The organism is Chelatococcus sp. GCM10030263, from assembly GCF_042666455.1.
In the GTDB taxonomy this organism is placed as follows: Bacteria; Pseudomonadota; Alphaproteobacteria; order Rhizobiales; family Beijerinckiaceae; genus Chelatococcus.
In genome coordinates, this window is sequence record NZ_JBHTDB010000016.1 from 624,175 (window position 1) to 735,507 (window position 111,333).

Annotated in this window: 106 protein-coding genes and 2 pseudogenes (2 of these 108 cut by a window edge); 43 read left to right on the plus strand and 65 right to left on the minus strand. The window is 65.6% G+C overall.

The window, feature by feature from the left end:
- The 3 genes from ACFQU1_RS25260 to ACFQU1_RS25270 form a co-directional block, all read left to right on the plus strand.
- Positions 1 to 162: the 3' portion of an ABC transporter permease gene (locus ACFQU1_RS25260; protein WP_378138001.1), read on the plus strand. 609 nt of this gene lie to the left of the window's left edge; the window shows 162 of its 771 coding nt (coding positions 610-771); its start codon lies beyond the left edge, outside the window; its stop codon occupies positions 160 to 162.
- Positions 131 to 874, plus strand: a complete 744-nt coding sequence (locus ACFQU1_RS25265; RefSeq protein WP_378138003.1) for an ABC transporter ATP-binding protein — start codon at positions 131 to 133, stop codon at positions 872 to 874. Before ACFQU1_RS25260 ends, ACFQU1_RS25265 begins: the two co-directional genes overlap by 32 nt.
- Before the next feature lie 212 nt (positions 875 to 1,086).
- Entirely contained in the window at positions 1,087 to 1,476 is a 390-nt protein-coding gene (locus ACFQU1_RS25270; protein WP_378138005.1) for a c-type cytochrome, read from the plus strand.
- 42 nt (positions 1,477 to 1,518) lie between these two features.
- Here the strand turns inward: ACFQU1_RS25270 and rpe are convergent, their stop codons facing one another.
- From rpe to ACFQU1_RS25310, 8 genes are all read right to left on the minus strand, one after another.
- The gene (gene rpe / locus ACFQU1_RS25275; RefSeq protein ID WP_378138007.1) at positions 1,519 to 2,193 is read right to left on the minus strand and encodes a ribulose-phosphate 3-epimerase; all 675 of its coding nucleotides are present in this window, start codon (positions 2,191 to 2,193) and stop codon (positions 1,519 to 1,521) included.
- On the minus strand, positions 2,190 to 3,116 hold the full coding sequence (cbbX, locus tag ACFQU1_RS25280; protein WP_378138374.1) for a CbbX protein: 927 nt from the start codon (positions 3,114 to 3,116) through the stop codon (positions 2,190 to 2,192). The genes rpe and cbbX overlap by 4 nt, the downstream gene beginning before the upstream one ends.
- A 103-nt stretch (positions 3,117 to 3,219) precedes the next feature.
- The gene (locus ACFQU1_RS25285) at positions 3,220 to 3,645 is read right to left on the minus strand and encodes a ribulose bisphosphate carboxylase small subunit (RefSeq protein WP_378138009.1); all 426 of its coding nucleotides are present in this window, start codon (positions 3,643 to 3,645) and stop codon (positions 3,220 to 3,222) included.
- Between the two features lie 36 nt (positions 3,646 to 3,681).
- Complete coding sequence (locus ACFQU1_RS25290) at positions 3,682 to 5,142, minus strand: form I ribulose bisphosphate carboxylase large subunit (protein ID WP_378138376.1); 1,461 nt, start codon at positions 5,140 to 5,142, stop codon at positions 3,682 to 3,684.
- A 206-nt stretch (positions 5,143 to 5,348) separates the two neighbouring features.
- Positions 5,349 to 6,428 (minus strand): class II fructose-bisphosphate aldolase, encoded by a 1,080-nt coding sequence (fba, locus tag ACFQU1_RS25295; RefSeq protein WP_378138011.1) that lies wholly within the window; start codon positions 6,426 to 6,428, stop codon positions 5,349 to 5,351.
- A 14-nt stretch (positions 6,429 to 6,442) separates the two neighbouring features.
- A complete protein-coding gene (gene tkt / locus ACFQU1_RS25300) occupies positions 6,443 to 8,407 on the minus strand; it encodes a transketolase (protein WP_378138378.1) in 1,965 nt (654 codons plus the stop codon).
- A 65-nt stretch (positions 8,408 to 8,472) separates the two neighbouring features.
- Positions 8,473 to 9,348: a phosphoribulokinase gene (locus tag ACFQU1_RS25305; protein ID WP_378138013.1), complete on the minus strand. Its 876-nt coding sequence runs from the start codon at positions 9,346 to 9,348 to the stop codon at positions 8,473 to 8,475.
- Between the two features lie 10 nt (positions 9,349 to 9,358).
- Entirely contained in the window at positions 9,359 to 10,621 is a 1,263-nt protein-coding gene (locus ACFQU1_RS25310; protein ID WP_378138015.1) for a class 1 fructose-1,6-bisphosphatase, read from the minus strand.
- Positions 10,622 to 10,757: 136 nt separating this feature from the next.
- On the opposite strand from ACFQU1_RS25310, the gene ACFQU1_RS25315 reads away from it, so the two are divergent.
- From ACFQU1_RS25315 to ACFQU1_RS25330, 4 genes are read left to right on the plus strand one after another with little or no spacing between them, the layout of a single operon-like run.
- On the plus strand, positions 10,758 to 11,684 hold the full coding sequence (locus tag ACFQU1_RS25315; protein WP_378138017.1) for a LysR family transcriptional regulator: 927 nt from the start codon (positions 10,758 to 10,760) through the stop codon (positions 11,682 to 11,684).
- Positions 11,685 to 11,733: 49 nt separating this feature from the next.
- Positions 11,734 to 13,134 carry an aminodeoxychorismate synthase component I gene (gene pabB, locus ACFQU1_RS25320; RefSeq protein WP_378138019.1) on the plus strand — a complete coding sequence of 467 codons (1,401 nt, stop codon included), beginning with the start codon at positions 11,734 to 11,736 and terminating at the stop codon, positions 13,132 to 13,134.
- Positions 13,131 to 13,709, plus strand: a complete 579-nt coding sequence (locus ACFQU1_RS25325) for an anthranilate synthase component II (protein ID WP_378138021.1) — start codon at positions 13,131 to 13,133, stop codon at positions 13,707 to 13,709. The genes pabB and ACFQU1_RS25325 overlap by 4 nt, the downstream gene beginning before the upstream one ends.
- Positions 13,709 to 14,563 (plus strand): aminotransferase class IV, encoded by an 855-nt coding sequence (locus ACFQU1_RS25330; protein ID WP_378138023.1) that lies wholly within the window; start codon positions 13,709 to 13,711, stop codon positions 14,561 to 14,563. Before ACFQU1_RS25325 ends, ACFQU1_RS25330 begins: the two co-directional genes overlap by 1 nt.
- Before the next feature lie 10 nt (positions 14,564 to 14,573).
- Here ACFQU1_RS25330 and ACFQU1_RS25335 read toward each other — a convergent pair whose 3' ends face one another.
- The 9 genes from ACFQU1_RS25335 to ACFQU1_RS25375 form a co-directional block, all read right to left on the minus strand.
- A complete protein-coding gene (locus tag ACFQU1_RS25335; protein ID WP_378138025.1) occupies positions 14,574 to 14,954 on the minus strand; it encodes a 4a-hydroxytetrahydrobiopterin dehydratase in 381 nt (126 codons plus the stop codon).
- 80 nt (positions 14,955 to 15,034) lie between these two features.
- Positions 15,035 to 16,306: a hypothetical protein gene (locus tag ACFQU1_RS25340; protein ID WP_378138027.1), complete on the minus strand. Its 1,272-nt coding sequence runs from the start codon at positions 16,304 to 16,306 to the stop codon at positions 15,035 to 15,037.
- A complete protein-coding gene (locus ACFQU1_RS25345) occupies positions 16,300 to 17,148 on the minus strand; it encodes a tetratricopeptide repeat protein (RefSeq protein ID WP_378138029.1) in 849 nt (282 codons plus the stop codon). The genes ACFQU1_RS25340 and ACFQU1_RS25345 overlap by 7 nt, the downstream gene beginning before the upstream one ends.
- Positions 17,145 to 18,071 carry a VWA domain-containing protein gene (locus tag ACFQU1_RS25350; protein WP_378138031.1) on the minus strand — a complete coding sequence of 309 codons (927 nt, stop codon included), beginning with the start codon at positions 18,069 to 18,071 and terminating at the stop codon, positions 17,145 to 17,147. The genes ACFQU1_RS25345 and ACFQU1_RS25350 overlap by 4 nt, the downstream gene beginning before the upstream one ends.
- Complete coding sequence (locus ACFQU1_RS25355) at positions 18,068 to 19,036, minus strand: VWA domain-containing protein (protein ID WP_378138033.1); 969 nt, start codon at positions 19,034 to 19,036, stop codon at positions 18,068 to 18,070. Before ACFQU1_RS25355 ends, ACFQU1_RS25350 begins: the two co-directional genes overlap by 4 nt.
- A gap of 3 nt (positions 19,037 to 19,039) precedes the next feature.
- Positions 19,040 to 19,501, minus strand: coding sequence for a DUF4381 domain-containing protein (locus tag ACFQU1_RS25360; RefSeq protein ID WP_378138035.1), 462 nt, complete (start codon positions 19,499 to 19,501; stop codon positions 19,040 to 19,042).
- Positions 19,485 to 20,396, minus strand: coding sequence for a DUF58 domain-containing protein (locus ACFQU1_RS25365; RefSeq protein ID WP_378138037.1), 912 nt, complete (start codon positions 20,394 to 20,396; stop codon positions 19,485 to 19,487). The genes ACFQU1_RS25360 and ACFQU1_RS25365 overlap by 17 nt, the downstream gene beginning before the upstream one ends.
- 9 nt (positions 20,397 to 20,405) lie before the next feature.
- Positions 20,406 to 21,389, minus strand: coding sequence for an AAA family ATPase (locus ACFQU1_RS25370; protein WP_378138039.1), 984 nt, complete (start codon positions 21,387 to 21,389; stop codon positions 20,406 to 20,408).
- 687 nt (positions 21,390 to 22,076) lie between these two features.
- On the minus strand, positions 22,077 to 23,063 hold the full coding sequence (locus ACFQU1_RS25375) for an aldo/keto reductase (RefSeq protein ID WP_378138041.1): 987 nt from the start codon (positions 23,061 to 23,063) through the stop codon (positions 22,077 to 22,079).
- Positions 23,064 to 23,203: 140 nt separating this feature from the next.
- Between ACFQU1_RS25375 and ACFQU1_RS25380 the strand changes: the two genes are divergently transcribed.
- The 5 genes from ACFQU1_RS25380 (at position 23,204) to ACFQU1_RS25400 (ending at position 27,905) form a co-directional block, all read left to right on the plus strand.
- The gene (locus ACFQU1_RS25380; RefSeq protein WP_378138043.1) at positions 23,204 to 24,433 is read left to right on the plus strand and encodes an ABC transporter substrate-binding protein; all 1,230 of its coding nucleotides are present in this window, start codon (positions 23,204 to 23,206) and stop codon (positions 24,431 to 24,433) included.
- 129 nt (positions 24,434 to 24,562) lie between these two features.
- Positions 24,563 to 25,432, plus strand: coding sequence for a branched-chain amino acid ABC transporter permease (locus tag ACFQU1_RS25385; RefSeq protein ID WP_378138045.1), 870 nt, complete (start codon positions 24,563 to 24,565; stop codon positions 25,430 to 25,432).
- Between the two features lie 21 nt (positions 25,433 to 25,453).
- Entirely contained in the window at positions 25,454 to 26,461 is a 1,008-nt protein-coding gene (locus ACFQU1_RS25390) for a branched-chain amino acid ABC transporter permease (protein ID WP_378138047.1), read from the plus strand.
- A 2-nt stretch (positions 26,462 to 26,463) separates the two neighbouring features.
- Positions 26,464 to 27,186 (plus strand): ABC transporter ATP-binding protein, encoded by a 723-nt coding sequence (locus tag ACFQU1_RS25395; protein WP_378138049.1) that lies wholly within the window; start codon positions 26,464 to 26,466, stop codon positions 27,184 to 27,186.
- Positions 27,183 to 27,905, plus strand: coding sequence for an ABC transporter ATP-binding protein (locus ACFQU1_RS25400; protein ID WP_378138051.1), 723 nt, complete (start codon positions 27,183 to 27,185; stop codon positions 27,903 to 27,905). The genes ACFQU1_RS25395 and ACFQU1_RS25400 overlap by 4 nt, the downstream gene beginning before the upstream one ends.
- 12 nt (positions 27,906 to 27,917) lie before the next feature.
- On the opposite strand, the gene ACFQU1_RS25405 is transcribed toward ACFQU1_RS25400, so the two are convergent.
- From ACFQU1_RS25405 to ACFQU1_RS25415, 3 genes are all read right to left on the minus strand, one after another.
- The gene (locus ACFQU1_RS25405) at positions 27,918 to 28,673 is read right to left on the minus strand and encodes a FadR/GntR family transcriptional regulator (RefSeq protein WP_378138053.1); all 756 of its coding nucleotides are present in this window, start codon (positions 28,671 to 28,673) and stop codon (positions 27,918 to 27,920) included.
- A 143-nt stretch (positions 28,674 to 28,816) separates the two neighbouring features.
- On the minus strand, positions 28,817 to 29,605 hold the full coding sequence (locus ACFQU1_RS25410; protein WP_378138055.1) for a FadR/GntR family transcriptional regulator: 789 nt from the start codon (positions 29,603 to 29,605) through the stop codon (positions 28,817 to 28,819).
- 20 nt (positions 29,606 to 29,625) lie between these two features.
- Entirely contained in the window at positions 29,626 to 31,056 is a 1,431-nt protein-coding gene (locus ACFQU1_RS25415) for an FAD-binding oxidoreductase (protein ID WP_378138057.1), read from the minus strand.
- Between the two features lie 170 nt (positions 31,057 to 31,226).
- Here ACFQU1_RS25415 and gloA point away from each other — a divergent pair, with 170 nt between their 5' ends.
- Entirely contained in the window at positions 31,227 to 31,640 is a 414-nt protein-coding gene (gloA, locus tag ACFQU1_RS25420; RefSeq protein WP_378138059.1) for a lactoylglutathione lyase, read from the plus strand.
- Positions 31,641 to 31,768: 128 nt separating this feature from the next.
- On the opposite strand, the gene ACFQU1_RS25425 is transcribed toward gloA, so the two are convergent.
- The 4 genes from ACFQU1_RS25425 to ACFQU1_RS25440 form a co-directional block, all read right to left on the minus strand.
- The gene (locus ACFQU1_RS25425; RefSeq protein WP_378138061.1) at positions 31,769 to 32,740 is read right to left on the minus strand and encodes an ABC transporter permease; all 972 of its coding nucleotides are present in this window, start codon (positions 32,738 to 32,740) and stop codon (positions 31,769 to 31,771) included.
- 20 nt (positions 32,741 to 32,760) lie between these two features.
- Complete coding sequence (locus ACFQU1_RS25430; protein WP_378138380.1) at positions 32,761 to 34,263, minus strand: sugar ABC transporter ATP-binding protein; 1,503 nt, start codon at positions 34,261 to 34,263, stop codon at positions 32,761 to 32,763.
- Between the two features lie 5 nt (positions 34,264 to 34,268).
- Complete coding sequence (locus ACFQU1_RS25435; RefSeq protein WP_378138063.1) at positions 34,269 to 35,312, minus strand: ABC transporter permease; 1,044 nt, start codon at positions 35,310 to 35,312, stop codon at positions 34,269 to 34,271.
- A 96-nt stretch (positions 35,313 to 35,408) separates the two neighbouring features.
- Positions 35,409 to 36,494 (minus strand): sugar ABC transporter substrate-binding protein, encoded by a 1,086-nt coding sequence (locus tag ACFQU1_RS25440; RefSeq protein ID WP_378138065.1) that lies wholly within the window; start codon positions 36,492 to 36,494, stop codon positions 35,409 to 35,411.
- 249 nt (positions 36,495 to 36,743) lie between these two features.
- Between ACFQU1_RS25440 and ACFQU1_RS25445 the strand changes: the two genes are divergently transcribed.
- Positions 36,744 to 38,348 (plus strand): GMC family oxidoreductase, encoded by a 1,605-nt coding sequence (locus tag ACFQU1_RS25445; protein ID WP_378138067.1) that lies wholly within the window; start codon positions 36,744 to 36,746, stop codon positions 38,346 to 38,348.
- 27 nt (positions 38,349 to 38,375) lie between these two features.
- On the opposite strand, the gene ACFQU1_RS25450 is transcribed toward ACFQU1_RS25445, so the two are convergent.
- The 6 genes from ACFQU1_RS25450 to ACFQU1_RS25475 form a co-directional block, all read right to left on the minus strand.
- Positions 38,376 to 39,317: an AEC family transporter gene (locus ACFQU1_RS25450; RefSeq protein ID WP_378138069.1), complete on the minus strand. Its 942-nt coding sequence runs from the start codon at positions 39,315 to 39,317 to the stop codon at positions 38,376 to 38,378.
- 191 nt (positions 39,318 to 39,508) lie between these two features.
- Positions 39,509 to 41,020, minus strand: coding sequence for an argininosuccinate lyase (gene argH / locus ACFQU1_RS25455; protein WP_378138071.1), 1,512 nt, complete (start codon positions 41,018 to 41,020; stop codon positions 39,509 to 39,511).
- A 38-nt stretch (positions 41,021 to 41,058) separates the two neighbouring features.
- The gene (locus tag ACFQU1_RS25460; RefSeq protein ID WP_378138073.1) at positions 41,059 to 42,201 is read right to left on the minus strand and encodes a mandelate racemase/muconate lactonizing enzyme family protein; all 1,143 of its coding nucleotides are present in this window, start codon (positions 42,199 to 42,201) and stop codon (positions 41,059 to 41,061) included.
- Between the two features lie 42 nt (positions 42,202 to 42,243).
- Entirely contained in the window at positions 42,244 to 43,749 is a 1,506-nt protein-coding gene (locus ACFQU1_RS25465; RefSeq protein ID WP_378138075.1) for a tripartite tricarboxylate transporter permease, read from the minus strand.
- Positions 43,750 to 43,764: 15 nt separating this feature from the next.
- Entirely contained in the window at positions 43,765 to 44,235 is a 471-nt protein-coding gene (locus ACFQU1_RS25470; RefSeq protein ID WP_378138077.1) for a tripartite tricarboxylate transporter TctB family protein, read from the minus strand.
- A 27-nt stretch (positions 44,236 to 44,262) separates the two neighbouring features.
- Entirely contained in the window at positions 44,263 to 45,222 is a 960-nt protein-coding gene (locus ACFQU1_RS25475; RefSeq protein WP_378138079.1) for a Bug family tripartite tricarboxylate transporter substrate binding protein, read from the minus strand.
- Positions 45,223 to 45,386: 164 nt separating this feature from the next.
- Here ACFQU1_RS25475 and ACFQU1_RS25480 point away from each other — a divergent pair, with 164 nt between their 5' ends.
- A complete protein-coding gene (locus ACFQU1_RS25480; protein ID WP_378138081.1) occupies positions 45,387 to 46,088 on the plus strand; it encodes a GntR family transcriptional regulator in 702 nt (233 codons plus the stop codon).
- A 15-nt stretch (positions 46,089 to 46,103) separates the two neighbouring features.
- On the opposite strand, the gene ACFQU1_RS25485 is transcribed toward ACFQU1_RS25480, so the two are convergent.
- From ACFQU1_RS25485 to ACFQU1_RS25505, 5 genes are read right to left on the minus strand one after another with little or no spacing between them, the layout of a single operon-like run.
- Complete coding sequence (locus ACFQU1_RS25485) at positions 46,104 to 47,264, minus strand: mandelate racemase/muconate lactonizing enzyme family protein (protein WP_378138083.1); 1,161 nt, start codon at positions 47,262 to 47,264, stop codon at positions 46,104 to 46,106.
- Positions 47,265 to 47,295: 31 nt separating this feature from the next.
- Positions 47,296 to 48,381 (minus strand): ABC transporter ATP-binding protein, encoded by a 1,086-nt coding sequence (locus ACFQU1_RS25490; RefSeq protein ID WP_378138085.1) that lies wholly within the window; start codon positions 48,379 to 48,381, stop codon positions 47,296 to 47,298.
- Positions 48,382 to 48,385: 4 nt separating this feature from the next.
- Complete coding sequence (locus tag ACFQU1_RS25495) at positions 48,386 to 50,050, minus strand: ABC transporter permease (protein ID WP_378138087.1); 1,665 nt, start codon at positions 50,048 to 50,050, stop codon at positions 48,386 to 48,388.
- A 56-nt stretch (positions 50,051 to 50,106) separates the two neighbouring features.
- The gene (locus ACFQU1_RS25500) at positions 50,107 to 51,216 is read right to left on the minus strand and encodes an ABC transporter substrate-binding protein (protein WP_378138089.1); all 1,110 of its coding nucleotides are present in this window, start codon (positions 51,214 to 51,216) and stop codon (positions 50,107 to 50,109) included.
- A 54-nt stretch (positions 51,217 to 51,270) separates the two neighbouring features.
- On the minus strand, positions 51,271 to 52,359 hold the full coding sequence (locus tag ACFQU1_RS25505; protein WP_378138091.1) for a mandelate racemase/muconate lactonizing enzyme family protein: 1,089 nt from the start codon (positions 52,357 to 52,359) through the stop codon (positions 51,271 to 51,273).
- A gap of 179 nt (positions 52,360 to 52,538) precedes the next feature.
- Between ACFQU1_RS25505 and ACFQU1_RS25510 the strand changes: the two genes are divergently transcribed.
- Both ACFQU1_RS25510 and ACFQU1_RS25515 read left to right on the plus strand, forming a co-directional pair.
- A complete protein-coding gene (locus tag ACFQU1_RS25510) occupies positions 52,539 to 53,372 on the plus strand; it encodes an alpha/beta hydrolase (RefSeq protein WP_378138093.1) in 834 nt (277 codons plus the stop codon).
- On the plus strand, positions 53,369 to 54,193 hold the full coding sequence (locus tag ACFQU1_RS25515; RefSeq protein WP_378138382.1) for an IclR family transcriptional regulator: 825 nt from the start codon (positions 53,369 to 53,371) through the stop codon (positions 54,191 to 54,193). Before ACFQU1_RS25510 ends, ACFQU1_RS25515 begins: the two co-directional genes overlap by 4 nt.
- A 47-nt stretch (positions 54,194 to 54,240) precedes the next feature.
- On the opposite strand, the gene ACFQU1_RS25520 is transcribed toward ACFQU1_RS25515, so the two are convergent.
- The 9 genes from ACFQU1_RS25520 to ACFQU1_RS25560 form a co-directional block, all read right to left on the minus strand.
- Entirely contained in the window at positions 54,241 to 55,152 is a 912-nt protein-coding gene (locus tag ACFQU1_RS25520; protein ID WP_378138095.1) for an NAD-dependent epimerase/dehydratase family protein, read from the minus strand.
- On the minus strand, positions 55,152 to 55,907 hold the full coding sequence (locus ACFQU1_RS25525; protein WP_378138097.1) for an SDR family NAD(P)-dependent oxidoreductase: 756 nt from the start codon (positions 55,905 to 55,907) through the stop codon (positions 55,152 to 55,154). The genes ACFQU1_RS25520 and ACFQU1_RS25525 overlap by 1 nt, the downstream gene beginning before the upstream one ends.
- Positions 55,904 to 57,325, minus strand: coding sequence for an amidase (locus ACFQU1_RS25530; protein WP_378138099.1), 1,422 nt, complete (start codon positions 57,323 to 57,325; stop codon positions 55,904 to 55,906). The genes ACFQU1_RS25525 and ACFQU1_RS25530 overlap by 4 nt, the downstream gene beginning before the upstream one ends.
- Positions 57,322 to 58,545 (minus strand): FAD-dependent oxidoreductase, encoded by a 1,224-nt coding sequence (locus ACFQU1_RS25535; protein WP_378138101.1) that lies wholly within the window; start codon positions 58,543 to 58,545, stop codon positions 57,322 to 57,324. The genes ACFQU1_RS25530 and ACFQU1_RS25535 overlap by 4 nt, the downstream gene beginning before the upstream one ends.
- 2 nt (positions 58,546 to 58,547) lie before the next feature.
- Entirely contained in the window at positions 58,548 to 59,639 is a 1,092-nt protein-coding gene (locus ACFQU1_RS25540) for a ring-opening amidohydrolase (RefSeq protein WP_378138103.1), read from the minus strand.
- A gap of 123 nt (positions 59,640 to 59,762) precedes the next feature.
- The gene (locus tag ACFQU1_RS25545) at positions 59,763 to 60,575 is read right to left on the minus strand and encodes an energy-coupling factor transporter transmembrane component T family protein (protein WP_378138105.1); all 813 of its coding nucleotides are present in this window, start codon (positions 60,573 to 60,575) and stop codon (positions 59,763 to 59,765) included.
- Positions 60,572 to 62,443: an ABC transporter ATP-binding protein gene (locus tag ACFQU1_RS25550; protein ID WP_378138107.1), complete on the minus strand. Its 1,872-nt coding sequence runs from the start codon at positions 62,441 to 62,443 to the stop codon at positions 60,572 to 60,574. Before ACFQU1_RS25550 ends, ACFQU1_RS25545 begins: the two co-directional genes overlap by 4 nt.
- Before the next feature lie 21 nt (positions 62,444 to 62,464).
- Positions 62,465 to 63,157 (minus strand): ECF transporter S component, encoded by a 693-nt coding sequence (locus ACFQU1_RS25555; RefSeq protein WP_378138109.1) that lies wholly within the window; start codon positions 63,155 to 63,157, stop codon positions 62,465 to 62,467.
- 271 nt (positions 63,158 to 63,428) lie between these two features.
- Positions 63,429 to 64,367, minus strand: coding sequence for an acetamidase/formamidase family protein (locus ACFQU1_RS25560; RefSeq protein ID WP_378138111.1), 939 nt, complete (start codon positions 64,365 to 64,367; stop codon positions 63,429 to 63,431).
- A gap of 271 nt (positions 64,368 to 64,638) precedes the next feature.
- On the opposite strand from ACFQU1_RS25560, the gene ACFQU1_RS25565 reads away from it, so the two are divergent.
- The 15 genes and pseudogenes from ACFQU1_RS25565 to ACFQU1_RS25635 form a co-directional block, all read left to right on the plus strand.
- Entirely contained in the window at positions 64,639 to 65,028 is a 390-nt protein-coding gene (locus ACFQU1_RS25565; protein ID WP_378138113.1) for a transposase, read from the plus strand.
- Positions 65,029 to 65,350: 322 nt separating this feature from the next.
- Positions 65,351 to 66,373 (plus strand): ABC transporter substrate-binding protein, encoded by a 1,023-nt coding sequence (locus ACFQU1_RS25570; RefSeq protein WP_378138115.1) that lies wholly within the window; start codon positions 65,351 to 65,353, stop codon positions 66,371 to 66,373.
- 8 nt (positions 66,374 to 66,381) lie between these two features.
- Positions 66,382 to 67,194 carry an ABC transporter ATP-binding protein gene (locus ACFQU1_RS25575; RefSeq protein ID WP_378138117.1) on the plus strand — a complete coding sequence of 271 codons (813 nt, stop codon included), beginning with the start codon at positions 66,382 to 66,384 and terminating at the stop codon, positions 67,192 to 67,194.
- Positions 67,191 to 68,036: an ABC transporter permease gene (locus tag ACFQU1_RS25580; RefSeq protein WP_378138119.1), complete on the plus strand. Its 846-nt coding sequence runs from the start codon at positions 67,191 to 67,193 to the stop codon at positions 68,034 to 68,036. The genes ACFQU1_RS25575 and ACFQU1_RS25580 overlap by 4 nt, the downstream gene beginning before the upstream one ends.
- 45 nt (positions 68,037 to 68,081) lie before the next feature.
- Complete coding sequence (locus ACFQU1_RS25585; RefSeq protein ID WP_378138121.1) at positions 68,082 to 69,002, plus strand: acetamidase/formamidase family protein; 921 nt, start codon at positions 68,082 to 68,084, stop codon at positions 69,000 to 69,002.
- Between the two features lie 335 nt (positions 69,003 to 69,337).
- Positions 69,338 to 71,101 carry a methanol/ethanol family PQQ-dependent dehydrogenase gene (locus tag ACFQU1_RS25590; protein ID WP_378138384.1) on the plus strand — a complete coding sequence of 588 codons (1,764 nt, stop codon included), beginning with the start codon at positions 69,338 to 69,340 and terminating at the stop codon, positions 71,099 to 71,101.
- On the plus strand, positions 71,082 to 71,888 hold the full coding sequence (locus tag ACFQU1_RS25595; protein WP_378138123.1) for a substrate-binding domain-containing protein: 807 nt from the start codon (positions 71,082 to 71,084) through the stop codon (positions 71,886 to 71,888). Before ACFQU1_RS25590 ends, ACFQU1_RS25595 begins: the two co-directional genes overlap by 20 nt.
- A 1-nt stretch (position 71,889) precedes the next feature.
- Positions 71,890 to 72,450, plus strand: a complete 561-nt coding sequence (locus ACFQU1_RS25600) for a c-type cytochrome (protein ID WP_378138125.1) — start codon at positions 71,890 to 71,892, stop codon at positions 72,448 to 72,450.
- A 9-nt stretch (positions 72,451 to 72,459) separates the two neighbouring features.
- Positions 72,460 to 73,533, plus strand: a complete 1,074-nt coding sequence (gene coxB, locus ACFQU1_RS25605) for a cytochrome c oxidase subunit II (protein WP_378138127.1) — start codon at positions 72,460 to 72,462, stop codon at positions 73,531 to 73,533.
- Positions 73,530 to 75,449, plus strand: coding sequence for a cytochrome c oxidase subunit I (gene ctaD / locus ACFQU1_RS25610; protein ID WP_378138128.1), 1,920 nt, complete (start codon positions 73,530 to 73,532; stop codon positions 75,447 to 75,449). Before coxB ends, ctaD begins: the two co-directional genes overlap by 4 nt.
- Positions 75,446 to 76,048 (plus strand): heme-copper oxidase subunit III, encoded by a 603-nt coding sequence (locus ACFQU1_RS25615; protein ID WP_378138130.1) that lies wholly within the window; start codon positions 75,446 to 75,448, stop codon positions 76,046 to 76,048. Before ctaD ends, ACFQU1_RS25615 begins: the two co-directional genes overlap by 4 nt.
- 7 nt (positions 76,049 to 76,055) lie before the next feature.
- Positions 76,056 to 76,406, plus strand: coding sequence for a hypothetical protein (locus tag ACFQU1_RS25620; RefSeq protein WP_378138132.1), 351 nt, complete (start codon positions 76,056 to 76,058; stop codon positions 76,404 to 76,406).
- Entirely contained in the window at positions 76,403 to 77,335 is a 933-nt protein-coding gene (locus ACFQU1_RS25625; protein ID WP_378138134.1) for a cytochrome c oxidase assembly protein, read from the plus strand. Before ACFQU1_RS25620 ends, ACFQU1_RS25625 begins: the two co-directional genes overlap by 4 nt.
- Positions 77,316 to 77,885, plus strand: coding sequence for a c-type cytochrome (locus ACFQU1_RS25630; RefSeq protein WP_378138136.1), 570 nt, complete (start codon positions 77,316 to 77,318; stop codon positions 77,883 to 77,885). The genes ACFQU1_RS25625 and ACFQU1_RS25630 overlap by 20 nt, the downstream gene beginning before the upstream one ends.
- A 103-nt stretch (positions 77,886 to 77,988) precedes the next feature.
- Positions 77,989 to 78,285, plus strand: a pseudogene (locus tag ACFQU1_RS25635) (TetR family transcriptional regulator C-terminal domain-containing protein); the annotation flags it as partial.
- Positions 78,286 to 78,659: 374 nt separating this feature from the next.
- On the opposite strand, the gene ACFQU1_RS25640 reads toward ACFQU1_RS25635, so the two are convergent.
- The 11 genes from ACFQU1_RS25640 to ACFQU1_RS25690 all read right to left on the minus strand — a co-directional run bounded on the left by ACFQU1_RS25640 (position 78,660) and on the right by ACFQU1_RS25690 (position 90,267).
- A complete protein-coding gene (locus tag ACFQU1_RS25640; RefSeq protein WP_378138138.1) occupies positions 78,660 to 80,096 on the minus strand; it encodes an alginate export family protein in 1,437 nt (478 codons plus the stop codon).
- A complete protein-coding gene (locus tag ACFQU1_RS25645) occupies positions 80,093 to 81,739 on the minus strand; it encodes an MFS transporter (protein WP_378138140.1) in 1,647 nt (548 codons plus the stop codon). Before ACFQU1_RS25645 ends, ACFQU1_RS25640 begins: the two co-directional genes overlap by 4 nt.
- On the minus strand, positions 81,736 to 82,185 hold the full coding sequence (locus ACFQU1_RS25650) for a DoxX family protein (protein ID WP_378138142.1): 450 nt from the start codon (positions 82,183 to 82,185) through the stop codon (positions 81,736 to 81,738). Before ACFQU1_RS25650 ends, ACFQU1_RS25645 begins: the two co-directional genes overlap by 4 nt.
- A gap of 29 nt (positions 82,186 to 82,214) precedes the next feature.
- Positions 82,215 to 84,182: an amidohydrolase gene (locus tag ACFQU1_RS25655; RefSeq protein WP_378138144.1), complete on the minus strand. Its 1,968-nt coding sequence runs from the start codon at positions 84,180 to 84,182 to the stop codon at positions 82,215 to 82,217.
- Positions 84,179 to 84,460 carry a XapX domain-containing protein gene (locus tag ACFQU1_RS25660; RefSeq protein ID WP_378138146.1) on the minus strand — a complete coding sequence of 94 codons (282 nt, stop codon included), beginning with the start codon at positions 84,458 to 84,460 and terminating at the stop codon, positions 84,179 to 84,181. Before ACFQU1_RS25660 ends, ACFQU1_RS25655 begins: the two co-directional genes overlap by 4 nt.
- Positions 84,461 to 84,509: 49 nt before the next feature.
- Positions 84,510 to 85,346: an alpha/beta fold hydrolase gene (locus tag ACFQU1_RS25665; RefSeq protein WP_378138148.1), complete on the minus strand. Its 837-nt coding sequence runs from the start codon at positions 85,344 to 85,346 to the stop codon at positions 84,510 to 84,512.
- A gap of 3 nt (positions 85,347 to 85,349) precedes the next feature.
- Positions 85,350 to 86,003 (minus strand): hydrolase, encoded by a 654-nt coding sequence (locus tag ACFQU1_RS25670; protein ID WP_378138150.1) that lies wholly within the window; start codon positions 86,001 to 86,003, stop codon positions 85,350 to 85,352.
- Positions 86,004 to 86,263: 260 nt separating this feature from the next.
- A complete protein-coding gene (locus tag ACFQU1_RS25675) occupies positions 86,264 to 86,632 on the minus strand; it encodes a response regulator transcription factor (RefSeq protein ID WP_378138152.1) in 369 nt (122 codons plus the stop codon).
- 94 nt (positions 86,633 to 86,726) lie between these two features.
- A complete protein-coding gene (locus ACFQU1_RS25680) occupies positions 86,727 to 87,374 on the minus strand; it encodes a response regulator transcription factor (RefSeq protein ID WP_378138154.1) in 648 nt (215 codons plus the stop codon).
- Positions 87,374 to 88,966, minus strand: coding sequence for an ATP-binding protein (locus ACFQU1_RS25685; RefSeq protein WP_378138156.1), 1,593 nt, complete (start codon positions 88,964 to 88,966; stop codon positions 87,374 to 87,376). Before ACFQU1_RS25685 ends, ACFQU1_RS25680 begins: the two co-directional genes overlap by 1 nt.
- A gap of 347 nt (positions 88,967 to 89,313) precedes the next feature.
- Positions 89,314 to 90,267: an NmrA/HSCARG family protein gene (locus ACFQU1_RS25690; RefSeq protein WP_378138158.1), complete on the minus strand. Its 954-nt coding sequence runs from the start codon at positions 90,265 to 90,267 to the stop codon at positions 89,314 to 89,316.
- 97 nt (positions 90,268 to 90,364) lie between these two features.
- Between ACFQU1_RS25690 and ACFQU1_RS25695 the strand changes: the two genes are divergently transcribed.
- Positions 90,365 to 91,279: a LysR family transcriptional regulator gene (locus tag ACFQU1_RS25695; RefSeq protein ID WP_378138160.1), complete on the plus strand. Its 915-nt coding sequence runs from the start codon at positions 90,365 to 90,367 to the stop codon at positions 91,277 to 91,279.
- Between the two features lie 201 nt (positions 91,280 to 91,480).
- Complete coding sequence (locus tag ACFQU1_RS25700) at positions 91,481 to 92,122, plus strand: alpha/beta family hydrolase (RefSeq protein ID WP_378138386.1); 642 nt, start codon at positions 91,481 to 91,483, stop codon at positions 92,120 to 92,122.
- A gap of 271 nt (positions 92,123 to 92,393) precedes the next feature.
- Here ACFQU1_RS25700 and ACFQU1_RS25705 read toward each other — a convergent pair whose 3' ends face one another.
- Complete coding sequence (locus ACFQU1_RS25705) at positions 92,394 to 93,194, minus strand: VOC family protein (protein ID WP_378138162.1); 801 nt, start codon at positions 93,192 to 93,194, stop codon at positions 92,394 to 92,396.
- A 149-nt stretch (positions 93,195 to 93,343) separates the two neighbouring features.
- On the opposite strand from ACFQU1_RS25705, the gene ACFQU1_RS25710 reads away from it, so the two are divergent.
- A complete protein-coding gene (locus ACFQU1_RS25710; protein ID WP_378138164.1) occupies positions 93,344 to 94,258 on the plus strand; it encodes a LysR substrate-binding domain-containing protein in 915 nt (304 codons plus the stop codon).
- A gap of 6 nt (positions 94,259 to 94,264) precedes the next feature.
- On the opposite strand, the gene ACFQU1_RS25715 is transcribed toward ACFQU1_RS25710, so the two are convergent.
- Positions 94,265 to 95,899, minus strand: a complete 1,635-nt coding sequence (locus ACFQU1_RS25715; RefSeq protein ID WP_378138166.1) for an FAD-dependent monooxygenase — start codon at positions 95,897 to 95,899, stop codon at positions 94,265 to 94,267.
- Positions 95,900 to 96,176: 277 nt separating this feature from the next.
- Between ACFQU1_RS25715 and ACFQU1_RS25720 the strand changes: the two genes are divergently transcribed.
- The 8 genes and pseudogenes from ACFQU1_RS25720 to ACFQU1_RS25755 all read left to right on the plus strand — a co-directional run bounded on the left by ACFQU1_RS25720 (position 96,177) and on the right by ACFQU1_RS25755 (position 103,329).
- A complete protein-coding gene (locus ACFQU1_RS25720; protein WP_378138168.1) occupies positions 96,177 to 97,208 on the plus strand; it encodes a TRAP transporter substrate-binding protein in 1,032 nt (343 codons plus the stop codon).
- Between the two features lies 1 nt (position 97,209).
- Complete coding sequence (locus ACFQU1_RS25725; RefSeq protein ID WP_378138170.1) at positions 97,210 to 97,698, plus strand: TRAP transporter small permease; 489 nt, start codon at positions 97,210 to 97,212, stop codon at positions 97,696 to 97,698.
- Positions 97,695 to 98,993 carry a TRAP transporter large permease gene (locus tag ACFQU1_RS25730; RefSeq protein ID WP_378138172.1) on the plus strand — a complete coding sequence of 433 codons (1,299 nt, stop codon included), beginning with the start codon at positions 97,695 to 97,697 and terminating at the stop codon, positions 98,991 to 98,993. The genes ACFQU1_RS25725 and ACFQU1_RS25730 overlap by 4 nt, the downstream gene beginning before the upstream one ends.
- A 61-nt stretch (positions 98,994 to 99,054) precedes the next feature.
- Positions 99,055 to 99,441, plus strand: a complete 387-nt coding sequence (locus tag ACFQU1_RS25735) for a nuclear transport factor 2 family protein (RefSeq protein ID WP_378138174.1) — start codon at positions 99,055 to 99,057, stop codon at positions 99,439 to 99,441.
- A gap of 16 nt (positions 99,442 to 99,457) precedes the next feature.
- On the plus strand, positions 99,458 to 100,327 hold the full coding sequence (locus tag ACFQU1_RS25740; RefSeq protein WP_378138176.1) for a fumarylacetoacetate hydrolase family protein: 870 nt from the start codon (positions 99,458 to 99,460) through the stop codon (positions 100,325 to 100,327).
- A gap of 9 nt (positions 100,328 to 100,336) precedes the next feature.
- A pseudogene (locus ACFQU1_RS25745) lies at positions 100,337 to 100,639 on the plus strand (3-keto-5-aminohexanoate cleavage protein); the annotation flags it as partial.
- A 570-nt stretch (positions 100,640 to 101,209) separates the two neighbouring features.
- Positions 101,210 to 101,935: a response regulator gene (locus ACFQU1_RS25750; protein WP_378138178.1), complete on the plus strand. Its 726-nt coding sequence runs from the start codon at positions 101,210 to 101,212 to the stop codon at positions 101,933 to 101,935.
- Positions 101,935 to 103,329, plus strand: a complete 1,395-nt coding sequence (locus ACFQU1_RS25755; protein WP_378138180.1) for an ATP-binding protein — start codon at positions 101,935 to 101,937, stop codon at positions 103,327 to 103,329. Before ACFQU1_RS25750 ends, ACFQU1_RS25755 begins: the two co-directional genes overlap by 1 nt.
- A gap of 110 nt (positions 103,330 to 103,439) precedes the next feature.
- Here the strand turns inward: ACFQU1_RS25755 and ACFQU1_RS25760 are convergent, their stop codons facing one another.
- From ACFQU1_RS25760 to ACFQU1_RS25795, 8 genes are all read right to left on the minus strand, one after another.
- Complete coding sequence (locus ACFQU1_RS25760; protein ID WP_378138388.1) at positions 103,440 to 103,736, minus strand: enolase C-terminal domain-like protein; 297 nt, start codon at positions 103,734 to 103,736, stop codon at positions 103,440 to 103,442.
- A gap of 33 nt (positions 103,737 to 103,769) precedes the next feature.
- Positions 103,770 to 104,435, minus strand: a complete 666-nt coding sequence (locus ACFQU1_RS25765; protein ID WP_378138182.1) for a GntR family transcriptional regulator — start codon at positions 104,433 to 104,435, stop codon at positions 103,770 to 103,772.
- 121 nt (positions 104,436 to 104,556) lie between these two features.
- A complete protein-coding gene (locus ACFQU1_RS25770; RefSeq protein WP_378138184.1) occupies positions 104,557 to 105,360 on the minus strand; it encodes an ABC transporter permease in 804 nt (267 codons plus the stop codon).
- Positions 105,357 to 106,250, minus strand: a complete 894-nt coding sequence (locus ACFQU1_RS25775; RefSeq protein WP_378138186.1) for an ABC transporter permease — start codon at positions 106,248 to 106,250, stop codon at positions 105,357 to 105,359. The genes ACFQU1_RS25770 and ACFQU1_RS25775 overlap by 4 nt, the downstream gene beginning before the upstream one ends.
- A gap of 32 nt (positions 106,251 to 106,282) precedes the next feature.
- Positions 106,283 to 107,350, minus strand: a complete 1,068-nt coding sequence (locus ACFQU1_RS25780) for an ABC transporter substrate-binding protein (RefSeq protein ID WP_378138188.1) — start codon at positions 107,348 to 107,350, stop codon at positions 106,283 to 106,285.
- 68 nt (positions 107,351 to 107,418) lie between these two features.
- Positions 107,419 to 108,495 carry an ABC transporter ATP-binding protein gene (locus ACFQU1_RS25785; RefSeq protein ID WP_378138190.1) on the minus strand — a complete coding sequence of 359 codons (1,077 nt, stop codon included), beginning with the start codon at positions 108,493 to 108,495 and terminating at the stop codon, positions 107,419 to 107,421.
- Between the two features lie 88 nt (positions 108,496 to 108,583).
- Complete coding sequence (locus tag ACFQU1_RS25790) at positions 108,584 to 109,843, minus strand: acyl-CoA dehydrogenase family protein (RefSeq protein ID WP_378138192.1); 1,260 nt, start codon at positions 109,841 to 109,843, stop codon at positions 108,584 to 108,586.
- Between the two features lie 241 nt (positions 109,844 to 110,084).
- Positions 110,085 to 111,333, minus strand: the 3' portion of a protein-coding gene (locus tag ACFQU1_RS25795) for a dipeptidase (RefSeq protein WP_378138194.1). Its footprint extends 146 nt past the window's final position; the window shows 1,249 of its 1,395 coding nt (coding positions 147-1,395); its start codon lies off the right edge, out of view; it ends in the stop codon at positions 110,085 to 110,087.

Consider the following 111,333-nt stretch of genomic DNA (forward strand, 5'->3'; position numbering starts at 1 on the left):
AACGGTGTCGGCTACGCCATATCGCTCTATTTCCAGCTGTTCGATGTCCGGGCGGTCATCGGCTATGCGGTGGCCTTTGCCGCGGTGATGCTCGCCATCGAATTCTTCGTCCTGCAACCCATCGAGAACCATGTCCGGCGCTGGCGTCTCGCAACCGCTTGAAATTGCGATCACCCGCAAGCGCTATCGCCGGCCCGACGGGGCGGAGGTGGAGGCGGTGCGCGATCTCGCTTTCACGCTGGAGCCGGGCTCCTTCACCTGCATGATCGGGCCGTCGGGCTGCGGCAAGACGACGACCTTACGCATCCTGCTCGGGCTCGATCGCGATTTCGAGGGTCATATTCGCCCCTCACCGGATGCGCTCACCATCGGCATCGCCTTTCAGGAACCTCGGCTGCTGCCCTGGCGCTCGGTCGAGCAAAACGTGCGCCTGGCACTCCCCGCCGGCAGTCGCGAGAAATCGCTCGACTCGCTGTTCGAGGCGCTCGGTCTCTCGGAATGGCGCGGCCAATACCCCGGCGAACTCTCGCTCGGGCTCGCCCGCCGCGCCTCGCTCGCCCGGGCGCTGGCGGTGGAACCTGAGCTACTGGTGCTCGACGAGCCCTTCGTCTCCCTCGACGACCATGCCGCGGCGGAGCTGCGGTCCGTGCTGGTCGCGTCCATCGCGCCGTCCGGCGTGACCGTGCTCATGGTCACGCACAATCTCCGCGAGGCGCTCGAGCTCGCCGACCGGCTCATCTTCCTGACGCCCCGCCCGGCGCGCGTGCTCGGGGAGACGCGCCTCGGGGAGACGCGCGAGCAGCGCTCCGGCGCGTGGATCGAAAGCTGGCGCGGCAAGCTGGCTGCGCAGTTTCCAAGCGTGGTGGCGCAATGACGGCATGGGGTGATGCAAAGGGTCCTCATCGTCCGCCCGTGGATGCGCGGCCATCGGACGCGTTTTTCTTCCGCGCCACAATGATAGGTGGTTATCGGGACGAGCGGGCAATCAGCCCAAAGAAACCGGGGAGGAGAACCCGAATTCCCGCAGGTCGTGCGACTCACGGCGCGGTGCTGCGGACAGATCTATGTTCCAAGGAGAAGAATGACATGAAGCATATGGTTTTCGCGACCCTGGCCCTGTTTGCGCTCGCGGCTCCAGCCCAAGCGCAAGACGCTGCGGCGGGCGAAAAGCTCTTCTTGCGATGCAAGGCCTGCCACCAGATCGGCGAGAACGCGAAAAACGTCCTCGGGCCGGAGCTCAACGGCGTCGTCGGCCGCAAGGCCGCGTCCGTCGAGGGCTATTCCTATTCAAAAGGCCTGTCCGGGGCAGACTTCAACTGGGATGAGGCCAAGCTCACGGAATGGCTGCACAATCCCAAGAAGATGATTCCCGGCACGAAGATGATCTTCCCCGGCTTTCCCAAGGACCAGGACGTCAAGAACGTCATCGCTTACCTTGAGCAGTTCGGTCCAGACGGCAAGAAGAAGACGCCGTAAGCCATGCATCGGCAGGCGGATCGGCTTCGGCCGGTCCGCCGCTCACGCGACGGCGCCGTCCGCCGTGGATCCGCGCAACGCCGCGATATTGGCCGTATAGGCCGTGGCCGCGCCTTTGAACACGGCTGATCCCGCCACGAGCACGTCGGCTCCAGCCGCCACGCAGACCCGCGCCGTTTCGGCCGTGACGCCGCCGTCTACTTGCAGGTGGATGGGCCTTCCGCCGATCATGGCGCGCAGGCGCCGGATCTTTTCGAGCTGAGCGGGAATGAAGGCCTGCCCGCCGAAACCGGGATTGACCGTCATGACGAGCACGAGATCGAGCTTGTCGATGACATGCTCGATCACGCTCTCGGGTGTCGCCGGGCAGAGCGCGACGCCCGCCTTGATTCCGAGCGCACGGATTGCCTGCAGCGAGCGGTCGAGATGGGGACCGGCCTCCGCATGGACGGTGATGAGCTCTGCGCCCGCCTTGGCGAAGGCCTCCAGATAGGAGTCCGCGGGCGCGATCATCAGATGGACGTCGAAGAGCTTTGTCGTATGCGGCCTGAGCGCCCGCACGACATCCGGCCCGAAGGTGATGTTGGGCACAAAATGCCCATCCATCACGTCGAGATGGATCCAGTCGGCGCCGGCTCTATCGATCGCCCTCACCTCCTCCGCCAGGCGCGAGAAGTCGGCCGCCAGGATCGACGGGGCAACAAGCGGCAGGGTCATGCCCGAAGCTCCTGCAGCTGGCTCTCCTTCACCTCGCGGAAGACGCGGCTGGCCAGAATGTCCTCCGGCTCGATCGTCGTGAGTTCCTCGGCCGTCACCACCCGGCCCTTGAGGTCGCCGACGAGGCGATTGGCTTGTCTCAGCCGCGCGCGGTCGAGGGCGTTGCGGATGGAGCGGGCATTGGCAAAATGCGGCTGCTCCCGGCGGGCGCCGATATAGCGCGTCAAGGCCTCTCGCGCCGCGGCGCTGAGGCGGTAGTTCTGGTTGGCCAGGATCTTCTCGCCGATGTGAAGAAGCTCGCCATTGTCGTAATCGGGAAAATCGACGTGGTGGGCGATGCGCGAACGAAAGCCCGGATTGGACGTGAAGAACCGCTCCATGCGGTCGGCATAGCCGGCGAGGATGACGACGAGATCGTCGCGCTGGCTCTCCATGACCTGCAGCAGGATTTCGATCGCCTCCTGGCCATAGTCGCGCTCGTTCTCGGGCCGGTAGAGATAGTAGGCCTCATCGATGAAGAGCACGCCGCCCATGGCCTTTTTCAGGATCTCCTTCGTCTTGGGCGCGGTGTGGCCGATATATTGGCCGACGAGGTCGTCGCGTGTCACCGAAACGAGATGGCCACGGCGGACGAAGCCGAGCCGGTGCAGGATGTCGGCCATTCTCAGCGCGACGGTCGTCTTGCCGGTGCCGGGATTGCCGGTGAAGGACATGTGCAAGGTGGGCGGCTCGCTGGCGAGGCCGAGCTTGCGCCGCGCGCGCTCCACGAGCAGGAGCGCGGCAATCTCGCGAATGCGCGTTTTCACGGGCTTCAGGCCGACGAGCTCCTCGTCGAGACGGCCGAGCACCTCCTCGATGCCGAGTTCGGCGAGTTCCTCGCGCAAATCGATGCTGGCCAGCTGAACTGGCGCCTGATCGGTCATGGCTGTCATGGTCGAATCCCTGCCTCCGGGGAAAAAATCCGGCGCCCTCCGGCGCCGGATCAAGTGGCCGGCCGTCTCACATGCGGCCGGCAGGGAGGAACGCTCACGCCGGCGTGTAACGCTGCCCTTCCGGACGCTCGGCGGCATAGGAATGGGTGGTGTAGCGGATCTTTCGGCCGTCCACCTCCTGACGGGAGAGGCTGAAGCCCGGCTCCTCCTGCGGGCGGTTGACGAGGAAGGAGATCCGGAGCGATTCCCAGCCATGGCTCGCGTCGAATCCGGAGAGCCTGATGTAGCGGTCTCCGTAGACGCGCCGGCACTCGGCAAGCTCCATCATGACCGCTGCCGCGTCGCGAATCTCGAACATCGGCAGGCCCCACATCTCCCAAAATGTATTGCGGGGGTGGGGATCATCCGTGAACTCGATGTTCACGGCCCAGCCATTGTCGATGCAGTATTGAACTTGCGAACGGATCTGATCGTCGGTGAGATCCGGCAAAAATGAGAAACAACCTTGAGTGATGCGCATAGTGGTGATCCTTAGTAGTGTCCCGGTCGTGACCTCTCAGACCGCCACGCTGGCGGTCGGCACGAAGTCGGGCGAATCCGTCGAGGCGTAGTCGAAGGTCACGTCCTTCCAGATATCGAGCGCCTGACGCAGCGGCAGGCAGTGCTTGGCCGCGACCTGGAGGATGTCCGGGCCTTCCTTGGCGATGTTCCGCCCCTCGTTGCGGGCCAGAATCATAGCTTCGAGCGCCACGCGGTTGGCCGTCGCGCCGGCCTGGATGCCGAGCGGATGGCCGATCGTGCCGCCGCCGAACTGCAGCACCACATCCTCGCCGAGCAGGTCGAGAAGCTGATGCATCTGCCCGGCATGGATGCCGCCCGAGGCGACCGGCATCACCTTGCGCAAGGACGCCCACTGCTGGTCGAAGAAGATGCCGTTCTCCAGCCGCTGCGGATTGAAGTCCTCGCGACAGATGTCGTAGTAGCCCCGCGTCGTGTTGGGGTCGCCTTCGAGCTTGCCGACGACGGTCCCCGCATGGATATGGTCGACACCGGCGAGCCGCATCCATTTCGCGATCACGCGGAACGACACACCATGCGTCTTCTGGCGGGTATAGGTGCCGTGGCCGGCGCGATGGAGGTGCAGGATCATGTCGTTCCTGCGCGCCCATTTGCCCATGGATTGGATGGCCGTGTAGCCGATCACGAGGTCGATCATGATGATGGCAGAGCCGAGCTCCTTGGCGAATTCGGCGCGCTCGTACATGTCCTCCATGGTGCCGGCGGTGACATTGAGATAGGTGCCCTTCACCTCGCCGGTCGCTGCCTGCGCGCGGTTCACCGCCTCCATGCAGTAGAGGAAGCGGTCGCGCCAATGCATGAAGGGCTGCGAGTTGATGTTCTCGTCGTCCTTGGTGAAGTCGAGCCCGCCCTTCAGCGCCTCGTAGACGACCCGGCCGTAGTTGCGGCCGGAGAGCCCGAGCTTCGGCTTCACCGTCGCGCCGAGGAGCGGCCGGCCGAACTTGTCGAGGCGCTCGCGCTCCACGACGATGCCTGTCGGCGGGCCGTCATAGGTCTTCACATAGGCCACGGGGAAACGCATGTCCTCGAGCCGCAGCGCCTTCAGCGGCTTGAAGCCGAAGACATTGCCGATGATCGAGGCCGAGAGATTGGCGATCGAGCCCGGTTCGAACAGGTCGAGGTCATAGGCGATATAGGCGAAGTAGGAGCCGGGCGCGTTCGGCACGGGATCGACCCGGTAGCACTTCGCGCGATACTTCTCGCAGGCGGTCAGCCGGTCCGTCCACACCACCGTCCAGGTGGCGGTCGAGCTCTCACCGGCGACGGCGGCGGCGGCCTCGATCGGGTCGACCCCGTCCTGCGGCGTCACCCGGAAGAGGGCGATGACGTCCGTGTCCTTCGGGTCGTAGTCGGGCTCCCAGTAGCCCATCTTGCGATATTCGAGCACGCCGGCCTTGTAGCGGTCCTTGCCGCGCACCGTCGCCGCCTTGGTGTCCATGGTCTGTACATTCGCATTCATGGTGCTCTCCTCGGGAGCTGGTCGTATCTGAAACAGGCAACCGGGATCCTCCCCGCAGGCGAGGGTTCTCCGCGTGAGCGGAAAGCTGGGTCCGGGCGCGTATTGCGTGCCCCACCGTCTCGGCCTCTGGGCCGATCCACCCTCACCTGCGGGAGGGATCGAGGCGGAGCGTCGCTAGTTCATCATCAAGCGGCGCGGCTCACCGCGATGGCGGGGTCGAGCGCGCCGCTTCGGTATCGCTTGGCCATGTCGGCGAGCGACACGACCTTGATCGTCGCCGCCTGCCCGGCGGTGCCGAACTGCTCGTAACGCTCCCGGCAGAGCTTCTTCAGCTCGTCCATGGACGGCTGCAGGAACTTCCGCGGGTCGAATTCGCCAGGCTTCTCGCTGGCGATGCGGCGGATCTCGGCGGCCATCGCGAGCCGGCAGTCGGTGTCGATATTGACCTTGCGCACGCCGTGGCGGATGCCGAGCTGGATTTCCTCGACCGGCACGCCCCAGGTCTTCGGCATCTCGCCGCCGAAGCGATTGAAGCGCTCCTGCAGCGCCTCCGGCACGGACGAAGAGCCGTGCATCACGAGGTGGACGCCGGGCAGGCGCTCGTTGATGGCCTTCACCACATGCATGGCGAGGATCTCTCCGTCGGGCTTGCGCGAGAATTTGTAGGCGCCGTGCGACGTGCCCATGGCGATGGTGAGCGCATCGACCTTGGTGGCGCGGACGAACTCCACCGCCTGGTCCGGGTCGGTCAGAAGCTCGTCATGGGAGAGAACCCCCTCCGCGCCGTGGTCGTCTTCGGCCTCGCCCTGGCCCGTTTCGAGCGAACCGAGCACGCCGAGCTCGCCTTCCACGGAGACGCCGAGCTGATGCGCCATCGCCGTGACGCGGCGGGTGATATCGACATTGTAGTCGTAGCTCGCCGGGGTCTTGGCGTCGGCCATCAAGGAGCCGTCCATCATCACGCTGGTAAAGCCGTGCTGGATGGCGGAGAAGCAGGTCGCCTCGTCGTTGCCGTGGTCCTGGTGCAGGCAGATCGGGATGGTCGGATGCATGGCCTCTGCCGCCTCCACCATCTTCTCCAGCATGACGTCGCCGGCGTAGGAGCGCGCGCCGCGTGAGGCCTGCAGGATCACCGGGGCATCCACCTCCTCGGCCGCTGCCATGATGGCGAGAACCTGCTCCATATTGTTGATGTTGAAGGCCGGCACGCCGTAGCCGTGCTCGGCGGCGTGGTCGAGAAGTTGCCGCAGCGTGATGCGGGCCATCGCGTCTCTCCTTCTCAATCCTTGCTGCGTCCGACGAGGCGTCGCGCTGCCTCGGCGACCGCCTCGCGGGTGATCCCGAATTTCTCAAAGAGCACGTCGGCCGGCGCGGAGGCGCCGAAGCCGGTCATGCCGATGAAGATGCCGTCGGCGCCGAGGAGCTTCGCCCAGTCGCCCTCGACCGCCGCCTCTACGCCGATGCGCGGGGCCGTTCCGAGCACCATGCGGCGATAGTCCTGCGGCTGAGCCCGGAAGAGCGCCAAACAGGGCGCCGAGACTACGGCCGCGCGGATGTTCTCTGCGGCGAGGAGATCGGCTGCCTCTAGGGCGAGCGAGACCTCCGAGCCGGTGGCGATCAGCGTCACGTCCCGCCCGCCTTCGGGCTCACGCAGCACATAGGCGCCCTCCCCCACACCCCCGCTCACGCCTGCACGGGACAGGGTCGGCAAGCCCTGGCGGGTCAGACACAGCACCGAGGGGCGGTTTTCGGCCGCGAGCGCGGCGGCCCAGGCCTCGGCGGTCTCGACCGCATCCGCCGGCCGAAAGACCAGGAGATTCGGAATGGCCCTGAGGCTCGCCAGATGCTCGACCGGCTGATGCGTGGGGCCGTCCTCGCCAAGGCCGATCGAATCGTGGGTCATCACGTGGATGACGCGCAGACCCATGAGGGCCGCGAGCCGGATCGCCGGCCGCGAGTAGTCGGAAAAGACGAGGAAGGTGCCGCCGTAAGGCACGAAGCCGCCGTGAAGCGCAATCCCGTTCATGGCCGCGGCCATGCCGTGCTCGCGGATGCCGTAGTGGACATAAGCACCGGCGAAATCGCCGCGCCCGACCGGCGTCTGGCTCTTCGCCTGGGTCAGGTTCGAATGTGTCAGATCTGCAGAGCCGCCGAGGAGGTTCGGCATCGCCGGGGCGAGCGCATCGATCACCTTCTGCGAGGCCTGCCGGGTGGCGATCTTCGGCGCCTCCGCCAGGAAGCGCTCGCGAATCTGGTCCAGGGCCGTCCAGGCACTCTCCGGCACATGGCCGCGCACCGTATCGACGAAGGACTCGCGGATGGCGCCATCGCTCTCCTCGAGGCGCGCCTGCCACAGCCGGCGCGCCGCGCTGCCGCGCATGCCGGCCCGACGCCAGGCCGCGAGCACGTCATCCGGCACGACGAAAGGCGGATGCGGCCAGCCGAGCTGCTCACGGGCTGCGGCGACTTCGTCGGCGCCGAGCGGCGCCCCGTGCACCTTTTCCGTGCCCTGGCGATTGGGCGCGCCATAGCCGATGACCGTGCGGCAGGCGATGAACGACGGCCTGTCGGAGCGCCGCGCGGCCTCGATCGCCGCCGCCACGGCATTGGGATCATGGCCGTCGACCCGCGTGACCGCCCAGCCGGAGGCGGCAAAGCGCATGAGCTGGTCGTCGGAACAGGAGAGCCTGGTCGATCCGTCGATCGAGATGCCGTTGTCGTCGAAGAGGACGATCAGCTTGTTGAGCTTGAGATGGCCCGCGAGCGATATCGCCTCGTGGCTGATGCCCTCCATGAGGCAGCCGTCGCCGGTGAGGACATAGGTGTGGTGGTTGACGAGCCGTTCGCCGAAGCGGGCCGCCATGAGGCGCTCCGCCAGCGCCATGCCGATGGCGGCGGCGAGCCCCTGGCCCAGGGGGCCGGTGGTCGTCTCGACGCCGGGTGTGTGGCCATATTCCGGGTGGCCGGGGGTCGCTGCCCCCCATTGCCGGAAATTCTTCAGCTCCTCCAGCGACATGCCGGGATAGCCGGTGAGATAGAGCAAGGCATAGAGCAGCATGGAGCCGTGCCCGGCCGAGAGCACGAAGCGATCGCGGTCGGGCCAGGCGGGATCCGCCGGGTCGAAATTGAGAAAGCGCGTGAAGAGCACGGTTGCCACATCGGCCATGCCCATGGGCATGCCGGGATGGCCGGATTTGGCCTTCTCGACCGCATCCATGGCAAGGGCGCGGACGGCATTGGCCATGTCGCGCTCGGTCACCGCCTGCGCGGCCGGCGCGGGCCGCAATGCAGCGTTGGAGAGAGAGGCGGTCATGAAGCCCTCCTCTTGCGCTCGATGAGCTGGAGAATGATCGGGGTGAGAATGAGCTGCATCGCGAGGTCGAGCTTGCCGCCCGGGATCACGATGGAATTGGCCCGCGACATGAAGCTGCCGTGGATCATCGACAGCAGATAGGGGAAGTCGATGCCGCGCGGATTGCGGAAGCGGATGACGACCATCGACTCGTCGGGGGTGGGAATCCACCGGGCGATGAAGGGGTTGGACGTATCGACCGTCGGCACCCGCTGGAAATTGATGTCGGTCTGCGTGAACTGCGGGCAGATGTAGTGCACATAGTCCGGCATCCGCCGCAGGATGGTGTCCATCACGGCTTCCGTGGAATAGCCGCGGGTCGAGCGGTCGCGGTGAATCTTCTGGATCCACTCCAGATTGATCACCGGAACGACGCCGATCTTCACGTCCGGGTAGCGGGCCGTATCGACGCCGTCGGCTTTCATGGCTCCGTGCAGACCTTCGTAGAAGAGAAGGTCGGTGTGGTCCGGAAAGGGCTCCCAGGGCGTGAATGTGCCGGGCGGGAAGCCGAAACGCTCCGCCTCCACAGTGTCATGGACGTAGTGGCGCGTGCGCCCGGTGCCGCGGTCGGCATATTCGGCGAAGGTGGCCTCGAGCTCGGAAAGAAGATTCCCTTCCAGCCCGAAGTGGCTGAAATGGCGGTTTCCGGCCTCGGTTTCCTCGGCCATCTTCTGCTTCATCTCCGCCCGGTCGTAACGGTGGAAGGCATCGCCCTCGATGAAAGCGGCGGTGATCTTCTCCCGCCGGAAGATGACCTCGAAGGTGTCGCGCACCGAGGTGGTACCCGCGCCCGACGAACCGGTGACGGAAATGATGGGGTGCTTCACGGACATCGGCCGGCCCTCACGCGCGGAACAGGCTGCGGCTGCCGAATAGCGGCGAGCGCGCGGCAAGCGACATCGGATCGGTGTGGTAGCGGGCGACGCGCGCGACCTCTTCGCGCGAGCCGAAGACGAGGGGCACCCGCTGGTGCAGCGAGGTCGGCTGCAGGTCGAGGATGCGTTCCGCGCCGTTGGTGGCGGCCCCGCCGGCCTGTTCCAGCAGGAAGGCGATGGGATTGGCTTCATAGATCAGCCTAAGACGGCCCTGCCCGTAGCCTTGGCGCGCATCTCCCGGGTAGAGATAGATGCCGCCGCGCATGAGGATGCGGAAGGCCTCCGCCACCATCGACGCGATCCAGCGCGTGTTGAAATCGACGCCACGCGGCCCGGCGCTGCCAAGGCGGCAGTCCTCGACGTAAAGACGAACCGCCTCGTCCCAGTGGCGTTCGTTGGAGCCATTGATGGCATATTCGCGCGTCGTCGGCGGCACGCGCAGGCGGTGGGCGGTGAGAAGGAAGGCGCCGCGCTTGCGATCGAGCGTGAAGATCTGTGTCCCCTCGCCGACGCTGAGCACGAGCGCCACCTGCGGCCCGTAGATGAGGAAGCCGGCCGCCAGCTGCGCACCGCCGCCCTGAAAGAACGGTGCGAGCAGGTGCCCTGTGGCGCTATCACCATTCGCCGCGTGCTGCGGGAGCTCCACCCTCCCCTTGAGGGGGAGGGTCGGCGAGCCGCCAGCGAGCCGGGGTGGGGTGGCGTTTGGCTGGCAGCCCTGCTCACCCCCTCCCGGTCGGCTGCGCCGACCGACCTCCCCCCTCGAGGGGGAGGTGGTATGGGCTTTATCGACGGCTCGCTCGGAGCTGAATGGTGATTGATTCCTGTCCCTTTCGGGCATCGGCAGGATGGAGAAAATGGTTCCGACGGGCGCATTGGTGTCGATATTGGACGAGCCGTCGAGCGGATCGATGGCGACCGCCAGCGGCGCACCCGGCCGCAACGGAAGCGGGTCGTCCATTTCTTCGGAGGCCATGACCGCCACAGGCGCGGTCCGAAGGGCCTCGCGCACGATGGCATCGGTCCGGAGATCGAGCTCCTTCTGGGTATCGCCATGAGCGCTGTCGGCACGGTGGGCCGCGAGATCCCCGGCGAGCGGCCCGTCCGCGATCAGTTCGGCGATGTCCCGGCCTGCCTCGGCGAGGGCTGCAATCGTCCTGGCAACGGCCTCGCCGGTCTTGCCACCGCGCAGCGACACGCCTTCCAGCAGATCTTCCAGGCGAACGGCCGCCATGACGCTCCTCCGTGATTCTGACGGGATCTGATCCCCGCCGGCTCGGACTCGAGCCCTGTTGAGCCATCTTCGGCGAAGCAGTGATCCTAAGTAAATTTGAATTTCGTTATGTCGGGATTCAGCTATTCTGAATCGCATGATTGCGCGCAACGTCACCCTGAAGCAGCTTCGCGTCTTCGCCGCCGTGGTGCGCACCGGCTCCATGGCCGGCGCCGCGCAGGTGCTCAATGTGTCGCCGCCGGCCGTGACGCTGCAAATGCAGCTCCTGCAGGAACAGGCGGGTCTGCCGCTCCTGGAGCGCTCGCCGGCCGGCACCCGCCCGACCACCGCAGGCGAGGAGTTGCTTGCGACCATAGAGCGCATCGAGGCGTCGCTCGCCGAATGCAGCGCGGTGCTCGCGGGGCTTGCCGGCGCCGAACACGGCACGGTCTCGGTCGGCATCGTCAGCACCGCGAAATATTTTGCGCCGCGGGCGGTTGCGGCCTTCGCGCGCAAGAAGCCGCGAATCGAGCTGCGGCTCACGGTCGGCAATCGCGCCGACATCATCGCCGGGCTCAAGCACTACGACCTTGACGTCGCCATCATGGGACGGCCTCCCGAGGAACTCGAGGTCGAGGCGACCGTCATCGGCGACCACCCCCATGTCGTCATCGCGCCGGTCGATCATCCGCTTGCCGGGCGCGGCCAGATCCCACCCAAGGTCTTGGCGGAGGAGACATTTCTGGTCCGCGAGCCTGGCAGCGGCACCCGCAGCCTGATGGAGCGCTTCTTCGCGCAGGCCGGCGTGAGACCGCAGATCGGCATGCAGATCGGATCGAACGAGACGATCAAACAGGCCGTCATCGCCGGGCTCGGGCTATCCTTCATCTCAGGCCATACCGTGGAGGCGGAGGTCGCCAACGGCCGGCTCGCGGCGCTAAAGGTTGTCGGTCTACCCGTCGTGCGGCAGTGGTATGTGGTGCATCTAAAGCAGCGCCGCCTCATGCCGGCCATGGACGCCGTGCGGCATTTTCTCGCCGAGGAGGGCGTGAATTTCCTGCCGCAGATCGCTCCGCGGCGGTAACGGCGAGCGCCCCGTTTGACAGCGGCATCATCGCCACGACATTAGCGTCATGAACATCCGCGAAATTGCCGGCATGGATGCCGTCACGGCGGCAGAACGCCTCCGCCGGCTGCCGGGCCTCACCTTTCTCGACAGCGCCATGCGCCACCCGGCGCTCGGCGGTTATTCCTATGTCGCGGCGGACCCCTTCGGCAGCTTCGTCGTCACGGACGGTGGCGCGCGCTGGAACGGTGGGGAGATCGCGGGCGAGCCGCTCGCCCTGCTCGGCGGGCTGATCGCGCGATATGGCCAAGAGCATCGCCCCGATCTCCCGCCCTTCCAAGGCGGGGCAGCCGGATTCGTCGCCTATGACTTCAACCGGCTGATCGAGAAGCTCCCGCCTGTCGCGGAACCCTGGGCAAGGCCCCTGCCCCAGGCGTGCCTCAACTTCTACGACGTGGTCCTTGCCTTCGATCACGTGGAAGACCGCGCCGTTCTGATTTCCACGGGCTGGCCGGAGGAGAACGCCGCAGCCCGCGCCCAGCGCGCCGCAGCGCGCGCCGAGGCCTTCCTCGACCATCTCGCCCAGCCAGACCGCATCGAGGACAGGGGCGGCCTGCCCTCGATTCTGCCCGAGCGATGGCAGTCGAATTTCACACGGCCGGCCTATGAAGCGGCCGTGCAGCAGGTGATCGACTACATCCTCGCCGGCGACATCTTCCAGGCCAATATCGCCCAGCGCTTTGCGGCGGAGCTGCCGGCCGGCTTCGACGCTTGGCGCTTCTACAAGCATCTGCGACGCGTGAATGCGGCGACCTTCGCCGCCTTTCTCGACGGCGGTGATTTCACCATCGCGTCGAGCTCGCCGGAGCGCTTTCTCAAGGTGGCGGGTGACAGGGTCGAAACACGCCCGATCAAGGGCACTGTCCGCCGCTCTCCTGATCCGGCCGAGGACGAAACGCGCAAGGCCGAGCTTCTCGCCTCTGAGAAGGACCGGGCGGAAAACCTGATGATCGTCGACCTGCTGCGCAACGATCTCTCGCGTACATGCCGGCCGCATACGGTGGAGACGCCCGTTCTCTGCGGGATCGAATCCTACGCCTCCGTCCACCATCTCGTCTCCGTGGTGACGGGGCAGCTCGAAGCGGGCCGGACGGCGGTGGACCTTCTGCGCGGTGCTTTCCCCGGCGGCTCCATCACCGGCGCGCCGAAGGTCAGGGCCATGGAGATCATCAGCGCCATCGAGCGCGAGGCGCGCGGCGTCTATTGCGGCAGCATCGGCTTTCTCGGCTTCAACGGCCAGGCGGACGTGAACATCGCCATCCGCACCGTGCTGATGAAGGAGGGCCGCGCCGTGTTCCAGGCCGGCGGCGGCATCACGGCCCTCTCGGATCCTGAAGCGGAATATGAGGAAACGCTTGCAAAGGCCTCGCGGATCTTCGAGGCCTTCGCGGGCGCTGGTGCGTCATGATCGCCATTATCGACAATTACGATTCCTTCGTCTTCAACGTCGCCCGCTATCTCCGCGAGCTCGGCGAGGAGACGATCGTGCTGCGCAACGATGCGGTCGATGTGGCCGGCCTTCTGGCGCTCGGCCCCCGGGCGGTCGTTCTCTCGCCCGGCCCCTGCGCGCCGGCGCAGGCGGGCGTTTCGCTCGACGTCATCCGCGCGCTCACCGGCCGCCTGCCGATCCTCGGCATCTGCCTCGGCCACCAATGTATCGGCGAGGCCTTCGGCGGCCGGGTCGTGCGGGCGCAGCACCCCATGCACGGCCGCGCCTCGGAGATCCGGCACGACGCGGCTGGCCTCTTCGCGGGATTGCCGAATCCGCTGCGCGCCGGACGCTATCATTCGCTGATCGTCGAGATCGACAATCCGGATGGGCCGCTCGCGGTCACCGCCCGTTCCGAGGACGGCGAGATCATGGCCCTCGCCCATCGTGAGGCGCCGACCTATGGCGTGCAGTTCCACCCGGAATCGGTGCTGACCGCCCAGGGCCACGACCTTCTCGCCAATTTCCTGCGCCTGACGAAGGAGCGCGGCTAATGCTCTGGCTTAATGGAGAGATCCACGACGGACCGGTCGCGCCTTTCGATCTTCGCGACCGCGGGCTCCTTCTCGCCGACGGGCTCTTCGAGACGATCCTTGCCGTCAATGGCGTGGCGCTCTGTCTGGCCGACCATCTCGACCGGATGGAGGCGGGCGCCGCGCGCCTCGCGCTTCCTCTAGACCGTGCCGTGCTGGAAACTGCCGTCGCGGCAGTCGCCGCCGGCGCCGAGAACCGCACCGGCGTGGTCCGCCTCACCGTGACGCGCGGGCCCGGCCAACGCGGCCTGCGGGTGCCGGCGGATGCGAGACCGACGGTCCTCGCCACCATCGCTCCGTGGCGGCCGGAGATCGCCTTCAGTCCGCTGCGGCTTGCGCTGGTTACGCTGCGCCGCAACCCGTTCTCACCGGTCTCGACGATGAAGACGCTCGCCTATCTCGATAATGTGCTGGCGCTCGAAGAAGCCGCCGCAAAGGGCGGCGAGGATGCGCTCATCCTGAACACCGCCGGCCACGTCGCCTCGACGAGCATGGCCAATCTCTTCGCGCTCCTCGACGGCAGGCTCGTTACGCCGCCCGTAGACGACGGCGTGCTGCCGGGTGTCACGCGCAAGCTCATTCTCGCGCTCGCGCCGGGGCTCGGCCTTGCGGTTGCCGAGCGCTCACTCGCGCCGAAAGAGCTCGGCGAGGCCGAGGCGGTCTTCGCCACGAACAGCGTCCGCCTCCTGGCGCCGGTCAGCGCCATCGACGGCACGGCGATCCGGCACCATACTGTGATCGATGCGCTCTCGCAGGCGCTGCGCGAGGCGCTTGCCCGCGCCTGCGGTTTCGACCCATTCGCGAAGGGCTCGTGAGCCCGGCCGCTCAGGTGTCGTATTTGACATAGGCGAAGCGCTGGTCACCCGTGGGCGTGCCTTCGAGGGCGCCGCCTTCCTTGGCGGGCTGCCACTGGATCACCTCCTCGATCTTCTTCGCCAGCGCGAAGTCCTTCTCGGTGATGCCCTTGGCGGTATGGGTCATGAGGCGCACCTCGACCCAGGCATAGGAGGCGGTGAGGTCCGGATGGTGCCAGGCGGCCTCGGCCAGATGGCCGACCGCATTGATGACCATCAACGTGCCCTTCCAGCTGTTCGTCTTGTAGGTGCGGCGGATCCAGCCGCCATCCAGCCGCCAGCGCGGCAGTTCGCGGGCGAGCCGCTCCGTCACTTCCGTTTCGGAAAAGGCGGTCTCTTTGACGTCGCTCATGATGCGGTGTCCTTCAATTCTCGTGCTACCAGCCTAGGGCTGTTGCGTGACAACCGGAAAGCCCCCCGCGGGTCGATGCATCAGCCGTCGAGCGGTGCGAGCCCGGCAGGTTCGGGCATCTCCGCCTTCCGCGATCGCCGCCAGGCCTGTTCGATGGCGCGGGCGAGCGCCCTGAGGTCCGGCTCCGCCTCGGTGGCAACCCCGGCAAAGAGCCGCGCATCGAGGCGCGCGAGGCCCCCGGCCACCTCGGGTTCCTGCATCCAGTGGCGCGCAGCATCGCGATCGTCGCGCGCCAGCGCACTCACCGCGCGGCGGAAGGCGGGCTGATCGCCGCGGCGCGCCGCCGCCCGCATCGCCTTGAGCTGCGGCGGCGCCCGGCGTGGCAGCCGTGCCCGGAATTCTGAGGGCGTGGTACCCGCGAACATGACCACGAGGCCGGCGATGAAGGCCGCGATACCGGCCCCCACCAGCAGCCGGCTATGGCTCGCGGCGGATGCCTCGACAGCTAGATTCTCCTCGCTTCCCGCACCCCATGCCAGGCGACGCGCCGGCAGGATGGCGGTGCGCATCGTGCGTTGGACGGTGTCGAACCAGGGGATCTCCACCTCATCCAGGATCAGATGCGGCAGGATCGGCCGCACCTCCCACCGATAGACCGCACGCCCGACAGGTCCATCCGAGCCGATGCGCGTCTCGCGCTCCCCCTGTCCGGGAAAGATGACGGCCTTGGGCGCGCTCAGCCTCGGCTGCGGGGGCAGTTGTTCGGCATTCACGCCGACCGCTTCGATGGTGACGGTGCGCTGGGCGATGCCGCCGGGCTGAAGCGTCTCCGGGGCTGGGTCCCACTGGTCGGTCACCGTGACGGAGCGCGCCGGCAGCCACCAGTCGCCCGCTTGCGCCGGCAGCGGCGCGACGTCGAGCGTGGTGGCATTCGATGTCACCGTGATCTCGTCGCGCTCCGAACCGGGGAGCATCAGATGATGGATGAAGGGACTGATGTCGAGGCGTCCGCTCCGCTGCGGAAAGAGGGCGATGCGACGCTCGAAGCCCCGCGCCTGGAAGCCGTCGAGATCCGAAGGGAACCAACGATCGCGGCCGAGCTGGAACCAGGTGAAATCACGCAGCTCCGGCTGTTCCACATGCTCATAGCCCATCTGCGTGCGGTAGGCGCCACGGATCCTCAGCAGCACCATTTCTCGGGGGTAGACGCTGTCTTTCGGCGTCTCCACCGATATCTGCAGGCGGGCATTGGCGGGATCGGCCTCGGCGACGACCGCGAGAGCCGGGACAGGCAGACACGCCAGGAGCACCGCAATGACGGCGCTGCAGAGGATCGGCCGAGCCTTCACCATGGATCATCTCCCGGCGGGACGGCCGTGCCGGCCGCCTCCCGCTTCGTCTGCTCGTGCGCCATCCTGAGCTTGAGGAAGGCGCCGGGATCATCCCTCAAGGTGGCGAGCCATTGTTCGGTGGCGTCGATCTTCTGCGTTCCGAAGCTCTTCGGCAAGGGCTGGAAAGGTGCCGTCGCCCCGAGGCGCGCGACGCTCGCATTGCCCTCGCCGGTGCGCCCTGCCCCGGCGGCATCGCTCGCCGAGCCGCGTGCGCTGCCATCGCCGCTCTCGCTGCTCTGGCGCTGCGCCTGACCGGTGCGCGCCACCCGCCCGGTGCCGGGCGTCTCGGCCGCCGAACCGGCCTCCCGATCGCCCGCCGCGCCGTCGCCCTGCGCCGTCGTATCGCTTTTCTGGTCGGACGGCTTATCGCCCCGGCTGCGCCGCTCAAGCGACGCGCCGCCTTCGGCCAACCCGTCGCTCGTGCCGAACTCTTCTGTCTTGGCGAGGAGGGCAGCAACGAGGGCGCGGTTGGCGCGGGCATCGTCGTCGTCGGGATCGGCAGCGAGCGCCGCGTCATAGGCCGCCAGCGCCTCGCTGAGCCGCCCTGCCCGCGCCAGCGCATTGCCGAGGTTGTAATCGTGTCCAGGCCCTTCAGCCTCCGCGAAAGCGGCGGCCGCCTCCTGCCCGCGACCGGCCTGGTAGAGCGCCGCCCCACGCCAGGTCGGCGCCTCCATGAGCTCGGCCGAGAGGCCGGGAAATCCCGCCGAGAGAAGAAGCCGGCCCACCTGGCCCGTTCCGTCCGCCAGCAGACCGCCGGCTATGGCGAGCAGGCTGACGAGCACGATCAGACCGGCGCGCTTCATGCCGCCCCCCGTCGGTAGAGAAGGAGCGCCGGAAGGAGGCTCACGACGAGGAGATAGCGGCCAAGATCCGCCCACGCCAGCACGACATAGTCCGTGGCCGCGAGCCGGGTTGCCGCGCCGCTGGAAAGCTGGGCGACGACCGGCATCGGATCGGCGACATCAGCACTCACCCCGCCCGTTTCGGCGGCAGCCGCGTCGAGCGTCGCTCGCGACGGGCGCGGAGCTCCAGGCGGCAGATCCCCAGTCGGCACATAGATCGTGTCGAGCCGGTGGCCGTCCTCCCGCAGGCGCTCGACCTCGCGCAGGGCCGCTGTATCGAAGCCTCCGCCGTCGGAGATCAGCACGACATCGCCGGCCACGATCCCCGCCTGCTCCAAAAGCTCCCGGGCGAGCGCCAAGGCGCGGGCCGGGCGGCTGCCGGGCACCGGCACCGTCTCGCCGTCGAGCACCGCAATGGTGGTGGCGAGCGCGTCGCGGTCCGACGATAGGTTGCTCGCGAGGAAGGCATCGCCCGCATAGACCACGAGGGCGACCTGGCGCGTGCCGGCGGCGGCCACCGCCTGCGCCGCAAAACGCGCCGCGGTAAGATTGCCGCCCCCGGACAGCGAGCGCGAGAGATCGACGACGATGACGGTGGCGTCGAGATTGCGGAATCGGTCGGTATCGTCCCGCTGCAAAGCTGGACCCGTCAAGGCGAGCGCGACCAGACCGGCGCAGAGCGCCGCGGCCCAGCCCTTGCGGCCATGGGCTTTGACCATGGCGCCGAGCTGCGTCATCGCGGCCAGGAGATGCGGGTCAACCGCCCTTTCCCAATCGCCGAGCGCCGTCGCGCGGCGGCGCAGGAAAAGCCCGAGAACGAGAGCGCCGATGACGCCTGCAAGCCACCATGGGCGCAGCAGCGTGAAGCCCACCTCCTGCATCATGTGCCTCGGCCGCGGTTGGACAGCATGAGCGCGAGCGCCGCCAGAAAGGCGAGCGAGGCCGGATAGACCCAGAGCTCTCGCCGCACCTCGGCCGGTGGCGCCAATCCCTCCCGTTTTTCGAGAGCGTTGATCGCCTGGCCGACGGCCACGAGATCCTCGCTGGTGCGCACGCGGAAGGCCGTGCCACCGCTCGCCTGCGCGATGGTCTGCAAGGTGGCGGCGTCGACGGGATCTGGATCGTCGCCCGGATCCGACGTGTCGCGCACGCCGAGCGCGATGGTGTGAACGCGAATGCCGAGCTTGCCGGCGAGCTGCGCAACCTCGACCGGCACGGAGCGGCCGGCATTGTTGGAGCCGTCGGACATCAGAATGATCACGCCGCCCTTCGCCTGAAGGTCGCGCAGCCGCTTCAAGGCGAGCCCCAGCCCGTCGCCGATGCCGGTCGAGCGTCCCACGAGCCCGATCTCGATCTCGCCGAGCGCCCGGGCTACCGCCTCGACGTCGAACGTCGGAGCGGCCGCGACATAGGCCTGTTCGGCGAAGACCACGAGCCCGACCCGATCCCCTGCCCGGCTGCGAATGAAGTCCCCGCCGATCCGGCGGACGGCCTCGAGCCGCTGCACGGTCTTGCCGTCGAGGACGAAATCCTCGCGCAGCATGCTGCCGGAGAGATCGAAGGCGAGAATGATGTCGCGGCCGGATGCGGGCAAGGCGCGCGCGGGCAAAACGACGCGCGGCCCGGCGAGCGCCACGACGAGCGCCACCCAGATCACCCACGGCAGAAGCTGCCGCCCGGCCGCTCCCGCCGCGGCGAGCCCCGGCCCGCCCTCATGCGCCAGGCGAGTCGCGATGGCGTCCGGCACGCGCAAGGCGCCGCTCGCCCGCGGACGCGCCGGCAGGAAGCGCTTTGCCAAAAAGGGCAGCGGCAGCAGCAGGAAGGCGAGCGGCAGCGCGAAATCCCACATGCCTCAAGCCTTGATGCGGCGGATGAGCGTGGTGAGCTCGCGCTCGATCGCCTCCGGGTCCGGCTCGGCGCCTGGACGGTAAAGGTCTCCGGCGAAATAGCGCCCCGCGCCAGCCGTGAAAAAGGTGGTGGCGAAGATGCGGTCGAGATGCTCAGCCCAGGCCTTACCCTTAGCGCGCGCCACGGCCGTGCCGCCGAGCGTTCGCGCCAGCCGGCGCAACAGCTTCGCCTGGACGAGCAGCCGCTCGGGCGCATCGAGGCGCCGCGCGGCCTCCAGCATGCGCAGCGCGCTCAATCGCACCGAGATACGCCGACGCGCGAGGAAGCCAACCGCCGCAGCAATGGCGAGCGCCGCCAGAAGGCCGACCGCGATCACAAGGCCGATCTGCCCGGACAACGACAGCGGGCCCTCCGCCGGCAGATGCAGGCCACGCAATCCGGCGAGGCCCTCAACGGTCGAAGTCATCGAGCTGCTCCACCAGAGGGACCATTGCTTCCGGCTCCGCCTCACTGTCGAGGAGGATGCCGCGGGCGCCGAGATCCGTCAGACGCTTCAGGCGCTCGGCCCCGGTGTCTGCCGGCTGCGTGGGCAAAATGCGGCCCCAGCGCAGGCCGCCGGCGCGCGCCGCGAAGGGATAGACACCGGCGGGCGGCCGCTGCTCGAAGGCGTCGAGCACCAAGATGGCGCGCAGGCCGACCCGGCCGCGAAGGGCGAGGACCGCTTCATCGAAACCCGCCCCGACCGCGTCGAGCGCGCTCGCCAGCACGATCTGGCCACCCTGCGGCATGGCCCTTGCCGCCGCTTCGAGTGTCTCGGCAAGCGGCGGATCTGAACGGCGCGCCACTCCCAAGGCCGCCGCATGGGCGCGAGCCAGACCGCCGATCACCGCCGCCATGGCCTTCTCCCCGGCGCGGGGGCGGACATAGACTGCCTCCCCTTCCCCGGCGGACAAGAGGCCGATGCGGCCGCCATTGGCGATCACGCGCCATCCGAGAATCGTCAGAGCCTCGGCGGCAGCGACCGAACGCAGCGCCCGGCGGGTTCCGAAGAGCATGGGCGGCCGGAAATCCGGCACCAGCAGCACGCGCCGCTCGCGCTCGTCGCGGAAGGTGCGCACGTGCAGCACGCCCGTGCGTGCCGTCGTGTTGCGGTCGATATGGCGGACGTCGTCACCGTCGGCCCAGAGGCGCACGTCGTCGACCTCGACGCCACGACCGCGCCGGCGCGTCACCAGCCCGCCGGGCAGCGTCGACAGTTGCCGGGTGATGGAGGTGCGTCCGCGCCAGGCGAGATGGCGCAACTGCAGAAGCGCTTGCGGATCGAGCGCGACGCCGGGAGTGGTGAGCGCGTCGGCCAACATGGGCCCGCCTCAGACCGGAGGAACGCGCTCGAGCAGCGGCGGAATGAGATCACGCGCCGTCTGCCCGTCGGCGGCAGCCCGCCAGGTCAGGATCAAGCGGTGTGCGAGCGCATCCTCCGCGAGATCGGCGACATCCTCGGGCAGGACATGGTCCCGGCCATGGAGATAGGCGCGTGCCTTGGCGGCGGCGGCAAGCGCCAGCGTGCCGCGCGGCGAGACGGAATGCTCGATGGAACGGCGGATGTCCGGCACTTTCTCGGGGCTGCGCGTCGCGACGATGAGCCGAACGATATAGTCCTTCACGGCGGGCGCGAGATGCACATTGGCGACGGCGCGGCGTGCACGCTGGATCTCCTCGACGCTGAGCCGCGCCGGCATGGCCGCCACCTCCTCGACCATTTCCCGTTCCACCAGATCGAGAATCTGCCGCTCGGCCGCCTCGTCGGGCAGCCCGACGACCACATGCAGCAGGAAGCGGTCGAGCTGCGCCTCGGGAAGCGGGAAGGTGCCTTCGTGCTCGATGGGATTCTGCGTTGCAACGACCATGAAGGGATCAGGCAGGCGGTAGGTGGCATTGCCCGCCGTCACCTGGCTCTCGGCCATGGCTTCGAGGAGAGCGGACTGCACCTTCGGCGGGGCGCGGTTGATTTCGTCGACGAGGACGAGCGAGTGAAAGAGCGGCCCCTGCAAGAACTCGAACTGACCCTGGTCCGGCCGCCAGACGGTCGTGCCCGTGAGGTCGGCGGGCATGAGGTCCGGCGTGCATTGAATGCGCGCGAAAGAGGCATCGAGACCGGCCGAAAGCCTCTTGACGGCCCGGGTCTTGGCGAGGCCGGGCGCCCCTTCGATCAGGAGATGGCCGCCGGTGAGCAAGCCGATCAGCAGACGCTCGACCAGATGCTCGCAACCGATCAAGCCCTTCTGCAGCGCATCGCGCAAGGTGACGATGCGCGCGTGAAGGTCGTCGCCCACGGGTCTTTCGGCGTAATTCATGCGTTCGGCCCTCCCAAATGGCCCTCTCGCGGCAGGTTTCAGCGAGAGCCGAAACCGATCGCGGACTTGGGCCGGGAATGAGCGAGACGGCAGAACTGGTCAGCGGCAAGCATTCTCAATCCTCCGTCAGGGGCGCCGATCGTGTTCTGCACCGGGCTTCCTCTCCCAATCATCTTGTTTTCTGGCTCAAATCGCCGGTCTGTTCCGGCCGAGCGCGGGCGTCGCTGACATCAGCCGAACGGACAAGGACGATGCCGCCCCCGACCCAACCGGACCGGACTGGACGAGTCGCCTCAGTCCGCGCTGCAGCGCGAGCGCGACGCCCGATCATTTAAGCATCGGGTTAAGTCGGATTGAATGTTTATTTTTCCCTTAGAGCATTACTGCGGACAAGCAGCTGCGGCGACTGCGGGACAGCTTCGCCAGAGTAATCCGCAAGAAGTGATCACGCGCGAAGGCAAGGCGCAGATCATTGCGCAGGCGTAATCGGCCAGAAAAGCATCCGCTCGAATGACACGCTCTGACCGCCGACGCGATGAGACATGCGATAAGCTCAGCTGTTGAGCCTGTCCGGCCGCTTGTTCCTCTGCGGCCGCATCACAGGGCGCGCCGATCCGGCACCATCGCGGGATGGCCGGACCGGATGTCGGCTCGAGCGAACCGTCGAGGCCCGCCCGGCCCGTCGCCTCACCAGCGCTGGTGCACGTGGGGCTTGATGTCCGCGTCGTAGATCCGCTTCAGCTCGTCCATCACAGCCTGCGGAATGGCCGGCAGAGCCGCGGCCTGGGCATTGGATTGGGCCTGGGCCGCGTTCTTGGCGCCGGGAATGGCCACCGTGACCGCATCGAACATCAGGATCCAGCGCAGGGCAAACTGCGCCATCGTGGCGTCGCCACCGATGAGGGGGCGGATGCGCTCCACAGCCGCGAGGCCGACCTCATAGGGCACGCCCGAAAAAGTCTCGCCCACGTCGAAGGCTTCGCCGTTGCGGTTGAACTTGCGATGATCGGTGTCCTCGAAGGCCGTGTCCTTGCGGAACTTGCCCGAGAGCAGGCCGCTCGCCAGCGGCACGCGCGCGATGATCGCCACGTTCTTGCGCTTGGCGGCCTCGAAAAAGGTTTCGATCGGCCGCTGGCGGAAGATGTTGAAGATGATCTGCACGCTGACGACGCCCGGATATTCGATCGCCTTGAGCGCCTCCTCGACCCGCTCGACGCTGACGCCGTAGTTGCGGATCTTGCCTTCTGCGACGAGCCGATCCAACGCGCCGAAGACCTCGGGGTGATAGTAGAGATCAGTCGGCGGGCAATGGAGCTGCACGAGGTCGAGCGTCTCGACGCCGAGATTCTGCAGGCTGCGCTCGATCCAGCCCCGCAAATTATCGTAGCTGTAGCCCTCCACGGATTGCTGCGGCAGCCGCCGGCCGGCCTTGCTCGCGATGAAGGGGGGCGTGCCGCCGCGTTCCTTGACGACGCGGGCGATCAACCGCTCCGAGCGGCCGTCGCCATAGACGTCGGCCGTGTCGATGAAGGTCATGCCGCTGTCGAGCGCCGCATGAAGGGCCGCAATCGCGTCGCTCTCGTCGACCTCGCCCCAGCTCGCACCGATCGCCCAGGCGCCGAAGCCGATTTCGCTGACCTCGCGGCCCGTCCGTCCAAAGATTCTCGCTCGCATTGGGTCCTCCTCTGCGCGTTCTAGCCGACATCGTGGGCGGCTCCAACGCGGCTTGACAGTCCTGATGATCGCACATATCAGAGAATAGGGTTGTAGGACAACCGGCTAAGAATGCAAATAGATCCGGGGAGGATCGAGCGATGGTCGTCGTCTCGAAAAAAGCGGCCGTGCTGGCCGTGGGCTTGGGCGTCATGGGCTTGGGCGCCTTAACGCTGCCCGCCCTCGCACAAGACGCGGGCAATACGGTCAAGATCGGCGTCGTGGCCGCGGAATCAGGCTCCTTCGTCTCGGCCGGGCATACGCTACCGGCCGGCGTCAGCCTCGCGGTGAAAGAGATCAACGACGCCGGCGGCGTCAAGGTTGGCGACAAGACCTACAAGATCGAGCTCGTGAAGCGCGACGACCGCACCGACATCGGCACGGCCGTGGCGGCGACGCAAGAGCTCGTGCGCGACGTCGGGGTGAAGGCGATCTTCGGTTCGGAATCGCATGACTTCACCCTGGCGATGGCCAAGATCACCCAGCCGGCCAAGGTGCTGCATTTCGCCGGCAATTCGACGCTCGACACCGTTCTCACCGACCAGAGCGTCGCCAAGGGCGGCGAGAATCACTATCTCTTCCAGACGGAGCCGCGCGAATTCCAGCGCAGCGGATCGACAGCGCGCGGCGTGCTGACGCTGCTCAAGCCGCTCGTCGACCATCCCATCAAGAAGTCGGTGATTATCGCCGGCAATGACGCCACCGGGCAGTTCCTCTCCTCCTACTATCTCAAGGCGCTGAAGGCCGAGGGGCAGGAGGTGCCGGACATCATCTTCTACCCGCCTGACACCACCGACTTCTCGCCCTTCCTGACGCGCGCCAAGGGCCTGAAGCCGGACGTCATCCACTTCTGGTATAATGGCGACTCCACGCTGGCAGCGCTTCCGCAGGCTTTCGAGCTCGCCGCCGCGCCGAGTTACTTCCTCTTCGGCGTCGATCCCGGCATCTGGAAGGAACGCTCTCTCTCGGCTGATGTGCCGGTGACCATGAGCTGCGTGCCGGTCTGCTGGGGCGAGTCCTCCAATCCGAAGGCCAAGGCCTATTTCCAGGCTTATTTCGCCGCCGGCGCGCCGAAGGGCGTCACCTCGTCCGTGTCGCTGCTCTACTACGACTATGTCCATATGCTCGCCGAAGCCTGGACGAAAGCCGGCAGCTTCGATCCGGACAAGGTGGTGGATGCTCTCACGACCATTCACCACAAGGGCGTCGTCTCCGACGATCTCGCCTTCAACGCCCATCATCAGGTGACGCACGCGACGGAAGTCTGCGTCGCCAAGCCCGAAGGCGACATCGCCTGCTCGATGCAAGATCCTCCCAGCGAGGCGCCCTGAGCGCTCGGCGCCTCGCCTCTCGCCTGCCGGGGGCCGCGTGCCTCCGGCAGGTCTTTTCAGCGAAACTGCGGCCTTGAACGGCCGAACCCTTCCGTCCCCGCCAGAGGCATCCAGAATCGGACGGCCGTCGTGGATATTCTGATCCAGCAAATCCTCAACGGACTGTCGATTGCCAGCGTCATCACGCTGATCGCCGTCGGCGTCACCTTGATCTTCGGCCTGACCGGCATCATCAATTTCGCCCATGGCGAATTCCTGATGGTCGGCAGCATCGTCACCTGGCTCGCGGTGAGCGCCGGCTGGGGCTTTCCGCTGGCACTCATTGCGGCCATCGCCGTGGTCGCGCTCATGGGCTTCGTGCTGGAGCGCGGCCTCTTCCGCTTCACGCTCGACCGGCCGACGAATGGTTTCATCGTTTCGCTCGGCCTCATCGTCGTGCTCCAGCACATCGTCATCCTGTTCTGGAATGCCAATCAGAAGAGCATTCCGCGCCCGCTCAGCGGCATCTGGGATGTGGGCGGCGTGCGCATCGCCTCGGTTCGCGTGATGGTCATCCTGATCACGCTCGCCGTGGTGGCGCTGACCTTCGTCGCGATCACCCGCAGCCGCTATGGCCGGGCGCTCAGAGCAAGCGTCGAGGACCGCGACACGGCAGCGCTGATGGGCATTCCCGTGCGCCGCTACATCACCGGCGTCTTCGTCTTCGGCAGTGCGCTCGCCGGCCTCGGCGGGGCGCTTCTCATCGCGCTCTTCCCCATCACCCCCTTCACCGGCGGCACGATCGTCATGAAGGGTTTCGCCGTCGCCCTGATCGGCGGGCTCGGCAATCTCACCGGCGCCGTGGTCGCGGGCCTGATCCTCGGGATCGTCGAAGGTCTCAGCGCCGGCTACGGCTTTTCCGAATGGACCGACGCCTATTCCTTCGGGCTGATGATCCTCGTCCTCCTCTTCAGGCCGCATGGGCTTTTCGGGGGAACGAGCGGTCCGCGCGTCACCTGACCGCAAGCGCCGAGTTCATCCATGAACACATCCTCCCCCGTTCGTTCTCTCGCCGGAGCCCTGGTGCTCTTTGCGCTGCTCGCGCTCGTTCCCTGGCTCGGGCCGAGCAACCGGCTGCTCTCGCTCGCCATCACGGCGGGCATCAATGTGGTCGCGCTCTACGGGCTCGCGGTGCTCTTCGGCCAGACCGGCATCCTCTCCATGGGCCATGCGGCGCTCGTCGGCGTCGGCGCCTATGCGGCGGCTATCCTGGCGCGCGATGCGGGCATGGGCTTCTGGGCCGTGCTTCCGCTCGCCGCCATCGCGGCGGCGCTCGTCGCGACGGTGGTGGGCTTTCCGTCCCTCCGGGTGAGCGGCCATCATTTCGTGATCCTGACCTTCGCCTTCGGCCAGTTGCTCACCATCATCCTGACGAATGGCGGGGAGTTCACCGGCCGCGCCACCGGGCTCGACATGCAGCTGCCGGTGACGCTCTTCGGATTTGATCTCGATCCCCTGCCCCGCCTCTATCTGGTGGTCCTTGGCTTCGTCACCCTCAGCGCCGTCGCGAGCTGGGCCATCATCCATTCCTCCTATGGGCGGACGCTGCGCGCCATTCGCGAAAACGAAAAGCTCGCCGCTTCCCTCGGCATCAATGTGGGGCGGCACAAGATAGGTGCCTTCGTGGTCAGCGGCGTCTTCGCGGGCCTCTCGGGCGTGCTTCTCGCCTATTTCCTGCGCCACATTTCGCCCAGCCAATTCGCGGCCTTTCCCTCCATCTATCTCGCACTCATGGTGATGATCGGCGGGGCGCGGCTGTTGCTGGGGCCGCTCGCCGGCGGCGTGCTCGTCGCCTTCCTGCCGGAAATGCTGGCGCTCGACCCGGTCGAATCGCGCATCCTCTACGGTGTCTGCCTGATTGCGGTGATCCTCCTCCTGCCGAACGGCCTCATTGCCGGCGCGATCGACGGCTGGCGCTGGCTGGTCGGGCGGCGCGGCGTGAGCCCCTCCGGTGGGCAGTCCGCCCGTTCCGCGACCATCCGGGGGTGAGCATGGGCATTCTCGAGATAAGCGGGCTGCGCAAGGAATTCGGCGGCGTCGTGGCGCTCGCCGGGGTCGATCTGGCGATCGACGAAGGCGAGATCCTCGGGGTCGTCGGTCCCAATGGATCCGGCAAGACCACGCTCTTCAACGTTGTCACCGGCGTGCACAAACCGACCCGCGGCAGCGTGCGCTGGCGCGGCCGCGACATCACCAGCTGGCCGGCGCATGCCATCTCGCGCAGCGGCATCGGTTACACTTTCCAGCAGGCGATGGCCTTTCCGGGCCTCAGCGTGATCGAGAACCTGCGGATCGCTGGAGAGCACCGCGGCGGTGGTGGCGACCGCCCTTTTCCCTGGCCGACGCCGGAGGCGCTGCTCGCCTTCGTCGGGCTGGAGGCGCTCGCCGACGAGGCTGCCGGCGTCATGCCCTTCGGCAATCTGAGACTCCTCGGCCTTGCTCTCGCCTTGGCGACACGTCCGGCTCTCCTCCTGCTCGACGAGCCGGCGGCCGGCCTCAACGACAAGGAGACCACGGCGCTCGTTCGCCTCGTCGAGCAGCTTCCCGCTCATGGCATCAGCGTCTGCGTCATCGATCACGACATGAACCTCATCCAGATGCTCTGCCGCCGTCTCGTCGTCCTCGATTTCGGCAGCAAGATCGCCGATGGGCCGACCTCCGCCGTGCTGAACGACCCCAAGGTGCTCGACGTCTATCTGGGAGGTGAGTTGTGAGCCTTCTCACGATCACCGGCGTCACCACCGGCTACGGGCCCACCATCGTCAATCGCGGGGTGTCGCTCACGCTCGACAAGGGCGAGATCGTCACGATCCTCGGGCCGAACGGGGCGGGCAAGACGACCCTGCTGCGCACCATCGCCGGGCTCGTGAAGCCGCGGTCCGGAAGTATCCACTTCGATGGCGAGACCGTCACCGGGCAACCGCCGGACGTCATGGCCAAGCGCGGCGTGGTGCTCGTGCCCGAAGGCCGCCGCGTCTTCGCCGACATGACCGTGGAGGAGAACCTGCGGCTCGGCGCCTATGCGCGTCGTGATGCCGCCGCGGTGGACGCCGACGTGACGATCATGGAAGGCTTCTTCCCGATCCTCGCCACGAAGCGGCGGGATAAGGGGGGCTCCCTCAGCGGTGGACAGCAGCAGATGCTCGCCATCGCCCGCGGCCTGATGGCCCGCCCGCGCGTCCTCCTGCTGGACGAGCCCTCACTCGGTCTGTCGCCGCTCATGGTCAAGGAGATCAAGGCGATCATCGAAGCGATCGGCGAGCGCTTCGGCGCCTCCGTGCTGCTCGTGGAGCAGAATGCCGGCCTCGCGTTGTCCGTTTCAAGCCGCGGCTATCTCATGCAGAACGGCCAGATCGTCACCTCCGGTCCGATCGCCGAACTGCGCGACATGTCGCTGATGCGCGAGCTCTATCTCGGCACTGCTGCGCGCTGAACGCGCCTGGCCTCACCGGCTCCCGTCGGCACCCGCCGGCTGGCTCAAGCCCTGGTAGCGGGCGTAGCTCTTCGTGAGATGATGGCGCGTGGCGCGGCGCGCGCCCGAAGAATCGCCGGCCCGGATCGCTGCGAGCATGGCGTGATGCTCGCGCTGAATGCGCCGCAGGTAGCGCTCCCGTTCCTGCGCCGATAGGGCGCCCAGCCGCACGCGCTGGCGCGGAATGGCGAGGCTGCCGAACAGGTCGAAGAAGCGCGCGAAATGTGGGTTCTGCGTCGAGACGAGAATGGCGCGATGGAAGGCGAAATCCTCCTCCGCGCCGGACCTGTCGGCGCTGATCGCATCCTCGAGCGCCGCGAGATGGCCTTCCATCCGCGCGATGTCGGCCTCCGTCCGGCGGAGCGCCGAGAGGCCTGCCGCCTCAACTTCCATGCCGATGCGCAATTCGAGCAGATTGAGGGTGTCGCCGAGCGTTTCGAGCTCATCCGGGGCAATGGAAAAGGCCATCGGCGCCGGATGTTCGGCAACGAAGGTGCCAAGCCCCTGGCGCGTGGTGATGAGGCCGCGGGCCCGCAGCGAGGCAAGCGCCTCACGCACCACCGTGCGGCTCACGCCCGTCGCCGCCACGATCGCCTGCTCGGTCGGCAGCCGCTGGCCGGGCGCGAGTTCGCCCGATTCGATCTGCGCGACAAGCGTGTCGACGAGGCCCGTGGTGAGGTTGGGGGTCTGCTGGATGGTGTCGAAAAGGCTGGACGTTCGGCCGGGCATCGGATCCTGAGTTTCTACTGGTGTCCGCTGGAAAATTGCAGCGCCGCCCTACTTACACAAGCCCATCGCGCGCAAGTCCACCGCGCGCAAGCCCGTCGCCCCTGCTCACGCGAGGGTCGCCTCAATGCCGGTTGCCGGCGCCATCACTCCGTCGTTTCGGCCCCGAGCAGCGGCTCGGTTGCCGCCACGTCCTTCCTGCGGCCGGCCCGGCGCTTCACACCCTTGCCGGCCGGAATCCCCACGCGTTTCGCGGCCCCGATCAGATGGGCGTGCATCGCCTCCTGCGCCGCCCCGGCGTCTCGTCCTTCGATGGCGGCGAGAATGCGCTCGTGTTCGGCGAGCGTCACTTGCGCCATGTCGTCGGAGCGGCTCTGGCCGCCGGCCGCCAAAATGCTCTCGCGCACATGTTCCGCAATGAAGCCGAGGAACTGCGCCATATAGCTATTGCGGGTCGCCTTGGCGATGGAGAGGTGGAATTCGAGATCCGCCTTGAGCCACTGCACGCTGCCGTAAGGCGCCTCCCGCATGGCGGCGAGCGCACGGCGCATGTCGCGGATGTCGCTCGCCCCGTGCCGCTCGGCCGCAAGCGCCGCAGCACGCCCCTCGATCACCTCGCGAAGCTCGAACAGGCTGCGGAAGGCATCGCCGTTCTGCAGCGCATCATGGTCGATGGTCAGGATGGTCGGATTGGTGGTTTCCGAGACGAAAGCGCCGCGCCCCTGATGAGACCAGATCCGCCCTTCCGATCTCAACCGCGCGATCGCCTCCCGCACGACATTGCGGCTGACGCCGAAAGTCGTGGCGAGCGCCTGTTCGGTCGGCAGCCGATCGCCCGGCTTCAGCCGCCCCTGCGCGATTTCCCGCGAGATGGAGCTCGCGACCAGGGCCGGCAGATGCGGCCCCCGGCTGACCTTATCGAGCTTCAATGCCATTCCCTGCCCCCTTCCCCGGCCTAACCGTCGCCCGCTGTCCCGGCGGGCAGAATGCGCCCCATGCTGAGGATATGCCGGGGGTCGAATGCGTTCTTCAGGCAGTGCGCCAGATCAAGCTCCACGCTGCCGATCCGTTCCAGATAAGCCTCCTGCTTCACCCGGCCGATGCCGTGTTCCGCGCTGATGCTGCCGCCGATCGTATCAAGGACGGTAAAGATCACGTCTTCCGCGCCGTGAAACAGCCTCTCCATGGCGTCCGACGCGAGGCCGGGCGGTGGAATCACGTTGAGATGTACGTTGCCGTCGCCCACATGGCCATAGGCGAGCGGCTGCGCCTCGGGATAGGCGGCGCGGACTGCCGCGATGGCTTGGGCGATAAAGCGGGGGATTTGCGAGATCGGCACGGACACGTCGGTGCGCAGGTAGCGACCACCGCCGCCCTGCATCTCCACCATGACCTCGCGATAGCTCCACAGCCGATCGGCTTGGCGGCGGCTCGTGGCGATCACACCGTCGGCGACGAGGTCGTCGGCTTCCGCCAGACAGGTCTCCAGCACCGTCCTGAGATCGACGGCGCCGCTCGCCGCGAGCTCGACGAGCGCGTAGCACGGATAGACCTCGCGGAGCGGATCAGGAAGATCGGCACGCGCGCGCAGCGACACCTCGATGCAGTCGCGCAGGATGAGCTCGAAGGCGCTCAGAAGATCGCTGCAGGCGCGCCGTGCCCGGGCGTAGAGCGCCATCGCATCCTCGATGGACCGGAGGCCGACGAGCGCCGTCTCGACCTGCGTCGGCTTTGGAAACAGCTTGAAGGCGGCGGCGGTGATGATGCCGAGCGTGCCCTCGCTGCCGATGAAGAGCTGCTTCAGGTCATAGCCGCGGTTGTCCTTGCGCAGCACCTTGAGGCCGTTCCACACGCGCCCGTCCGCCAGCACCACCTCGAGCCCGAGGACGAGGTCGCGCGTCATGCCGTAGCGCAGCACGTTGAAGCCGCCGGCATTGGTGGCGACATTGCCGCCGATTCGGCAGCTGCCTTGGGCGCCAAAGGTGATCGGCAAGAGACAATCCTCAGCCTCGGCGGCGCGCTTGGCCTCCTCCAGGATGCAGCCGGCCTCGACCACCATGGCGTAGTCGATGGCATTGACCGAGCGGACCGCGTTCATGCGCTCCAGGCTGACGACGACCTCATGACCGCTCGGATCGGCAACCGCCGCCCCGACGAGCCCGGTGAGCCCGCCCTGCGGCACGACGCGGATGCCGGCTTCCCAGCAATGCCGCATCAATGCGGCGACATCGGCCGTCGCGCGCGGCCGCGCCACGGCGAGCGGGCGGCCGTAATGGTCGCCCGACCAATCGCGGCTGTAGCGGGCCATGTCCTCGGCACCGGTGACGAGTTCGTCCGGCGACAGCACGCCGGCAAGAGCATCGAGGGCCGATGAAGCAACGATCATTGAAGAACCTCTCGAGAGGGCGCCGAGACCTGGACAAACCCTCTCATTGCCGTGTTATCATACAACCCTGAAACCGGACAGCAAGGTCTCCCTCGCTTTGCGCCGCAGGAGGGGCGCAAGGTGGATGGAACGCGAGCCGGTGGAAACAACGCCCTCAGGAGGACGCGACGATGAGCAGTGAGCCCAGCCAATTCCGCATGATGCATACGATGATCCGGGTCAAGGACCTGGACAAATCGATAAAGTTCTATACCGAGCTTCTCGGCATGCAGCTCCTGCGCAGGGAAGACTTCCCCGAGGGCAAATTCACCCTCGCCTTCGTGGGCTACGGACCGGAAGAGACGAATACAGTCGTCGAGCTCACCTATAACTGGGGCCATGAAGGTTACGAGCTCGGCACGGGCTTCGGCCACCTCGCGCTCGGGGTGAAGGACATCTACAAGGTCTGCAGCGCGCTCGAAGCGCAAGGCGCCAAAATCCCGCGCCCGCCCGGCCCGATGAAGCACGGCACCACGCATATCGCTTTCGTCGAGGATCCGGACGGCTACCGCATCGAGCTGATCGGCCTCGACACCATGCGCTGACCCGTGTTGGCCGGACATCCCGCCCCCGGCGGGGTGTCCGTTCTCGGACCTCGAACGCCTGCGGGTGCTCTGCCCTCCTGCGGTTCTCGGCCTCGTCCGGGTCGAGGGACCTCGCCGCGCATCCCCGTTCATTTGATGATCGCGATCTTGCTGCGGTCGATCGTGATGGCAACCGCCAGAATGAGCACGGTGCCGAAGATGATCTGCTCGGCGAAGATATTGATGCCGATGAAGGTCATGCCGATGCGGACGATTGAGATGATCAAGGCGCCCACCGCCGTGCGGCCGACATTGCCGAGCCCGCCGGTGATCGCCGTTCCACCGACGATCACAGCGGCGATCGCCGGCAGCAGCAGCTGGTTGGCCAGCGTCGGCGAGCCGCTCGACAAGCGCGCCGCCAGGATCACGCCGGCGAGCGCGGCGAGAAGTCCGGACAGGGCGAAGGCGATGACCTTGGTGCGATCGACATTGATGCCGGCTGCCAGGGCTGCCGGCTCGCCGGCTCCGACGGCGACGCTGTAGCGGCCGAACCGGGTGTAGCGCTGCACCAGGAAGGCCGCGACGCCGACCACGGCCGCGATGATGACGACGTTCGGCACCCCGAACAGTCGTGCATTGATCCAGGCGGTGTGCGCGCGCCCGGCCTCCTCGATGGTGATGGCCCGCCCGTCCGCGGCAAGCAGCGCGAGCCCTGCAACGACCCCGCCGGTGGCGAGCGTCGCGACGAAGGACGGCACGCGCAGACGCACATGCACGAGCCCGCTCGCAATGCCGAAGACAAGGCCGGCCGCGAGCGCCACGAGATAGGCGGACAGCCCCATCGAGGGCAGCAGGCGGGCCAGCAGCACGCTGGCGAGCGAGGCGAGCGCCTGGATCGACAGGTCGATGCCGCCGAGCATGATGACGAAGGTAACCCCCGTCGCCAGGATGAAGAGCACGGCCGTGTCGGAGAGCAGCACGGTGAGTGTGCTCACGCTGAGGAAGCCCGGCGCGGCCATGCCGACCCCGAGGACCAGCGCGATGAGAAGAGCGATCGGTGCGACGCCTCTGAACCGCGCGAAGACCTCGTTGCGGCTCATCAGGGACGGCAGGCTGAACATGGGGGCACCTCGTCTTGCTCTCACACCATCTCGCGCAGGATATCGACCTGGTCGGGCTTGCCGCCCGGCGGAGCCTCGAAAGCGGCGGTCACCTCGCCGTCGCGCATGACCATGACCCTGTGTGCGAGCCCGATCGTCTCCTCGAGCGTGTCGGAGATGAGCAGGATGGCGACGCCTTGGGCCGAGAGGTCGCGCACGAGCTCGTAGACCTCTTCCTTGGCGCCGACATCGAGGCCACGGGTCGGATGATCGAGGATCAGGATCTTCGACCCGGCCGTCATCCAGCGGGCGAGCACCACCTTTTGCTGATTGCCGCCGCTGAGCTTCTGGCAGGCGATGTCGATGTTCGGCGCCTTGATCCTGAGGCGCTTCAACCAATCCTCTGCGAGCGCCCGCTCACGGCCGTGGTCGATGACGCCGCCGCGCATGACCGCGCCGAGATTGGCGAGGGTGATGTTGGTGGCGATCGACAGGAACATCACGAGGCCCTCGACCCGCCGCTCGCGCGGGATATAGCCGATGCCGCGCTTCACCGCCTGTTCGGGCGTGGTGAAGCGAACCGGCTCGCCATTCACCCGGATCTCACCCCCGGTCTGCGGGAGGAAACCGCCGATCGTGCGTGTCACCTCCTCACGGCCCGAGCCGACGACGCCGGCGATGCCGACGACCTCGCCCGCGCGAAGCGTGAGATCGACATCGCGGAAAGCGCCTTTGACGGTGAGCCCCCTGGCTTCGAGCAGGAGCGCCTCGTCGGGAGCTGCTTGGCGACCCTCCTTGTAGTATTCGCCGTGCAGACCGCGGCCGACCATGATCTCATGGAGCTGCGGGCCGGTTACGGCAGCCGCGCGATGCTCGGCGACCACGCAACCGTCCTTCATCACATAGATGCGGTCGCTGACCTCGAGCACCTCATCGAGCCGATGGGAGACGAAAACGAAGCTGGCGCGGGATTTCAGCGCACGCACGCGAGCGAACAACACCTCGACGTCGGCGCGGCCGAGCACGGAGGTCGGCTCATCGAGCAGGATGACGAGCGGCCGCTTCGTGCTTTCCTCGAGCGTCAAGGCCTTGGCGAGCTCGACCATCTGGCGGGCGGCGAAGGTCAGTTCCGAGGTGCGGGTCGTGACGTCGAGATCGATGCCGATCTTGGCGAGTTGCCGGCGGGCTGCGGCGCGCATGGCGCGCCAATCGACAATGCCGAAACGCGTGAACTCACCCTCCTGACCGAGATAGATATTCTCGGCCACGGAGATATTGAGGAGGAGCGACTGTTCCTGGAAGACCATGCCGATGCCGTGGGCCCCGGCATCTCGGGCACTGCGCAGCCGGAGCGGCTCGCCATCGAGGCTCAGCGTGCCGTCGTCGGGCTGCTGGGTACCCGAAAGAATACGCATCAGCGTCGATTTTCCGGCGCCGTTCTCGCCGACGAGCCCGACCACCTCGTTCGGTCTAATTTCCATGTCGACGTCCTTCAGCGCATGGACGCCGGCGAAGGACTTGTTCAGGCGTGAAGCGACGAGCATGGCGGTCACTTGACGATCTTGAGGCGGACGCGATCGAGCGAGATCGCCACAGCCGCGATGATCATCAGCCCCTGCGCGGTCTGCTGCACATAAGGCGAGATGCCGAGAAGGATCATGCCGTTGCCGAGCACCGCGACGATCAGCACGCCGACGAGCGTATTGATCACGCCGCCCTCGCCGCCGGTCAGCGCGGTGCCGCCAACGACCACCGCGGTCACCGCCGCAAACAGGCGACCATCGCCGATGACGGGATTCGACTGGCCGAGCTGGGCGGCCGCCAGCACGCCGGCTATCCCATAGAAGAAGCCCGCGAGCGTGAAGGCGGCAATGCGCACCCGCCTCAGATTGACACCGGAGAGCTCCGCCACGTCCTCGCCGCCGCCGATGGCGACGATGTGTCGACCGAGGCGGGTGAAATACTGGATGACGACGGCGAGCAGGAAGGCCGCGAAGGCGATCCAGACGGCGAGCGGCAAGTCGAGCACGCGCGTCAGGGCCAGCCCGCGCAAATTCATGTCCATGAGACGCACGGCCGAACCGCCGAGCATGACGGTCGCGATCCCGAGGCCCACGAACCACATGCCGAGCGTCGCCATGAAGGACGGGATCCTGAGCCCCGTCTGCACGACGCCGCTGACGAGCCCCATGAGGCTGCTCGCTGCAATGGCGGCGATCACCGCCAGCCAGCCGAAATCGTTGCCATTGGCATCGTTGGCCGCGAGCAGCACGAGCACCATGGCGGCGATGGCAAGCCCACCCTCCACCGACAGATCGATGCTGCCGAGCAGGATGATGAAGGTCGCACCCATGGCGAGCGTTAAGGGCACCGCCGCCGAATTGGCGATGCGGATGAGATTGCGGGTCTCGATGAAATTCGGATTGGCGATGGTGATCAGCAGGCAGAGGGCTGCGAGCACCAGCACCGGGGCCGCAGCCCGCAACAAGCGGCCACTCGGCAAGATCCAGGCCGGCCGGACGGACGGCGCCAGCGCTTCACCGGCCCGGGACGAAGTCGAGACATGTTCGGGTTGCAAGGTCACGGCAGCCATCCCGAAAACAGGCGATGAACAGCGGGCGGACCGGCTTTGGCCGGCTCCGCCAACGAAGGACGGAAGCGGCGCGAGGCCGCTCCCCTCGCTTTGCGGTCAGCTCGGGCGGATCTGGCCGGTGCAGCGGCCCCAGATGTCGTTCCAGTCGATCACCGGCTGGGCGTCGATATGGGTCTTGTAATATTCGGCGACGTTGTCCTTCGTGATCAGCGTCACCCTGCCGTAGAACTCGCGATGATCCTTCGGCTCCTTGGCGGGATCGAAGGTGCCCATCGCGGCATGGTAGCCCAGCGAAAGGCCCATGCCGCCCTGCCAGAACGGATCAGAGGTGATGGTGGCGGCGTATTCACCGCTTTTGACGGCATCGACCGCCGCCTTGATGCCGTCGATGCCGACGATCGGCACCTGGCCCTGGAGCCCCTCCCCGCGCAACGCTTCGAGCGCGCCGGTGCCCATGTCGTCATTGGCCGCCCAGATGCCCTTGATCTGGTCACCGAAGCGCGTCAGCAGGCTGGAGGTGATAGTATAGGCCTCGGTCGCCTTCCAGTTGGCGACCTGGAAATCGAGCAGCTTGATATTGGGATTGGCGGCGAGCGCGGCATCGAGGCCCTTCTTGCGCTCGATGGCCGCGGTGGTCGAGATCATGCCGCCGAGCGCCACGATGCCGCCGGAGCCGCCCATAGCCTTGAACAGGATCTCGGCGATCTGCTTGCCGCTCGCGATGCCGTCGAACTCGATATGCGAGATGTAATAGGGATTGAAATCCCAGGGGTGGAGATCGGACGGCTTGTTCCACTGGGTGACCACATAGGCCTTGGCCTTGGTCGCCGCCTCGACGATCGGCCGCGCATCCGGCGTGTCGTTGGGATCGGAATTGAGCACCATATGGCCGCCCGTCTTGGCAAGCATGGCGCGGATATCGGCGATGCCCTTCTCGCTGTTGCCCTCCGAGACGAGCGTCACATGCTCGGCGCCGACCGACTTGGCGAAGGCCTCCGCCCCCTGCTTCCACACCGCGTGATAGGGATTGGACAGGGAACGAATGGAAGTAACGAGCACCGGCGGGGTCGCCGCGCTGAGCCTCCGCGGCAGGGACGCAGCGGCAATGCCGGCCGCGCCGGCGGCGAGAAAGCCACGCCGGCTGAAACGCCCGCCGGAATGGGTCGCGTCGAAAGAAGCCATCATGAACCTCCCTAGAAGGTCTCGTGCCCGGCGCATGCGGCAGCCACGCGGGCGTGATTATTATCGCCGAGGTTATCCAGTCGTCAGACAACCCTTCAACAGGATGAGCATATTCTTCCTGTTGACGCGGCACAAGGGTCCTGAGAAGCTGCCGGGCGTTTTGAGCACGCTGCGGCGATCGAACGGCCTCTTTCCGTCCGGGCGAGGCGTTCCGAACGGTCGGCGACCGCGGCGGCCGAGGGAGGAGCCATGCCCGATTATATCATCGTCGGCGGCGGCTCGGCCGGTTGCGTCATGGCCGCCCGCCTCAGCGAAGATCCCGACGTCTCCGTCCTGCTCCTCGAGGCGGGACCGCGCGACACGGATGCCTATATCCACATGCCCGTCGGCTTCTTCAAAATGACCGGCGGCCCGCTCACTTGGGGATTCGAGACGGCGCCGGGCAAGACGATCGGTGGCCGCACGATGATCTACCCTCAAGGGCGCGTGCTCGGCGGCGGCAGCTCCATCAACGCCCAGGTCTTCACCCGCGGCTGCCCGGAAGACTACGACGCCTGGGCCAAAGAAGAAGGCTGTACCGGCTGGTCGTTCGAGGACGTGCTGCCCTATTTCCGCCGGTCGGAAGACAACGACACCTTGTCAGGCCCCTATCACGGCAATGGCGGGCCGCTCGGCGTCACCTCCTCTTCGCCGCATCTCCTGTCGCGGATCTTCGTCCAGGCTGCGCAACAGGCGGGGCTGCCGTATAACCCGGACTTCAACGGTCCGAGCCAAGCCGGTGTCGGGGTCTACCAGACGACGACCCGCGGCGGCCGACGCTGCAGCACCGCGACGGGTTATCTGAAACCGGCGCTCGGCCGCCCCAATCTCACCCTGCGCACCGGAGTGCTGATCACGCGCATCGTGGTGGAGAAGGACCGCGCCGTCGGCGTCGAACTCGTGGAGAACGGCCGCCCGAAGACCCTGCGCGCCGAGCGTGAGGTGATCGTCAGCGCCGGCGCCATCGGCTCGCCGAAGCTCTTGATGCTGTCGGGCATCGGCCAGGCGGCGCATCTTTCCGCGCTCGGCATCCCGGTGATCGCCGACCTCCCCGGCGTCGGCCAAAACCTTCAGGACCACACCAATGTCGACCTCGTTTACGAGCTCACCGGCCCTTATAGTTACGACAAGTATAAGAAGCTCGGCTGGAAGCTCATGGCGGGGCTTGAATACAAGATCTTCAACAAGGGGCCGGTGACCTCGAATATCGTCGAGGCCGGCGCCTTCTGGTGGGGCGACCGCAGCGAGGCGACGCCCGACCTCCAGTTCCACTTCCTGCCCGGCGCGGGCGTGGAAGAAGGGATCGGCGGCGTGCCGGGCGGCAACGGCTGCACCTTGAATTCCTATCATACGCGGCCGCGCTCGCGCGGCACCGTGACTCTGCGCTCGGCCGACCCGGCGGCAGCGCCGATCATCGATCCCAACTGCTTCGACGATCCCTATGATCTCGAACGCACGGTCGACGGCATCATCACGAGCCGGGAGATCATGTCCCAAGCCGCCTTCAAGCCCTATATCGCGCGCGAGCATATTCCGGGCAGCGGCGTCGGCTCGCGCGCCGAACTCGCGGCCTTCGCCCGGCAAGCTGCGCGCACGGCCTATCATCCGGTCGGCACCTGCCGCATGGGCACGGGGCCCGATGCTGTCGTCGACACGCAACTGCGCGTTCACAGCATCGATGGCCTCCGGGTCTGCGACAGTTCGATCATGCCGCGGCTGATCTCGTCCAACACCAATGCTGCGGCCGTGATGATCGGGGAGAAGGCGTCGGACCTCGTCCGCGGCAACCGGGTGGCCCTCGCCGCGACCGCATAGCCACTCAGAGAGAACCATCGGCCGAGCCTAAAGCCGCTCCGCGACGGCGAGGTAAGCCGATAAGGTGATCGTCGCAATGATGGTCGACACCAAGATGGCCCTGGAGGTTACCGCCGCCTCCCGCCGATAGAATTCGGCGAGCATGAAGGGGCCAGTTCCGGTCGGCAGAGCTGCCAGCAGCACGCTCGTATGGGTAAGGAGCGGCGGCAGCTTGAAGACGAAGACCGCGAGCAGCCAGGCGAGCAGCGGCTGCACAATGAGCTTGATGCCGACGAGCACTGCCGTCGATGCGATATCGCGTTCCTCCGCCGCCTTCGTCTGCGCGAGAAAGAGGCCGAGGGCGACGAGCGCGCAGGGCGAGGCCGCCCCCCCGAGCAGCTTGAGAAAAGCCTCGATCGGCGCAGCGAGGCTCGCTCCCGAGAGCGGCACGAGGGCACCCAGCACCGGGGCGACCAGCAGGGGATTGCGAATCAATGAGCGCATGACCTTGATGGCCAGATGCGCCGGCCGCTTCTCCGTCTGCAAACCGGTCTCGATCAGCACGATGGCGATAGCGAAAAGAATGCAGACGGTGAATATCGTCGCCACAGTGGTCGGCGCCAGGGCATCATGCCCGAAGGCCATGAGGGCGAGCGGAAAGCCGATGTAGCCGGTATTGGCATAGGACGCGTTCAAACCGTCGATGGCGGCATCGGCCAGAGGCCGTCGGCCGTGCAGGCGAAGCACCAGCGTCGCGACGAAAGCGAGCAGCGTGCTCGATCCGAAGACGGCGATGAAGCCGGGCTGCCACAGGTCCGCCCATTCGGCGTGCGCCACCACGTCGAACAGCAGCGCCGGCAAAGCGAGATAGACCACGAAACGGTTGATTTCGCCGGTCGCATGCGGACCGAGCACGCCGAGGCGCCGGGCGAGCCAGCCGGCGAGAATCAGTGCGAAGACAGGCAGAACGATGGAAAGCGTGGAGAGCATCGGCACGGGGCGATTGGAAGGACCGGGCGAGCCCTAGCACGCGATATTCATACCTTCTAATGTTCTTTTCCGCTGTCGTTGCGGCCTGTTGCGCATCGCGCGTTTCGCGCCGGCGAGTCGCTTCGAACGGGCGATGATGGATTGCTCCTCGGGATCGCTTCAGCACGTCGCGAAGGACCGCTCAAAGCTCCTCAATCGTTGAGAAGCGCATCCAGCTCGTGCTCGAGACGCGCATCCGCGTCGGCGAGACGGGCACTGACCGCCGCGACCGCCGCTTCATGGGCCGCGAGCCTCTCACGGCGTTCGGCGACCATGCGCGTGACTTCCTGCGGCGCGGGGCCGCCGCGGACGGTGCGGGCGGCGACATTGGCCCGCGGGTCGAGCGCCTTGGTGACCGCCTCCTCCGAGATGACGCAAGGCTCGCCGAACAGCGCCTCGCTTGCAGCGGATAAATCCTGCGCGGTGAGTTCCGGCGCGGTGCGCCGGCTCTCCAGCGCCTCGCGCACCACGCGCCCGACGATATTGTGTGCCTTGCGGAAGGACAGCCCGGTCTCGCGCACAATGACGTCGGCGAGCTCGGTCGCGGTGCCGAAGCCGATGGCGGCGGAACGCAGCATCACCTCGGGGCGCAGGGTGAGCGTTTCGAGCACGCCCTCCGCGACGGCAAGCGCCAGCATGGACCGCTCAGTCGCATCCATGGTCGCGGGATTCACGCCGGTGACACCGTCGTTCACGTCCGCGAAATGTGTGTTCTTGCTGCAGGCGAGCACCGTCGCGACGGCGCCGGTCACATAGGCGGCGGCCGTCTTGATGTATTCGAGGCCCTGCGGATTCTTCTTCTGCGGCATGATTGAGCTGACGCTGGAAAAAGCGTCACTGAGTTCGACGAAGCCGTATTCCAGCGTGTTCCATTCCTGCAGGTCAGTCGCGAGGCGCGATACCCCCGTCATCATGATCGCCAGCGCGGCGACCGCCTCATGCGCATCGTCACGCGACGAGACCGCGTCATAGGCGACCTCGAGCAGCCGCGGAAAGCCGAGCAGGCCGGCCGTATAGTCGCGGTCGATCGGGAAGGCGGTGGTTGTGAGGGCGCCGGCGCCCAGCGGACAGCGGTCGCAGCGGTTGAGCGCGCCGGCCACCCGCTCGGCATCGCGCTCCAGCATGTCGGCATAGGCGAGAAGATAATATCCGAGCGAGATCGGCTGGGCATGCTGGGTGTGGGTATAGCCGGGCATAACGGTGTCGGCATGCTCGGTGGCGAGGCGCAGGCAAACGCCGCGCAGGCGGTTCAATCCGGCCGCGACCTGCACCAGCCGCCGCCGCAGTGCCATCCGCCAGGACGTGATGTTGAGGTCGTTGCGACTGCGCGCCGTGTGCAGCCGCCCGCCGATGTCCGGTCCGAGGCGGCTGACGATATAGCGCTCCGAATAGGAGTAGAGATCCTCCTGGAGATAGTCGATATCGAGCGCTTCCGGCCCAGCGGCGCGCAATTCCCTCACGATATGAAGCGTCTGACGGATGTCGTCCCTGGAGACGATATCCTGGCGTGCCAGCATCAGCCCATGGGCGAGATGGATGCGCATCTCCTCGGAAAAGAGATACTTGGCCCCGTAAGAAATGGCGGGCCGGTAATAGGCATCCACCAGCGCCTGCGCCGGGGGCAGCTTCACGCGCTCGCGCAGCGAAACCTTCTCTTCGCTCATGGCCTTCTCCTGTTCGTTCCGCGGGCGTGCGGCCGGCCTCAGATAAAACCAGGCCCCTCGATCACCGGGTTGGCGGCGATGAAGGCCTCGTCGACCTCGAGCCCGATGCCGGGACGGTCGAGCGGGCGCACGCAGCCATCGGCGTCCAGCTCGTAGGGCGCCCGGTCGAACGGCGCTTCGCGCTGCGGGTTGTAGCCCTCGCTGGCCTCGAAGTAACCTCCGTTATCGATCGAGGCGAGCACGTGGATGCCCGCCGCCAGATCGAGCCCGGTGACGCCGCCATGCGGGTGGATCATCACCTTCCACGCGGAGGCCATTGCGGCGATGCGCATGATTTCGGTGAAGCCGCCGGTCTTGCCGACATCCGGCTGGAAGATGCGCACCGCCCCCGCTTCCACATGCTTCACGAATTCGAAGCGGGTGTAGCAGTTCTCGCCCAGCGCCAGCGGCGTCGAGCTGAACTTGGACGCCACCTCGTAGGACCGATAGTCGTTCGGAGAGAACGGTTCCTCCAGCCACGACACCTCGAGCTCGGCGAGCGCCGGCATGGCGCGGCGTGCATCGTCGAGCGTATAGGCGGTGTTGGCGTCGGTGAGGATGTCGATCTTCTCGAAGGCCTTGCGCACCGCCGCGACCCGGGCGATGTCCTTCTCTACGGTGTCGCCGATACGCAGCTTGACGGCCCTGTAACCCTTCTCGGCGAGCGCGGCCACTTCGTCCACCAGCGCCTCCGGGCCGCGTCCGATACCCAGCGCGCCGCCACCGCCGGCATAGGCCGGGATCGGCTTGTCGCCGCCGCCGAGCAGCTTGTAGACCGGCCAGCCGACAGCCTTGCCCTTGATGTCCCAGCACGCCATGTCGACGCCGCTGAGCGCGATCACTGAGCCGGCGCCCATACCGTGACTGGCGATCTGCGCCTTGTAGACCTTGCTCCAGATGGCAGCGGTGTCGGTCGGGTCCATGCCGACGACCAGCTGGTGCATCGTGTTGTTGACGATATTGGCGACGGCGCCCGGGTTGCGGCCGTGATGCGCCTCGCCCCAGCCGATGATCCCCTCGTCGGTGAATACCTTGACGAGGACGGCATCCCGCTTGGCCAGCCGCCCGATGCCCAGCCGATTTTGCTTGTCCGGCGGAATGGGCGAGGAGATCGGGAAGGCTTTGATATCGGTGATACGCATGGTGATCCTCGCTTGGGTCGGTTCAGATCGGCCGGAGAACTGTCAGGCGGCTTCGGCCATGCCCCGTCCACGGCGGAACAGCGGATAGAGCAAGGTCGCCGCCGAGAGCAGCAGCAGGGTGACGGAGATTGGATGGGAGACGAAGATGACGGGCGAGCCGGCCGAGATGACCAGCGACTGCCGGAAAGAATTCTCCGCAATCGGTCCCAAGACCAGGGCAATGATCACCGGGCTGGCGGGTATGTCGGCGAGCTTGAACAGATAGCCCAGCACGGCGAACACCAGCATGATCCATATGTCGGTCATGGAGTTGTTGATGCTGTAGACACCGATGAAGCACAGCGTCGCGACAACAACCGGCAGCACCTTCTGCGCAACGCGCAGCAGCCACACGAAGAAAGGCACCATGAGCGTGTTCTGGATCAGCAGCATTACGTTGCCGATATAAAGGCTGGCGATAAGGCCCCACACCACGTCGGGATGCTCGGTGAACAGGCGCGGGCCGGGCTGAATGCCGAGCAGCACGAGGGCGCCGAGCAGTACCGCAGTGGTGGAGGAGCCGGGAATGCCGAGAGCGAGCAGCGGCACGAAGGCCCCGGAACTGGCAGCGTTGTTCGCCGCTTCCGGACCCGAGACGCCACATAGCGCCCCCCTGCCGAACTGCTCCGGCTTTTTGGAAAGGCGCCGTTCGATGCCATAGGACAGGAAGCTCGCGATGGTCGCACCGGCGCCAGGCAATACCCCGACGAAGAAGCCGAGCAGGCCGCCGCGGAACATGCTGCCGATCGTCTCGCGCAGTTGGGCGCGCGTCGGAATGAGTGCCCGCAACCGGAAGCGGTTGGCTTTGTCCAGGAGGAAGGACGACGGGCTGGCGATGTCCTGCAGCACCTCGGCAAGACCGAACATGCCGACCACGGCGGGGAGGAAGTTGACGCCGTCGAGCAATTCCATGCTGCCGAAGGTCAGGCGCGGAAAGCCGGATACCACGTCCTGGCCCATGGTGCCGACCAGCAGGCCCAATGACAGCGCCAGCGTAGACTTCAACAGGCTGCTGCCGGTGAGCGATGCGACCAGGGCGAAGGCCAAGATCATCACCGAGAAATATTCCGGCGGCCCGAAGCTGAGCGCCACGCTCGCCAGCGGCACGGCAACGACCGTCAGGAAAACGAGGCCCAGCGTACCAGCGAGGAACGACCCGATCGCCGCCAGCCCGAGGGCGAGGGCTCCCTTGCCTTGGCGGGCCATCGGGTAGCCATCGAAGGTGGTGACGACCGAGGCGCTTTCGCCGGGCACGTTGAGCATGACCGAGGTGATCGTGCCGCCGTACATGGCGCCGACATAGACGCCCGCCATGGCAACCAGCGCGAACAGCGGCTCGGCGCCATAGGTGATGGGCAGCAGCACGGCGATGGCGGCGGAGGGGCCGAGGCCAGGAAGCACGCCAACCAGCGTACCAGCGAAGGTGCCCGCGAGGCAGGCCCCTAGCATCTGCCAGTCCATCATCCGCGCGAAGCCGCCCATCAGGGAGGCGAGCACATCATGTTCCATGCGAAATCCTTCGCCCTAGAGCCAGGCGCCGCGCGGGAAGGGAATGTTCAGAAGGTGAACGAAGACGAAGTAGAGGATCGCAATCCAGATGGAGGCGAGCGCGAACGCATAATGAATCTTCAGCCGCGCTACCCAGGCGAGGCCCGCGAAAGAAAAGACGAACAGTCCCACCGTAAAGCCGACATAGTCTGCGGAGAAGGCGAGAGCCGCCGCGAGCACCAGCAGCAGCGCAGCGCGCGGGAAATAGGGCCCCCACTCGATCGGCCCGGACGAGATCGGCCTCAGCGCGACCGCGGCGGCGCAGCCCGCGAGAACGGCGCCATACGCAATGGGTGCGGCGCCGGGACCGACCGTATATTCCTCCCAGAGCGACAATCCGCTGGCGGCATAGATCCCAATGGCGCCCACCCCGAAAAGGATGAGCGCGAGATAGCGTTCGAGATTGCGCATGGCGTCTACCGTGAAGGGAAAGCCTGGACGCGCCATTGGTCGGCGCGACCTGGCAAGGCGCGATCAGCGCTTCAGATTAGCCTTGAGCCACTCGATCTGTCCGGCAATGGTTTTCTCGACCTCCTCCGGTGCGGCGTAGACCGCTGCGAGGCCGAGTTCCTTCGCCTTCTCCGGATATCCCGGCGAAGTCGCGATCTTCTTGACCGCCGCGCGCAGCTTCTCCAGGACCTCCGGCGGTGCACCGGCAGCGATGGTCACGCCGCGGGCAGAGCCGTTGAACTGGATCTCGAAGCCCTGCTCCTTGAAAGTCGGTGTGTCGGGCATCTGCGGGTCGCGCTGGTCGCCGCCGACACCGATGACACGCAGGCTGCCGTCCTTCACATAAGGCATGGCTTCGCTGACAGTCAGGCCGACCGCATCGACATGCCCGCCGAGGGCAGCGGTGATCGCCTCCTTGCCGCTGTCGAAGTTCACGATTCGGAACTTGACGCCGGCCGCAACCTCGATCGACTTCGCGGTCAGCGCGTCGGAGCTGACGATGCCGGTCGCCGCATAGGAAAGGCCACCCGGATTCTTTTTCATGAACTCGACGGCATCGGCAATCGTCTTGAATTGACTTTTGCCGCTGACCGCCACGACGACCGGGTCGAAGGCGATCTGGCCGAGATATTGAAGCTTCTCGACCGGATCGAAGGGCAGCGCGCCGGTGGCGTAGTTCGCGCTCAGCGCCGGCAGGTTATAATTGCCGAGCGAATAGCCGTCCGGCTTGGCGCGGGCGATGAAGGTCCAGCCGGTGACGCCACCGGCACCGCCGCGGTTCACGATGACAACGGGCTGGCCGAGCTCCTTCTCCAGGAAGGGCGCAAAGGCACGGAAGTTGAGGTCGACGCCGCCGCCCGCACCATAGGTGATGTTTATCTCAATCGGCTTGGTGGGATAGGACTGGGCAAAGGCAGGAACGGAAAAAGGGCTGAGAACGATGGCGGCAAGCACCAACCCAGCACGCGTGGGGCCTTGAAGCATTTCGGGTCTCCTCCATTGGAACCGGGTTGTAGCGGGATCGCCTTCCCGTTCTCGTCTTTCGGCATAAGAGCGAAGTTTCTATTTTTTGAGATTTGCGCAAATAGCAAATCGAGTCAATCCTAGCGTGATGGACGGCCAGCCACGGCCCAACGGGAAATCGCTGCATGGACCCATTTGCCACCGGCAAACCGCCGCTCAACGAACCCACCTATTTGCGAGTGAAGCGCGCCATCATCGGCGACTTGATCGCCCACGGCTTTCAGCCGGGGGACCACCTGACGATCGAGATGCTGACCTCGCGCTACAACGTGAGCCACATGCCTATCCGCGAGGCCCTGCGCCAACTGGAGGGTGAAGGCATCCTCGTCTCGCTGGCGCACCGCGGATTTCGTATCGAGGCGCTGACGGAGCGCTATATCTGCAACATGTACGACATCCGCATCGGCATCGAGACGATGCTGGCGCGGCGCGCCGCCGAGCATGCCAAACCCGTCGACATCGAGCAGCTGCGGGCGATCCACGAGCGCTATGCAGCAGCCGTGAGAGCCGGCGACGTCCAACCGATACTCCGCATCAACATCGACTTTCACGACCGCATCCACGCGCTCGCCGACAACCCCGAAGCGGTGCACATGGTCGACGCACGCACCCGCATCGTGCGCACCGTCGCCCAGACCGTGGATGCCCATGTCCAGCTGGACCGGGCGCCGATCATCGCCGAGCACGCCCGGATCATCGAAGCCATGGCGCGGGGCGATGCCGATGCTTGCAGCCAGGCGGTCTTCGAGCATCTCGACAAGGCCCGCGACCGGTTGCTGGTCCGCATGAAGCAGGCCGGCCACCTGCTGGAGCCACACGGTGGCTGACTTGCCGATGGGGGCCTACTGATCCACCACCGAACCGTCGAGGTGCAGCCGCGTCTTCAGCTTGCGCGGCCGATAGGGGAATTTCGTCAGTGCGTCCGGATTGAGGGCGATGCCGAGCCCTGGCGCATCGCTGATCTCGAGGAAGCCGGCTCCGTCGTGACGCGGCGCGCCGGTAACGAGCTGGTCGAAGTCGGGGCGTTTGTCGGTCTTGTCGCTCCAGGTGTCGGCAGGGAACTCCTGCAGCACGAAAGTCGGCGAGACGGCGGCGATCTGCAGGCAGGCGACCGTGGACACCACACTGAGCGGATTGTGCGGTACTATGCCGATATGCGAGGCCTCGGCGAGCGCGGCGATCTTGCGCGCGCCGGAGATGCCGCCGACCATGCAGACGTCGGGCCGCACGAGCTGCACGGCCTGCCGCGCAATCAGCATCTGGAATTCCCAGAGCGAGGTCAGGCGCTCGCCGGTGGCGATCGGGATGCCGAGCTTACCCGCCACATAGGCCATCTCGTCGAGATTGTCCGGGGTCACCGGATCTTCCAGAAAGAGCGGATAGTAAGGTTCGATCGCACGGCCGAACTGCACCGCCTCGTAGGGCGTCATTCGGCGATGAATTTCGATGCATAGATCGACATCCGGGCCGGCGATCTCGCGATACTGCCGCACCGTTTCGACCGCATCGTGAATCTTGCGCGCATAGGATTGGTAGTAGGGCTCCTCGCGCGGCGTATCGAGGAACGGGGTGAGATGCCCTACCGCGGTGAAGCCGGCATCGCGCGCCGCCTTGACGCCGGCAAAGAGCTCCTCCTTGGTGGTGCCGAACACGTGGTAATAGGCGCGCGCCTTCTCGCGGACCTTGCCGCCCAGCAGGGCGTGGACGGGAGCGTTGAAATGCTTGCCGGCGATATCCCAAAGCGCGATATCGATGGCGCTGAGCGCCGCCATGATCGCCGAGCCGCGGAAATGCGCCGAGCGGTACATATACTGCCAGTGATGCTCGATGCGCAGCGGATCCTTGCCCAAAAGATAGTCGGCAAAGGTGTTGACCGCGCCGACGGTCGCCTCGTGGAAGGCCCAGGCACCGCCCTCGCCCAGCCCCGTCAAACCGTTATCGGTGGTGATCTCGACGAACAGGAAGCGGTCGAGCAGAATGGGCGTGATCTTGTCGATGCGCATCTGGCCTCTCCGGATTATGGCGCTTGGGACATCAGGACAGCAGGACCCGGCAATCGTCGGGATGGATGCCGACGAACACCGGCCCATTCATCGGAACCGTGGGGCTGATGGCGCGCATCTCGCCGAGTGGCGTCGTGCCGACGACCTCCCAGTCGTTGCCCTGGAACAATCGCGCGCCCACCGTGAGCGGCAAGACCAGCGAGCCGGTCCTGGCCGATGCCGGATGTCCCAGCACCTGGAGCCTGCGCGGACGGATAGCGATCTTCACTTCGTTGCCAGGATCGACCGGGGTCGAGGGCAGAACCAGCCTGTCGCCATTGCCCAGCGCGAGCGCCGCCTGCCCGGCCACCGGCTCGAAGGTCTCGACCGTAGCAGTGATGGTGTTCGCCCCGCCGACGAAGTCCGCCGCATAGGCCGTGCGCGGCGTGTCGTAGACTTCGGTTGCCGGACCGTCCTGCTCGACATTGCCATCACGCAGCAGGATCACCCGGTCGGCGAGCGAAAGTGCTTCGACGTGGTCGTGCGTCACCAGAACGGTGGTGAGCTTCAGCTCGGCCTGAAGCTTTGCGAGCCAGGTGCGCGCGCGCTCCCGCAGCTGCGCGTCGAGGCTCGACAGCGGCTCGTCGAGCAGCAGCACCTGCGGGCGGAACACCAGCGCCCGAGCAATGGCGACGCGCTGCTGTTGGCCGCCAGACAGCTCGAAAGGGTAGCGGTCTGCAAGCGCCGAGAGCTCGAGCCGGGCGAGCATCGCCCGCGCCGCCTCGTGGCGCTCACGACGCCCAACACCGCGCAAGCGCAGCGGATAGGCAATGTTGTCCAGGACGCGCATGTGAGGCCAGAGCGCATAGGACTGGAACACATAGCCGATGTTGCGCCGCTCGGCGGGCAGATCCGCACCCGCGCTCGCGGAATAAACGACGCTGCCGTTGATGCCGATCTCACCGCCGCTCGGGCTGTCCAGGCCGGCGATCAGGTTGAGCAGGGTGGTCTTGCCGCACCCACTCGCGCCCAGAAGGGCGGTGAAGGAGCCTTCCTCGATACTGAGGCTGATCGGATCTAGGACCTTCACCTGGCCGTAGCTCTTGGTGACGCCGTTCAGCGTGATCATCGCGGTCATGGGCCTATCCACGCGAATAGATGAAGACGGCCAGCGGCACGGTGATCGCCAGCTGGATCACGGCCAAGGCGGCCAGACTGCCGAGATGGCCGACGAGGTTGAGCTGAAGCATCGTCGTGCCGATGACTTCGGTGCCCGGACTGAACAGGAACGACGCGGCGGAATATTCTTTGAAGAACTGTACAAAATAGAGCATGAACGCTCCGACCAGCGCGTGCTTGGTCAGCGGGAAGGTCACGTCCCGCACCGCAGCCCAGCGACCTCCTCCCGAGACCCGCACTGCCCGGTCGAGATCGGCCCCGATCTGCAGGAACGCGGGCGTCAGCGCGCCGAATCCGGTCGGAAAATACCGGATGGTGAAAGCGATCACGAGGATGAGGAGCGTCTGCCGCAGCACGTCGCCACCAGGCATCAGCATTACAGCGTAGAAAAAGCCGAGGCCGACGACGAGGCCCGGCACGGCTCGCGGGATCACCGATATCTGGTCGATGATGCCGCGTGCGAAAGGAAGCGTGCGATAGGCGAATACAGCGGCGACGAAGGTCAGGACCAGCGCGGCGAGGCCGCCGAAAAAGGCGATGATCAGGGTGTTCCAGATGCTGCGCACATACTGCTCGCGCCCGAAGATCACCTCGTAATTAGCGAGGGTGACGACATCACTGATCGGCAGCAGCGGCGACAGCAAGCTGGTGAAGGAGCGCAGCACCAAAAAGGCGGTGGGGATGATGGAGGTGACGAGCACAAAGATGCCGATCACCGCCGTGACGACCCAGCCCACCAAGCCGATGCGCAGGCGCGTCGTCTTCGCTGCGCGGCCGCCCACCGTGACATAGCGGCGCGTGTCGCCGATCCAGCGCGTCTGCAGCAACACGAGCAACTGGACGATGATGATCATAAACACCGCCGCCGCCGCCACGATGCCATAGTCGACCTGAGCCGAGATGAGACCCTTGGTATAGAGGTAGGTCGCCAGCACCTGAATGCGGGCCGGCTCGCCGATGATCAGCGGCACGGCGAGTAGGTCCACGACGAGCATGAAGTTGAGCACCGCGCAGGACAGGATCGCCGGCTTCAGCAGCGGTATGACGATGGTGAAGATGGTTGTGAATGGACCGGCGCCGGCGGTGCGGGCGGAGCGCTCGAAGTCATCCGGGATGTTCGCGGCCGCGGCCGCAAAGAACAGGTAGCTGATCGGCGCCTGCGCGATGCCGGCAATGACGCTCATGCCACTGAGCGAGTAGAGGTTCGGAAGCCCGAAGCCGAGGTGGGCACGCATAAAGAGTGCAACATAGCCGCCGGGTCCGTAGAGCATCGACCAAGCGAAGGACAGGATCAGCGGCGAGATGAAGATGGGCGCCAGGAAGAGGAGCCGCAGCGTCTTGCGCAGCGGGATACTCATCCGCTCGAAAATCAGGCTCAGCGTCAGGCCGAGCACGATCGAGATGAGGGTGGAGAGCGCAGCGAAATAAAAGGTGTTCTCGGTGGCGCTGAGGAAAGCGCCGTCCTGCAGCAGCCGGGCGAAATTGCCGAGCCCCAGCGTTCCTCCGGCATCATAGAGCGGCTTATCCAGGAACGCCTGATAGACGATCGGTATGACCGGCGAGATCAGGAACAGGAAGAGGGCCAGGCAGAAGAGAAAAGTCGCGTAACGGATGTTCAGGAAAGTCATTCCCGGTCTCCGGCGGGAAGACCGGGCGCGCGGGCGCCCGGCCGCGGCAGAGGGGATCACTTCTTCTGGAAGGCAGCTTCGAGGCGGGGGGCGATTTTCGGCAGGCCGGTGATCATTTCCGGGTCGAGGGCGACGCGCGAGACATTCGCCTCGCCGACTTGCTGCACCATACGATCATAGGTCAGTCCTCCGGGCATGGCGGCCGGGTCGTCGACATCGGCGCGGAAGCTGACGAGACCGCCCTTCCCCACCGCAGTCTGTCCTTTCTTCGAGAGCAGGAAGTCGATCATCAGCTTGGCGGAGTTCGGGCTCGCGGCGGTCTTGGTGATCGCCATGTTGCGCATGTTGATGACGGTGCCGTCCTTCGGCAGCGCCCAGCCGATCAGCTTCTCACGGTTGGGATCGGAGAACAGGCCGAGCACCGCCTGCGAGGAGACGAGATAGCCGATGACGTATTCGCCCGACGTGATCTTCTCCACGATCGGGCCGGCGGTGCGATAGACGTCCGACATCGGTCCGATCTTGTCGAACCAGCCATAGGCGGTCTCGCCGCGCAGCTTGACGATGCCCCAGAAGATGGCCTGGGTGAAGGCGCTGGCGTTGGGCGCGTAGGTGCCGAGGCGACGATCGAACTCCGCCGGCTGTTTTCCGACTACGTCGACGATGTCCTGCATGGACTTCGGCCAGTCCGCCTCGGGCAGCAACAGCTTGTTGTAGGCCAGCACGAACGGGTCGGTCGAGACCGTGTAGACGCCCGGCTTAGGCACCGACCAGGCCGGAACATGCGGGATTTCGGGCGATTGGTAAGGCTCGATCATGTTCTTCGGCAAGAACTCGAGCCAGGCGAGCGGCGCTGCCGAGAGCAGGATGTCGGCGGAGTGGGTCTTGGCACCCTGATCGGCATAGTAGCGCTCGAACACCTCATTGGCGTTGAGGTCTGTCGCCTCCACCTTGATCCAAGGATATTCTTGCCTGAAGGCAGCGATGATCGGGTCCCAGTTGAACAGCGCGATATTAGAATAAACGGTGAGACCGCTCTCCTTCTTCGACGCCTCGATAATCTGCGAATACTCGGCGGGGTAATAGGATGGCGGGGCCGCATGCGCCGTCACCAGCGACGACATCATGAGGCATCCGGCGATACAGGCAGCACGCAGCTTCCGCATTACTTCCTCCCCAATATGTTTTCCATGGACCGAGCTTTTTCTTGCGAGCCGCGTTCAGCTGACCCGGTATTTCGCGAGTTGCTTCTCGTTGGGCTCGCAGCCGTTACCGGGCGCGGACGGCACAGTGACGGTGCCATCCTCGTTGAGGTCCGGTGTGTCGAGATAAACATTGCCCCACATCGGATCGAATTCCTTGGGATAGAACTCGATCATCAGCGCGTTGGGGATGGCGGCGAGCAGGTGCAGATGCGTCTGCTGGTCGCCGTGCGGACAGATATCGAGCCCGTGCGCCTGAGCGAGCGCGGCGATCTTCATGAATTCGGTTATTCCGCCGGTGTAACGGGCATCCGGCTGCAAGATGCCGACCGCCTGGGTGGCGATCAGGTCGCGAAAGCCATGCTTGTTGTATTCGTTTTCGCCCGAGGCCAGGGTGAGCGGAACGGCGGCTGCGATCTTGCGCAAGCCTTCGTAGTCGTCGGGCTGCACCGGCTCCTCGAACCAGAATACATCATAGTCGGTGACGAGGCGGCCGAAGGTGATGGCGTCGTAGTAGCGATAAGCGCAGTTGGCGTCGACCATCAACTTGATGTCCGGGCCGATTGCTTCGCGCACCAGCTTCACGCGTGCCGCGTCGTCGCGCGGCGATAATGCGCCGACTTTCATCTTCACCGCGCGAGCGCCACGCTCGACATAACCCAGCATCTCCTCGGCGAGACCGTCGAGGCCCTTTCCGGGCGTGTAATAGCCACCGGCGACATAGGTCGGGATGGCGGTGCGGGCACCGCCGAGCAGCACATAGAGCGGCAGGTTCGCGGCCTTGGCTTTGATATCCCACAGGGCGAAATCGATGGCCGAAAGGGCGCGCGTCTCGAGGCCTCGGCGGCCGGAAATCTTGGGGCTCCAGAGCTTGCCCCAGATCTGCTCGCTCATGAAGGGATTCATGCCGACGATCTGTTCGCAGAAGGTGGCGATCAGTTCTCGCTCGCCCGGCTTCGCGCCGGAAATACCTATCCCGGTGATGCCCTCGTCGGTGAACAGCTTCACCACGCCGAGCGTGACATCCGTATAGGTGTGAAGGCCGTTCGTTATGGGTTGCGGTCGCGGCCACCGGTAATAGACGGTTTCCGTCCTGACGATCTTCACAGACGCAATCTCCCTCTCAGGGAAGCGCCGGAACGACGTCCGCGCGGCCTCCCCGTTGTTCGTTCCAAAGACATTGACCGCGTGCCGAACGCGTGTCAATCAACGGAATCTGTTTTCATTGGATGAAATGCCCCATGACAACGGGCGCAATAGCGAACGTTCAAGAACGGCTGGTATTCGTGGAATCGTCGGACGGTTTCGGCCTCTCCGGCGTGCTCTTCGAGCCTGAAGGACGACGAGCACCGAGCCTCGTGATCTGGTTCCACGGCATTCATCTGCAATTCTGCGAGCCCGAATATGCCGCCATCGGGCGGGCCGTGGCGGCGCGCGGTACCGCCTTTCTGAGCGTGAACACCCGCGGTCGCGATTTCGGGGTGTGGATGCGCGGCCGCTCCGGGCTCAAGCTCGCCGGCTCGGGCTGGGAGCTGCTGCAGGAATGCACGGCCGATATCGAGGGTTGGCTGCGATTCGCCAAAGCGGAGGGCTACGACCGACTGATCCTCGCCGGACACGGCTTCGGAGGATCGAAGATCGTCTATCACCTGTCCGAGCATCATGAGCCCGCGGTCAGGGGCGTCATTCTTGCTTCCTGCGCCTCCATCATCCGCGACACGCTGCGTCCCGAACTCAGCGCGCGCGCGAAGGCCATGGTGGCGGAGGGGCGGGGCATGGACCTGCTCCCTTGGGGCACAAGGCCGGGCATTATGACGAGCACCGTCAGCGCGCAGGTCCATGTAGCCCGCGAAAGGTTGCGTCACGATCTCTACGGGGATGGCCAGCAGCCACCGGCGCTCACCCGGATCAGGGTGCCGGTGCTGGCCTGGTTCGGCGAACAGGAAGTAACGCCCGAGCGCGACGCCAATCGCTTCCTGGAGAGCACGGCGCAAAACCTCACCGCCAGCCCCATGGTCAATATCAAATTGTTACCCGGTGCTTCCTATCTCTACACAGGGGCGGAAGCCGTCGTTGCCAGGGAGATTCTTCGGTGGGTAGGCCGCATCAGCCGGACATGAGCGCGGAAACGGGAAGGCCGGCGCTCACGCGTACCTTGGAGCGCGGGCTCTTGCTGCTGACCCTGGTCGCGCAGGGGGGTGGGCTCCCCCTCATCGAGATAAGCCGCCGCGCCGGCATGTCCCCCAGCACCGCGCTGCGCCTGCTGGAGACGCTGCGCGCTTATCATTTCGTCGACAAGGACGCGGTGACCGGCCGCTACCGCGTCGCAATCGGCGCCTTCGAGGTCGGCAGCTCCTATCAGCGCCAGAACGGCATGAGCGAAACGGCCCGCATCGTGCTGCGCCGGCTGTCGGGCGCATTGCGGCAGACCGCCAACCTCGCCGTGCTCGACAAGTCGGACATCGTCTATGTCGAGCGGGTAGAGGCCGATGGGCCGCTCGGCACCCGCGGGCACTGGGGCGAGCGGCTGCCGGCGCATTGCACGGCAGCCGGCAAGGCGATGCTGGCATGGTCGTGGGAGTCGCGTTGCGACGAGGTGCTCGGCAGCCCGCCTTTCGCCCGGCTGACGCCGAACACCATGACCGATCGGGAAACGTTCATGCGCCAGCTTCTGACCATTCGCGAGCAGGGCTACGCGGTGGATGAGGAGGAGGCTATCCTTGGCGTGCGCTGCATCGCCGCTCCCGTGCTGGAACGAGATGGCGGTGCGCGAGCCGCCATCTCGGTCTCGATGCTGGCGCGGACCGTTCGCCCCGAACAGGAAAGCGCCATCATCGATGCCGTGCGTGACGCTGCGCAGCGGCTGTCGGTGATGCTCGGCTGGCAGGCGCAAGCGATGGCCGCGCCCGAGACCGACACCCACTCCCTTTTCACCGACTGAACGCGGCAGGATTTCTCGCCAAGGTTTGGAGCCGCGAGGGCTGCTTCTCAGGCGGCTGCCCGCCCGGCCAGAATTGCATCACGGTAGGCTGCAAGACCCGCCGACAGAGAATAGGCGGGCTCCCAGCCCAAATCGGCCTTGATGAGCGAGATGTCGAAAGCCGTCTGCACGTCCGGGACATCGTCCTGTCCCGGCACCAGCTTCGCCCGCATGTCCGGAATTGAAGGCGCCGCGGCTTCGACGATCTCGGGCACGGTGAGCGCTTCGCCGGAGCCGACATTGTATTCGCGATGGGCCAACGCCGACGCCTCCAGCGCCGTCACGACCGCGCCCGCGACATCATCGGCATAAACATAGTGATAGACGAATCCCGGGTCGCAGGGGATCGTGGTCTCCGCTCCGCCAAGAGCGTCGCGGATCAGTGAAGCCAGATGGCAATTGGCGCGGCGATAGGGGCCGTAGACGCGCCCGATCCGCAGGCTTACGCCGCTCAATCCGTAATCTTCGCCGAAGCCCTGGATGAGCTGTTCGCAGGCGACCTTCGTTGCGCCATAGACGGAGGTCGGGCGCAGCGGCGTCGCCTCGGTGATCGTCTCCGGTCCCACATTGCCATAGACGCTGATCGAGGAGCAGTAGACGAACCGCGTGAGCTGCTGCTCGCGCGCGAGATCGAGAAGCAGCGCCGTCACGTCGATATTGGCAGAAACGAGCTTCAGCGGCTCGCCCTTGGCCATCATCGGCCCGGAGATTGCACCGCAATGCACGATAGCCTCGATATCGCGGCCGCTGATGAGCGCCTCGAGGGCCGAGTGATCGTCGAGGTGCATGACGTGCAGAGCCCGATCGTCCCGGCCGAATGTGGTGATGTCGGTGGCGACCACCCGATGTCCGCGCGATGACAGCATCGGGCGGAGTGCCATGCCGATCAGGCCGGCCGCTCCTGTGACGAGCACATTCATCAGAGCGCGACCATGCCGCCGTCGACGCTGACGTCGGCGCCGGCCATGAAGGATGAGCCTTCCGAGCACAGAAACAGCACGACGGCCGCGACCTCCGGCGACTCGGCGAAGCGGCCGATCGGCGTCAGCGGCAGGAAGGCGGCGCGTTGCTCTTCCGTCACGTCGCGCTGTAGACCCGTCATTGTCGTGCCCGGGGAGACGGAATTGATCTGCACGTTCCGGGACGCATATTGCACGCCCGCCTGCCGTGTGAGCGCGAGCACGGCGCCCTTGGAAGCGCAATAGGCGGCTGCGTCGCGCAAGCCGATATGCGCTGCCGTGGAGGCAACGTTGCAGATCTTGCCGCGGCGCTGCGCCAGCATCTGCGGCAGGACGGCTTTCATCCCCAGCCAGACACCCTTGGCATTGACGTCCAGAATGCGGTCCCAGACCTCTTCGGCAACCTCGGCCGCCCTGTCGCCCGGAACGGCGATTCCCGCGTTATTGACGAGGATGTCGATGCGCCCGAAACGCGCGACGAGATCGTCGGCAAGCGCCGTCCAGCCCTTCCCATCACGCACGTCCAGCGTCACCGCCTCGGCTTTACCGCCAGCGGCGCGGATCTCTGCCGCAGCCTCATCGGCGCCCCTGATGTCGACGACCGCGACATGCGCGCCGCCAGCGGCAAAGCCCTCCGCCGCCGCTCGTCCGATGCCGCTGCCTGCACCAGTGACGATGGCGATCTGTCCGTCGAAGCGATGTGGGGAGTTCGTCATGACGATCCGTCCAGAATGGCGAGGGGAGCGGGCGCGAATTCGCGCAAGGCCGGCGACGTGGCGATGAAGGCGAGGAGGTCGCGATCCCGCCCATGACCCGCGACGATCTGGACGCCGATGCCGCCGTTGTCCGGCGTCATGGCAAGTGGCACCGTTGCCGCCGGCAGCCCCGCGATATTCATCCATCCTGTGAAGACTGCATGCCCACGCGGCCCAACCGCCTGCCCGTTGATCGATGAGGGAAACACCTCCTCCGCCGGCCAGGCGAGCGCGGCCGTTGCCGGGCACACCAGCAGGTCGAAGTGGGAAAAGAAGATACCTGCCTGCCGACGCGCCTCAGCGGCGGCGGCGAGGGCATCGAAGATGTCGGCGGCTGTGCGGCGGGCGCCCTCCTCCGCCATGGCGCGGGCGGTCGGGTTCACCTTCGATTGCCAGTCCGGCACTTTCGAGAGGTGCCAAGCCAGGCCGGCTTGGGCAACCGTGCTCCAAGCCGCCGCCAAAAGCCCGGCCTCGTAGGGCACCTCCACCGACGTGACCGGCAGTCCGGCATCCGCCAGTTGCGCTACGAAACGGTCCACCGCGGCCGCGATGCTTGGATCGACCGGATTGTCCCCGACACGGGGTAGATAGCCGACCCTCGGAACCGCCGCAAAGGGCGGCAGAACCGCCAGCGACGCGAGCGAACGCGGATCGGCGGGGTTGTAGCCTGCGAGGATTTCGTGAGTGGCGAGCAGATCACCGGGTGAGCGCGCCACCGGACCGATCACCTCGAAATCCCCAAGGATTTGCGGAAAGCCGTCGTAACGGATCACCTGGCCTGCCGACGGCTTGAAGGCATAGAGCCCACAGTGACCGGCCGGCCGCCTCAAAGACCCTCCACCGTCGGTGCCGATCGCGATGGGCCCAATGCCGGCCGCCACCGCAGCGGCACCGCCGCCGGTGGAACCGCCGGGCGTGCGTTGAAGTGCGTGCGGGTTGCGTGTCGTGCCGAACAGTAGGTTGCTCGTATAGCCCTGCACCGTGAATTCCGGCACATTGGTCTTGCCGAAGAGGACGGCGCCGGCGGCACGGAGCCTCGCCACGGCCGGCTCGTCGTGGTCGGGCATGAAATCCGCATAGAGCCTGCTGCCCCACGTGGCCGGAAACCCTTCGAGGTACAGATTGTCCTTCACGGTGATCGGCACGCCGTCGAGGGCCGACAGGGCGGCGCCCGCCTGCCAACGGGCAGCGGAGCGGCGCGCGTCTTCCCGTGCGCGATCGCGATCGAGCGCCACCACGGCATTGATCGCCGGATTGACGGCCTCCAGGCGCATAAGTACCGCCTCGATCGCCTCGATGGGTGTGAAGAGGCCGGCGCGATAGCCCGCGGCCAAATCCCCGGCCGTCAGGCTCCACAGCGGCGCGTCCGTCCCGCTCATGCCAGTTCCCCCACATGCTGAGACAGCGGAACCGGCACATCCCGATAAAGTCTCGCAAGCTTTGCTTGAAAAGCGGCTTCGGTCTTCTTCAGCGTGCCAGCGACCGGGTCAGCCCCTTCGAGCATCGTATCGGTCGCCGCGCGCGAGAAATCCACCACGAAGCGCACCCGCTCCGCCCGGCGCTGCTCGACGCGCTCCGCGACGGTCGCGAGCGGCCGGTGCTCGGCAAGCGCAAGTTTCACCTCGTCCACGACCACGCAAGCGTCTTCGCAGGCTTGCGTGGCCCCCTGCCCGAGCGTCGGCACCATGGGATGGGCACTGTCGCCGACGAGCAATATGCCGGGCTCGCGACCATAGGCGACGCCCCCCTCCTGCAAACGCGCCCAATGGATGCGATCGGCGTAGCGTTCGATGGCGTCGAGCAGATAGGCCACCTCGGGCGATGGTGGGCCATCCGCGGGCGTATAGGCTGCGCGGAGAAATTCCCGTCGCTTCATGGCATCGGGAATGGCGCCGCCGGCCCAGATCGGAAAGGAGCCGGCGCAGTAGACGAAACCGCCCGGCACGCGGAAGGCCAACAGGCGGTTAGGCCCGTTGAACCATTGGCTGTAGTCGCCGATCGGGCAGTCGCTACCAGCCGGAAACAACATACGATAAAGGCACACACCGAGAAAATTGGGGCGTTCCGGCCCTCCCAGCACAAACTGCCGAATGAGCGAGTAGCGCCCGTCTGCGGCGATCAGGAGATTGATGTCGTCGATCCGTCTCTCGGAACCCGACTCACTATCGAGGAAGCGGACGAAGGGCTTGCCCGCATCACGGCCGCAGTCGACGAGTTCGGCGCGGTAGCGGACGTGATCGGCGATCGGCTCGCGCAGCAGCGTATAGAGTTCGGCCCAGCGGATGCGGACGCCGGGATTGTCGGCCACCGTATCGAGGCGAAGGTCCATCAGCGGACGCCCATCGGTCAGGGCGACCGTCCACCGCGTCCAGGGCAGGCTGTTGGCACGGATGGCTTCGGCGCTCTCGGGCAGATGCAGCGCCAGGCATTTCAAGGCATTAGGCCCGATATTGAGACCGGTGCCCGCCTCGGTGTGATCCTCCCGGCCGACGCGTTCGAGACAGACCAGATCGATATCGTGCTGCCCGCGAAGTCCCGCCGTGATCAGGCTGCCGGCAATACCCGCGCCGACCACGACCACACGCTGTCTCTTCGTCATGATCAAGCGCCCGCGCGATCGGCAATGAGGGCGACCATACCGCCGCCATCGGGGCCTTGATGCTCTGCACCGCCGGAGACGAACAGGCCCGTATCGTTCAGGACACTGGCGACGATCGCGCCGACAGCGCCACGGATATGGCGCTGCTCGTTGATGTCTCCGTCATTGAGCATAGTGTGCGGGCGGCCGCGCACCAGTCCGTCGCGCTGCGCCTCGCATTTGACGAAGGCGGCGCGCAGGCGGCCTGGATCCGCGATCTGAGGTGCCGAGGGGAAGCCGAGACGCTGTACCATGGCATGGAGGCTGGCGACGTCGAGGGCGTCAGTCATCGTGGTGTGCTCGATCGCGAGGCGGCCCGACCAACGGCGCCCCATACCCATGACGATTACCTCATTGGTGCGCACCTCGACGCCGGCCGAGATGCTGGCGACCGAGGAATGAAGCGAAAGGTCCTTCAGCACGGCGGCCTCCACGGCCCTGTCGGCCGGGATCTCGCCGAGCGCCTTGGCGACGCCCAAAGCGCAAGCAGCGCGCCCGAAGCTCATCAGCTTGCCGGGATTGTCGGTGACGGGCGGCCTGCCCGCATTTTGATCGTTGATGATCTCGGCGAGGCTGAAAGCCGGCCCCTTCACCTGCACGAAATGCACCTCATCGATGCTCCCCTCCGCCACGGCTTGCCGGACCGCCGCCGCAACGGCATCGATCTGCGCCTGTCGACCGACGTCGGATGGACGCATCGCCGGGGTGAAGGCGACACCGATTGCCAGCGCATTGCCGGCGCCGGCCGCTTCATCTGCCGTGACCGTGAACAGCGTGTAATGCGGCGACAGCACGCCCTCGACACCACCGGAAAAGACGAAGGGCACACGCTCGCGCACCGCCTCCGGCGTCTCCCCGGTTCGTTCACCGATCAGCAACGACAGACAGAGCGTGAGATAGCCGCGCGTGTAATCGTTGACCAGACCGTTGCCATGCGTCTTGCCGATCACCGCGACGATCGTCTTCGGGTCAATGGCACCGCGGTCGATCGCCTCCTTCAGGCCCGAAACGTCGCTGGGATCGGTGAGGCTGAAACGGTGGACATCGGCGCGCACGAAACAGCTCCATGCTTTTGAATCTCAATCGAAAGAAGGGCTACCGCCCGATCAGGCTTTCAGAACCGGCGCTCGCGCCACCACTGTGGCAATGCCAGCCGAGTGCTTGCGGCGGGCACTCGCTCACGCCGGTGCGAAGACATAGACGGAGTGGACGTAACCGAGCGAAAGCGCCGTGTACCAGGCAATGATCAGCGCCAGCATCACGACGCACATCGTGATGCTCACCGCCGTCATGCGCGGCGCCTCGATGAAGGTGCGTTGCGGATAGGCACCGAAAGCACGCGCCTCCATCGACATGACCATCATCGCAGCCCGGCGCAGGCTGCCGACGAGCAGCGGCATCGCGTAGCGCTTGGCCTCGCCGATCCGGCCCGCGAGCCCGCCTTTGCGAGTCACGCCGCGCACGAGCTGGGCTGCCCGTATCGTCTTGATCTCCTCCTCGATGGTCGGAATGATCCTGAGCGCGATGAAGAAGGCATAGGCGATGCGATAAGGTATGTGCATCTGCGTCACCAGCGCGATGGCGAGCTCGCGCGGATCGGTGCTGCGCACGAAGACGAGCGTCGACAGGATGATGGTGTAGATGCGCAACGCCGAGGCGAGCGCGTAATCGGCACTTTCGACATAAATCGGATGCCCGACAATGTGAAAGGCGACATGCGTGCCGGGCAAAGTCAAAGTCTGAATAAGGAAGAAGCTTACGCAGGCCACACCGAACAGCCATGTTCCGCGAAAGATTTCGGCCGGCGAGAGCCTGGCGAGAGCAAGCGCGGTGAACAGCACCGCGGCAGTAATCAGAATCTGGACCCAGGCGATATAGGCACCGAAGGCGAGCAGCGACACCGCCAGAAGCCAAGCAAGCTTGGTCAGCGGGTCGAGCCTGTGGAAGAATGACCCTCCGGCGCGGAACTGAAATGCCGTCGAGCGCCTCATGCCGCCGCCCTCCCCTCGCCGGCTACGGCGCTGACCAACGATTCAAGTGACAAGGTCGGCCGGACCGGCCCTCCGGGACGCAGCTTGGCCAGCCGCTCGCTGATCTCGAAGACCGGCGGCCGCAGCAATCCCGCCTCCTTCAGAAGCGCTCCATCGGCGAACATGTCCGCCGGCAGTCCATCAAATAGCAGCCGGCCACCGCTGATGACGATCGAACGGTCGGCCCATTCCGCCACGAGGCGAACGTCGTGGGTGATCATGAGGATTGTGGTCTTGTAGCGCTCGCGAAGCCGCGCCATCAGGCCCATGAGCTGCTGCGCGCGCTCGTGATCCTGCCCGATCGTCGGCTCGTCGAGCACCAGGAGCTGCGGCTCGAGCACCAGCATCGTGGCGACGCTCAGCCGCCGCCGCTCCCCGAGGCTGAGGCTGAACGGAGACCTGTCGCGATAGCGCTCGAGATCGACGATGCCGAGAACTTCAGCCACGCGCTGCTCGACGGCCTCGTCGGAATAGCCGCGGACGATCAGGCCATAGGCGACCTCGTCCCAGATCCTGTCCGTGACGAACTGGTGGTCCGGGTTCTGGAAAACGTAGCCGATCTCAGCGGCCACCTCCTTGATGCCGAGGCTCGCGATATCTTTGCCCCTCAGCAAGATAGTGCCTTTCGGCGGCGGATTGATGCGCATCAGGAGGCGCGCCAGCGTGGTCTTGCCGGAGCCGTTGCGTCCGCATAGGGCGACGATGCTGGAGTGGCCAAGCTCGAAGCTGATACCGTCGAGAATCGGTCGCTTCGGTTCATAGCCGAAACCGAGGTTCTGGACGCGCAGCAGAGGCTCCGTTTGCTCTTCGACGGTGGGGCGCTGTGCCGGAGCCGGGAGTGGCGCGCCCGCTCTGAGCCGTCCCATGGCGAATGCCACCGCCTGGTCGACGTTAAGTGGCACGTCTGCCGGGTCGAGCGTTGCACCTGTGGAGTCGCAAAGCGCCAGCGCGAACTCCGAGGCCTGTGGAAACCAGGCGCTCGTTGGGACGGCCTGGCCCTCTTCCGAACGTGCGCCGCGACGCTGCGAAAAGGCCTGTCTCGGCGTGCCATCGAACACGACGGCACCACGGTCCATCATGACGACTCGCGTCACCATGTCGGCGAGCTCGTCGACGCGGTGCTCGACCATGACGATGGTCGTGCCGAGTTCGCGATTAAGTTGGTGCAGAACCTGGAAGATTTCGGCCATGCCGGCCGGATCGAGATTGGCGGTCGGCTCGTCGAGCACCAGCAGACGCGGGCGAGCTGCGAGCACCGCCGCGATGCTTACGCGCTGCTTCTGGCCACCGGACAGATCGAAGATGGAACGGTCGCCGAAACCGTCCAGCCCGACAAAAGTAAGCGCTTGGGCTTGGGATTCGAGGATCTCGCCGGCAGGGCGGCGAAGATTCTCCAGGCCGAAACACACCTCGTCACGCACCCGCGTGTTGATGATCTGGGCTTCCGGATCCTGGAAGACCATGCCGACTTCCGTGGCGAAGGCGGAAACCTTGGTCTCCGCCACCGGCTTGCCGCAGACGAAGGCCTCCCCCGTCAGCGTACCCTTGAGCGTGTGCGGAATGGTGCCGTTGAGCACCTGCAGGAGCGTGCTCTTGCCGCAGCCGCTGGGCCCCAGGATCAGCACGAATTCACCATCCTGCACCGTCAGCGATACGTCGCGCAGAACGAATTCAGCCTCGCCTTCATAAGCATAGGAGAAGGCGCGAATGTCGACCGCCGGGCTCGCCTGCTTGCCTTCTGTTCCCGGCATCTCCTCGGATGCTCCAAGGTCCGCCGCGATATCGAGGCCGCCAACAGCGTCCTCTTGGCTCTCATCGAACGGCATCATCGATCCGCCTCGCATGTGCCGTTACGCCGGTGATCCCTGGGGCGCAACGGGCGCTGGACGGGCGGCAATCGCAGTGCCGCGGAGCACGCCGGCCCGAGCAAGAGCATGGGCGATCGGCTTGACCAGGATGATCGCATAGACGGCGCCGCTGACCATGCGAATGATAAGCGCGAGCAGGTTGTAGCCGATGCCCATATCGCCGACGCCGAAGAAGTAGACCTCCGGGATTTGCTGAAGAAGCGGGGCGAGCGCACCCGCCAGCGCAAGCACGGAAAGGGTCCACTTCTTATAGCCGTAGAAGGCAAAGCCGAGATCCGACATGAAGCCCTGAAGAAAGCCGGCGCCGAGGACCATGACACCATTCGGATTGCCCGACAGAACCTGCGCGACACCATTCATCGTCTCAGCCAGGGTGGCAGCGCCCGGCTTTCGAATGATGTAGCCGCACAACGGACCGGAAATATAAAAGCCGCCACAGATCGCGGCGAAGGCGAGAAAGCCGTAGCTGCCTGAAAAGGTCATGAAGAGCCGGCCGAGCATGGCGTTGGGCGTTCCCAATACACCATTGATCACGCCGATGACTGCCATGATGACGATTTCGATCAGCGTGAAGCCGATGAAGAACTTACCGCTCGTGCGGTTCATGAAATAGGCGATCGCCGCCAGCACGATTCCGATCGCCGCGACCAACAGGTAAAGTGTGGCGACTGTCATGAGATGCTCCCCAACCTTTCGACCACAGAAACAAGTGATGAGCGTTGCCGCGCACAAGGTGCCGGGCTAGGTGCAATCGCGCTGAGCGGCCGTTCTTGCGCATCACAGGATACGACCGCCGTCTGCTTGCCCCACCGCAGTTATGATGCAGCCGAACGCCATTCGACGAAAGACGAAGTTGTCGGCATCACTGTGAAAAGCTGCCTAAATAATAACAGCTTAAAACATGGGCATATGCGACAAAAATAACTCGCCGTCGTCTTCAGACGCGTCAGAGGTAAGCCTTGGGAAAGAGCATGTGGATACCTTTATTGCCATCCACAAGTTGGGTCACGCGCAGGTTTCCGGCCAGTGAGCACAGCATATAGGCCTGGTTGCGCGTAAGGGCGGAGCGTGCGCATACATGCTTCACCATTTCGCGCACGGCCTGTTCGGCCGCGTCGTCGAGATCCTCGTCGAGGCCGATCGACATCAGATGGGTAGCGGTTTCCGCAAAGGGCCAATCGACCGGCAGATCCTTCCGCACGGTGAGACGAAACGTGCCGGTGACGCCAGTCTCCAGAGCTGTGATGCACACCTCGCCGTCTGCCTGCACCGCGTGTCCGTCACCGGCATAAAAGAGTGCCCCCTCGTTGTAGACCGGCAGATAGAGGGTGCTGCCGGGCCTGAGCTCACGGTTGTCCATGTTGCCGCCGAAGCTGCGCGGCACCGGCGAGCCGCATCGCCCCCACGCCGGCGGCGGCGCCACGGCGAGGATGCCGAAGAAGGGATCGAGCGGGATCTCCGTGCCCCATGGCATCACGGCCACGTTGCGCGCATGGTCGAAGCGGGGATGGATTGTTTCGTAGTCGGTGAATTCGTCGGGCAATGTCCCGAGTAGCGGCAGAATGGACATAAATCCCCAATCCTGGCGCACCTTCACGTCGATCACCTCGATCTGCAAAGTGTCGCCCGGCTTAGCTCCGGCCACAGCCACCGGCCCGGTAATGAAATGCGGACCTGGACCCTGATGCAGCGTCTCGAGCGCGATCATATAGTCTTCGGGCACCAGGCCCCGATCGGGCGGGAGGGTCTCCTTGCCTCCGGCCGGAAAGGAATGGAGCGTCACCAGATCGCCGGAGCCGACTTCGAGCACCGGCGGGGTGGTCGAGTCGATATAGCCCCACACCATGTTGTCCGGAGTTGCGGGGATCTCATGACGGCGCGACATCGAGGGCTCTCCGCATGTGTGGCCAGTGCCGAGCGGGGCCCGGCTCCGACGCAAGCTGCTACCGCCGATACTTCTCGGGGCGGTCGAATTCTGCGGCGACAGCTCGCCGGCGCAACGTCAAACTCTGGTCAGTGTCTGCCCAAAAATGCTCCAATCAGAGTGATCTTCCACCGTCAGGTTTGTCCGAATCTTGCTTCATCTGAACTGCCAGATCCAAATCTCCTGGCCCAAGCCGGCGGCCTCGATGGCCGCCATACGAACGAGGTGATCCATGAGGCGTTCCCGGTTCGCCGAGGGCGAGATCGTCCATTTGCTTGCGGAAGCCGACAATGGCGTTTCCATCCCCGAAATCTGCCGCGCCGCCGACGTTTCGCCGCGCACCTTCTATCGGTGGAGGCGACGCTTCGGCGGTCTATCGCTCCGGGACGTGAACCGGATGAATGAGCTCGAAGGCGAGAACAGGCGGCTCAAAGCGCTGGTCGCGCATTTCACGGCCCGCCTCGCCTCGCAATCCGACGCGGACGCCACAGGGCGCCCGGTGCCATTACCGGCCCTGCGCAGCGACGTCGGCAGCGACGATGCCCACGCCGGCATGCAGCCCTTGCGCAGGCCCGTCGCCACGGTCGTTGGCCGCTTTCCAAACCTGCGCACCGGCCGGTAACGGCACTCGCCTGCCAGGCGGTGCGGAATCGAGCAACACCGTGAGGAAATTCTCGGCAGACGGTCGCAGGCATAATGTCACCAGTGACGGAATGAGTGGTCGGACCACCCATGTCTGCCCGTGTCGCGCAACCTTCGGCGGGATTGTTGTGGAAATTGCCCGCTGGCTGCGCTCGGCACGAACAGCCCAGGATGCGTAACGAGATTTCTGAGTATTTTGCAGGCTCCCTCCGCCGCGCATTTGAGCTTGGCCGAGGGCCCCTCCCGCCCAACACTGTGGGAACGCGCAGCTTGACCTGCGTTCGCAGAGGGGAGTTCAAATCATGTCCGGTGGCTCGCGCGGCAACCTCGACCGCCGCCTTTTCCTAAAGACGTCGGCGGCGTTCGCTTGCGGCGCTCTCGCGGTACCGATGCTGCCGAAAGGCGCAAGCGCCGCAACCCTGAAGACGGTGCGCTTCAGCGAAGCCGTACACAACCTCGGCTATATCAATCTCTATGTCGGCATGCACGCAGGCATCTTCGCGAAGAACGGCCTCGACATGCAGGTCAGCGCCGCCGGCGGCGACACCCAGACCTTCGCGGCCGTGCTCGGCGGCTCGGCCGACTTCGCCATCGGCGACGCCACCATGGCGGTGATTTCACGCGAGAACGGCGGACCGGGTGTCGTAATCGGCACCGTCGTGCAGCGCGCGCACTATTTCGGTGTCTCGAAAACCCTGCAGCCGATCACGGATCCGAAGGACTTCAAGGGCCTGCGTATCGTCACCTCGCCCGAACCCAACACCAACTACAGCGTCGCCAAGCGCCTGCTCGAACAAGCCGGCCTCAAGGTCGGCACGGATGCGACCATCATCACGGTCAATCCCGGAACCGAGATCGCCGCAATGCTGGCGGGCCAGGCCGACATGGCTATCGCCTATCAGCCGAGCGTTGCCGCCGCCGAGGCCCAGGGCGCCAAGGTAGTCTTCGATTTCTCGAATTACATCGGTCCGTTCTGCAACACAGGCATCATGGTGCTGCCCACGACGCTCCAGCGTGATCCGGAGATGGTGCAGGCGCTCGTTACGTCCTTCGAGGAAGCCTCGCGCAAAACCTATGCCGATCCCGCCTTCGCGAAGGAGGTCGCCCGCAAGGAATTCCCCGACCTGCCCGCACCGGTCGTGGATGCGGCAATCGACGCAGAGCTCAAGTATCTCATTCCCGCTCAATCCGTGGTCGTGAAGCAGGATCAGTGGAAAAACCTGATGGACATGCAAGTCTACCTGCACAATGTGAAGGGAACCGTGCCCTTCGAACAGATCATCGATAATTCATGGGCCGAGAAGGCGGCGGCAAAGCTCGGTTGAGCTGACGGATGCGCGCAGCAGCGATTTCCCTCAACGACGCGGAGGCAGCCAGCCCGTCTCCGCTCGTCGTCGACCATGTGTCGAAGACCTACGAAGCCGCCGGCCAACTCGTGCCCGTGATCGGCGACCTCAGCCTGACGCTGGCCGCCGGCGAGATCGTTGCTATCGTCGGGCCGTCCGGCTGCGGCAAGACCACGCTGCTCAACGTGCTCTGCGGGCTCATCCGACCCGACCGCGGCCGCATCCTCTGGCACGGCCGCGAGACGGCCGGACAGCCCGCCGGCGTCGGCTATATGCTGCAGAAGGACCTGCTCTTCGCTTGGCGCACCGCCATCGGAAACGTCCTGCTCGGCCTCGAAATTCGGGGCGTGCCGGCCGGCGAGGCAGAAGACCGGGCGCGGGTTCTGCTCGACCAACTCGGCCTCCACGGCTTTGCCGACCATTATCCCTCCACCTTGTCGGGCGGCATGCGCCAGCGGGTGGCTCTTGCCCGCACCCTGGTCAACGACCCCGACGTGCTGCTGCTCGATGAACCCTTCGCGGCACTCGACTTCCAGACCAAGCTGCTGATCGAGAGCGATACGGTGAAACTCGTGCGGGACGGGCGGCGTTCTGTGCTCCTCATCACGCATGACATCGAGGAGGCGGTGTCCGTCGCCGACCGCGTGATCGTGCTGTCGCAGCGTCCAACACGCATCAAGGCCGCTTACGACATCGCCCTCGAGAGCGATCGGACGGACATGATCGCGGCGCGCGAGAGCGCCGGTTTCAGCGATTACGTGCGACGGATCTGGGGAGACCTCGAGGTGGCGCGCCGATGACAGTTCGTTCCGACAATGCGGGTCTGCATGTCGCCGTCGACAAATCCAGTCCGTTCACAACCCGGGGCCGCTTCACGCGCCTGCGGACGACGGCCGCGGTTGTCTTGGCGCAGGCTCTGCTGCTCGCGGCTTTCCTCGGCTTCTGGCAATATATGACGAGCCGCAACAGCCAGGCGGCCTTTATGTTCGGCTCGCCGTCGGCGATTGCGGGCTTTCTCGGGCAGATGGCGAGCGACGGCAGTCTTTGGCGAGACAGCTATGTCACGGGCGTCGAGACCCTGCTCGGTTTCGCCCTCGGCAATTTCGCCGGCACCTTGCTCGGCCTATCGCTCTGGTATTCGCGCTTCGTCTCGCGCGTCGTGCAACCCTTCATCGTGGCGCTCGGTTCGATCCCCATCGTCGCGCTCGCTCCCATCATCATCATCTGGTTCGGCACGGGACTCGCCTCGAAGATCGCCATGTCGACCCTGTCGGTGGTCGTGGTCGCGCTGGTCACGTCCTACAAGGGTGCCGTCGGGGTCGATCCCGACCAGATCAATCTCATGCGCACCCTCGGCGGCTCCAAGTTCCAGATCTTCCGCAAGCTCGTCGTACCAGCCTCGCTCACCGACATCTTCGCCGGGCTGAAGCTCACCGTCGGCTTTGCGCTCATTGGCGCGATCATCGGCGAGTTCATGTCGTCCTCCGAAGGTCTCGGCCACCAGATCTTCAAGGCGGGGTCGCTTTACATCATTCCGAAAGTTTTCGCGGCGCTCGTCGCCACTATCGGGCTCGCGCTCATCCTCACCTTCCTGGTCGGCAAGGTAGAGCAGTTGCTCACGCCCTGGCGACGCGCGGCGTAAACCGCGCCACACATACCCACCATTCGCAAGAAATCTGGAGACGACATGACCACCCGCGTCAGCAAGGCCGGCAACATCAAATATGCGCTCTCCGGCGATGCCTCGTTCATTGCCGCGGTCGAGCCGGGCGAGATCGTTACCGTCGAGTGCGCCATCAATGTCAACGACGGGACGATCCGTCACGTTGGTCAGCAGCTTACCGAGGCGGATGTCGCCATGCCCTTCGTCAACGGCGCAACCGGACCGATCGAGGTTCGCGGCGCCCGCCCTGGCGACATGCTGAGCCTCGAGATCCTCGACATGGAGCTCGACAGCATCGGCTTCACCGCGCTCTGGCCGGGCGTCGGCATGTTCCCGGATTGGGTGCGGCGCAAGGAATTCGGCATCCAGACGCGCGTCGTCGAAGTCTCGGACGGCCTTGTCCACTGGAGCGATCGCGTGAAACTTCCGGTGAAGCCGATGATCGGCGTCGTCGGCGTCGCCCCCCTTCTCGGGTCGGTACCGACCGTCGACAACGGCCCGCACGGCGGCAATCTCGATGTGCAGGAGATCACCACCGGCAATGTGGTGAAGCTACGCGTGCAGAAGGACGGCGCCCATCTCTTCATCGGCGACTGCCATGCCATCCAGGGCGATGGCGAATGCAACGGCATGGGCGCCATCGAGATCGCGGCCGTCGTGACGGTCCGCGTCGGCCTGGCGCCGGCGCCGAAACGCCTCAACCATCCGCGCATCGAAACGCCGACCCATATCTGCACGCTCGGCTGCGCGCGTCCTCTCGAAGATGCCATGCGCACGGCCTTCGAGGAGATGGTCTATTGGATGGAGGATGACTGGAATATTCCAGCAGCGGAAGGCTACATGCTGCTCGGCCAGATCGCCGAAGCTCGCTGCACCCAGATGGTCAATCCGAAATATACCTATGTCTGCAAGGTGCCGAAGAACGTGCTCGAGAGCTACGGCTGAAAGGCGCTCCCGTAAGCACCAGGCAGAACGAACGCCGCGGAACGTCGCGATGGCGGTCAGGTTGCTCTCTTCCGACGTTCGGAAGCGGAGGCGCTTCGGGTCGGCGCATCGGATGGCTTGGTCCGGTACCAAGGCGCGCGGCGGCCTCTGCGCTCAACCTCGCGTGCCAGCGCGGCCACTTCCGCCAAACCTTTCAGGCATAACGGGAAACCGATCCGGGAACTTTCCTCCTTGATGCGCGGTTGATCACGACGGCGGAAGATCAAGCCGGCGGGAGGCGCGTGGTGGGCAAAGCGTCGTGGAAGACGGTTGCTGTATTCTCCACAGTATTGGCCGTGAATGCGCCGGGCCCACTCCGCCCCCAGCCTGCCGAACCCGCAATCGCCCCGGCCGCCTCGACCATTACGCCCGAGGACGGGCAGTGGACGATGCCGGCGAAGAACTATGCCTCGACGCGCTATAGCGAGCTCGCCGAGATCAACGCCGAAAACGTCAAGAACCTCCAGGTTGCCTTTACCTTCTCGACGGGAGTGAACCGCGGGCAGGAAGCGGCGCCGCTCGTCGTCGGCGGCACGATGTACATCGTGACCCCCTACCCCAACATCCTCTATGCCCTAGACCTGACCAAGCCCGGCGCGCCGCTCAAATGGAAATACGAGCCGAAGCCAGAAGCGGCGGCGCAGGGCGTCGCCTGCTGCGACACGGTCAACCGCGGGCCGTTCTTTGCGCGCGGAAAGATCTATTTCAACACGCTCGACGGCCAGACGGTGGCGGTCGACGCCGAAACCGGTCGCGAGGTCTGGAAGACCAAGCTCGGCGACATCAATATGGGCGAGACCATCACGATGGCGCCGCTCGTCGCCAAGGACAAGGTTCTCGTCGGCAACTCGGGCGGTGAATACGGGGTGCGCGGCTGGATCGCCGCGCTCGACGCCGAGACGGGTGCCATCGTCTGGAAGGCCTACAGCACCGGGCCCGATAAGGACGTGCTCATCGGCCCGGACTTCAAGCCCTTCTACGACAGCGACAAGGGCAAGGATCTCGGCGTCAGCACCTGGCCGCCGGACGCCTGGCAGCAGGGTGGCGGCAACGCTTGGGGCTGGGTGAGCTACGATCCGGAGCTCAATCTCGTCTACTACGGCACGGGAAATCCCGGGCCCTGGAATCCGGAACTGCGCCCGGGCGACAACAAGTGGACAGCGGGCATTTTCGCTCGCGACCTCGACACAGGCCAGGCACGCTGGTTCTACCAGTGGAGCCCGCACGACCTCTTCGACCACGACGGCATCAACGAGAATATCCTGCTCGACATGGAGTGGAACGGCGCGCCGCGGAAGGTGCTGGTCCACCCCGAGCGCAACGGCTACGTCTATGTGCTCGATCGCATCACCGGCGAGGTGCTCTCGGCCAAGCCCTTCCATTTCATCAATTCCACGAACGGGGTCGATCTCAAGACGGGGCGGCTCTCCATGAACCAGGCAAAGGAGCCGCAGATGGGCAAGGTCGTGCGCGACATCTGCCCGAATGCCTCCGGCGCCAAGGACTGGAACCCCTCCGCCTTCTCGCCGCGGACCGGGCTTCTCTACATCCCGCACGTCAATCTCTGCATGGATTTTCAGAGCATGGAGGCGAATTACATCGCCGGCACGCCCTATGTCGGCGCCTCCGTGCGCATGAAGGCCGGGCCCGGCGGAAACCGCGGCGAATTCACCGCCTGGGATATTCGGCAGGGCCGCGCCCTGTGGTCCATCAAAGAGAATTTCCCGCTATGGAGCGGGGCGCTCGCCACCGCGGGGGATGTCGTCTTCTACGGAACTATGGAGGGCTGGTTCAAGGCGGTGAACGCCCGCACCGGTGAGGTTTTGTGGCAGTTCAAGACGGGCTCCGGCATCATCGGCCAACCGACCACCTACCGCGGGCCGGACGGACGGCAATATGTGGCGATCCTCTCCGGGGTCGGCGGCTGGGCCGGGGCGATCGTCTCCGGCGACCTCGATCCGCGCGACGCCACCGCCGCGCTCGGCTTCGTCAATGCCATGCGCGACCTCAAGGAGGTGACCACGAAAGGAGGAACGCTCTATGTGTTCCGCCTTCCGTAATTTCATCCTGCTCGTAGCCCTCGCCTTGGCGGGCACCGCTGAGGCACGCGAGCTCAAGGTCTGCGCCGATCCCAACAACCTCCCCTTTTCCAATGCCAGGGGCGAGGGTTTCGAGAACCGCATCGTCGCCCTCGTCGCCGAGGACCTACACGCCGAGGTCACATACACCTGGTGGGCACAACGGCGTGGCTTCCTGCGCAACACGCTCAATGCCGGCGCCTGCGACCTGGTGCCTGGTCTCGTCGCGGGGCTCGAAATGGCGAGCTCCACCCGGCGCTATTATCGCTCGACCTATGTCTTCGTCACCCGGGCCGACGGGCCTGCCGTCACCTCCTTCGACGACCCGACGCTCAAGCAGCTCAAGGTGGGTATCCAGCTCGTCGGCGACGACGGCGCCAATCCGCCCCCGGCGCAAGCCCTCGCCCGGCGCGGGATCGTCGGTAAAGTGCGCGGCTTCACCGTCTATGGCGATTATGCCGAGCCAAACCCAGCCGGGCGGATCGTCGCGGCGGTCGCCCGCGGCGACATCGACGTGGCGATAGTCTGGGGGCCGTTTGCCGGCTATTTCGCCAAGAAGCTCGGGACGCCGCTGCGCATCACGCCGGTCGATCCACCGGTTGAAGGGCTCGTGCCCATGGTCTTCGACATCGCCATGGCGGTGCGCCGCACCGACAAGCCCCTGCGCGACGAGGTCAATGCCGCCCTCGCCCACCGGCGCGGGGAGATCGACGCCATCCTCGCCGAATACGGCGTGCCGCGCCTCGACAGCCCCCAGGCGAGACGCTGACATGCGCAGCATCCTGCCGGCCGTCCTGATCGGTGTCGCGCTCCTTGCTGCCTGCCAGCGGGAGGAGCGCAGCTACGACACCCCGCGCGCCAAGAGCGGCGGCGAGGAGTCCGTCGCGCTGTCGCCCCTGACCGCCGGAGCGGGCAGTCCCTCGGTGTCGTCAAGCGACAAAGGCAAGCAATACGAGAACAACGCCTATCACCTGAGCCAAGGCAAGCGGCTCTTCCAGTGGTTCAATTGCGTGGGGTGTCATGGCAACGGCGGCGGCGGCTCCGGCCCCGCCCTGATGGACGACACCTGGATCTACGGCGGCAATATCGAGAACATCGTCCAGACCATCCGCGAGGGCCGGCCGAACGGCATGCCCTCGTTCCGCGCCAAGATCCCGGACGACCAGATCTGGGAGATCGCCGCCTATGTGCGCTCCATGGGCCGCTATGTGCCGAAGGACGCGGCGCCCTCGCGCAACGACGACATGAATGCGCGGCCGGCCGAAAACCGGCTGCCGGCTGGAACGCCGCAATCGGGTGGCATCCCCGCCTCCGCCGAGCGGCCCCAGTGAGGCGCGGCCATGGAGAGGGTTGACCCCGATCGCCCGTCCAGCCCGGACCGAGACCGGCCGGGCGTCCGGCGGTGGGCGCTCGGGCTTGCCGCCTGCCTTTCGCTCGGCCTTTCCGGCTGCAACCGTGTCCAGTCGGCGCTCTCGCCGGGCGGCGCCTTCGCCGAACGGCTCGCCGACCATATCTGGTTCTTCACCTGGCTCTGCACGGCGATCTGGGTGCTCGTCATGATCGCCCTCGCAGTTGCCCTCGTCCGCCGGCGGACCGCGCGCGAAGGGGACGCCGAGCCGCTCGCCCTCAACGAGGACCATGAGCGCCGGACGACCCGCGTCGTCGCCGGCGCCGTCGCGGCCACCGCAGTAACCGTCGTCGTGCTGACCGTGTCGAGCTATCTCACCAACAAGAGCCTTGCCGACATGGGCGAACACCCGACGCTGACCCTGCAGGTCACCGGTCATCAATGGTGGTGGGAGGTGCGCTACGAGGATGCGGACGCGAGCCAGACGTTGACCACCGCCAATGAGATCCACATTCCCGTGGGTGAGCCGGTCCGCCTCAAGCTCACCTCCTCCGACGTCATCCATTCCTTTTGGGTCCCGAGCCTCATGGGCAAGGAGGATCTCATCACCGGCCGGCAGAACACCATCGTCATCCAGGCCGACCGGCCCGGCGTGTTCCGCGGCCAATGCGCCGAGTTCTGCGGCCTGCAGCACGCTCATATGGGCATCCTCGTCATCGCCGAGCCGCGCGAAGCCTTCGACGCCTGGTACAATACCCAGCTCGTGCCCGCCGCCGACCCGACGGAGCCCGAGCGCCGCCGCGGCAGGGACGTCTTCGTGTCGAAGGCCTGCGTCATGTGCCACCAGATCCGCGGCACCACCGCCGGTGGCCGGGTGGCGCCGGAGCTGACGCATATCGGCAGCCGCCAAACGATCGCCGCCGGCACCTTGCCGCTGACGCGCGGCAGCCTCGCCGCCTGGATCGCCGATCCGCAGGCCATCAAGCCGGGGGCCAACATGCCGCGGGTCGACCTCGATCCCGACGAGCTCAATGCGGTCGTGAGCTATCTGGAGGGGCTGAAATGACGAGCTCGACGTCCCTCATACACCCGGACCTGCGCGACACTCACCTCGACGACCGCACGCTCGACCTCACCCTGAGCAAGACCTGGGGCACCGGCCATGGGCTGATGGCCCGGCTCACGACGGTCGACCACAAGATCATCGGCCGGCGGTTCATTCTGACCGCCTTCTTCTTCCTCGCGCTGGGCGGCCTGGCGGCGGTCGCCATGCGCATCCAGCTCGCGCGGCCGGAGAACGGCTTCGTGGGGCCGGACCTCTACAACCAGCTTTTCACCATGCACGGCACGACGATGATGTTCCTCTTCGCCGTGCCGGTAATGGAGGCCTTCGCCATCTATCTCGTGCCGCTCATGGTCGGCACGCGCAACATCGCCTTCCCGCGGCTCAACGCCTTCAGCTATTGGGTCTATCTCTTCGGCGGGCTCTTTCTCTGGGTCTCGTTCTTCCTGAACATCGGGCCGGACGCCGGCTGGTTCGCCTATGTGCCCCTTTCCGGCCCGGAATACGGGCCGGGCAAGAGGGTCGATGTCTGGGCGCAGATGGTGACCTTCACCGAGATCTCCGCGCTCGCCGTCGCCGTCGAGATCGTCGTCACCATCTTGAAGCAGCGCGCGCCGGGCATGACGCTCGACCGCATTCCCCTGTTCGTCTGGGCGATGCTGGTCACCTCCTTCCTCATTCTCTTCGCCATGCCGGCGGTGATGGTGGCGAGCACGGCGCTCATTCTCGACCGGCTGGTCGGCACCCATTTCTTCAACCCGGCGGAAGGGGGCGACGCGCTGCTCTGGCAGCACCTCTTCTGGTTCTTCGGCCATCCCGAGGTCTACATCATCTTCCTGCCGGCCACCGGCATGGTCTCCGCCATCATTCCCGTCTTCGCGCGCCGGCCTGTCTTCGGCTATCTCGCCCTTGTTCTCTCGCTCATCGCCACGGGCTTCCTCTCCTTCGGGCTCTGGGTCCACCACATGTTCGCGACCGGCATCCCGAAGCTCGGCGCAAGCTTCTTCACAGCCTCGAGCATGCTCATTGCTATCCCGAACGGCATCCAGATCTTCTGCTGGATCGCCACGCTGTGGAGCGGGCGCCCGGTGTTCCGCACGCCGCTGCTCTTCGTGCTCGGCTTCTTCTTCATCTTTGTCGCCGGCGGGCTCACGGGCGTGATGGTGGCCTCCGTGCCGCTCGACCTGCAGGTGCACGACACCTATTTCGTCGTCGCCCATTTCCACTACGTACTCATCGGCGGTGCCGTGTTCCCGCTCATCGGGGCCGTCTATTACTGGTTCCCGAAGATCACCGGCCGCATGCTGAACGAGCGCATGGGGCAGTGGAACTTCTGGCTCGCTTTCATCGGTTTCAACGCCGCCTTCTTCCCCATGCACATCCTCGGCCTCGCTGGCATGCCGCGGCGCATCTACACCTATCCGGTGGAGGTCGGCTGGGGCGGCATGAACCTGTTCGTCACTGCCGGTGCGCTGGTGTTCTTCGGCAGCTTTGTCCTCCTCCTGGTCAATGGGCTTCGCAGCCTCGCCCACGGCGAGCCGGCCGGTCCCAATCCGTGGAGCGCCGACACGCTGGAATGGGCCACCGCCTCGCCGCCGCCGCCCTACAACTTCGCCCGCATTCCCGTCGTCACCCACCGCGAGCCGCTGTGGAAGGAGCGGGAGGTGTTGCCTGTCGTGACCGGCCTCAGGGTGGACGCCCGTGAGCTGCTGGTCGGCACCGTCGCCGCGGCGACGCCGGAAATGCGCGAATCGTCGCCAGAGCCCTCAATCTGGCCTCTGCTCGCGGCGCTCGCGCTCGGTGCGACTTTCGTCGCCTCGATCTTCACCCCCTGGGCCGTCGTCTGGGGGGCGATTCCCATCGCCATCGCCCTCACCGCCTGGTTCTGGCCCAAAGGCTCCCCGGAGGACGAGCAATGAAGCAGCGCCCCGTCATCGACGCCTCCGAACTGCCGACCTACGGCTTCGGGCCGAGCACACCGATGTGGTGGGGCACGCTCGCCTTTGTCGCGCTCGAGGGCATGGGTTTCGCTCTGGCGGCGGGCAGCTATCTCTATCTCGCCTATCTCGCGCCGGAGTGGCCGCTCGAGGCGCCACCGCCGCGGCTCGGACCCGGAACAATCGTGACCCTGCTGCTCATCGCCAGCGTCATCCCAAACATGCTGGTCAGCCGCTGGGCCGAGAAGGAGGATCTGCGCAAGGTCCGCATCGGCCTCGTGGTGATGAGCGCGTTTGGCGTGGCGCCGCTCGTCGCCCGCATATTCGAGTTCGGCGCAGTCGAGGTGATGTGGGACGACAATGCCTATGGCTCGGTGGTTTGGTTCATACTCGGCCTGCATACGGCGCACCTGCTCACCGACCTCGGCGACACGCTCATCCTCGCCGTCCTGATGTTCACCCGCCACGCCAAGAACGGCAAACGTTTCAGCGACGTGAGCGACAACGCCTTCTATTGGAACTTCGTGGTGCTGTCCTGGCTGCCGCTCTACCTCCTCATCTACTGGATGCCGCGATGGTGAGGACGCGATGATCGAGATCCGCTCGCGCCACCTGTTCACGCACGGATTGTCCTGGGCCGGTTTCGTCAGCGGTCCCGGCGCCTGGGCTCTCTCCACCCAGGTGAACTACATGCTCGCGCCGTGGGAATGCGCCCATCGCGCTGGCGCGGTGCCGTGGGCGGCGCTCCTGCTGGCGCTCGTTGCGCTCCCCGGCGGCCTCCTCTCCTGGCGCGCCTGGCAGCGGCCGGAAGCGGCGGGCCGGCCGGCACGGACCGAGCGGTTCATCGCCGGCGTGAGCCTCGCGATGGCCGTCCTTTTCGCCCTGGTCATCCTGCTGCAGGGCACGGCGGGGCTCGTCTTCAACGGGTGCGAGCGATGAGGGGCGTGAGCTTCCTCGGACTTTCGCTCGCGCTCGTCGCGACCGGGCTCGCCTCGCCCGCCCTCGCCCACGCCGGGCACGTCCATGCGGGCGTTTCCCTGCCCTGGACCTGGGATCCGTGGATCACGGTGCCGCTCGCCGTGACCGCCGGGCTCTACGGCCTCGGCGTCGCCCGGCTGTGGCGGCGGGCCGGCTTCGGCCGCGGCGTGCGCCCGGGCCGGGTGGCGATGTTCGCCGCCGGCTGGCTCGCGCTCGCCGCGGCGCTCGTATCGCCGCTTCACGCGCTCGGCGAGCGCCTGTTCACCGCCCATATGATCGAGCATGAGATGCTGATGGTGGTGGCCGCCCCGCTCATAGCGCTCGCCCGCCCCATCGGCGCCATGCTCTGGGGCCTGCCGCAGGGATGGCGGCGCGGGCTTGGCGGCGCGGCGCGCGCGCGGCCCCTTGCAGCTTTGTGGCACGGCCTGACCGATCCGCTCGCCGCCACCGTCTTGCATGGCGTGGCGATCTGGGCCTGGCACATGCCGGTGCTGTTCGAAGCGGCGCTCGCCAGCGAATGGATGCACGGCCTGCAGCACGCGAGTTTCCTCTTCAGCGCCCTGCTCTTCTGGTGGGCGCTGATACACGGGCGTGCGAGCCGGCACGGCTACGGCCCAGCGGTGGGCCATCTCTTCACGACGACCCTGCACACGGGCGTCCTCGGCGCGCTGTTCCTGTTCTCCGGCCGGCTTTGGTATCCGCCGCAGGCGGACGAGGCGGCGCGCTGGGGCCTGACCGCGCTCCAGGACCAGCAGTTCGCAGGCCTCGTGATGTCGGTGCCGGCCTGCGCCGTCTATCCCGTGGCCGGGCTGGTGCTCGCCGGGCTGTGGATCTCGCAGAGCGGCCGCTTGCGAAGGATGGGGCCGGGCCATGTCGTCCATGCGCCATAGATATGCGGCAGTGGCCGCCGCCTTCTTGCTCGGGGCGGCAGGAGCCGCGGCGGCCGTCCTCAGCGCCAGGCGCCGCGGCTCCGGCTTCGGCAGCGGTTTCGACGCAGCGGATTCCGGTCCGGGCCCCGGCCCGGCGCGGCCCCACTATGCCCGCATGGGGCTCGCCCTCGGCCTGCTCGTTCTCGTCGTGGCCGTGGGGTCCGGCGCCTATTGGTACGAACGCAGCCGCTCGGCAGAGGCCTGGGCGGCGACGCTCGCCGCGGGCGACCCCGGCCGGGCGCCCATGCTCATGATCCGCAACGGCTGCGCGGGCTGCCACACCATACCGGGGGTGCCGGGCGCGCGCGGCACCGTCGGGCCCGGGCTCGCCGGCATGTCCGACCGGGGCTTCATCGCCGGGGTGCTGCCGAACACCCCCGAGAATCTCGCGCGCTGGATCCGCGACGCGCGCAGCATCAATCCCCATACGGCCATGCCGACCACTGGCGTGAGCGAGGCGGACGCCGACTCGATGGCCGCCTATCTCTACGCTTTGCAGCGCCGGCCCTGAAGCCTGCAGGCGCCGATGTCGGATTGAGGATGGCGCGACCGGCCGATCCACGAGGTTCTGTGAGCCGGCACTCCCCCACTCGGAGTGACCTGCTTCCTGTGCCGGATGTCTCGGGATCAACGGGGTTCTGGCGGGATCGGATGATGCGGAACCTGTGCGACAAGCGTTGATCGATGCACGCGCGACGGGCCAGGCGCAGCTCCATCAACGCTTCGAGCGGGCGAAGGCCGAAGGCGACTTGCCGGAAACGACCAAATCCGATGCGCTTGCGGCCTTCGTGATGGCTGTCTCTCATGGCATGGCGGTACAGGCTAAGGCCGGCTTCAGTCGCGAGATGCTGGAGGCCATTGTCGAGCAAGCGCTTTCCGCATGGCCTAAAGGTCCACGTTCTCCGGGATAATTCCAAGCGATTGCTGACGTATGCGCTTCAGAAATGAAGAAGATTGCATCATATCCGCAAGGTATTCCGAGCGAACCCGATAATCGTTTCGAGCTGGCTTTCCAGCTCGATATGGAGGTGGTGACGTCCACGACGTCGTCGAACCTACAGCCCGCGCCCTCCAGGACTGGCCCCATCCGTCTGACTACGACGCTAGAACATCCATTCTTGACGCGGTATTCTGCCTGGCGGGCTGCATGACACAGCGCCGATTACCTTCGCGCGGCGCCATCTCTACTCATCGCACTGGAGTTCCTGGCAAGCAGCCGAGATCAACTTACGGCTGTTCCTGGCAGACGGACAGTTCAATTTGGCCGACGAGCAACCCCCGACAGCTAGAACGTGAATTGCGCCCAGCCGGCGACAAAATCGCCGGCTCGCCCCCCAGCCTGCTTCAGCCGTTTGCCCGGCGTGTAATGGACATAGGTCCCGCCGATCGTCAGGTGCTCGGTCGCGCCCCACTCGAATGCTGCGCTGGTCTGCTGGCCGATGAAGCGACCGGTCCCGCTTGCCGTGCCACGGACCGGACTGAGCGGCGGCGCATAGAAGGCGTCCGCCTCGGCCTGCTTCCAGAGCGGGTTCCAGCCGAGCGTGACCGTCAGCTTCGGCGTGAGCGAGAGGCTCAGGTTCGGCTGGAGGTCGAGCAGGTTCGCGGGCGCAGCGAGGTTGGCCTCGGAGAAATAGGGTAGCTTCGGAAACATCGGGTTGAAGGTGCCGAGCCGGTTGTCGCGCAGATTCCCGTCGCCGCTGATGGCGTCGGCGTTTAGCCCGACGCGCGGCGAGAACGGCAGGTGGGCAAAGGTGTAGCCAACATTCGCCGAGACAGTCCAGGCGCGGATTTCGGCGGTGCCGAAGCTACCGAACTGGTAAGCCGCCTCGACATTCCAGTCGAAGCCACTGTGCTGGCCGAAGAGCCGCGTGCCGAGCGTGTGCCGGCGTTCGGTCGCGACGCCCTGGGCGAAGCGGGCTTTGTCGCGCTCCAGCGCGAGATAATAGAGATCAGTTTTGAGGCCAGGCACGGCCGGGATCGCGGTCGTTGCGTAGGCGCCCCAGAAGAGCTGGGCCTGGTCGGCGCTGTCGTTGAAGATCCCGAGCTGTGGCGCGACCGGACGGACTAGGAAGACATCGATCCGCGTATCACCGCCCCCGATCCAGGCGGCGCGGACGCCGTCGAAGGCGCGGCGGATATTTGGGCTCTCACGCACCGAAACGAGACGCGAGGAGCCGAAGCTCATCTCCTGCCGGCCGCCGCGCAGCATGATCTCGCCATGAACCGTCGTAAGCGACAGCTCGCCGAAGGCCTGCAGGATATCGAGCAGGTCTTTCTGCGTCGGCGGCGGCTCGCCGGCCCAGCCCGGCGCGAAGCCGCTAGCCAATTCGAGGAAGGTTCTCGCATTGGGACCGAGATGCAGATCGGCGAACAAGAAGGAGCGCAGCAGCGCGTAGTCGTTGCGCCGTAGCGGGCCGAGGCCGAAGACCGGATCGAGCGAGGATTCGTAGCGCGCCCGCAGCTCGCCGCCCAAAGTCAGGTATGCGGAGCCGTCGCCGCTCAGCGGGATCCATTTGAGCGGATCGAACGGGTCGGTCCGCAAGGCCGGATCGCGCAGCGGCGACCAATCCTCCTTGAAGCGATGGCTCTCATAGGACGGTCGGCTGGCGGAGGTCTGGGCCAGCGCCGCCGTACCATCAAGCCCGAGCGTCACGACCAGCACTGCCCCGGCGACGTGCCGGAGGCGACCTCCTGGTCTCGACCCCGGCTGCGTGAGACTCATGCCCGGCGATCCGCGTCATCAGCCTCGCGGCCCTCCCGATGCGCTGACAGTCCGAGCAGGTGCCGGATGACGGGAGCGTCCGGGCCGGCATGGAAGCGCGCCATCTCGGCCTGGATGTCGGCATCGGCCTGCGAGACACGCTTGTGCTGGCGCAGATGCTCGGCCCAGGATTCGACCATGAACCATTCAACGATGCGCTCGGGATCGGCGGCGTCCTCGCTGACGCCCCAGGCGAAGGCGCCGTCGCGCCGCCGCTCCGGCGCGAGCCGGCCGATGGCTGCCAGGAACGCGGCGCGGTTTTCGCGGACGATGCGGTATTCGATCGTGATCGTGACCGGGCCGCGATCATGCTCGACCGGCTCGGCGATGGCAGGTTCCGGCCAATGGGACGATGGCGTCAAGTCAGCCTCACCCGCCGGCAGGGGCAAGCGCAAGGTCGCGAACGCGACGAGACACAACGTCAAAGCCGCCGCGACTAATGTGCCGTGGATGCCGATCGCCTCGGCGATGAGCCCCCAGAGCAGGCTGCCGGCGGCCGAGGCGCCGTTGAACACGGTCAGGTAGATCGCGAGACCCCGGCCACGCACCCAGTTCGGCAGGATCGCCTGGATCGTGCCGTTGAGCGTGGTGAGGGCCGCGATCCAGGCGCCGCCAAGGATGAAGAGCAGGATGACCGCCAGCCATTGCGGCGGAACTGCCGCGAGCGCCGCGGTAATTGCGGCTGTGACGAGCGCTGCTCCAAGCATGATGCCGTCGACGCCGGTGCGCGCGCGGATACGCGGCAGCACGATCGCGCCGATGATCGCGCCTGTGCCGACCGCGCCGAGCAGCAGGCCGTAGAAACCTGCGGTTCCCCCAAGCAGCTGGCGGGCAACCAGCGGCAGCAGCGCCCAGATCGCGCTGGCGCAAATGAAGAAGAGCGTGGCGCGCAGCAGCACGCGGTGCAGCTCGCGGCTGGCGCGCGCATAGCGCAGCCCGGCCCGGAAGGCGCCGCCGAACTGCTCGCGCAGCTCGTCATCGGCTCCGGCGGGGCGACGCCACCAGACCAGGGCGGCGATGACGAAGACATAGCTGAGCACGTCAGCGCCATAGGTTGCGGCCGCCCCGAAGGCGACGAGCAGCGCACCGCCGAGCGCCGGGCCGATCGAACGGGCAATGTTGAAGCCGAGCGAGTTGAGCGCGACGGCGTTGCGCAGGTCGGGCTTCGGCACAAGCTCGGGCACGATCGACTGCCAGGTCGGCCCCATCAGCGCCGCGCCAACGCCGCCGAGAAAGGTCAGCCCGACCAGGATCTCGACGCTCAGCCTGTCGGCCAGCGCCAGCGCGAACAGGGCGGCGCTGATCAGGCCGAGCAGGACCTGCACGCCGATCAGGAGCTTGCGGCGGTCGATAATGTCGGAGAGCACGCCGGCCGGGATCGCCAGCAGGAAGATCGGCAAGGTGCCGGCGACCTGGATCATCGCCACGGCGGAGGGCGAGCCGGAGAGGTCGGTCACCAGCCAGGCGCTGGCGACGTCGCGCATGAAGGTGCCGATATTGCCGAGGATCGTCGCCGCCCAGAGCACGGCGAAGACCGGCTGCCGCAATGGCGAGAATGCCGACGGCGTTAGCGCCTTCGGGGCAGTGTGCGGCACGTCGGTCATCTGTGTCGCGCGCCTCTGCTGGAGCGGGCGCCGAGGATCGCCAGCAGGGCGAGGCCGCCGATGATCGAGACATGCTCGAAGAAGATATTCTGGTGCAGGAAGCGCTCGGCCGCCGGCTTCAGCCAGAAGGCATGGGCGAAGAGCGTCGCGATCGCGGTGAAGCCGGCGAGCGCGGCGGCGCCGATCCAGGCGTAGCGTCCCCCGGCGATCAGCAGGGCGGAGCCGCCGAGCTGGGTGACGATGACCAGCGTGGCGAAGAGCACGGCCGGCTCAAGCCCGGTCAGGCCGCGCACCTCCGCCATCGCCCCGCCGAAATCGGCGAGCTTGGCGATGCCGCTGAGCAGGAAGGGCAGCGCGACCGCGCTCCGGGCGAGGAGCGCCAGCCAGGACTGGCCGAGCAGGGTCTCGACGGCCGGCTGGATGGCGGAAAGCGGCGAGGCCGACATGGCGCAAATCCTTCGATGATATCTGTCGCTCAGAAAGCCCAGCAGGAGCAGCCGAGCGCGCCCCAGAAGGCGCCCTCGTCGCGCGCCGGTGTCGCCGCGGCCAGGGCGCCGGCATGGGCGTGGCCGTGAACGCCGCAGGCGCTGGCGCAGCCGCAATTGGCGGCGAAGGCGTATTTGCGGTCGTCGAGCGCGGCGCGCTTCTGGTAGCCGCCAAAACTCCGGACGGGCGACCAGTCCGGCATGGCCGGCGGCAGCGGCGGCGCTAAGCCGGCATAGTCGCCGGTGCCGTGCACAGGCTTGCCACCGAGCAGGGTCAGGACGCTCTCGATGTCCTGGATCTCGTCCTCCGGCACCGACATGTAGTCGCGGTCGAGCACCACGAGGTCGGCGAGCTGGCCCTTCTTGATCTGGCCCTTCTTGCCTTCCTCGGTCGAGAACCAGGTATTGGCCTGCGTCCACAGCCGGAGCGCGCTCTCGCGGTCGAGCAGGTTGCGCTGCGGATAGAGCTTCAGGCCGCCCAGCGTCTTCCCGGTGACGAGCCAGGCCAGCGAAACCCAAGGATTGTAGCTCGCGACGCGGGTGGCGTCGGTGCCGGCGCCGACGGGGACGCCCGCCTCCAGCATGCGCGCGATCGGCGGAGTGCGCTCCGCCGCCTTGGCGCCGTAGCGTTCGACGAAATCCTCGCCCTGGAACATCATCCGGTGCTGCACGGCGATGCCGCCGCCGAGCGCGGCGATGCGGTCGATATTGCGGTCGGTGATGGTCTCGCAATGGTCGAAGAACCAGTGCAGGCCCTGCAGCGGCACGTCGCGGTTGACCTTCTCGAAGACGTCGAGCGCCCGCGTGATCGTCTCGTTGTAAGTAGCGTGCAGGCGCCAGGGCCAACGGTTCTCGGCGAGCAGCCGCACGACCGGCTCGAGGTCGCCCTCCATCGAAGGCGGCATCTCCGGCCGCTCGACCCGAAAGTCCTCGAAATCGGCGGCGGAGTAGACCAGCATCTCGCCGGCGCCGTTATGGCGGTAAAGGTCGTCGCCCTGACCGGGCTTGACCTGCATCGACCAACTCTCGAAATCCGCCAGTTCCTGCTTCGGCTTCTGGGTGAAGAGGTTGTAGGCGATGCGCAGGGTCAACTCGCCATCGGCATGGAGCTTCTCGATAATCGCATAGTCTTCCGGGTAGTTCTGAAAGCCGCCGCCGGCATCGATCACGGTGGTGACGCCGAGCCGGTTCATCTCGCGCATGAAATGCCGGGTTGAATTGATCTGATATTCCGGCGGCAGCTTCGGCCCCTTGGCCAAGGTCGCGTAGAGGATCGTGGCGTTGGGCTTGGCGAGCAGGAGCCCGGTCGGATTGCCGGCATTGTCGCGCTGGATTTCGCCGCCCGGCGGGTTCGGCGTGTCCTTGGTATAGCCGGCCGCGCGCAGCGCCGCGCCGTTGAGCAGAGCACGGTCGTAGAGATGGAGGATGAAGACCGGCGTGTCGGGTGCGATCGCGTTGATCTCGTCCAAGGTCGGCAGGCGCTTCTCGGCAAATTGATGCTCGGTGAAGCCGCCGACGACGCGGACCCACTGCGGCGGCGGAGTCACGGCGACTTGCTTCCTAAGCATCTCCATCGCCTTGCCGAGCGAGCGCACCCCATCCCAGCGGAGTTCCATGTTGTAGTTCAGCCCGCCGCGGATGATGTGCATGTGACTGTCAATCAGTCCCGGCACAGCGCGCCGACCGCCGAGGTCGACGACCTGGGTAGCCGGCCCTGCAAGTGCTCGCATCTCCTGCTCGGAACCGGCGCCGATGAAGCGCCCACCAGCAATCGCCACGGCCTGCGGGTTCGGGTTGGCCTGGTCGAGCGTGGTGAAACGGCCGTTCACCAAGATGAGGTCAGCGATCATTGCGCCGGCTCCTGAGCCTGAGGTCTGGGCTGCGGCTGAGCGGCCGAGAAGCACCGACAATGCGCCGACCGCGCCGCCGATCGTGGTCTGCCTGCGGGTAGGGTTCATGATGACATGCCTCCGGCGTCGCCTCCGCTATCTCGGACGGCGGCCCGCGTGGGCAGGGCGCCGAAGACATGCTCGCCGCATTCGCTCTTGAGCCAGCCGAGGCTCAGCCTTTCGCCGGCTATCACGCGCTTGGCGATCGGTACGATCTGCTCGCCGGCGAGGATGCCGAGCAGCCCGATCAGCGCCACAACGGGCGGCGCCGGCGAACGCACATTGAGCAGGCTGTAGATCACGCCGACGAGCAGGCCCGCCGCGAGCGTCATCAGGTAGACCTTCATCTCCACTCTCCGGTATCCACAACGGCCGGACAGCTGGCCGCTCCGCCGATCAGCCCGCAATGAAAGCGAGCAGGTCTGGATTGATCACATCGGCATGGGTGGTCAGCATGCCGTGCGGGAAGCCCGGGTAGGTTTTCAGCCTGCCGTTTTTCAGGAGCTTGACCGAAAGGCGGGCCGAAGCGTCGATCGGCACGATCTGGTCGTCGTCGCCGTGCAGCACCAGCGTCGGCACGGTGATTGCCTTCAGGTCCTCGGTCTGGTCGGTCTCTGAGAAGGCCTTGATGCCGTCGTAATGCGCCTTGGCGCCGCCGATCATGCCCTGACGCCACCAGTTCTGGATCACGCCCTGTTGGACGCTCGCACCGGGCCGGTTGAAGCCATAGAAGGGGCCGGTCGGCAGGTCGAGGAAGAACTGGGCGCGGTTGCCGGCGAGCGCCTCGCGCAGGCCGTCGAAGACCTCGATCGGCAGGCCACCTGGGTTGGATTCGGTCTTCAGCATCAGGGGCGGTACGGCGCTGACCAGCACCGCCTTGGCCACGCGGCCCTGCGGCTCGCCGAATCTGGCGACATAGCGTGCGACCTCGCCGCCGCCAGTGGAGTGACCGATATGGACGGCGTTCCTCAGCGCGAGATGCTCGACCACCGCCGCCGCATCGGCGGCATAATGGTCCATGTCGTGACCTTCGCTCATCTGCGCCGAGCGGCCATGCCCGCGGCGGTCATGCGCGACGACACGGTAGCCCTTCGACAGGAAGAACAGCATCTGCGCATCCCAGTCGTCCGAGCTGAGCGGCCAACCGTGATGGAACATGATCGGCTTGGCGTCCTTCGGACCCCAATCCTTGAAGAATATCTCAACGCCGTCCTTGGTGGTGATCGTCGGCATCGCTCAGTGACCTTCCTGCGCGCCGAACATGGTCTTGGCGTAGATGATGCCGAGCCCGTAGGCGCCGCCGAACTTCTTGGCGATGCCGGTGGTTAGCTCGTAAGTTTCGGTGCGGGCCCAATCGCGCTGCAACTCGAGGAGATACTGAAGGGCGGTCATCGGCCGAGCCCCGGCCTGGGCCATGCGCTCCATAGCTCGCTCGTGCGCCTCCTCGGAGACGTCGCCGCAGGCGTCGGCGATGACGTAGACCTCGAAGCCCTGCTCGAGGGCAGAAAGGGCGGGGCCGACGATGCAGACGCCGGTCCAGAGACCGGCGAGCACGATGCGCGGCTTGCCGATCTCGTTGACCTTGGCGATGACGGCCGCGTCCTCCCAGGTGTTCATCGAGGTGCGGTCGAGGAGCGCCTGACCGGGGAAGGCCTCGGTGATCTCGCCGAACATCGGCCCCGAAAAGCTCTTTTCGGCGACGGTGGTCAGGATGGTTGAGACGCCGAAGCCGGCCGCTGCATGGGAAATCAACGCAGCATTGTTGCGTAGCACGACGGCATCGATCGACTTGGTCGCGAAGGACATTTGCGACTGGAAGTCGATCAGGATCAGCGTGTGGTCCGTGGGCGAGAGTAATGCTCTGCCGGGGACAGGAGCAGCGGTCGGCATGTGAATGACTCCGGTGAATGGGCGGTTAGTCGAATGTCCGAGATGTCGGGCCGTTGCGGCGCTCACTTTCGCCGGCTGGTCCGGCGCATGGGCGCGCGCGGGTGGCAGGCGTGGGAAGAGTGGGATTCACAGGGCTTTGGCTCTTGTCCATCGGCACCTCCCATAACGGTAGAGAGGTTCTACGAGCGAGCGATGGGTCGGGACAATTGCACTGAGGTATCCCGCATCTTGTGCCTCGGGGTAATCGCGCGCGCCGAACTTTACCCGGCAAGTGCCGAGTGTAGGGCCCGCAGCAGCTCGTCCGGATTGCACGGCTTAGCCAGGTAGGAGCCGATCCCAAGCGTCTTCGCCTGCAATCTGGTCGTCTCGTCGGGATAGGCGGTGATTAGGACTGCTGGAACCGCGTTTCCGGAGGCGGCCATATGGCGGCAGAGCTCAACACCGCCCATGACTGACATTCGCACGTCCGCAATCAGGCAGGAGACGGCCGCGAAATGAGCGGAGCGGAGGAAGGCCGAAGCGCTGGCGAAGCCGACGGCCGTAAAGCCCATTGCGTTGACGAGGTCGACCATCGCCTCGCGGGCCGAGTCGTCGTCATCGACCACCGCGATCAGGAGATTCGCAGGCATCCGTTCTCGCCCAGCCTCAACGTATCCGGCGGGACCGTGACCCACATCCGGATTCGAACGCATCGAGGATGGGAAAGCGGGCGGTTGGGTGCAATTATACTCTGGTGTCGTCCGCCTGAGTCCCAGGCTCAGCGGCGACGAGCCTATCCGCAATCCGCACGAGGTCGGCGACCGAGTTCGCCCGCAGCTTCTGCATCATCTGGGCGCGATGGACCTTAACGGTGACCTCGCTGAGCTGGAGTGCTTGCGCGATCTGCTTGTTCATCTGGCCGGCCGCGACGAGCGGCAGGATCTCGCGCTCGCGTGGCGTCATCGTCGCCGCGCGCTCGCGCAGCTCCGCCAGCGAGGCAGCCATAGCGCGTCGGCGCCTATCGAGCTCGATTGCCCGGTGCACGCCGTCGAGCAGGTCCTGGTCGCGGAATGGCTTGGTCAGAAATTCGACTGCACCAGCTTTCATGGCGGCAACCGACATCGGCACATCGCCATGGCCGGTGATAAAGACGATCGGCGGCGGATTGGCAGTGCGGCCGAGCTCGCGTTGGAATTCGAGCCCGCTTTGGCCCGGCAGCCTGACATCCAGCACCAGGCAGCCCGGCAGGTCCGGGCGTTGCGCCATCTGAAAGTCGCGCGCCGATTCGAAGAGCATGACCGAGTGGCCGACAGAGCGAAGCAAGCTCTCAAGCGAGACCCGCATTGCTGGGTCATCATCAACCACAAAGACGATCGAACTCTCCACGTTCATCAGGCCAATCCTGAACTTTTTGGCACCGTTACGGAGGCCGGCAGCGAGAACTGGAACACGGCCCCACGCGGCGAGTTGTCGGACGCCCATAGTCGCCCGCCATGAGCCTCGACAGTGGTCCGGCAGAACATCAGCCCCATTCCCATCCCATCCGGCTTGGTCGTGAAAAACGGGTCGAATATACGATCCTTGTCGACCGTCGCCAAACCGGTCCCGCTATCTGCGATAGCGACGAGCACCTCGCCGAAGTCATGGCATTGCGAGGTGATGCGCAGGAGGCGCGGTTCCGCCGTGTCTCGCATGGCGTCGACGGCATTGTCGACGAGGTTGGTGAGCATCTGCTGCAGCTGCGCGGGATTGCCGATGACCGGGGGCAAGTCACTGTCCAACCGGGTCGACACCGAGATGCGGCCGAGCCTGGCCTCGTCCCTGCATCGAGTCAGTACGGCGTTGATGAGACTATTGACATCGAGCGGCACACGCTCCTGGGCGCCCTTCAAAAACATGGTGCGGATGCTCGTGACGACCTTACTGGCACGGTGGCCTTCCGTGACGATGCGGCCGAGTGCCGCCTTCGCCTCGCTGATATGGGGCTGATCGCGCTCAAGCCAGCGCAGCCCCGCCGAGGCGTTGGTGACCATGCTGGCGAGCGGCTGGTTGACCTCGTGCGCGATCGAGGCCGAAAGCGCTTCCATAGCGGTCAGCCGGTTTTGACGAGCCCGGCGTTCGGCTAATACCGAGCGCGCCAGCCGAGCATGGACCGTGGTTGCCTCCGACAGCAGCACGAGCAGTACCAGGCTGGCAGAGACCAATCCGTAGAATCGGCCCGCCCACCAGCCGACGCTCAGCCGGACGCCCTCGCTGATGTAGGAGATCAATAGGATCTCGACCAGCAACGTGAACAGCACGACCATAAGCCAGATGTCGAGCATCGTGCGTCGGCGCAGGCCGAGCGCGGTCAGGCCCAGGCAATAGAGCGCAACGGCCGCGGCGGGCACGAAACGCCACAAGCCGCTGACGTTGCGCGCATCGATCATGAATTGCGGCAGCGCATCGTCATTCCGGACGATGAGCCACGTGGCGATGGCCGCGACGGCCAAGACGCCGGCGATGCTGGAAAGGATGATCCTTCCCGCCGTGCCTGGCGGGAACTCGCGATCGGCCAGGACCACATAGGCGATTACGAAAAGCGGAAAGCTCAAACGCCTGATCGCGGCAATCGAAGCGGTGCTTTGTAAGGCACCGTCGAGCATGAGCGCATCGAACACGCCGGGGAAGGTCAGAGCCCATGGCACCGCCATCACGCCAGAGAAAAGATAGCCCAGCGCGAGCAGCAGCAATGCCCCGGACCGTTGCACGTAGAACAGGGCCATAAGTAACGCCGAGGTAAGCAACTCGACGACGAGCACGGCCGCGGCGTAGGCAGGCAGCAATGCCTCGGTGTTGGCGGTGGGCCGGTGCGCGTAGGGTGCGGTCACGAGCAGCGCACCGACCAGCAGCGCGCACAGGCTTGCCGCCAGTCGAAGCTGGTATCCGGTCGGCGGCGATGCCAACGGCGAGAGCCCGTCGGACGCCGTTTCGAATGAACTCACAAAACCTCGCACATCGCCACGCACGACCGGCCAAGAGCCACGCCGATCCGCTGACTGGTTAGCATAAATCAGGGCAAATCTGACGAATGATGTGGCGGGGCTCGCTCTTAAGGTCGTTGGACGGCGTCCTCGCATCGCGTGAAACGTCGTTCGCGGTGAGGGCACCGACGATCAGACCCCGAAAGCTCCCTATCGTCACCGGCGATCATGCGGGGAAGCGGCATTAGGTAGCAAAAGCCACCAAATGAGATTGGCCCCGCACGCAGGATATGCCTAAGTTGGGGTGGTTAGCGGTCCGGCAGCTTTTGGCTGCATTGGTAGATTAAGCGGCCTTTGCGATCTCGCAATCACACGCCGAAGGATTGGGCCTGCCCTTGCCACCCGGTCGATCGGAGAAATTGCTCCCATGTGAGGCTGTTCAGATTTACTTTCCGACTCCACATGAGATCACGATCCTGGCGATAATAGCCATATTCGGTGGCATATTCGGCCATCCCCAATAGCTCGCGCACCAGGAGTTCGTTCGCCGCAAAATCGGGGAAGTGATGGAGCAACCCTTCTCGGGTGTAAGCCGAGCTATAGGCAGCCTTCCGACCCGTGACGCGGGTGAACGTGGCGACCATTTCCCGGGGCGAGATAATGTCGCCGATGACCGGCATGGACTTGCCTGCATATTTCTCCGGATGGGAGAATATCTCCAGGACTGCCGGCCCCGTCGCACTCATAGGATCGACAAAAGGCGCCCGGAAATCTTCCGGTAGATAGATCGGAAATATCAGGGTGTCGCCATTCATGCGTGGCGTGTAGTATTCAAGGAGATTAGTATAAAAGAAGGCCAATATGATGAAGGAGCTTTGTACAGGGAGCGTGCGGATATAATCCTCGATGCTTGCCTTATCGGTGAAATGTGGAGCGAACTTTTCTCCGTGTGTGATTTGATCGACATTTTCCAAGCTGCTGAAGACAACATGCTGGACGCCTGCCTCGACGGCTGCATCGGCTAATTCCTTGCCAAGCGCTGCTTCATGCGTATCTGGCGGCGCGATGGGAGGCGTCATGAGGAACGCGCCGTGCGAGCCTTCAAAGGCCGTCACCATCGCCTGTTTTTGCCCCAGTTCTAACGGCACGTTCATGAGTTCCGCACCGTCATGCGCCAGGCTTTGCGCCTCCACCGAGTCTATGCGGCGAGTCAGCGCCCGGACGCGGTAATTGCCCCTCTCCAGCAAGGATCGTGCGGCGCTGCGACCTTGCTTACTCAATGCGCCGACGATGGTGATAAGGGGCTTGTTGGTCGGCGACATCACGCTCTCCATTGGTTGGCTTGTGGGTTAGCCGGAAAGCTATTCATTGCGCGAGTTATTCGGTAGATGGTGAGAACGCATAGGGTAGTTCCAAAAAATGGATAAGTCGGCGATCACGTTAGAGAGGATGCGTAGCTTCGTCCGCGTTGCAGAGCGCGGCAGCTTTTCTGCCGTGGCCCGCGAACAGGGCGTCGGCCAAGCAACCATCACCCGCCATATCACAGAGCTGGAGGGCGCGCTTGGCGTGACCCTTCTCAGTCGAACCACCCGGCGCGTCACGCTTACGGCCGAGGGCACGGATTACGTCGATAATGCGCGCACTATCCTGCGCCTTGTTGACGAGGCCGCCGATGACGTTCGCAGCGCAGGTGATCGCCTAGATGGAAAAATTCGGGTTTCCTGCACCGCCGCGTTGGGGGTGCGCCATGTCCAGCGAGTTTTGTTCGAGTTTCAGGATCAGCATCCAAACGTGAACATCGACCTCAGACTGTCCGACGTGCAAATTGATCTGGTCCGCGAGGCGGTGGATATTGCAATCAGATTGGGGCCGCTCGCCGACAGTTCCATGCAGCGCAAGCCCATCGGCAATTCACGCCGGGTGCTCGTGGCTTCACGCGCCTATCTGGAAGAGCACGGACGCCCGCAGGGGCCGGATGATTTGCGGCACCATCAGACGATCCGCATGAGCAACGTAGTCGGAAGCGACATGCTCGTTCTCCACCCGCAAGAGGGGCGGCCTTGCTCGATACCGTTCGACGGTCGGCTGCTGGTTGATCACGGCCTCGCCGCCCGGGAAGCCTTGATACAGGGGCGTGGCATCACTCCCGCTCATGTCTGGTTGGTGGACGACCTTCTGCAGTCCGGGGCGGTGGAGCAGGTATTACCAGACTACGCGCCAGAGCCAGTCCCGCTATCCATCCTCATTGTACCCGGCCGCGCGCGCATCAAACGTATCCGCTCGCTGATCGACACGGTAAGCGACGCCCTCAAGGCATTGCCCGGTATTGGGTAGTGGTATGTCCGCATCCGGCGACTGAACCGGCGAAGTCCTATGGCCGATATGGGGCCGAAACCCGCCGTCCTTTGGTGGCTTTTGCTACCTGATTCCGCGGGGAAGGACCGCGCGTTCAATTGTCATATTTCTGGACATCCTATTTGGGCTTCGTCCCTAATACAGGTGTTGTCGAACAAGATTTCGGCGGGGGCTCGGGAGGTGGTGTTGGCGTTTCTATTCGACGGTGCCGAACCGGCGAAATGCACGGTCCTCTTGGCGCATGGTGCCGGCGCACCAATGGACTCGCCATCGATGACTGCGACCACGAAGGCCTTGGCGGGAGCGGGCTTTCGCGTGGCTCGGTTCGAATTCAGCTATATGGCCAGCCGGCGGACGGGAGCAGGCCGCAAGCCGCCTCCGCGGGCGGAGAAACTCAATCCCGAATACATCGCCGCTCTTGATGCGCTCGACGCGGAGGGGCCGCTCATCATCGGCGGCAAGTCGATGGGCGGCCGTGTGGCCAGCATGGTCGCCGACGAACTTTTTGCCGCCGGACGGATCCGTGGCCTGCTGTGCCTCGGCTATCCCTTTCATCCACCGGCGAAGCCGGAGCAGGTGCGGACCCGCCATCTTGCCGATCTAAAGACGCCGACGCTGATCGTGCAGGGCACGCGCGACGCGTTCGGCACGCGGGAGGAGGTCTCCGCCTACACCCTCTCCCCGGCCATCGAGATGCTGTGGCTCGAGGACGGCGATCACGATCTGAAGCCGCGCAAGAGTATGTCTGGGTTTTCGCCTGCAGACCACCTCAAGACAATGGCGGAAGCGGTTTCGGCCTGGGCAGATCGGATTGCTGGCTGAGGCGAATGATGATGATTGCCGCCACCAACCTCAACGGCATCAACGGATGCCTGCAGGTGCTCGTTCGACAGGCGTCTTGCCGCGCTGGCAGCGCGGCAATCGCTTCAGGGCAGCCGCTTGAGCAGTGGCAGCCGCTCGGAGACAAGGGCGGGCTTGGCACCGTGCCCCATACGCGCTCCGGACATGCCGTAAGGATGCCCGATGGAAATCGCGCCGCGTCGACGTTGAGCAATTCGTTGGGAATGCCGAGCTTGTCGTTGCTTGGCGCGCCTCAGGCCGCCTTGCCGAAGCGGACGTCGTATTCCTCCTCGGGCGGGAACTCCCCGGCATAGGCGCGGCGCTGAACCTCTTTTGCGTCCATTCCGGCGCGACGCGCCTCGAGCATCTTGCACGGGTCGACCGGCTGGCCGATCGGGTTCTTTGCGAAATATGGAGAACTGCGCATGAATTCGGACGATGCAGCCCAGTCGCCGAAATTGTCCGCCTGCAGCTCGACCGAATTGCCGTCCGGATCGACATAGTAGATCGAGGTCGTCAGTCCGTGATCCACGGCGAAATGTGGCTTGATCCCCTGCTTGTCCAGCCGCTCCCACGTCAGCAACAAATCGTCGAGGTGAACGTATTCAAAGGCCGAATGATGCATCCCGCTGTGGATGCGCAGATCCGGATCGTCGGCGATCTCGGGCGCGAAGAGGAAGGCGATGCGGTGGTTGGCCGCGTCGTTGGTGAGCCATGCCCCACCTTCGAACTGGAACAACGGCCTCACGCCGACGAGGTTGCCGTACCAATCGATCATCTCCTGAAGTCGGCCTGTCCTGAAGGTCACGTGGTGCAGCACCGGCCGCCTCACCTCGTCGGATGCCTCCGGAGTGCTTGAGCTCATCTCTTCTCCTCCCTCGAATGTTGTGACTGCGATGTTTGCTTTTGCGTAGTGTCGATGGGGCCGGCCGGAAAACCCGCAGCTGTCGCGGCCGCGCCGGCCGCCACACAGGAGGCCGAAGCGTAGTCGCGACGCTTCAGGACGATCTACCATAAAGTGCGCGGCTGAACGGCAGGATGATGCCAGTTTCAATCTGTCGATGCCTGCAATGTAGCGCCTGCGGCGCGTGATGCTGCATGGGCTTGCGTGCGTCGTCGATGATGTCGGTATGGTGGCTCGGCGCGTCCAAGGCCAGCCGCAACGGATCGGCAGCGTATGGCCGGCGCGGTATTGGGGGGAAAATGAAGCATCATCACCTCAGAAACGTGCTCACCGTCGCCGAAGTCGGCAGTCTTCGAGCCGCCAGCCGGCTTCTTGGAATCGCGCAGCCCGCGATCACCCGCAGCATCCGCGAAATCGAGAGCGAGCTCGGCGCCCAGCTCTTCGAGAGGCATGCGAAGGGGGTCCGTCTGACCCCGGTCGGGCAGGTCTTCGTCCGCCGCGGCCAGACAGCCATGGCCGAGCTTCGCCGGGCCAAGGAGGAAATCGGGCAGATGCTCGGCGGTGGTGGTGGGGAAGTCTCGATCGCCATGTCAACGGCGGCAAGTCTTGCGCTCTTCCCGGCCGCGGTCGTGGCCTTCCGCAAGCGCCATCCCGACACCTTGGTCAAGGTCAAGGAAAGCATGTTCCAGCCGGTCGAGGCCGAAGTCCTCGACGGCCAGATCGATTTCTACGTAGGGCCGTTCGATACCAAGCTTGGGCCGGCTCGGCTGAGCGTCGAAAAACTCTTCGACAACCGGCGCGTCGTCATCGCCCGCAAGGGGCATCTCCACGCCAAGGCAACCACGCTCGCCGAACTCGCCGGGGAGAAGTGGATCCGTCCGGCACTGTCCGTACAGCACAGCGAGGCCGACTTCCACCGCCATTTCGAGCTCCTCGGCCTGCCACCGCCGCGCATTATCATGCAGGCGAGCGCCCTTCATTCGCTCCTCACGGTGGCGAACACCGACGTGTTGATGATCGCCGCCGAGCAGCTGGTGGAGTCTTCCAAGCTCGCCGAATTCTTCGACGTGCTGCCGCTCGAGGTAGAGCTCGACGCGGCCCCCATCTGCATCGTCCGCTGCGCCCATCTGCCGCTCACGCCTGTCGCCGAGTATTTGTGCGACATGATGCGCCGCGCCGGCGAGCACTATGCTGCGCGCCGGCGCAGGGGTTGAGGGGGCTCAGACAGTATCCGGCCCGCTCTCGTGCCCCGTTACCCGCGACAGGATCGAGCGGGCGCCGGACGGCCAACGCGCGCCGCGCCAGGAAACGTGCTGATCGGGCCGGATGAGCAGCCGTGAGGCCCCGTAAAGCGGCCGGAGCCCTTCATCCATCGCGAGCACCTTCAGCGGGATTCCTGCTGCCGCCGCCTCCTGCTCGGCGCGGCGTTCATCCTCACCCGGCTGGCCGAGGACGAGCAGCGTGAACCCTGGCCCGAAAAGGTCGAAGATGGAGGTGGCTCCGTTGAGCCAGACATGCGGCGCGCGGCAGCCCGGGATGGCGGCCGGAACATAGTCACGCGTGGGCGCCCAATCCCTCTGCGTGCCGTCGTCCAGAATGACCGCCGAGGGAGCGTAGGTATAGCCGAGGACGATGCCGAGCGAGTAGAATTCAGCTCGCTTGTACTGTTCGACGAGCGCGGCCGCCCTCGTCCGGGCCGCCGCGCCGGCCGGCGTGTCGTCCTCGATATCAGGGGTGGCGAGCTGGTTGGCCAGGACCGCGTGATTCGCTACGGACTCGTCGAGCACGAGTTCGTGGACCCTGCGCCGTTCGGTCTGGTAGCTGTCGAGAAGCGCTGGACCGCCCCATCCCCGAAGCACCGCCGCGAGCTTCCAGCCGATGTCGACGCCGTCGCTGATACCGAGATTCATGCCGTATCCTCCGAAGGGAGGATGAAGGTGGCAGGCATCGCCGATGAGGAACGCGCGCCCGCTCCGGTAGCTGTCGGCGAGCAGCCGGCTCGCCACCCACTCGTCATGGCTGAGGACCTCGTAGGGCAGATCGATGCCCGTCGCGCGCCGGATCAGGTCGGCGGCTTCCCCCTTCGAATAGGTGACGCCCTCCGGCACCTGGGTCGGGGCGAAGTACCACAGATCATCCCGGTCCATTGGACCGATGACGCTCGGCACCTCGGTGTTGATCTGCCAGAACATGATGCCGGGCCCGTGCGGATGGCGCTCGGCAAGGCCAGGCGCGCGAAAGACGATGTTGTAGTTCCGGGACAGGAAGGCCGTTCCCTCCATTCGGCTTCCGATCTCGTCGCGCACGCGGCTGCGCGGGCCGTCAGCACCGACGAGATAGCGGGCGGTGAGCGTTCGCGCGGGGCCGGCTTGCAGGTGGCGGACCGTGGCGGTGATCGACCTGTCGTCCTGGGTCAAGCCGAGGAACTCCGTGCCGAAGGCGAGGCGCACGGTCGGCAGGCTCGCAGCATGATCTTTCAGAACCGCTTCCAGCCGGTATTGCGGGATCCACTGTCCATGTTCCGCGTAACGGGGGTCGCGGTCCGGCGCGCAGGCGAGCGCGCCGTCGAAACGCGCGATCGGTCGGCCGCCAAGTCTCGTGACGAAGTGGACGTTGGCGGGATAGTCGACGCCGAACGGGGACGCCCCCGCGAGCTTTTCGGCAATGCCCCAGCGGCGCATGTGCTCGCGGCTGCGGGCATGCGTCGTCTTGGCGCGAGGCGCATGGCCGACGCGGTCGCTCCGTTCCACCACGAGGCACGACACGCCGCGCATCCCGAGCTCGATTGCGGCCGACAGCCCGGACGGGCCGGCACCGACGATCAGCACCTCTGCGTCAAAATTCCGATCGCTCATCGCCCATCGCGCCCCGAAAACTGCGTCTGCAGCCGTCAAAGCGCGCGGACGGGGCGGAGGGCAGATGGCAAATCACACCCTTAGATACCCGCACAGCATCGCCGGTGCTGCGCGCCAGGTATCGGCGGATTGAATCTGGCATCATCTTACCGTCGGATGGAGCGGTATGGTGGTCCAGGATCCGGAAGTGATCCGCCACCGGCCGAAGAAGCGCGTCCGCCGACCGCGGGCTTGTCACACGGCTGCCGGGCTCAACGAAAATGGGCGGGAGGGGATGATGACTATCGATCGCAGGCAGTTCCTCGCTGCATCGGCGGCAGTGCTCGCCGCTCCCTCGATCGGGCTGGCCGCGACACGCAAGCTCAAGCTCAGCCATTATCTGCCGCCACAGCACCAGACGCATCTCGACCTCGTCCACTGGACGGACAACCTCAGGGCAAAGACCAACGGCGAGCTCGACATCGAAATCTTTCCGGCCGGGCAGATGGGGCCGGCTCCGCGGCAGTTCGATCTCGTGCGCACGGGGCTCGCGGACATGGCCTTCGTGCTGCCTTCGCTCTCGGCGGGACGATTTCCGCTGTCGGATCTGTTCATGGCGCCCTTTCTATTCTCGAAGGGCGAGAACCTGACGCCGCTGACCGATTCGGCGTGTTCGGTCATCGTGACGAGGCAACTTCCCGCGCTCGCCGAGGAATATGCCGGCACGCGCCTGCTCTGCGGCATCTGCACGCGGATTACCGGCTTCTTCATGCGCGACAAGCGCATTGCGGCACCCGATGATCTACGCGGGCTGCGTATTCGTCCAAACGGGCAGTTCGCCGCCGCCCATCTGACCGCCTGGGGCGCCTCTCCGGCGACGGTGTCTCCGGCGGAGGTGGCGGATGCGATCGGCAAGGGCGTCATCGACGGGGCGCTGTTCAATTACGAGGGCGGCAAATCCTTCCAACTCGGGGAGACCGTGCGCGAGGTCAGCGATCTCAACCATTCCAGTGGTTTCTTCGCGCTCGTCATGAACGAGAAGAGTTACAGGGCGCTGCCCGAAGCCCATCGCAGCCTGATCGACGAGACGACGGGCGTCGAAGCCGCGGCCCGTATCGGGGCGGCCTATGACCAAGCCACTGCCGTCGGACGACAATACATGCTCGATCAGGGAGCGACCATTCACGCGATCCCGCCCGAAATAGCGCACGCTTTCAAGGCGCCGCTCGATCCGATCACGGAAGCATATGTGAAGACGCTGGAGGCGAAGGGCCTCAAGGCGCGCCAACTGCTGGCGAGTGTTACCGAGACAGTGCAGCAGGCCGGTTGAGATGCGCCCCGCCGAGGTCATCGCCGCCTTCGCCCGAGCCATGACCGCGTTGTCGGGGGCAGCCCTGGCGGTAATGATGGCGGCGACCTGCTTCGATATCGCCTCGCGGTCGCTGCTGGGATGGCCGCTCCACGGCGTGGTGGAGATCGTCGAAATCACGGTGCTTCTGGTCGCCTTTCTCGGCCTGCCGGAAATGTTCCTGAAGCAGGAAGCCATCCAAGTCGACATCATCGACGGCTTCGTCTCGCCGCAGACGTTGCACGGGCTGAAGCTCTTCGGCCTGGTGGTGACACTCGCCTTTCTCGCCCTTCTCACCTGGACCGTGCTCGAGCCGCTCGCGGATGCGCGTCGCTTCGGAGACGTGAAGCCGGATCTCGGCGTGCCGCTGTGGTGGCTCTACAGCGTGATCGTCCTCTGCTTTGCAGCCTCGGTGCTCACCGTCGCGACCAGCATGGTTGCCGAAATCGGCGCCGGCAAGGGGCGAGCATGACGCCGCTCGCGATCGGCCTCATCGGCATGGTCGTGCTCATCGTTCTCATGCTGGTGCGCGTGCCGGTGGCCGTCGCGATCGGCCTCACCGGCTATCTAGGCTATGCCGCCATCGACGGTTGGGACAAGGCGAGCAGCCTCATGGGCACGGTGCCGCTCGAACTTTCGGCGGCCTATTCTTTGTCCGTCTTCCCGCTCTTCGTCCTCATGGGCGCACTCGTCACCAGCGCCGGGCTGTCGAAGGATCTGTTCCAGGCCGCCAACGGCCTGTTCCGCGGCACGCGAGGGTCGCTCGGCATGGCCGCGCTTCTCGCCTCGGCGCTGTTCAGCGCGGTATGCGGCTCTTCCCTCGCCACTGCGGCCACCATGAGCCGGGTCTCGATCCCGGAGATGATCCATGCCGGCTATTCGCCGCGGCTGGCCGCGGGCGTGGTCGCCGCGGGGGGCACGCTCGGCATTCTGATCCCTCCGTCGCTCATCCTGATGATCTACGCGATCATCGCGCAGCAGTCGGTGGCAAAGCTGTTCGCCGCCGCGCTCCTTCCCGGAGTTCTGCTCACGGTTCTCTATATGGCGGTTGTCGTTGTCGTCGTGCGCCTCCAGCCGGCCCCGGCCGCCGTCAGCCCACCGACGCCGGCTGCCCCGAGAGGCACCGCAGGCCGGCTCTGGCCCATCGGCGCCCTGTTCATCGTCACGCTCGGTGGCATCTATGGCGGCATCTTCACCCCGACCGAGGCGGCCGCAGTCGGCGCCTTCGGTTCGCTGGTGATCGCGGCGTTCACGCGGCGGCTCTCCTGGAGAAAGATCGGACCGGTGTTCATGGAGACGGTGCGAAACGTCGCCGGATTGCTGTTCATCGTAATGGCATCGATGCTCTTCTCCTATTTCGTGGTACAGACCGGCATCTCTCAAGCAGTCATCGAGGTCGTGGGGCGCAGCAGCGTCAGTCCGGTCGAGGTCATCGTCGCGGTCTGCGCGGTCTATGTGCTGCTCGGCTGCATTCTCGAAGGCATCGGCATGATCCTGATCACCGTGCCGATCGTCCTGCCGCTCGTGACCTCGTTCGGCTGGGACCCGGTCTGGTTCGGCGTGCTGCTCGTGGTGCTGGTAGAGATCGGCCTCATCCACCCGCCCTTGGGAATGAACATCTTCATCATCCGGGCCACGGTTCGCGATCTCGATACCAAGACGATCAGCCTCGGGATCATCCCCTTCCTTGCGGCGCCCTTCATCCTGCTGTGCCTCATGATCGCCTGGCCGGAGCTTGCGCTGTGGCTACCCGGGCAGATGCGATGAGAGGCACGCGCGCGCCCATCGAACATGAACGAAGCATTTTGGTCAGTTGAGGAGAGCGGGCATGCACGAAGCGACTTCCAGCGTCTCGATGCTCGAGGAGGAGGAGCGGCGACGGTGCGCCGCGCTCATGGCCGGCGACGCCGAGACGCTCGCGGCGATGCTGACGGACGATCTGGTGCATATCCACCTCACTGGAAAAATCGACGACAAGGTCGGTTATCTCGAGGGCTTCAGGACCAAATACCTGTTTCGCGACGTGGAGCGCGGTCCGCTCAACATCCGGATCTGGGGCGACTGCGCCGTGATGGTCGGCACGCTGACGCAGAAGGTCGTGGTCAAGGAAACCGGCGCAACGCACGACATTCGTGCGGTGACGACGCAAACGTGGCTGCGCATCGGCGGCCGGTGGTTGCAGAGCACCTGCCACAACGCACCGCTGACCGCTTGATCCATAGGAGAACAGGATGCCGCTTGCGATATTCTCACAGAACGATGGTGCACGCCGTCTTGGAAAGGTGATCGGCGACACGGTCGTCGATCTTTCGGTTGCCGCGCCAGACCTGCCGGGCGACGTCGTCGGCTTTCTCGCAGCCGGCGAGCGGGCCCTTCCCGTCTATCGCTCCATCGGGGCCGATGCCCCGGGTCGCCGCGCGCTCGCCGAGGTGCGGTTGCACGCCCCGGTGCCCTCCCCTGAGAAATATCTCGCCATCGGCATGAACTATTCCGATCACGGCGCCGAGGCGAAGAGACTTGGCGTGGAGGTGCCGCCATGGCAGCTCTGGTTCAACAAGCAGATATCGTGCATCAACGGCCCGTTCGACGATGTAATCCTGCCGAAAGTGTCGGAAAAGACCGATTACGAGGCGGAGCTCGCCGTGGTTATCGGCCGGGCCTGCCGCTACATCTCGCCCGAAGAGGCCCCGGCGGTCATCGGCGGCTACATGATCGCGAACGACGTCTCGGCCCGCGACTGGCAGATGCGCACGGGGACCATGACGCTCGGAAAATCCTTCGACACGCATGGCCCCATCGGTCCCTGGCTCACGCTGTCCGAAGAGGTCGGCGACCCCCATGCCCTCGATATCCGCATGTTCGTCAACGGCGAGCAGCGTCAGGCGGCCAACACGAGCCAGCTCATCTATAATATCTGGGAGCAGATTTCCTATCTCTCACAAGTCATGACCCTGAAGCCCGGGGACATTCTCGCCACCGGAACACCGGCCGGCGTCGGCGTGGCACGCAACCCGCCGGTATTCCTCAAGCCCGGAGACGTCATGCGCGTCGAGATCGCAGGCCTCGGTCATATCGAAAACCGTGTGGTGGCCGAAAGCTGAGGACGGATCATGGACGCACAGCAAGGCAAGGTCATCATCACCTGCGCGATAACGGGCGGCATCCACACGCCGTCGATGTCGGAGGCGCTACCCTACCGGCCCGAGGATATCGCGGCGCAGTCCATCGCGGCGGCCGAAGCCGGAGCGGCCATCCTGCACCTGCACGCGCGCGATCCGAAGGACGGTCGCCCGACACCCGCCGTCGACGTTTTCATGCAGTTCCTGCCGCGCATCAAGCAGGCGACCGATGCCATCGTCAACATCACGACCGGCGGCGGGCTCAATATGAGCATGGATGAACGCCTCGAGGCGGAACAGTTGCTTCTCATCAAGCGGCTGGGGGACAGCCATCGATACGAGCAGGAAGGCTGTACGCGTGTCGACAAAAGCTTGGCATCCCCATAAGTCGCGGCAGTTACAAATCAACTCCGTCGAGAAACAGTCCGTAACGTATCTGCCCGGATTGAGCCCGGAATAGCGGCCAAGAATGCAAGTCTTGTCCCTATCCGAAGACTTCAGATGCTCTTTCGTCCAAGATGCACACGGCATACCAGAACAGGCCAAGGCTGTCCGCCCTCCGCCGAGCTCCCGTGCCGGAGCAACGGCGGCTCCCAACGTATGTATAATATCGCCGTCGCGGTGTTCATCGTGCTCGGCATTCTTTTGCCGCTTTATGGGCTGATATGGGCGCCGGCCACTCCTGACGGCGGCCGCCGGCTTCTCTGGGCTTTGGTGCCGGGCCACGATTGTCAGCCCGGAACTTATCGCGATCCCGTCACCGGTCGTTCAACCCCGTTGCCCAACCCGTGTTCTCCTCTCGTTGAATGGAAAAACAGAGCTCATTGACTCCGCACGCGCCTCCATATTGATGTCTTCAGCCGCATGATCATCGCTCCGTCTCCCCATGTGCTCATCGTCGAAGATGACCGCGACATCGCTCAGCTCGTCGCTCGCTACCTGCGTGGCAACGACATCCGGGTCACGACTGCTGAGAACAGTCGCGAGATGGATCGTGCGCTTGCCGAGGGCAGTGTCGACCTGCTCGTGCTCGATCTCAATTTGCCGGGAGAGGACGGCCTCGACATCTGTCGGCGCCTTCGAGGGAACAATTCGCCTCTTCCGATCGTGATGTTGACCGCGAGGGGGGAGGAGATCGATCGCATTCTCGGCCTCGAAATGGGCGCAGACGACTATCTACCGAAGCCCTTCAATCCAAGGGAGCTGCTCGCCCGGATCAAGGCGGTTCTACGGCGCCGTACGGTGGAACGTCCCGACCCGGTCGAAACCACGAGAATTCTCGCCTTCTGCGGATGGGAGTTGGACGTCAGACTGCGCGAGTTGTTCAATCCGGTGCACGCAAGAGTCCCGGTGACGGCGGCGGAATTCGACCTCCTCCACATCTTCTGTCAACGACCCGGGCAGGTGCTCTCGCGCGATCAGCTCCTCGAATTGACGCAAGGCCGCATCGCCGGGCCTTATGAGCGCTCGATCGATGTTCTGGTCTCCCGTCTGCGCCAGAAGATCGAGGACGATCCGAAGGAGCCGCGGTTGGTCAAGACGATCCGCTCCGGCGGCTATCTCTTCACCCCGACCATAGAGCGCCACTGATGACCTGGCGTTTTATGTCGTCCTTCGGACCGCGGCACATTGCCGGGCAGATCATCCTGCTCGTCGTCAGCAGTGTCGTCGTCTTCCATGTCATCACGCTTCTCGCCATCCGGCTGACCACCGATCTGCCTGCGCGGCCCGATCGCCCCCCTCCCGCCGTGATCGATCGCTTCGCCGATTTCGTGCGCCTGCTCGACCGACTTCCGCCGGCCGACCGGCCCGAGATCGTGGCGGCGATCCGCGAGACTCATCCGAGCTTGGCGCTTACGCTCCATCCCTCAGATGCTGCGCTGGCGGATGCCCGCCCTACCTCGCCAGCGATCGCGACCGGAAACGACGGCCTCGACCATCTGCGCCGTGCACTCGGCCCGGAGCTTACGCCGGTGTTGGTTGCCACGGCACCGACCGTTGGCAGCGGCCCGCAGAAGGGGCACGAAATCTCCGTCAGGCTGGGGGACCGCTCAGCCGTCACCGGCGTCATTCCGAGTTTCGGAGCGCCGCGCCTGCTACGCCCTTGGGCCGTGCTGATCGGAACCCTTGTCTTGATCACGCTCATCCTCACGGCGCTCCTCTGGTGGGCCACGCGCGGCATCATGGAGCCGCTCGCCGGGCTCGCGCGCGCGGCGGAGGCCTTTTCGCTCGACCGGGATCCGGCGCCGCTGAGCGAGGAAGGGCCCGCGGAAATGAAGGCGACTGCACGGGCTCTCAACCGTATGCAGGACCGGATATGCAAGCTCGTCGAGGACCGCACGCGCATGCTCGCCGCGGTGAGCCACGATCTTCGCACGCCGATCACCCGGCTGCGGCTGCGCGCCGAATTCGTCGAGGACGAGACGGTGCGGACGCCGATGCTGCGCGATCTCGCCCAGATGGGCGCCATGGTCGATACGGCCCTGGCCTATCTGCGCGGCGGCGCGGCCCAGCGCGGTCGCAGTCTCGTGGATCTTGCGAGCCTGTTGCAGACGCTCTGCCACGATTTCGCTGATATGGGCGGCAAAGTGTTCTACGAGGGGCCGGATCATCTGCTGATCGAAGCGCGTGTGGAGGAGATCCAGCGCGCAGTCACTAATCTCGTGGAAAATGCCCTGAAATACGGTGGGCGCGCCGCTGTTCTGCGCCTGACGAAAGTCTCGGATGGCGCCGTTGAAATTGACGTGATCGACGACGGCCCCGGTATTGCCGACGCGCAAAAGGCCAGCGTGATGGAGCCCTTTGCGCGTGGCGACGCGGCACGGAGCATGACCGCCGAGACCTCAAGCTTCGGGCTAGGCCTTGCCATCGCGCGGTCGGCCGCGGAGATCCACGGGGGTCGACTGACCCTGCATGATGTGTACACCCAAGGCCCGCGGCGCGGCCTCTGCGCTCGGCTGCACCTGCCGCTAAGCGCTGCCTGACGTCAGAGCGTCACGGCGGAATGGTCGACTAGGAGCCGTTCCATGGCGTCTCCGCTCGGGTCGATCCCCTAGACCCGGCGTTCCGGGGACCGAAAGCGTGCCGTCGCTATTCAGCACCGGGCGGCCGCATAGATCGAGCAGCGGATTGGGACCGGCATCGAATTCGAGATAGGGAATGGCACGGCGCACCGGCGTGTTTCTCCGGCAGGGTAGCGACCAGATGCTTCGCCGCCATGAAAATGATGATGCCGCCCATGCGGGACCAGCGGTCGGTCGTACAAATCGGCCAAGACCACGACCTGGCCGACGCCGGTGAGCGCGCCGCAGATCGCAATGTCGGGCTGCAGCTCGTCCAAAGCGCCGGTATCGAGAAAGGGCCGATATTCGGCCGCCGATCGGCACCGTATCCAAGGGCGGCGCGTCTACTTGGGTAACGCCGGCTAATCCCCAAGTCGTCCGCGAACGATGCGCAGGACTGTGTCGAGATGCTCGCGCACGCTCTGTTCGGCAGCGACCGCGTCGCGGGCCTTGAGCGCGCGGGCGATGGCTATATGTTGAGTCTGCAGGAGGTTGATGTCGGCGGCGCTGCCGCCCGGCGCGAGCTCGCTGTAGGAGTATTCGTAGAACTCCTCGATCAGCCCGGCGAGGCGCGGGCTCTGCGACATCTCTCCGAGCTGCATGTGGAAGGCGCGGTCCAGAGCCGAGCGTGTCTGGACGCTGCTTGACTGAACGGTAGCGCGCGCTTCCTCGCAGGCCTGCTCCAGCGCCGCAATGTCCGCATCGCTCGCCCGCTGGCAGGCGAGCCGCACGGCCGCGCCTTCGAGGCCTTGGCGCAGGATGATGACTTCGGACAATTTGCCGCTCGTGTCCTCTACCACGACGCCGCCGCCGCGCAGCCGGCGCACGAGCCCCTCGCTTTCGAGCTTCGAGATCGCCTCGCGCACGGGCGTGCGGCTCACGTTGAGGAGTTGGGCGAGCGAGGTCTCGACCAAGCGCGACTGCGGCGGAAAGCGGCCTTGCAGGATAGCGCGGCGAAGCTCCCGGTGAACGTGCTTCACCACCGGTTCGCGCTGCACCGCCTGCAGGAGTTCCGTCTCTTCATTCATCAACGCGTGCTTTCCACTGCCGATATGTCGTTATAGAGGCGGATCGCTCCCGGCCGGATCAACCAGAAAGCGATTCTGCCGCCCATCCTACCGGATAGACCATTAAGCGACGCGTCGACGGTCATTGCGTGGCACGCGTGGACATCTTCTGGATCAACGCCACGAGCCACAGGCCGAAGACCGAAATGAAGGTCATCAAGGTCGAGACGGCGGCGATGGTCGGATCGATGATCTGCTGGACATTGACCCAGATCTGGCGCGGCAGCGTGGGCGCCGAGAGCTTGGTGAGGAAGAGGCTCAAAATGATATCGTCGAAGGAGGCGATGAAGGCGAAGAGCGCAGCGCTCATGATTGCCGGCCGGAGCATCGGGAAGGTGACGTACCGAAGCGTCCTGAGCGGCGAGGCGCCGAGGCTGCGCGCCGCCCACTCGAGCCGCTGGTCGAAACCGTAGAGTGCCGCCGACAAGATCATCACGACATAAGGCATGGCAATCAACGTATGCGCGGCAACGAGGCTGAAGGTGGTGCCGAGAATGCGCATGCGCACGTAGAGGAAATAAAGCCCGACGGCGATGATGATCTTCGGGAGAATGAGCGGGCTCATCAGGAAGATACGCAGGATGTTCTTGCCGGGAAAGCGGCTCCGCACCAAAGCCACCGATACCATGAAGCCAAGGACAAGTGAGAGAAGCGCCGTCAAGGTGGCGACGAGGAAGCTCACATGTGTTGCCGTCATCCACAACTGATCGGAGAAATACTTTTCGTACCAGCGTAGCGAGAACCCCGAAGGTGGGAATTCCATCACCTCGCTCGGGCTGAACGAGACGAGCACGATGATGACGATGGGCGCCATGAGAACCGCGAGAACCGTGACAGAATAGGCGGTGAGAAGGATGTCCCCCGCCGACAGGCTGCGCGTCGTCATCGGGCTCCTCCCCACATGCGGTCCAGATCCACATGCCTATTGGCGAAGATCTGGATGACGATGGTCACGGCGAGCAGGATCATCGAGAGGGCCGCAGCCAGCGTCCAGTCGAGCGCCTCGTTGATCTGCAGCGCGATGACGAGCGGCAGTGTCGTCTGCTCCGGCCCGCCGAGCAGCGCTGGCGTAATATACATGCCGATCGCCAGCATGAAGACCAGGAAGCTGCCGGCGAAGACGCCGGGTTTGGTCAGAGGTACGAACACCGCCATGAAGGCGCGCGCCGGCGAGGCACCGAGGTTGCGCGCCGCCAGCATCAAGTTGCGGTCGATGTTGTTCATAACGCTGAACAGGCACAGGATCATATAGGGCAGGAGATAATAGGTGAGGCCCACCATCACCGCGACATGCGTGCCGAGGAACGGGAAGGGTTCGTCGATCACGCCCATCTTGAGGAGCGTGGTATTGACAAGCCCCTGCCGGCCCAGAATGACGATCCAGGCATAAGTGCGCACCAGCCCGCTGCTCCAAAACGGGATCAGCACGAAGGCCATGAGCACCACTGTCCAGGTGCGATTGAGTCGCACCAGCCAATAGGCGACGGGATAGCCGATGGCGAGCGTGAGCACCAAGGTCACGACGCCGATCACCATAGTATAGCCCAGCACCCACCAATAGACCGCCTGGGTGAAGAACTCGTGGTAGCCAACGAGCGTGAAACCGTCGTTCCAAATGCTGCGCCACATCATCTGCACGAGCGGCCAGCCGAAGAAGACGAGATAGAACGCGACGGCGGGCACCGTCAGCCACGGGAAGCTCGTCGAGCGCCGGGGCTTGAGTGCCGGCGCACTGGCCGCGGGCCCAGCTGCCGGTGCGAGCATAGTGTCCGTCATCGCTGTCCTCACACGTTCCGAACTGCCGCGCGTCAGCGAACGGCGAGCTTCGCCCAGCCTTTGGCGATATCGGCGCGCACCTTGCCGAGCCACACCGTGTCGACCTCACGGCCGAGCTTGGCGGTCGCTGGGTTGCCGGGCAGAAGCTTGGCGATCTCGGCCGGGATGAACTTGTAGGCCTCGCTGTTGATCGGCCCGTAGTTGGTCGGCTGGGCGAGCTTGGCCAGAATCTCGGGCTTGCAGACATAGGCCAAGAACTTCATCGCGTTGTCCTTGTGGGGGGCGCCCTTCGGAATGGCGAAGAAGTTCGGGAAGGTGAGGTGCTGGTTCCAGTTGATAGCCACCGGCTTGCCCGCGGCGATCAGCGGCGCGACACGGCCATTGGGTATGATGATCATGTCCGCCTCGCCGTCGGACAGATATTGTGCGACCTGGGCGTAGCCATCAGCGAAGACGATGTTGCTGCCGAGCTCGCGGATCTTGGCAAAGGAGGCGTCAAGATCGAAGGGGTAGAGCTTGGCGATGTCGCCGTTGATGGCAAGCGCGGCCTGCTCCACCGGCGGTCGCGTCGCGCCGATCGACGAGCGCTTGCCCGGAAAGGCCTGGACGTTCCAGAAGTCGCCCCAAGTCTTCGGCGCCTTGTCGCCGGGATACTTGTTGGTGTTGTAAGCCATCACCATCGCCCACTGGATCGTAGGGAAGGCGTAGTCGTTCTTCATCTCCGGCGGGATACCGGCCTGACACTCGGCAGGGATTTTCGACCAGTCAATCTTCTCCAGAAGGCCGGCGGCAGCAAGATTTGCGGTGGTGTCGGCTGAGATGTCGACGAGGTCGGCCTCCACGTTACCGGACTCGATCATCACCTTGAGCTTGGCGAAGTTGTAGCCCGAGGCTTCCGAGAGCGTGACGCCCGATGCTTCAGCGAAGGGCTTGAACCAGTATTTGCTCTGCGCCTCCTGATAGCTGCCGCCGAGCGACAGGATGACAAGATTGCCGGGGCTCTGCGCCTCGGCAGCGGGCGCGGCCATGACCATTGCAGCGACGGACGCGGCGGCAAGACTGGCTTTCAGAAGAAAAGCCTTCGGACCCAACTCAGACATGCGACACACTCCTCTGGATATTGCTTATTGTCAGATTGGTGCTGGCCCGACGTCGGCGGCGAGGCCTGCTATTCGCGCAGCACGATGCTGTCGGCGGGCTGCCAGCCCACCATGAGCTGGTCGCCCTCGCTCACCGGCATGCCGATGCCGCGGTTGGGGCGCTTGACCTTCACCTCGAGGCCTTCGCCGATCCTGACGCGGAAGAGGGACGCGTCGCCGAGATAGATCTCACCGACGACGCGGCCCGGCACCTTGTTCGGCAACGAGTCCTCGGGCTTGCACAGCCGCAGGCGCTCGGGACGCAGGAAGATGACGCCGGACGAGCCGGCCGGCACATCGCCCGGCGCGACCTCCACCTCGGCGCCGCTGTCGAGCACGGCAATCGGCCGCTCGCCTGTGCCGCCGAGGCGGCAGGGAATGAAGTTCGACTCGCCGATGAAATTGGCGACGAAGCGATTGCCCGGCCTTTCGTAGATCTCGCGCGGCGTGCCGAAGCTCGATACGCGCCCGGCCTCCATGACGGCGACCACATCCGACATGGTGAGCGCCTCTTCCTGGTCGTGCGTCACATAGACCACGGTGAGGCCGAGCTCGCGCTGGATGCCCTTGATCTCCTCCTGCATCTGCAGACGCAGGCGTCGGTCGAGCGCGCCGAGCGGCTCATCCATGAGGACCAGCGAGGGACTGAAGACCAGCGCGCGGGCAAGCGCCACGCGCTGCTGTTGGCCACCGGAGAGTTGGGCGGGATACCGCTTAGCGAAAGCCTCCAGCCCGACGAGCTTGACGAATTGGGCGATGCGGTCGGCGGCTTCCGACTTCGCCACGCCGCGCATCTTCAAGGGAAATCCAACGTTTTCGGCCACCGTCATATGCGGGAACAGAGCATAGTTCTGGAACACCATGCCCATGTCGCGCTTGTGCGCCGGCATGCGTACGACCGACTTGCCGTTGACGAGGATGTCGCCGGCGGTCGGCTCGACGAAACCGGCAACCATCATCAAGGTCGTGGTCTTGCCGGAGCCGCTCGGCCCGAGCAGCGTCAAAAATTTACCAGGCTCGAGATCGAGCGAGACACCGAGCACCGCACCGCTGCCGTCGTAGAACTTGGCGAGATCGCGAAGGACGAGGCTGGCACCGAGGGTCATGGGGCTCTCTGAGGTTCAAGGCGTCGCAAGGGGCGACGGGCCTCAAGCCCGGCGCGTCTTCATCATGGCAGGACGGTCATGGGCGGGCTCAGGCCACCTCGACACGCGGCTCGCGCGGAATGCCGAGATCGGCCCAGGTCCGCGGCTTATCGACCAGGGCACCATATTTCTGCTTCGGTGCATAGCGACCCTCGACCTCGGCATCGGCGACGAGGCGCAGCAGCTGCGAGGCACGCGTGTGGAGGGATGCCGTACGAACGTCGCGCCAGATGCGTTCGAGCGGCGCCGTCTTGAAGAGGGCTCGTGTGCCGACGATGTCGAAAGCCTTGCTGATGACGTGCAGCGCCGTCTCGCGCGCGGTGTGGTGGGCGCGGAGCGAAGCGAGCGCGGCTTCGCCAAAGTTCTCCTGCTCCCACAGCGCATTGGCGAGGAGGCAGGAACCGCGTGCCGCCTGGATCTCGCCCGAGAGCTCGCCGACGAGCACCATCAGTCCCTCTTCCTTCTGCAAGAAAGGCCGGGCCCTTAGCGTCGACAGCACATAATCCAGCGCGGCCTGGGCGCCACCGAGGAGTTGGAAGGCCTGCGACAGCTCGAGCGTGTAGGGGTCCTTCTGCACGAAGTCGCCGGGCTCGCCGAGGACGTTCTCCCACGGGATGAAGACGTTCTCGAGCTTGGCGCTCCAGCTCACCGACGAGCGCAGGCCGACGATGTCGTCCCAGCTGTGCTTGTTGAAGGTGAGCCCAGGGCTATCCTTCGTCACGATGGACAGGGTGAGCCCGTCCGTCGCCGCATTGGCGCCGGGAGCGATGCTCCAGTAGAGCAGGTAATCGGCGATGGGGGCGTTCGAGCAGAAATGCTTAGAGGCATTGGCGAGAAAGCCGCCGCGTACCGGCGTCATCTCCGCCTGGAAGATCAATTTACGAGTCGCATCCTTGGCGGCCGTCTGCTCCTGGTGGTTCACCTCCGAGCCGAGCGAGCCCATGATGGCGCCATTATTGACGACGTCGCCCAGAATGCGCCGTTTCTGCTCCTCGCTGCCGAGGCGGGCGACGGCGCCGCACTGGTGATAGTGAATGATGAGATCCCAGCCCGTGGCGACGCAGGCGCGCGACACCGCCTCCGTAACGAGATAGGCGGTAAGATGGGCGTTGCCGGCCGGCGTGCCCTCCCCGCCATATTCCTTCGGCACGGCGAGCTTCAACAGGCCCGCCTCGCGCAGCTTGGCGAAAGTTTCCTTCGGAAAAGTCGCCGCTTCGTCGTCACGACGCGAATGGGCCGAGATATCGGCCGCCAGCGAGCGCGCAGTCTCGACCCAGCGTTTCTGCTCGGCGGACAGAGAGAAGCCCATGACGCGTTCCTTTTCAGATGGGGGATGGCCGGCGCCCAGACGCCTGTCTCATCGCGTTTTGCTTATTGCATGCAGCATGCAAGAGACGAACGAGTTCGTCAAATCCGAATTGCACAAATTTTATGCCGGCATGCCAACGGCATGGCGAGATTTGCGGCCGATGGGCTGATTACATGGACCATCCGGTGACTTTTCCGGGTGTGACTGTCGCTCAAGGCACGCCCTCACACGGCCGAGGGGCTCACGCGCTGGCGGAAATTTCAGCAATGCGGTCGATGAGAAGCCCATAGGCCAGCTGGCCCAGGCGGAAGCTCGAAAGCCGCAGGAATTCATCGGGTCCGTGGAAATTCTCGTCCGGCAGGCCAAAGCCGAACACCACTGTGTAGACGCCGAGTTCGCGGCGAAAGAGGTCGAGGATCGGGATCGAGCCGCCCGAACGGGTGTAGTAAGGCTCGCGACCATATAGCTCGACGAGCACGTCGCGCGCCGCCCTGTTGGCCGGGTGATCCATGGGGATGAGATAGGGATGGCCGGCATTGGGCAGGATCTCGACCTCGACCCGTACGCCACGCGGCGCCTGCTTAACGAGATGGTCCCGCACGCGTGCGGCGATCACCGCAGGGTCCTGGTCGGGCACGAGCCGACATGTGATTTTGGCGCTCGCAGTCGATGGCAGCACGGTCTTGACGCCGGCTCCGACATATCCGCCGCTGATGCCGTTGATCTCCAGGGTCGGCCGCGCGCCGATGCGCTCGCGCGGCGTGAAGCCGGTCTCGCCCGCCAATTCCTCGACGCCGACCTGTACGCGGTATTTAGCTTCATCAAAGGGAACCGCCGCGATGAGCCGGCGCTCCTCCTCGCTCAACGCCCTGACTTCGCGGTAAAAATCTGGAACTGCGACGCGGCCGTCGGCGTCGCGCAGGCCGGCCATCAACGCTGCCAGCGCGTGAATGGGATTGGCGACCGCCCCGCCGTGCACGCCGGAGTGGAGGTCCGCTTTCGGCCCATGGACGGTGATCTCGAGCGCGCAGATGCCGCGCAAGCCCATGCGCAGATCGCCCTCCGTCTCGCTCCATTGCCAACCGTCGGCGCTGAAGGCCATGTCGCAGGCGAGGCGCTCGCGATGCTCTGCAACGAAGACCGGCAGGTCGGGGCTCAGGATCTCCTCCTGACCTTCGAACAGGAGCTTGACGTTCACCGGCAGGCGGCCGCGCGTTCGGAGCAAGGCTTCGAGCGCCAGGATCGGCGCGAACATGTTACCCTTGTCGTCAGAGGCACCGCGCGCATAGATCCGCCCGCCGACAACAGTCGGCGCGAAGGGTGGACGCGTCCAGGCCTCCACGGGGTCGGCCGGCTGGACGTCGAAATGGCCGTAGATCAGCACCGTCGGCGCGCCGGGCACCTTCAGCCAATCCGCATAGACCATGGGGTAGCGGCCGGCGTGGAGCACTTCGGCATGCTCCAGCCCCGCCTTTTTCAAACGCTCCGCC

What these genes read in the sequence shown, in the direction of transcription:
- ACFQU1_RS25265 (WP_378138003.1), top strand. Translation starts at nt 131, where the DNA reads ATGTCCGGCGCTGGCGTCTCGCAACCGCTTGAAATTGCGATCACCCGC.
- ACFQU1_RS25270 (WP_378138005.1), top strand. Translation starts at nt 1,087, where the DNA reads ATGAAGCATATGGTTTTCGCGACCCTGGCCCTGTTTGCGCTCGCGGCT.
- rpe (WP_378138007.1), bottom strand. Translation starts at nt 2,193, where the DNA reads ATGACCCTGCCGCTTGTTGCCCCGTCGATCCTGGCGGCCGACTTCTCG.
- cbbX (WP_378138374.1), bottom strand. Translation starts at nt 3,116, where the DNA reads ATGACCGATCAGGCGCCAGTTCAGCTGGCCAGCATCGATTTGCGCGAG.
- ACFQU1_RS25285 (WP_378138009.1), bottom strand. Translation starts at nt 3,645, where the DNA reads ATGCGCATCACTCAAGGTTGTTTCTCATTTTTGCCGGATCTCACCGAC.
- ACFQU1_RS25290 (WP_378138376.1), bottom strand. Translation starts at nt 5,142, where the DNA reads ATGGACACCAAGGCGGCGACGGTGCGCGGCAAGGACCGCTACAAGGCC.
- fba (WP_378138011.1), bottom strand. Translation starts at nt 6,428, where the DNA reads ATGGCCCGCATCACGCTGCGGCAACTTCTCGACCACGCCGCCGAGCAC.
- tkt (WP_378138378.1), bottom strand. Translation starts at nt 8,407, where the DNA reads ATGGCCAATGCCGTCCGCGCCCTTGCCATGGATGCGGTCGAGAAGGCC.
- ACFQU1_RS25305 (WP_378138013.1), bottom strand. Translation starts at nt 9,348, where the DNA reads ATGTCCGTGAAGCACCCCATCATTTCCGTCACCGGTTCGTCGGGCGCG.
- ACFQU1_RS25310 (WP_378138015.1), bottom strand. Translation starts at nt 10,621, where the DNA reads ATGGCGGCCGTTCGCCTGGAAGATCTGCTGGAAGGCGTGTCGCTGCGC.
- ACFQU1_RS25315 (WP_378138017.1), top strand. Translation starts at nt 10,758, where the DNA reads ATGATTGCGCGCAACGTCACCCTGAAGCAGCTTCGCGTCTTCGCCGCC.
- pabB (WP_378138019.1), top strand. Translation starts at nt 11,734, where the DNA reads ATGAACATCCGCGAAATTGCCGGCATGGATGCCGTCACGGCGGCAGAA.
- ACFQU1_RS25325 (WP_378138021.1), top strand. Translation starts at nt 13,131, where the DNA reads ATGATCGCCATTATCGACAATTACGATTCCTTCGTCTTCAACGTCGCC.
- ACFQU1_RS25330 (WP_378138023.1), top strand. Translation starts at nt 13,709, where the DNA reads ATGCTCTGGCTTAATGGAGAGATCCACGACGGACCGGTCGCGCCTTTC.
- ACFQU1_RS25335 (WP_378138025.1), bottom strand. Translation starts at nt 14,954, where the DNA reads ATGAGCGACGTCAAAGAGACCGCCTTTTCCGAAACGGAAGTGACGGAG.
- ACFQU1_RS25340 (WP_378138027.1), bottom strand. Translation starts at nt 16,306, where the DNA reads ATGGTGAAGGCTCGGCCGATCCTCTGCAGCGCCGTCATTGCGGTGCTC.
- ACFQU1_RS25345 (WP_378138029.1), bottom strand. Translation starts at nt 17,148, where the DNA reads ATGAAGCGCGCCGGTCTGATCGTGCTCGTCAGCCTGCTCGCCATAGCC.
- ACFQU1_RS25350 (WP_378138031.1), bottom strand. Translation starts at nt 18,071, where the DNA reads ATGATGCAGGAGGTGGGCTTCACGCTGCTGCGCCCATGGTGGCTTGCA.
- ACFQU1_RS25355 (WP_378138033.1), bottom strand. Translation starts at nt 19,036, where the DNA reads ATGTGGGATTTCGCGCTGCCGCTCGCCTTCCTGCTGCTGCCGCTGCCC.
- ACFQU1_RS25360 (WP_378138035.1), bottom strand. Translation starts at nt 19,501, where the DNA reads ATGACTTCGACCGTTGAGGGCCTCGCCGGATTGCGTGGCCTGCATCTG.
- ACFQU1_RS25365 (WP_378138037.1), bottom strand. Translation starts at nt 20,396, where the DNA reads ATGTTGGCCGACGCGCTCACCACTCCCGGCGTCGCGCTCGATCCGCAA.
- ACFQU1_RS25370 (WP_378138039.1), bottom strand. Translation starts at nt 21,389, where the DNA reads ATGAATTACGCCGAAAGACCCGTGGGCGACGACCTTCACGCGCGCATC.
- ACFQU1_RS25375 (WP_378138041.1), bottom strand. Translation starts at nt 23,063, where the DNA reads ATGCGAGCGAGAATCTTTGGACGGACGGGCCGCGAGGTCAGCGAAATC.
- ACFQU1_RS25380 (WP_378138043.1), top strand. Translation starts at nt 23,204, where the DNA reads ATGGTCGTCGTCTCGAAAAAAGCGGCCGTGCTGGCCGTGGGCTTGGGC.
- ACFQU1_RS25390 (WP_378138047.1), top strand. Translation starts at nt 25,454, where the DNA reads ATGAACACATCCTCCCCCGTTCGTTCTCTCGCCGGAGCCCTGGTGCTC.
- ACFQU1_RS25395 (WP_378138049.1), top strand. Translation starts at nt 26,464, where the DNA reads ATGGGCATTCTCGAGATAAGCGGGCTGCGCAAGGAATTCGGCGGCGTC.
- ACFQU1_RS25405 (WP_378138053.1), bottom strand. Translation starts at nt 28,673, where the DNA reads ATGCCCGGCCGAACGTCCAGCCTTTTCGACACCATCCAGCAGACCCCC.
- ACFQU1_RS25410 (WP_378138055.1), bottom strand. Translation starts at nt 29,605, where the DNA reads ATGGCATTGAAGCTCGATAAGGTCAGCCGGGGGCCGCATCTGCCGGCC.
- ACFQU1_RS25415 (WP_378138057.1), bottom strand. Translation starts at nt 31,056, where the DNA reads ATGATCGTTGCTTCATCGGCCCTCGATGCTCTTGCCGGCGTGCTGTCG.
- gloA (WP_378138059.1), top strand. Translation starts at nt 31,227, where the DNA reads ATGAGCAGTGAGCCCAGCCAATTCCGCATGATGCATACGATGATCCGG.
- ACFQU1_RS25425 (WP_378138061.1), bottom strand. Translation starts at nt 32,740, where the DNA reads ATGTTCAGCCTGCCGTCCCTGATGAGCCGCAACGAGGTCTTCGCGCGG.
- ACFQU1_RS25430 (WP_378138380.1), bottom strand. Translation starts at nt 34,263, where the DNA reads ATGCTCGTCGCTTCACGCCTGAACAAGTCCTTCGCCGGCGTCCATGCG.
- ACFQU1_RS25435 (WP_378138063.1), bottom strand. Translation starts at nt 35,312, where the DNA reads ATGGCTGCCGTGACCTTGCAACCCGAACATGTCTCGACTTCGTCCCGG.
- ACFQU1_RS25440 (WP_378138065.1), bottom strand. Translation starts at nt 36,494, where the DNA reads ATGGCTTCTTTCGACGCGACCCATTCCGGCGGGCGTTTCAGCCGGCGT.
- ACFQU1_RS25445 (WP_378138067.1), top strand. Translation starts at nt 36,744, where the DNA reads ATGCCCGATTATATCATCGTCGGCGGCGGCTCGGCCGGTTGCGTCATG.
- ACFQU1_RS25450 (WP_378138069.1), bottom strand. Translation starts at nt 39,317, where the DNA reads ATGCTCTCCACGCTTTCCATCGTTCTGCCTGTCTTCGCACTGATTCTC.
- argH (WP_378138071.1), bottom strand. Translation starts at nt 41,020, where the DNA reads ATGAGCGAAGAGAAGGTTTCGCTGCGCGAGCGCGTGAAGCTGCCCCCG.
- ACFQU1_RS25460 (WP_378138073.1), bottom strand. Translation starts at nt 42,201, where the DNA reads ATGCGTATCACCGATATCAAAGCCTTCCCGATCTCCTCGCCCATTCCG.
- ACFQU1_RS25465 (WP_378138075.1), bottom strand. Translation starts at nt 43,749, where the DNA reads ATGGAACATGATGTGCTCGCCTCCCTGATGGGCGGCTTCGCGCGGATG.
- ACFQU1_RS25470 (WP_378138077.1), bottom strand. Translation starts at nt 44,235, where the DNA reads ATGGCGCGTCCAGGCTTTCCCTTCACGGTAGACGCCATGCGCAATCTC.
- ACFQU1_RS25475 (WP_378138079.1), bottom strand. Translation starts at nt 45,222, where the DNA reads ATGCTTCAAGGCCCCACGCGTGCTGGGTTGGTGCTTGCCGCCATCGTT.
- ACFQU1_RS25480 (WP_378138081.1), top strand. Translation starts at nt 45,387, where the DNA reads ATGGACCCATTTGCCACCGGCAAACCGCCGCTCAACGAACCCACCTAT.
- ACFQU1_RS25485 (WP_378138083.1), bottom strand. Translation starts at nt 47,264, where the DNA reads ATGCGCATCGACAAGATCACGCCCATTCTGCTCGACCGCTTCCTGTTC.
- ACFQU1_RS25490 (WP_378138085.1), bottom strand. Translation starts at nt 48,381, where the DNA reads ATGACCGCGATGATCACGCTGAACGGCGTCACCAAGAGCTACGGCCAG.
- ACFQU1_RS25495 (WP_378138087.1), bottom strand. Translation starts at nt 50,050, where the DNA reads ATGACTTTCCTGAACATCCGTTACGCGACTTTTCTCTTCTGCCTGGCC.
- ACFQU1_RS25500 (WP_378138089.1), bottom strand. Translation starts at nt 51,216, where the DNA reads ATGCGGAAGCTGCGTGCTGCCTGTATCGCCGGATGCCTCATGATGTCG.
- ACFQU1_RS25515 (WP_378138382.1), top strand. Translation starts at nt 53,369, where the DNA reads ATGAGCGCGGAAACGGGAAGGCCGGCGCTCACGCGTACCTTGGAGCGC.
- ACFQU1_RS25520 (WP_378138095.1), bottom strand. Translation starts at nt 55,152, where the DNA reads ATGAATGTGCTCGTCACAGGAGCGGCCGGCCTGATCGGCATGGCACTC.
- ACFQU1_RS25525 (WP_378138097.1), bottom strand. Translation starts at nt 55,907, where the DNA reads ATGACGAACTCCCCACATCGCTTCGACGGACAGATCGCCATCGTCACT.
- ACFQU1_RS25530 (WP_378138099.1), bottom strand. Translation starts at nt 57,325, where the DNA reads ATGAGCGGGACGGACGCGCCGCTGTGGAGCCTGACGGCCGGGGATTTG.
- ACFQU1_RS25535 (WP_378138101.1), bottom strand. Translation starts at nt 58,545, where the DNA reads ATGACGAAGAGACAGCGTGTGGTCGTGGTCGGCGCGGGTATTGCCGGC.
- ACFQU1_RS25545 (WP_378138105.1), bottom strand. Translation starts at nt 60,575, where the DNA reads ATGAGGCGCTCGACGGCATTTCAGTTCCGCGCCGGAGGGTCATTCTTC.
- ACFQU1_RS25550 (WP_378138107.1), bottom strand. Translation starts at nt 62,443, where the DNA reads ATGATGCCGTTCGATGAGAGCCAAGAGGACGCTGTTGGCGGCCTCGAT.
- ACFQU1_RS25555 (WP_378138109.1), bottom strand. Translation starts at nt 63,157, where the DNA reads ATGACAGTCGCCACACTTTACCTGTTGGTCGCGGCGATCGGAATCGTG.
- ACFQU1_RS25560 (WP_378138111.1), bottom strand. Translation starts at nt 64,367, where the DNA reads ATGTCGCGCCGTCATGAGATCCCCGCAACTCCGGACAACATGGTGTGG.
- ACFQU1_RS25565 (WP_378138113.1), top strand. Translation starts at nt 64,639, where the DNA reads ATGAGGCGTTCCCGGTTCGCCGAGGGCGAGATCGTCCATTTGCTTGCG.
- ACFQU1_RS25570 (WP_378138115.1), top strand. Translation starts at nt 65,351, where the DNA reads ATGTCCGGTGGCTCGCGCGGCAACCTCGACCGCCGCCTTTTCCTAAAG.
- ACFQU1_RS25575 (WP_378138117.1), top strand. Translation starts at nt 66,382, where the DNA reads ATGCGCGCAGCAGCGATTTCCCTCAACGACGCGGAGGCAGCCAGCCCG.
- ACFQU1_RS25580 (WP_378138119.1), top strand. Translation starts at nt 67,191, where the DNA reads ATGACAGTTCGTTCCGACAATGCGGGTCTGCATGTCGCCGTCGACAAA.
- ACFQU1_RS25585 (WP_378138121.1), top strand. Translation starts at nt 68,082, where the DNA reads ATGACCACCCGCGTCAGCAAGGCCGGCAACATCAAATATGCGCTCTCC.
- ACFQU1_RS25595 (WP_378138123.1), top strand. Translation starts at nt 71,082, where the DNA reads ATGTGTTCCGCCTTCCGTAATTTCATCCTGCTCGTAGCCCTCGCCTTG.
- ACFQU1_RS25600 (WP_378138125.1), top strand. Translation starts at nt 71,890, where the DNA reads ATGCGCAGCATCCTGCCGGCCGTCCTGATCGGTGTCGCGCTCCTTGCT.
- coxB (WP_378138127.1), top strand. Translation starts at nt 72,460, where the DNA reads ATGGAGAGGGTTGACCCCGATCGCCCGTCCAGCCCGGACCGAGACCGG.
- ctaD (WP_378138128.1), top strand. Translation starts at nt 73,530, where the DNA reads ATGACGAGCTCGACGTCCCTCATACACCCGGACCTGCGCGACACTCAC.
- ACFQU1_RS25615 (WP_378138130.1), top strand. Translation starts at nt 75,446, where the DNA reads ATGAAGCAGCGCCCCGTCATCGACGCCTCCGAACTGCCGACCTACGGC.
- ACFQU1_RS25620 (WP_378138132.1), top strand. Translation starts at nt 76,056, where the DNA reads ATGATCGAGATCCGCTCGCGCCACCTGTTCACGCACGGATTGTCCTGG.
- ACFQU1_RS25625 (WP_378138134.1), top strand. Translation starts at nt 76,403, where the DNA reads ATGAGGGGCGTGAGCTTCCTCGGACTTTCGCTCGCGCTCGTCGCGACC.
- ACFQU1_RS25630 (WP_378138136.1), top strand. Translation starts at nt 77,316, where the DNA reads ATGTCGTCCATGCGCCATAGATATGCGGCAGTGGCCGCCGCCTTCTTG.
- ACFQU1_RS25640 (WP_378138138.1), bottom strand. Translation starts at nt 80,096, where the DNA reads ATGAGTCTCACGCAGCCGGGGTCGAGACCAGGAGGTCGCCTCCGGCAC.
- ACFQU1_RS25645 (WP_378138140.1), bottom strand. Translation starts at nt 81,739, where the DNA reads ATGACCGACGTGCCGCACACTGCCCCGAAGGCGCTAACGCCGTCGGCA.
- ACFQU1_RS25650 (WP_378138142.1), bottom strand. Translation starts at nt 82,185, where the DNA reads ATGTCGGCCTCGCCGCTTTCCGCCATCCAGCCGGCCGTCGAGACCCTG.
- ACFQU1_RS25655 (WP_378138144.1), bottom strand. Translation starts at nt 84,182, where the DNA reads ATGAACCCTACCCGCAGGCAGACCACGATCGGCGGCGCGGTCGGCGCA.
- ACFQU1_RS25660 (WP_378138146.1), bottom strand. Translation starts at nt 84,460, where the DNA reads ATGAAGGTCTACCTGATGACGCTCGCGGCGGGCCTGCTCGTCGGCGTG.
- ACFQU1_RS25665 (WP_378138148.1), bottom strand. Translation starts at nt 85,346, where the DNA reads ATGCCGACGATCACCACCAAGGACGGCGTTGAGATATTCTTCAAGGAT.
- ACFQU1_RS25670 (WP_378138150.1), bottom strand. Translation starts at nt 86,003, where the DNA reads ATGCCGACCGCTGCTCCTGTCCCCGGCAGAGCATTACTCTCGCCCACG.
- ACFQU1_RS25675 (WP_378138152.1), bottom strand. Translation starts at nt 86,632, where the DNA reads ATGCCTGCGAATCTCCTGATCGCGGTGGTCGATGACGACGACTCGGCC.
- ACFQU1_RS25680 (WP_378138154.1), bottom strand. Translation starts at nt 87,374, where the DNA reads ATGAACGTGGAGAGTTCGATCGTCTTTGTGGTTGATGATGACCCAGCA.
- ACFQU1_RS25690 (WP_378138158.1), bottom strand. Translation starts at nt 90,267, where the DNA reads ATGTCGCCGACCAACAAGCCCCTTATCACCATCGTCGGCGCATTGAGT.
- ACFQU1_RS25695 (WP_378138160.1), top strand. Translation starts at nt 90,365, where the DNA reads ATGGATAAGTCGGCGATCACGTTAGAGAGGATGCGTAGCTTCGTCCGC.
- ACFQU1_RS25710 (WP_378138164.1), top strand. Translation starts at nt 93,344, where the DNA reads ATGAAGCATCATCACCTCAGAAACGTGCTCACCGTCGCCGAAGTCGGC.
- ACFQU1_RS25715 (WP_378138166.1), bottom strand. Translation starts at nt 95,899, where the DNA reads ATGAGCGATCGGAATTTTGACGCAGAGGTGCTGATCGTCGGTGCCGGC.
- ACFQU1_RS25720 (WP_378138168.1), top strand. Translation starts at nt 96,177, where the DNA reads ATGACTATCGATCGCAGGCAGTTCCTCGCTGCATCGGCGGCAGTGCTC.
- ACFQU1_RS25725 (WP_378138170.1), top strand. Translation starts at nt 97,210, where the DNA reads ATGCGCCCCGCCGAGGTCATCGCCGCCTTCGCCCGAGCCATGACCGCG.
- ACFQU1_RS25730 (WP_378138172.1), top strand. Translation starts at nt 97,695, where the DNA reads ATGACGCCGCTCGCGATCGGCCTCATCGGCATGGTCGTGCTCATCGTT.
- ACFQU1_RS25735 (WP_378138174.1), top strand. Translation starts at nt 99,055, where the DNA reads ATGCACGAAGCGACTTCCAGCGTCTCGATGCTCGAGGAGGAGGAGCGG.
- ACFQU1_RS25740 (WP_378138176.1), top strand. Translation starts at nt 99,458, where the DNA reads ATGCCGCTTGCGATATTCTCACAGAACGATGGTGCACGCCGTCTTGGA.
- ACFQU1_RS25750 (WP_378138178.1), top strand. Translation starts at nt 101,210, where the DNA reads ATGATCATCGCTCCGTCTCCCCATGTGCTCATCGTCGAAGATGACCGC.
- ACFQU1_RS25755 (WP_378138180.1), top strand. Translation starts at nt 101,935, where the DNA reads ATGACCTGGCGTTTTATGTCGTCCTTCGGACCGCGGCACATTGCCGGG.
- ACFQU1_RS25765 (WP_378138182.1), bottom strand. Translation starts at nt 104,435, where the DNA reads ATGAATGAAGAGACGGAACTCCTGCAGGCGGTGCAGCGCGAACCGGTG.
- ACFQU1_RS25770 (WP_378138184.1), bottom strand. Translation starts at nt 105,360, where the DNA reads ATGACGACGCGCAGCCTGTCGGCGGGGGACATCCTTCTCACCGCCTAT.
- ACFQU1_RS25775 (WP_378138186.1), bottom strand. Translation starts at nt 106,250, where the DNA reads ATGACGGACACTATGCTCGCACCGGCAGCTGGGCCCGCGGCCAGTGCG.
- ACFQU1_RS25780 (WP_378138188.1), bottom strand. Translation starts at nt 107,350, where the DNA reads ATGTCTGAGTTGGGTCCGAAGGCTTTTCTTCTGAAAGCCAGTCTTGCC.
- ACFQU1_RS25785 (WP_378138190.1), bottom strand. Translation starts at nt 108,495, where the DNA reads ATGACCCTCGGTGCCAGCCTCGTCCTTCGCGATCTCGCCAAGTTCTAC.
- ACFQU1_RS25790 (WP_378138192.1), bottom strand. Translation starts at nt 109,843, where the DNA reads ATGGGCTTCTCTCTGTCCGCCGAGCAGAAACGCTGGGTCGAGACTGCG.